The sequence below is a fragment of the Cellulomonas hominis genome, from assembly GCF_014201095.1.
Lineage (GTDB): Bacteria > Actinomycetota > Actinomycetes > Actinomycetales > Cellulomonadaceae > Cellulomonas > Cellulomonas hominis.
In genome coordinates this window covers 394,778-510,120 of record NZ_JACHDN010000001.1, presented here as the reverse complement: position 1 = coordinate 510,120, position 115,343 = coordinate 394,778, and the positions used below count along the sequence as shown (strand labels likewise).

At 74.5% G+C, this 115,343-nt stretch carries 91 protein-coding genes and 3 rRNA genes (2 of these 94 running past the window's edge); 71 read left to right on the top strand and 23 right to left on the bottom strand.

What is annotated here, in order from left to right; genetic code table 11:
• The 8 genes from HNR08_RS02385 to yicI (HNR08_RS02350) all read left to right on the top strand — a co-directional run.
• Positions 1–150, top strand: partial view of a carbohydrate ABC transporter permease gene (locus HNR08_RS02385; protein WP_146839065.1) — the 3' end only. It extends 768 nt beyond the left edge of the window; only the last 150 of its 918 coding nucleotides appear in the window; the start codon falls outside the window, past its left edge; the stop codon is at positions 148–150.
• A gap of 13 nt (positions 151–163) precedes the next feature.
• The gene (gene yicI / locus HNR08_RS02380; RefSeq protein WP_146839067.1) at positions 164–2,437 is read left to right on the top strand and encodes an alpha-xylosidase; all 2,274 of its coding nucleotides are present in this window, start codon (positions 164–166) and stop codon (positions 2,435–2,437) included.
• An 807-nt stretch (positions 2,438–3,244) separates the two neighbouring features.
• The gene (locus HNR08_RS02375; RefSeq protein ID WP_168432259.1) at positions 3,245–4,552 is read left to right on the top strand and encodes an ABC transporter substrate-binding protein; all 1,308 of its coding nucleotides are present in this window, start codon (positions 3,245–3,247) and stop codon (positions 4,550–4,552) included.
• Positions 4,549–5,487, top strand: coding sequence for a carbohydrate ABC transporter permease (locus HNR08_RS02370; protein ID WP_146839071.1), 939 nt, complete (start codon positions 4,549–4,551; stop codon positions 5,485–5,487). Before HNR08_RS02375 ends, HNR08_RS02370 begins: the two co-directional genes overlap by 4 nt.
• A complete protein-coding gene (locus HNR08_RS02365) occupies positions 5,484–6,410 on the top strand; it encodes a carbohydrate ABC transporter permease (RefSeq protein WP_146839073.1) in 927 nt (308 codons plus the stop codon). Before HNR08_RS02370 ends, HNR08_RS02365 begins: the two co-directional genes overlap by 4 nt.
• A gap of 5 nt (positions 6,411–6,415) precedes the next feature.
• On the top strand, positions 6,416–8,845 hold the full coding sequence (locus HNR08_RS02360) for a glycosyl hydrolase family 95 catalytic domain-containing protein (RefSeq protein WP_146839075.1): 2,430 nt from the start codon (positions 6,416–6,418) through the stop codon (positions 8,843–8,845).
• Positions 8,846–8,998: 153 nt separating this feature from the next.
• A complete protein-coding gene (locus HNR08_RS02355; RefSeq protein WP_146839077.1) occupies positions 8,999–11,029 on the top strand; it encodes a beta-galactosidase in 2,031 nt (676 codons plus the stop codon).
• Positions 11,026–13,296 (top strand): alpha-xylosidase, encoded by a 2,271-nt coding sequence (gene yicI, locus HNR08_RS02350; protein ID WP_146839079.1) that lies wholly within the window; start codon positions 11,026–11,028, stop codon positions 13,294–13,296. Before HNR08_RS02355 ends, yicI (HNR08_RS02350) begins: the two co-directional genes overlap by 4 nt.
• 178 nt (positions 13,297–13,474) lie before the next feature.
• Here yicI (HNR08_RS02350) and HNR08_RS02345 read toward each other — a convergent pair whose 3' ends face one another.
• Positions 13,475–14,494 (bottom strand): LacI family DNA-binding transcriptional regulator, encoded by a 1,020-nt coding sequence (locus HNR08_RS02345; RefSeq protein ID WP_146839081.1) that lies wholly within the window; start codon positions 14,492–14,494, stop codon positions 13,475–13,477.
• A 138-nt stretch (positions 14,495–14,632) separates the two neighbouring features.
• Here HNR08_RS02345 and HNR08_RS02340 point away from each other — a divergent pair, with 138 nt between their 5' ends.
• From HNR08_RS02340 to HNR08_RS02325, 4 genes are all read left to right on the top strand, one after another.
• Positions 14,633–16,081 (top strand): glycoside hydrolase family 1 protein, encoded by a 1,449-nt coding sequence (locus HNR08_RS02340; protein WP_146839083.1) that lies wholly within the window; start codon positions 14,633–14,635, stop codon positions 16,079–16,081.
• Between the two features lie 67 nt (positions 16,082–16,148).
• Positions 16,149–16,460, top strand: a complete 312-nt coding sequence (locus HNR08_RS02335) for a hypothetical protein (RefSeq protein WP_146839085.1) — start codon at positions 16,149–16,151, stop codon at positions 16,458–16,460.
• Between the two features lie 56 nt (positions 16,461–16,516).
• Positions 16,517–17,308, top strand: a complete 792-nt coding sequence (locus HNR08_RS02330; protein WP_146839087.1) for an alpha/beta hydrolase — start codon at positions 16,517–16,519, stop codon at positions 17,306–17,308.
• Positions 17,305–18,087 (top strand): alpha/beta fold hydrolase, encoded by a 783-nt coding sequence (locus HNR08_RS02325; protein ID WP_146839089.1) that lies wholly within the window; start codon positions 17,305–17,307, stop codon positions 18,085–18,087. Before HNR08_RS02330 ends, HNR08_RS02325 begins: the two co-directional genes overlap by 4 nt.
• Before the next feature lie 145 nt (positions 18,088–18,232).
• On the opposite strand, the gene HNR08_RS02320 is transcribed toward HNR08_RS02325, so the two are convergent.
• Together HNR08_RS02320 and HNR08_RS02315 are read right to left on the bottom strand one after the other, a co-directional pair.
• Positions 18,233–18,652 (bottom strand): hypothetical protein, encoded by a 420-nt coding sequence (locus tag HNR08_RS02320; protein ID WP_146839091.1) that lies wholly within the window; start codon positions 18,650–18,652, stop codon positions 18,233–18,235.
• Positions 18,649–20,835 carry a coiled-coil domain-containing protein gene (locus HNR08_RS02315; RefSeq protein WP_146839093.1) on the bottom strand — a complete coding sequence of 729 codons (2,187 nt, stop codon included), beginning with the start codon at positions 20,833–20,835 and terminating at the stop codon, positions 18,649–18,651. Before HNR08_RS02315 ends, HNR08_RS02320 begins: the two co-directional genes overlap by 4 nt.
• Before the next feature lie 232 nt (positions 20,836–21,067).
• On the opposite strand from HNR08_RS02315, the gene HNR08_RS02310 reads away from it, so the two are divergent.
• From HNR08_RS02310 to HNR08_RS02280, 7 genes are all read left to right on the top strand, one after another.
• Positions 21,068–22,753, top strand: coding sequence for a hypothetical protein (locus tag HNR08_RS02310; protein ID WP_146839095.1), 1,686 nt, complete (start codon positions 21,068–21,070; stop codon positions 22,751–22,753).
• Positions 22,750–23,778 (top strand): DUF8094 domain-containing protein, encoded by a 1,029-nt coding sequence (locus HNR08_RS02305; RefSeq protein ID WP_183834757.1) that lies wholly within the window; start codon positions 22,750–22,752, stop codon positions 23,776–23,778. Before HNR08_RS02310 ends, HNR08_RS02305 begins: the two co-directional genes overlap by 4 nt.
• A gap of 51 nt (positions 23,779–23,829) precedes the next feature.
• Complete coding sequence (locus tag HNR08_RS02300; RefSeq protein ID WP_146839097.1) at positions 23,830–24,771, top strand: tetratricopeptide repeat protein; 942 nt, start codon at positions 23,830–23,832, stop codon at positions 24,769–24,771.
• Between the two features lie 653 nt (positions 24,772–25,424).
• Positions 25,425–26,945, top strand: a 16S ribosomal RNA gene (locus HNR08_RS02295).
• A gap of 363 nt (positions 26,946–27,308) precedes the next feature.
• Positions 27,309–30,418, top strand: a 23S ribosomal RNA gene (locus HNR08_RS02290).
• A gap of 97 nt (positions 30,419–30,515) precedes the next feature.
• Positions 30,516–30,632, top strand: a 5S ribosomal RNA gene (gene rrf / locus HNR08_RS02285).
• Together the 16S, 23S and 5S rRNA genes form the textbook arrangement of a ribosomal RNA operon.
• A gap of 245 nt (positions 30,633–30,877) precedes the next feature.
• Positions 30,878–32,002, top strand: coding sequence for an IS30 family transposase (locus tag HNR08_RS02280; protein ID WP_183834709.1), 1,125 nt, complete (start codon positions 30,878–30,880; stop codon positions 32,000–32,002).
• Positions 32,003–32,176: 174 nt separating this feature from the next.
• On the opposite strand, the gene glgB is transcribed toward HNR08_RS02280, so the two are convergent.
• The 5 genes from glgB to HNR08_RS02255 form a co-directional block, all read right to left on the bottom strand.
• Positions 32,177–34,360, bottom strand: coding sequence for a 1,4-alpha-glucan branching protein GlgB (glgB, locus tag HNR08_RS02275; protein ID WP_146839616.1), 2,184 nt, complete (start codon positions 34,358–34,360; stop codon positions 32,177–32,179).
• Positions 34,361–34,409: 49 nt separating this feature from the next.
• On the bottom strand, positions 34,410–35,006 hold the full coding sequence (locus HNR08_RS02270) for an SGNH/GDSL hydrolase family protein (protein ID WP_246803132.1): 597 nt from the start codon (positions 35,004–35,006) through the stop codon (positions 34,410–34,412).
• 13 nt (positions 35,007–35,019) lie between these two features.
• Complete coding sequence (locus HNR08_RS02265; protein ID WP_246803133.1) at positions 35,020–36,345, bottom strand: maltokinase N-terminal cap-like domain-containing protein; 1,326 nt, start codon at positions 36,343–36,345, stop codon at positions 35,020–35,022.
• Between the two features lie 11 nt (positions 36,346–36,356).
• Positions 36,357–38,096, bottom strand: a complete 1,740-nt coding sequence (treS, locus tag HNR08_RS02260) for a maltose alpha-D-glucosyltransferase (protein ID WP_371862394.1) — start codon at positions 38,094–38,096, stop codon at positions 36,357–36,359.
• A 92-nt stretch (positions 38,097–38,188) separates the two neighbouring features.
• A complete protein-coding gene (locus HNR08_RS02255; RefSeq protein ID WP_371862393.1) occupies positions 38,189–40,279 on the bottom strand; it encodes an alpha-1,4-glucan--maltose-1-phosphate maltosyltransferase in 2,091 nt (696 codons plus the stop codon).
• 125 nt (positions 40,280–40,404) lie between these two features.
• Here HNR08_RS02255 and glgP point away from each other — a divergent pair, with 125 nt between their 5' ends.
• On the top strand, positions 40,405–42,987 hold the full coding sequence (gene glgP / locus HNR08_RS02250; RefSeq protein WP_146839623.1) for an alpha-glucan family phosphorylase: 2,583 nt from the start codon (positions 40,405–40,407) through the stop codon (positions 42,985–42,987).
• A gap of 70 nt (positions 42,988–43,057) precedes the next feature.
• Here the strand turns inward: glgP and glgX are convergent, their stop codons facing one another.
• Entirely contained in the window at positions 43,058–45,280 is a 2,223-nt protein-coding gene (glgX, locus tag HNR08_RS02245; protein WP_146839625.1) for a glycogen debranching protein GlgX, read from the bottom strand.
• A gap of 99 nt (positions 45,281–45,379) precedes the next feature.
• Between glgX and HNR08_RS02240 the strand changes: the two genes are divergently transcribed.
• Both HNR08_RS02240 and HNR08_RS02235 read left to right on the top strand, forming a co-directional pair.
• Positions 45,380–46,204: an electron transfer flavoprotein subunit beta/FixA family protein gene (locus HNR08_RS02240; RefSeq protein WP_146839627.1), complete on the top strand. Its 825-nt coding sequence runs from the start codon at positions 45,380–45,382 to the stop codon at positions 46,202–46,204.
• A complete protein-coding gene (locus tag HNR08_RS02235) occupies positions 46,201–47,196 on the top strand; it encodes an electron transfer flavoprotein subunit alpha/FixB family protein (protein WP_146839629.1) in 996 nt (331 codons plus the stop codon). Before HNR08_RS02240 ends, HNR08_RS02235 begins: the two co-directional genes overlap by 4 nt.
• A 27-nt stretch (positions 47,197–47,223) precedes the next feature.
• On the opposite strand, the gene HNR08_RS02230 is transcribed toward HNR08_RS02235, so the two are convergent.
• Positions 47,224–48,216 carry a phosphotransferase family protein gene (locus HNR08_RS02230; RefSeq protein ID WP_246803135.1) on the bottom strand — a complete coding sequence of 331 codons (993 nt, stop codon included), beginning with the start codon at positions 48,214–48,216 and terminating at the stop codon, positions 47,224–47,226.
• Between the two features lie 38 nt (positions 48,217–48,254).
• Here HNR08_RS02230 and HNR08_RS02225 point away from each other — a divergent pair, with 38 nt between their 5' ends.
• From HNR08_RS02225 to HNR08_RS02160, 14 genes are all read left to right on the top strand, one after another.
• Positions 48,255–49,451, top strand: a complete 1,197-nt coding sequence (locus HNR08_RS02225; RefSeq protein WP_146839631.1) for a cysteine desulfurase family protein — start codon at positions 48,255–48,257, stop codon at positions 49,449–49,451.
• Complete coding sequence (mnmA, locus tag HNR08_RS02220) at positions 49,451–50,560, top strand: tRNA 2-thiouridine(34) synthase MnmA (protein WP_146839633.1); 1,110 nt, start codon at positions 49,451–49,453, stop codon at positions 50,558–50,560. Before HNR08_RS02225 ends, mnmA begins: the two co-directional genes overlap by 1 nt.
• The gene (locus tag HNR08_RS02215; protein ID WP_146839635.1) at positions 50,557–51,597 is read left to right on the top strand and encodes a uroporphyrinogen decarboxylase/cobalamine-independent methonine synthase family protein; all 1,041 of its coding nucleotides are present in this window, start codon (positions 50,557–50,559) and stop codon (positions 51,595–51,597) included. Before mnmA ends, HNR08_RS02215 begins: the two co-directional genes overlap by 4 nt.
• Entirely contained in the window at positions 51,594–52,034 is a 441-nt protein-coding gene (locus HNR08_RS02210) for a hypothetical protein (protein WP_146839637.1), read from the top strand. The genes HNR08_RS02215 and HNR08_RS02210 overlap by 4 nt, the downstream gene beginning before the upstream one ends.
• Positions 52,035–52,280: 246 nt before the next feature.
• Positions 52,281–52,535 carry a helix-turn-helix domain-containing protein gene (locus HNR08_RS02205; protein WP_246803136.1) on the top strand — a complete coding sequence of 85 codons (255 nt, stop codon included), beginning with the start codon at positions 52,281–52,283 and terminating at the stop codon, positions 52,533–52,535.
• Between the two features lie 82 nt (positions 52,536–52,617).
• Entirely contained in the window at positions 52,618–52,839 is a 222-nt protein-coding gene (locus HNR08_RS02200) for a helix-turn-helix domain-containing protein (protein WP_146839639.1), read from the top strand.
• A gap of 113 nt (positions 52,840–52,952) precedes the next feature.
• Positions 52,953–53,324 carry a DUF6907 domain-containing protein gene (locus tag HNR08_RS02195; protein WP_146839641.1) on the top strand — a complete coding sequence of 124 codons (372 nt, stop codon included), beginning with the start codon at positions 52,953–52,955 and terminating at the stop codon, positions 53,322–53,324.
• Positions 53,321–55,804 (top strand): NAD-dependent DNA ligase LigA, encoded by a 2,484-nt coding sequence (ligA, locus tag HNR08_RS02190; RefSeq protein WP_146839643.1) that lies wholly within the window; start codon positions 53,321–53,323, stop codon positions 55,802–55,804. Before HNR08_RS02195 ends, ligA begins: the two co-directional genes overlap by 4 nt.
• Positions 55,801–57,042: a GNAT family N-acetyltransferase gene (locus tag HNR08_RS22555; RefSeq protein WP_146839645.1), complete on the top strand. Its 1,242-nt coding sequence runs from the start codon at positions 55,801–55,803 to the stop codon at positions 57,040–57,042. Before ligA ends, HNR08_RS22555 begins: the two co-directional genes overlap by 4 nt.
• Positions 57,043–57,090: 48 nt before the next feature.
• Positions 57,091–57,504 carry a pilus assembly protein CpaE gene (locus HNR08_RS02180; RefSeq protein ID WP_146839647.1) on the top strand — a complete coding sequence of 138 codons (414 nt, stop codon included), beginning with the start codon at positions 57,091–57,093 and terminating at the stop codon, positions 57,502–57,504.
• Positions 57,505–57,571: 67 nt separating this feature from the next.
• Positions 57,572–57,868, top strand: coding sequence for an Asp-tRNA(Asn)/Glu-tRNA(Gln) amidotransferase subunit GatC (gatC, locus tag HNR08_RS02175; RefSeq protein WP_146840736.1), 297 nt, complete (start codon positions 57,572–57,574; stop codon positions 57,866–57,868).
• A 1-nt stretch (position 57,869) separates the two neighbouring features.
• On the top strand, positions 57,870–59,384 hold the full coding sequence (gene gatA, locus HNR08_RS02170) for an Asp-tRNA(Asn)/Glu-tRNA(Gln) amidotransferase subunit GatA (RefSeq protein ID WP_146840737.1): 1,515 nt from the start codon (positions 57,870–57,872) through the stop codon (positions 59,382–59,384).
• On the top strand, positions 59,381–60,892 hold the full coding sequence (gene gatB, locus HNR08_RS02165) for an Asp-tRNA(Asn)/Glu-tRNA(Gln) amidotransferase subunit GatB (protein WP_146840738.1): 1,512 nt from the start codon (positions 59,381–59,383) through the stop codon (positions 60,890–60,892). The genes gatA and gatB overlap by 4 nt, the downstream gene beginning before the upstream one ends.
• A gap of 146 nt (positions 60,893–61,038) precedes the next feature.
• Entirely contained in the window at positions 61,039–61,584 is a 546-nt protein-coding gene (locus tag HNR08_RS02160) for a GNAT family N-acetyltransferase (protein WP_146840739.1), read from the top strand.
• 111 nt (positions 61,585–61,695) lie between these two features.
• Here HNR08_RS02160 and HNR08_RS02155 read toward each other — a convergent pair whose 3' ends face one another.
• The 4 genes from HNR08_RS02155 to HNR08_RS02140 form a co-directional block, all read right to left on the bottom strand.
• The gene (locus tag HNR08_RS02155; RefSeq protein ID WP_146840740.1) at positions 61,696–62,265 is read right to left on the bottom strand and encodes a DoxX family protein; all 570 of its coding nucleotides are present in this window, start codon (positions 62,263–62,265) and stop codon (positions 61,696–61,698) included.
• A 314-nt stretch (positions 62,266–62,579) separates the two neighbouring features.
• Positions 62,580–63,143, bottom strand: coding sequence for a DoxX family protein (locus HNR08_RS02150; RefSeq protein ID WP_146840741.1), 564 nt, complete (start codon positions 63,141–63,143; stop codon positions 62,580–62,582).
• A 172-nt stretch (positions 63,144–63,315) separates the two neighbouring features.
• On the bottom strand, positions 63,316–64,677 hold the full coding sequence (locus tag HNR08_RS02145; RefSeq protein WP_146840742.1) for a cryptochrome/photolyase family protein: 1,362 nt from the start codon (positions 64,675–64,677) through the stop codon (positions 63,316–63,318).
• Positions 64,678–64,956: 279 nt separating this feature from the next.
• Positions 64,957–65,727: a MerR family transcriptional regulator gene (locus HNR08_RS02140; protein ID WP_146840743.1), complete on the bottom strand. Its 771-nt coding sequence runs from the start codon at positions 65,725–65,727 to the stop codon at positions 64,957–64,959.
• Positions 65,728–65,844: 117 nt separating this feature from the next.
• On the opposite strand from HNR08_RS02140, the gene HNR08_RS02135 reads away from it, so the two are divergent.
• From HNR08_RS02135 to HNR08_RS02105, 7 genes are all read left to right on the top strand, one after another.
• Positions 65,845–66,519, top strand: a complete 675-nt coding sequence (locus tag HNR08_RS02135) for a VOC family protein (protein WP_146840744.1) — start codon at positions 65,845–65,847, stop codon at positions 66,517–66,519.
• Between the two features lie 43 nt (positions 66,520–66,562).
• On the top strand, positions 66,563–67,246 hold the full coding sequence (locus HNR08_RS02130) for a VOC family protein (protein WP_183834755.1): 684 nt from the start codon (positions 66,563–66,565) through the stop codon (positions 67,244–67,246).
• 187 nt (positions 67,247–67,433) lie between these two features.
• On the top strand, positions 67,434–69,251 hold the full coding sequence (gene ilvD, locus HNR08_RS02125) for a dihydroxy-acid dehydratase (RefSeq protein ID WP_221286456.1): 1,818 nt from the start codon (positions 67,434–67,436) through the stop codon (positions 69,249–69,251).
• A 39-nt stretch (positions 69,252–69,290) separates the two neighbouring features.
• Positions 69,291–70,997, top strand: coding sequence for a dihydroxy-acid dehydratase (ilvD, locus tag HNR08_RS02120; protein WP_146839227.1), 1,707 nt, complete (start codon positions 69,291–69,293; stop codon positions 70,995–70,997).
• Between the two features lie 83 nt (positions 70,998–71,080).
• Positions 71,081–72,067: an ABC transporter ATP-binding protein gene (locus tag HNR08_RS02115; protein ID WP_146839229.1), complete on the top strand. Its 987-nt coding sequence runs from the start codon at positions 71,081–71,083 to the stop codon at positions 72,065–72,067.
• Positions 72,064–73,059 carry an ABC transporter permease subunit gene (locus HNR08_RS02110; RefSeq protein ID WP_146839231.1) on the top strand — a complete coding sequence of 332 codons (996 nt, stop codon included), beginning with the start codon at positions 72,064–72,066 and terminating at the stop codon, positions 73,057–73,059. Before HNR08_RS02115 ends, HNR08_RS02110 begins: the two co-directional genes overlap by 4 nt.
• Before the next feature lie 42 nt (positions 73,060–73,101).
• Positions 73,102–74,826: a glycoside hydrolase family 13 protein gene (locus tag HNR08_RS02105; protein WP_146839233.1), complete on the top strand. Its 1,725-nt coding sequence runs from the start codon at positions 73,102–73,104 to the stop codon at positions 74,824–74,826.
• Position 74,827: 1 nt separating this feature from the next.
• On the opposite strand, the gene HNR08_RS02100 is transcribed toward HNR08_RS02105, so the two are convergent.
• Positions 74,828–75,445, bottom strand: coding sequence for an AMIN-like domain-containing (lipo)protein (locus HNR08_RS02100; RefSeq protein WP_146839235.1), 618 nt, complete (start codon positions 75,443–75,445; stop codon positions 74,828–74,830).
• A gap of 336 nt (positions 75,446–75,781) precedes the next feature.
• On the opposite strand from HNR08_RS02100, the gene HNR08_RS02095 reads away from it, so the two are divergent.
• The 12 genes from HNR08_RS02095 (at position 75,782) to HNR08_RS02040 (ending at position 88,517) form a co-directional block, all read left to right on the top strand.
• Positions 75,782–77,662, top strand: coding sequence for an acetolactate synthase large subunit (locus tag HNR08_RS02095; protein ID WP_146839237.1), 1,881 nt, complete (start codon positions 75,782–75,784; stop codon positions 77,660–77,662).
• 107 nt (positions 77,663–77,769) lie between these two features.
• Positions 77,770–78,294 carry an acetolactate synthase small subunit gene (ilvN, locus tag HNR08_RS02090; protein WP_146839239.1) on the top strand — a complete coding sequence of 175 codons (525 nt, stop codon included), beginning with the start codon at positions 77,770–77,772 and terminating at the stop codon, positions 78,292–78,294.
• Between the two features lie 44 nt (positions 78,295–78,338).
• Positions 78,339–79,364, top strand: coding sequence for a ketol-acid reductoisomerase (ilvC, locus tag HNR08_RS02085; RefSeq protein ID WP_146839241.1), 1,026 nt, complete (start codon positions 78,339–78,341; stop codon positions 79,362–79,364).
• 148 nt (positions 79,365–79,512) lie between these two features.
• Positions 79,513–80,064: an ASCH domain-containing protein gene (locus HNR08_RS02080; protein ID WP_146839243.1), complete on the top strand. Its 552-nt coding sequence runs from the start codon at positions 79,513–79,515 to the stop codon at positions 80,062–80,064.
• 44 nt (positions 80,065–80,108) lie between these two features.
• Positions 80,109–81,152: a 3-isopropylmalate dehydrogenase gene (locus HNR08_RS02075; protein ID WP_146839245.1), complete on the top strand. Its 1,044-nt coding sequence runs from the start codon at positions 80,109–80,111 to the stop codon at positions 81,150–81,152.
• Positions 81,153–81,237: 85 nt separating this feature from the next.
• A complete protein-coding gene (locus HNR08_RS02070) occupies positions 81,238–82,338 on the top strand; it encodes a branched-chain amino acid aminotransferase (protein ID WP_146839247.1) in 1,101 nt (366 codons plus the stop codon).
• A 239-nt stretch (positions 82,339–82,577) separates the two neighbouring features.
• Positions 82,578–84,242: a citramalate synthase gene (gene cimA, locus HNR08_RS02065; RefSeq protein ID WP_146839275.1), complete on the top strand. Its 1,665-nt coding sequence runs from the start codon at positions 82,578–82,580 to the stop codon at positions 84,240–84,242.
• A gap of 25 nt (positions 84,243–84,267) precedes the next feature.
• Positions 84,268–85,413, top strand: a complete 1,146-nt coding sequence (locus HNR08_RS02060) for a glycerate kinase family protein (RefSeq protein ID WP_146839249.1) — start codon at positions 84,268–84,270, stop codon at positions 85,411–85,413.
• Positions 85,414–85,448: 35 nt separating this feature from the next.
• Positions 85,449–86,288: a sensor domain-containing protein gene (locus tag HNR08_RS02055; RefSeq protein WP_146839251.1), complete on the top strand. Its 840-nt coding sequence runs from the start codon at positions 85,449–85,451 to the stop codon at positions 86,286–86,288.
• 67 nt (positions 86,289–86,355) lie between these two features.
• Positions 86,356–87,432: a lipoate-protein ligase LplAB gene (locus tag HNR08_RS02050; protein WP_146839253.1), complete on the top strand. Its 1,077-nt coding sequence runs from the start codon at positions 86,356–86,358 to the stop codon at positions 87,430–87,432.
• 73 nt (positions 87,433–87,505) lie between these two features.
• Positions 87,506–87,904 (top strand): YccF domain-containing protein, encoded by a 399-nt coding sequence (locus HNR08_RS02045; protein WP_146839255.1) that lies wholly within the window; start codon positions 87,506–87,508, stop codon positions 87,902–87,904.
• A 31-nt stretch (positions 87,905–87,935) separates the two neighbouring features.
• Positions 87,936–88,517: a dihydrofolate reductase family protein gene (locus tag HNR08_RS02040; protein WP_146839257.1), complete on the top strand. Its 582-nt coding sequence runs from the start codon at positions 87,936–87,938 to the stop codon at positions 88,515–88,517.
• Between the two features lie 22 nt (positions 88,518–88,539).
• On the opposite strand, the gene HNR08_RS02035 is transcribed toward HNR08_RS02040, so the two are convergent.
• The 4 genes from HNR08_RS02035 to HNR08_RS02020 are packed head-to-tail and all read right to left on the bottom strand — an operon-like array spanning position 88,540 to position 91,028.
• On the bottom strand, positions 88,540–88,875 hold the full coding sequence (locus HNR08_RS02035; protein ID WP_146839259.1) for a DUF202 domain-containing protein: 336 nt from the start codon (positions 88,873–88,875) through the stop codon (positions 88,540–88,542).
• Positions 88,872–89,231 carry a YidH family protein gene (locus tag HNR08_RS02030; protein ID WP_146839261.1) on the bottom strand — a complete coding sequence of 120 codons (360 nt, stop codon included), beginning with the start codon at positions 89,229–89,231 and terminating at the stop codon, positions 88,872–88,874. The genes HNR08_RS02035 and HNR08_RS02030 overlap by 4 nt, the downstream gene beginning before the upstream one ends.
• Positions 89,228–89,983, bottom strand: coding sequence for a YggS family pyridoxal phosphate-dependent enzyme (locus tag HNR08_RS02025; protein WP_146839263.1), 756 nt, complete (start codon positions 89,981–89,983; stop codon positions 89,228–89,230). Before HNR08_RS02025 ends, HNR08_RS02030 begins: the two co-directional genes overlap by 4 nt.
• A gap of 10 nt (positions 89,984–89,993) precedes the next feature.
• The gene (locus HNR08_RS02020; RefSeq protein ID WP_146839265.1) at positions 89,994–91,028 is read right to left on the bottom strand and encodes a helix-turn-helix transcriptional regulator; all 1,035 of its coding nucleotides are present in this window, start codon (positions 91,026–91,028) and stop codon (positions 89,994–89,996) included.
• 87 nt (positions 91,029–91,115) lie between these two features.
• Between HNR08_RS02020 and HNR08_RS02015 the strand changes: the two genes are divergently transcribed.
• Positions 91,116–92,111: an ATP-binding cassette domain-containing protein gene (locus HNR08_RS02015; protein WP_146839267.1), complete on the top strand. Its 996-nt coding sequence runs from the start codon at positions 91,116–91,118 to the stop codon at positions 92,109–92,111.
• Positions 92,108–92,911 (top strand): ABC transporter permease, encoded by an 804-nt coding sequence (locus tag HNR08_RS02010; protein WP_146839269.1) that lies wholly within the window; start codon positions 92,108–92,110, stop codon positions 92,909–92,911. Before HNR08_RS02015 ends, HNR08_RS02010 begins: the two co-directional genes overlap by 4 nt.
• 130 nt (positions 92,912–93,041) lie before the next feature.
• Here HNR08_RS02010 and ybaK read toward each other — a convergent pair whose 3' ends face one another.
• The 4 genes from ybaK to HNR08_RS01990 all read right to left on the bottom strand — a co-directional run bounded on the left by ybaK (position 93,042) and on the right by HNR08_RS01990 (position 99,138).
• On the bottom strand, positions 93,042–93,536 hold the full coding sequence (ybaK, locus tag HNR08_RS02005; RefSeq protein ID WP_146839271.1) for a Cys-tRNA(Pro) deacylase: 495 nt from the start codon (positions 93,534–93,536) through the stop codon (positions 93,042–93,044).
• Positions 93,537–93,847: 311 nt separating this feature from the next.
• Positions 93,848–95,656, bottom strand: a complete 1,809-nt coding sequence (locus HNR08_RS02000) for an HNH endonuclease signature motif containing protein (protein ID WP_183834753.1) — start codon at positions 95,654–95,656, stop codon at positions 93,848–93,850.
• Between the two features lie 103 nt (positions 95,657–95,759).
• A complete protein-coding gene (locus HNR08_RS01995; RefSeq protein ID WP_146836036.1) occupies positions 95,760–96,431 on the bottom strand; it encodes a VIT1/CCC1 transporter family protein in 672 nt (223 codons plus the stop codon).
• Between the two features lie 115 nt (positions 96,432–96,546).
• Positions 96,547–99,138, bottom strand: coding sequence for a DEAD/DEAH box helicase (locus tag HNR08_RS01990; protein WP_146836039.1), 2,592 nt, complete (start codon positions 99,136–99,138; stop codon positions 96,547–96,549).
• A 44-nt stretch (positions 99,139–99,182) separates the two neighbouring features.
• Between HNR08_RS01990 and rnhA the strand changes: the two genes are divergently transcribed.
• The 14 genes from rnhA to HNR08_RS22550 all read left to right on the top strand — a co-directional run.
• Complete coding sequence (rnhA, locus tag HNR08_RS01985; protein WP_146836042.1) at positions 99,183–99,644, top strand: ribonuclease HI; 462 nt, start codon at positions 99,183–99,185, stop codon at positions 99,642–99,644.
• A gap of 90 nt (positions 99,645–99,734) precedes the next feature.
• Positions 99,735–100,004 carry an HPr family phosphocarrier protein gene (locus HNR08_RS01980; RefSeq protein WP_146836045.1) on the top strand — a complete coding sequence of 90 codons (270 nt, stop codon included), beginning with the start codon at positions 99,735–99,737 and terminating at the stop codon, positions 100,002–100,004.
• 355 nt (positions 100,005–100,359) lie between these two features.
• Positions 100,360–101,595, top strand: a complete 1,236-nt coding sequence (locus HNR08_RS01975) for a CoA transferase (RefSeq protein ID WP_210736897.1) — start codon at positions 100,360–100,362, stop codon at positions 101,593–101,595.
• 44 nt (positions 101,596–101,639) lie between these two features.
• Entirely contained in the window at positions 101,640–102,857 is a 1,218-nt protein-coding gene (locus tag HNR08_RS01970) for a CoA transferase (protein ID WP_146836048.1), read from the top strand.
• 38 nt (positions 102,858–102,895) lie between these two features.
• Complete coding sequence (locus tag HNR08_RS01965; RefSeq protein WP_146836050.1) at positions 102,896–104,200, top strand: MFS transporter; 1,305 nt, start codon at positions 102,896–102,898, stop codon at positions 104,198–104,200.
• Between the two features lie 95 nt (positions 104,201–104,295).
• The gene (locus HNR08_RS01960; RefSeq protein ID WP_146836052.1) at positions 104,296–106,386 is read left to right on the top strand and encodes an oxidoreductase; all 2,091 of its coding nucleotides are present in this window, start codon (positions 104,296–104,298) and stop codon (positions 106,384–106,386) included.
• On the top strand, positions 106,383–107,138 hold the full coding sequence (locus HNR08_RS01955) for an enoyl-CoA hydratase/isomerase family protein (protein ID WP_183834751.1): 756 nt from the start codon (positions 106,383–106,385) through the stop codon (positions 107,136–107,138). Before HNR08_RS01960 ends, HNR08_RS01955 begins: the two co-directional genes overlap by 4 nt.
• Positions 107,135–109,813, top strand: a complete 2,679-nt coding sequence (locus HNR08_RS01950; RefSeq protein WP_146836056.1) for an AMP-binding protein — start codon at positions 107,135–107,137, stop codon at positions 109,811–109,813. Before HNR08_RS01955 ends, HNR08_RS01950 begins: the two co-directional genes overlap by 4 nt.
• Positions 109,814–109,825: 12 nt before the next feature.
• A complete protein-coding gene (locus HNR08_RS01945; protein ID WP_146836058.1) occupies positions 109,826–110,980 on the top strand; it encodes an acyl-CoA dehydrogenase in 1,155 nt (384 codons plus the stop codon).
• A complete protein-coding gene (locus HNR08_RS01940; protein WP_221286296.1) occupies positions 110,977–111,837 on the top strand; it encodes a TIGR03084 family metal-binding protein in 861 nt (286 codons plus the stop codon). The genes HNR08_RS01945 and HNR08_RS01940 overlap by 4 nt, the downstream gene beginning before the upstream one ends.
• Positions 111,838–111,860: 23 nt before the next feature.
• Complete coding sequence (locus tag HNR08_RS01935) at positions 111,861–113,189, top strand: MFS transporter (protein WP_146836060.1); 1,329 nt, start codon at positions 111,861–111,863, stop codon at positions 113,187–113,189.
• On the top strand, positions 113,186–113,950 hold the full coding sequence (locus tag HNR08_RS01930) for an electron transfer flavoprotein subunit beta/FixA family protein (RefSeq protein WP_146836062.1): 765 nt from the start codon (positions 113,186–113,188) through the stop codon (positions 113,948–113,950). The genes HNR08_RS01935 and HNR08_RS01930 overlap by 4 nt, the downstream gene beginning before the upstream one ends.
• A gap of 26 nt (positions 113,951–113,976) precedes the next feature.
• On the top strand, positions 113,977–114,876 hold the full coding sequence (locus tag HNR08_RS01925; protein ID WP_146836064.1) for an electron transfer flavoprotein subunit alpha/FixB family protein: 900 nt from the start codon (positions 113,977–113,979) through the stop codon (positions 114,874–114,876).
• On the top strand, positions 114,873–115,343 hold the 5' end (the start) of the coding sequence (locus HNR08_RS22550) for an FAD-dependent oxidoreductase (protein WP_146836066.1). It continues 840 nt past the right edge of the window; only the first 471 of its 1,311 coding nucleotides appear in the window; the start codon lies at positions 114,873–114,875; the stop codon falls past the right edge of the window. The genes HNR08_RS01925 and HNR08_RS22550 overlap by 4 nt, the downstream gene beginning before the upstream one ends.

The window sequence follows — 115,343 nt, the reverse complement described above, 5'->3', positions numbered from 1 at the left end:
GTGGCCCTCGCGTCCCTGCAGGGCGACCGCATGATGGACGCCCCCACGACGAACGCGGGCGCCCTCGTCTCGATGATCCCGGCGATCATCTTCTTCCTGATCTTCCAGCGGACCCTGACCCGCGGGATCACCGCGGGCGCGGTCAAGTGAGGACGCGCATCCCATGAAGTTCACCGACGGCTACTGGCAGAACCTGCCGGGCGTCGACATCCTGCGGCCGCGCGCCGTCGACGAGGTCGTGTTCGGCGAGCGCGGCCTGACCGCCTACGCCGGCACCCGCCGGCTCGTCACCCGCGGCGACACCCTCAACCACCCGCTCGTGACGATCACGCTCGACTCGCCCGCCGAGGGCGTGCTCGGGGTGACGATCGAGGGCCACCGGGGCGGCGTCGACCCCGGGCCGGCGTTCGCGGTGGCCGACGCCCGGCCGGACGTGGTCGTGGCGGGGCCGACCGCCGAGGACCCGCGGGCCAGCCTGACCACCGGCAACCTCACCGCCCGGGTCTCGACCGCGGGGGAGTGGGCGCTCGAGGTCGAGGTCGACGGCCGGGTCGTCACCGGCGCGACGTCCCGGGGCGTGGGCCTCGTGACCGACGCCGAGGGCCGGCACTTCGTGCGCGAGCAGCTCGACCTCGGCGTCGGCGACCACGTGTACGGGCTGGGCGAGCGGTTCACCGCGTTCGTCAAGAACGGCCAGTCCGTCGACGTGTGGAACGCGGACGGCGGCACGTCCTCGGAGCAGGCGTACAAGAACGTGCCGTTCTACCTGACCGACGCGGGCTACGGCGTGTTCGTCGACCACCCCGGGCACGTCTCGTTCGAGATCGGCTCCGAGGTCGTGTCGCGGACGCAGTTCAGCGTCGCCGGCCAGCGCCTGCGGTACTACGTCATCGCGGGGCCCGACCCGAAGGACGTGCTGCGCCGGTACACCGCGCTGACCGGGCGTCCCGCGCGGGTGCCGGACTGGTCGTACGGGCTGTGGCTGTCGACCTCGTTCACCACCGAGTACGACGAGTCGACGGTCATGTCGTTCATCGACGGGATGGCCGAGCGCGGGCTGCCGCTGTCGGTGTTCCACTTCGACTGCTTCTGGATGCGCCGGTTCCACTGGTCCGACTTCGTGTGGGACCCGGGCACGTTCCCGGACCCGGAGGGGCTGCTGACCCGGCTGCACGACCGCGACCTGCAGGTGTGCGTCTGGATCAACCCGTACATCGCCCAGCGCTCGCACCTGTTCGACGAGGGCCGGGCGCACGGGTACCTGGTCACGCGCGCCGACGGGTCGGTCTGGCAGTGGGACAAGTGGCAGGCCGGCATGGCGCTGGTCGACTTCACCAACCCGGACGCCGTCGCCTGGTACCAGGGCAAGCTCCGCGCGCTGCTCGCCATGGGGGTCGACTGCTTCAAGACCGACTTCGGCGAGCGGATCCCGACCGACGTCGTCTGGCACGACGGCTCCGACCCCGAGCGGATGCACAACTACTACACGCACCTGTACAACCGGGCGGTGTTCGACGTCCTGACCGAGGTGCGCGGGGAGGGCGAGGCGGTGCTGTTCGCGCGGTCCGCGACCGCCGGGGGCCAGCAGTTCCCGGTGCACTGGGGCGGGGACTGCGAGTCGACGTTCGTGTCGATGGCCGAGTCGCTGCGCGGCGGGCTGTCGCTCGCGTCCTCGGGCTTCGGGTTCTGGTCGCACGACATCGGCGGCTTCGAGGGCACCCCCGACGCAGCGGTGTTCAAGCGCTGGCTGGCGTTCGGGCTGCTGTCCTCGCACTCCCGGCTGCACGGCTCGGACTCCTACCGGGTGCCGTGGGCGTTCGACGAGGAGTCGGTCAAGGTCACGCAGCGGTTCACCGAGCTCAAGCTGTCGCTCATGCCGTACCTGTCGGCGGTCGGCCGCCAGGCGCACGCCGAGGGGCTGCCGGCCATGCGGCCGATGGTGCTGGAGTTCCCCGACGAGCCCGGCGCCGCGACGGTGGACACGCAGTACCTGCTGGGGCCGTCCGTCCTGGTCGCGCCGGTGTTCTCGGCGGCCGGGGACGTGGACGTGTACGTGCCCGAGGGCGCGTGGACGTCGCTGCTCGACGGCTCCGTGGTCGAGGGCCCGCGGTGGCACCGGCAGCGGCACGGGTTCGACTCGCTGCCCGTGCTCGTGCGGCCCGGGACGGTGCTGCCGGTCGGCGCGCGGACCGACCGGCCGGACTACGACCACGCCGAGGGGGTCACCCTGCGGCTGTTCGGGCTGGCCGACGGGCACGCGTCCGAGACCCGGATCGCGCGGCCGTCCGGCGGGGAGGCGGTGTTCCGGGTGACGTACGCGGGGGGTGTCGCCCGGGTCGAGGCCTCGGGCGACGTGCCGGCCGCGTGGTCGGCCGCGGTGGCCCTGGGCCGCCCGACCGCGGCCCGCGGCCCCGTCCTGGAGCTGCCGCTGCCCTGAGGGGCGCCTGACGACGAGACGGCAGTACCCCGGGGTCCCGCGGCGTGGGAACCCGGGTGCTGCCGTCTCGTCGTGCTGCCCGGGGACGGCCGGGCGGCGAGAGTGCAGAAGATGCGGGCGTCGGGCTGCTGAACCCCGCATCTTCTGCCACCTCGGTGTCGCGGGCGGGGCGGGCGGTGCGGGCGGGCGGGCGGAGGAGGACGGCGAGACTGCAGGATCCGCGCGTCTCGAGGGTCGTTGCGCAGGCGGATCCTGCAGTCTCGCCGGGGTGCGGGGTGCGGGGTGCGGGACGCGGGTGCGGGACGCGGGTGCGGGGCGCGGGGCGCGGGTGCGGGACGCGGGTGCGGGGTGCGGGGGGCGGGTGCAGGGCCGCAGGGGGTCGGGGTGCGAGGGCCGCAGGCGTCGAAGCGCGTGCGCGCACGCGTGGGCGCGCTCCCACCGCGTTTCCGCAGGTCACCGCGCCCGACTTGTCACGCGCGTCACCCAGCGCATAGTGTCGCGTCCGCGAGATCATCGAAGCGCTTGCGCGACACGGGACGACGGAGACCACTGATGGCGAAGTTCGAGGACGACAAGGCCGCCACCGCGTGCCGCCGTCCCCTCGTGATCGCCCGGTATCCGCGCTCGTCCTGCCCCCTGTCCGCGCGCACGGGCCGCTGAGGCGCCGCGCGCATGGGGGTCGACTCGACATCGAAGCGCTTCCGCGCGGAGGGGGAGTGCGCTCGCAGGACCGTACGTGGACGGCGCCGGGTCCGTCCGCGGTCCGAGCCACCGGTGGGTGGCGCCACGAGGAGAGGAACGCCAACGATGGCTTTTCGGTGGAACAAGCGGGCCCTGGGCGCCGCGGCCGCGGTCGGTGCGCTGAGCCTGGCCCTGACGGCCTGCTCCGGCGGTGACGACACCGCGGGTGGCGGCGGCGAGGGCAGCGGCGAGACCGTGAACCTCGAGTTCTGGGGCTGGGTCCCCGGGCTGGAGGAGACGGTCGCCACGTGGAACGAGGCGCACCCCGACATCCAGGTCGAGTTCTTCCGGATGACCGGCGACGACGGCGACAAGATCCCCGCCGCGATCGACGCCGGCACCGCCCCCGACGTCGTGCAGATGTCGTCGCACTCCCTGCCGGGCCACATCATCAACGACCGGCTCACGGACATCACCGAGTACGCCGGCGAGCTCGAGGACGACTTCACCCCGTCGTCGTGGGGCTCCGTCGTGTTCGACGGCAAGGTCTACGCCGTGCCGCAGGACTCCGGCCCGTCCGGTCTGCTGTACCGCACGGACCTGTTCGAGCAGTACGGCATCGACGTGCCGACCACCTGGGACGAGTACCTCGAGGCCGCTCGCGCGCTCAAGGCCGCGGACCCGAACGTCTACATCGCCCAGTTCTCCCCGAACGAGGCCGGCTTCTGGATCCAGTCCGTCTGGCAGAACAGCGGCTCCTGGTTCGGCATCGAGAACGGCGCCTGGTCGGTGACGGTGAACGACGACGCGTCCCAGGACGTCGCCGCGATCTGGCAGACGCTGCTGGACGAGGACCTGGTCAAGGTCGTCGAGATGTGGACCCCGGAGTACTGGGCCGAGGTGAACGCCGGCACGATCGCGACGATCAACTACGGCGCCTGGTTCCCGGCCCTGCTCAAGGAGAGCGCCGCGGACCTGACCGGCAAGTGGGGCATCGCCCCGACGCCGACGTTCTCGGGCTCCGAGGCGGCGGGTGAGTCCGGCGGCTCCGTGAACGTCGTGCCGCGCGGCACCGAGCACGTCGCCGAGGCCGTCGAGTTCATCAGCTGGCTGAACGCGACCGAGGAGGGCACGTCCGCCCTGATCTCCGGCGGCGTCTTCCCGTCCGCGACGGTCGGCCAGGAGAACGCGGACCTGCTGGTCGAGGACCCGTACTTCGGCGGCCAGGTCGTCAACCAGGTGTTCGCCGACGCGGCGGCGACCGTGCCGGGCTCCTGGGTCGACGGCCCGACCTACGACCTGACGCAGAACTACCTCAAGGACGCGTTCGCCCAGGTCGGCAACGGCCAGATCACCTTCGCGGAGGCCCTGGACCAGGTCCAGGCCAAGACGGTGAAGGACCTGACCGACATGGGCCTCGAGGTCAACGAGTGACCACCCTCTCCGCAGGGACCGCAGCCCCCCGCCGCCGCACCCGCGGCCGCGGGGGGCTGCGGGCCGCCCCGTACCTCTTCCTGGCCCCGTTCGTCGTCCTGTTCCTCGTGTTCCTGGTGCTGCCGATCTTCATCGCGCTCTACAAGAGCTTCTTCGCGGTGCAGCGCAGCGGCCTCGGGTTCGGGGGCGGCGAGGAGGGCTTCGTCGGCTTCGACAACTACGTCCAGGCGTTCGGCGACTCCGCGTTCGTGGAGAGCTTCGGCCGTGTGCTGCTGTACGGCGTGGTCCAGGTGCCGATCATGCTCGCGATCGCGATCGGCCTCGCGCTGCTGTTCGACTCGGCGGTCGTGCGCGGCAAGCGGTTCTTCCAGCTGTCGGTGTTCCTGCCGTACGCCGTCCCGTCCGTCGTGGCGGCGCTGGTCTGGGGCTTCCTCTACCAGCCGCGCGTGAGCCCGATCGTCGAGGGACTGCGCAGCCTCGGCATGGACCCGCAGTTCCTCGCGCCGGGCACCGTGCTGTGGTCGCTGGCGAACGTCGGCGTCTGGTCCGTGACCGGCGTCAACATGATCATCATCTTCTCGTCGCTGCAGACCGTGCCGCGCGAGATGTACGAGGCCGCGCGCATGGACGGCGCCAGCGAGCTCCGGCTCGCCCTGCAGATCAAGCTGCCGCAGATCATGCCGGCGGTGCTGCTGACCACGCTGTTCTCGATCATCGGCACGCTGCAGCTGTTCAACGAGCCGATGACGCTGCGGTCGATCACGTCGAACATCTCCGGCTCCTACACGCCGAACATGTCGATCTTCTCGGCCACGACGCTCGGCGGGAACATCAACCTCGGGTCCGCGATGGCGGTCATCCTCGGCATCGCCACGATGGTCCTGTCGGTCACGGTCTCCGCGCTGTCCAACCGCAGGAAGGGCGGTGCCCGATGACCGCGCCCACGCTCGCCCCGACGACGCCGCCGGCCCCGGCCGCCACCCGGTCGGTGCTCCCGAAGGCGACCGCCGAGGGGGAGCGGCCCAGCCGCCGCGCCCGGGCCCTCGGCTGGGTCGTCATGATCATCACGGCCGTGTACTTCCTGGTGCCGGTCTACTGGCTGATCGTCGCGTCCACCAAGAGCACCGGCCAGCTGTTCTCGACGCCGGGCTTCTGGTTCGCGGACTTCCACCTGATCGACAACCTGCGGGACCTCACCGCGCGGGACAACGGCATCTTCTGGCGCTGGCTCGGCAACTCGGTGATCTACTCCGGGGTCGGCTCGATCCTCATGACGGCGATCTCGGTCATCTCCGGGTACGCGCTCGCGATGTACCGCTTCAAGGGCCGCAACATCGTCCTGGCCGCGGTGCTCGGCTCGATGCTCATCCCGCAGACCGTGCTCGCGCAGCCGATCTACGTGCTGCTGGTCGAGATGGGCCTGAACAACACGATGCTCGGCGTCCTGCTGCCGAGCCTGGTGTACCCGTTCGGCGTCATGCTCGGGTTCGTCTACGCGCAGTCCAGCGTCCCGATGGAGCTCCTCGAGGCGGCGCGGCTCGACGGCGCGAACGAGTGGCGGACCTTCCGGTCCATCTCGCTCAAGCTGCTCAGCCCCGGCGCGGTGACGATCCTGCTGTTCGCGTTCATCGGCTCGTGGAACTCGTTCATGCTGCCGCTGCTCGTGCTGACCGACACGCGCCTGCAGCCGGTCACGGTCGGCCTGTCCGGCTGGAGCCAGGCCGCCATCACGATCCCGGGCCTGCAGTCGCTCGTCATCATCGGCGCGCTGATCTCGATCATCCCGATCATCGTGATCTTCGTGTCGCTGCAGCGGTACTGGCGGTCGGGCCTGGCCGCCGGCGGCGTGCGGTTCTGAGCGGGATGGCGCGCGGCACCGCGGCGGCGGGGTCGGCCGGGCCGACCGGGCCGGGGCGCGAGCTCCGGTACGACCGGCCCGCCGCCGACTGGCTCGACGGCCTGCCGCTCGGGAACGGCCGGACGGGCGCGATGGTGCTCGCCGGTCCGCGCCGGGTGCACCTGCAGCTCACCGACGGCGCCGGCTGGTCCGGCGGCGTCGGCAGCGCGGCCCGGCGCGGGCTGGTGGACCCCGCGGTGGCCGAGACCGCCCGGGCCCGGGCGCGGTCGCTGGTCGCCGCCGGCCGGCACGTCGACGCCGAGCGGGCCGTCGCGGCGCTGCAGGGCGACTACGTCCAGGCGTTCCTGCCGTTCGCTGACCTGACGCTCGACGTCGCGACCCACCACGACCCCGGCGCGGGCGGCTTCCGCCGCCGGCTCGTGCTGCGCGACGCGACCCACCACGTCGCGGCCGACGACGGCGCCCTCGCGCACGAGACGTTCGTCAGCGCGCCCGACGGGGTGCTGGTGCACGTGCTGCGCAGCGACGGGCCCGTCGACCTACGGGTGGCGCTCGGCACCCCGCTGCGGTCCGCCGGCCCGGCCGTGCGCCCCGGCGGCGCCGAGCTGCTCCTGGACCTGCCGGCCGACGTCGCCCCCGGGCACGAGCCCGACGAGCCCGGGCTGACCTGGGACGTGCCGGGCGTCGAGCCGCTCGCCGGCGCGGTCGTCGCGGGGTGGCGGCACGACGGGGTCGCGGCGGCGGACGGCGACGGGGCCGTGGTGCTGCGCGGGGTGCAGGACCTGCTGCTCGTCCTCGCGACCGCGACCACCTTCGACGGTCCCGGCCGCCCGCCGCGGGGGACCGCGACCGACGCCGCCCGGGCCGCCGCCGAGCGCGTCGGTGCCGCACTGGACCGGGGGGTGGGGGCGCTGCGCGAGCGGCACCTGGCCGACCGGCACGGGCTGGCGGACCGGTTCGTGCTGGACCTGGGGCAGGCCGTCGCGCCCGACCCCGGCAGCCCGGGCGACCCCCGCGACCCCCGCGACCTCCCGACCGACGAGCGCGTCCGCCGCGCCGCCGCGCACCCCGGCGGCCCGCTCGCCGCCGACCCCGACCTGCTCGCGCTCCTGGTCGACCACGGCCGCTACCTGCTGTCCTCCGCGTCCCGCCCCGGCGGCCTCCCGGTGACGCTGCAGGGCCTGTGGAACGACGACCTGCGCCCGCCGTGGTCGTCGGCGTACACGCTGAACATCAACACGCAGATGGCGTACTGGCCGGCCCTGCCCGTCGCGCTGCCGGAGGCGGCCGAGCCGCTGCTGGACCTCGTGACGGCGCTCGCGGACCGGGGGCGGGACGCCGCCCGGCGGCTGTACGGCGCGCGCGGCTGGGTCGCGCACCACAACACCGACGCGTGGGCGAACCCCTACCCGACGGCCGGCGACGCCTCGTGGGCGCTGTGGCCGGTGGGCGGGGCGTGGCTGGTGCGGCAGCTCGACGAGCACCGCCGGTACGGGCTGGCGGACGAGGCGTGGCTGCGGCGGCTGTGGCCGGTCGCGGTGGGCGCCGCGGAGGCGCTGCTCGACCTGCTGGAGCCCGGCCCGGACGGCTCGCTCGTGACCTGGCCGTCGACGTCGCCGGAGAACCGCTTCGTCACGCCCGACGGCCCCGCCGCGCTGACCGCCGGGACCGGCATGGACCGCGCGCTGGTCGGGGAGGTCCTCGACACGGTGACCGCCCTCGCGCGGGACCTCGGCGCGGACCACCCGGTGCTCGCCGAGATCGCCGCGGCGCGCCCGCGGGTGGCCCCGCCGCGGGTCGACGCGGACGGCACCGTGCGGGAGTGGCACCCGGGGGCCGTCGAGGAGGACCCGCAGCACCGGCACGTCTCGCACCTGCTGTTCGCCTACCCGGGTGACGGGGTCCCCGACGACGCCCTGCGCGCGGCGGTGTCCGCGACCCTGGACCGGCGCGGCGACGACTCGACCGGCTGGTCCCTGGCGTGGAAGGCCGCGCTGCGCGCCCGGCTCGGGCAGGGGGCGAAGGTCCAGGACCTGCTGGCGCTCGCGCTGCGCCCGGCCTGGGACGCCGCGCGCGGGCCGCACGCCGGCGGGCTGTACCGGAACCTGTTCGCCGCGCACCCGCCGTACCAGGTGGACGGCAACCTCGGCCTGGTCGCCGCGGTGACCGAGGCGCTGGTGCAGAGCCACGCGGGGCGCCTCGAGCTGCTGCCCGCGCTGCCGCCGGCGCTCGCGTCCGGTCGGGTCTCCGGCCTGCTGGCCCGCCCCGGCCTGCGCGTGGACCTGGCCTGGCGCGACGGCCGCCCGGTGGACCTGGCGCTCACCGCCCTCACCCCGGCGGCCGCCGGCGTGCACGAGGTCGCGTTCGGCGCGGAGGTGCAGCCGGTCGACGTCCCGCCCTCCGGCGCGGCCCGCCTGACGTGGCGGCCGGCGTGATCCGCGCAAGCGCTTCGACGGCCCTGTGCGGGCCCGGCGGCCCTCCCGACCCGCGCGCGTGGACATCGCCGACCGGCCTTGACTACAGTGACGACATCCCCATTGTTGAAGCGCTTCGACGGACGACGAAGCCCGAGGCCTAGGCGACGACGCATGGTGCACCAGGACCCCCCGACCGACCCGCGACCCACCGGCTTCGCGGCGCTGACCGCGCGCCACGGACTGCTGTACGGCGGCGACTACAACCCCGAGCAGTGGCCCGAGGAGGTCTGGCCCGAGGACGTCGCGCTCATGCGCGAGGCCGGCGTCAACCTCGTCACCGTCGGGGTGTTCTCCTGGGGCCGGCTCGAGCCGCAGCCGGGCGCGTTCGACCTCGGCTGGCTGGACCGGCTGCTCGACCTGCTCGCCGAGGCCGGCATCGCGGTCGACCTCGCGACGCCGTCCGCGTCCGCCCCGCCGTGGCTGGCCCACGACTTCCCGGAGACGTCCGCGGTCGACGCCGCCGGCGTCCGGATGAGCCCCGGCTCCCGCAACCACTTCTGCCCGACCTCGCCGGTGTTCCGCGAGCACGTGCTGCGGATCGTGCGCGTCCTGGTCGAGCGGTACGCCGACCACCCGGCCGTCGCGATGTGGCACGTCGGCAACGAGTTCGGCCAGGTCTGCCACTGCGACCTGTGCGCCGAGGCGTTCCGCGGCTGGCTGCGCGCCCGGTACGGCACGATCGAGGAGCTCAACCGGGCCTGGGGCACCGCGTTCTGGAGCCAGCACTACGGTCGCTGGTCGGAGGTCGTCCCGCCGCGCGCCGCCCCGTACCTGCACAACCCGACGCAGGAGCTCGACTTCAAGCGGTACACCTCGGACCAGCTCCGTGACCTGTACCGGGTCCAGGCGGACGTGATCCGACCCGCCGCGCCGGGCGTGCCGGTGACGACCAACTTCATGGGCTTCTTCCACGGGGTCGACTACGCGTCCTGGGCCGGGGACGTCGACGTGGTCGCCGACGACTGGTACTCCGACCCGGCCGACCCCCGCGCCGCCGCGCGCGCCGCCCTCACGCACGACCTGATCCGCTCGCTCGGCCACGGCCGGCCCTGGGTGCTCATGGAGCAGGCCACCAGCGCGGTGAACTGGCGGCAGCACAACCTGCCGAAGTCGTCCGGGACGATGCTGCTGGACTCGCTGCGGGCCGTCGCGCACGGCGCGGACGCGGTCTGCTACTTCCAGTGGCGGCAGTCCGTCGCGGGCGCCGAGCGGTTCCACTCGGCGATGCTGCCGCACGCCGGCCCGGACACCGCGCTGCACCGGGCGGTCCGCGAGCAGGGTGCCGTGCTGTCCCGGCTGCGCCGCGTCGTCGGCACCGGCGTGGCCGCGCGCGCCGCCCTGGTCTTCGACTGGTCGTCCTGGTGGGCGGGGGAGGCCCCCGGCCGGCCCAGCGCCCGGCTCGGCGCGGTGGACCAGGCGCTCGCGTACTACGAGCCGCTCTGGGAGTCCGGCATCCCCGTGGACGTCGTGCACCCCGGCGCGGACCTGGACGGGTACGACCTCGTCGTCGTCCCCGCCCTCTACCTGGTGTCCGACGACGACGCCGCGAACCTGGCCCGCGTGCCCGGGCGCGGCGGCGTGCTGCTGGTCGGCCCGTTCAGCGGCGTGGCGGACCCCGACGGGCACGTCCGCACCGGGCGGTTCCCCGCGCCCTGGGCCGGGGTGCTCGGCGCGTCCGGGGAGCAGTACCGCCCGCTCCCCGACGGGGGCGTGGCCGTGGCGTCGGACCGGTTCGGCGACTTCCGCGCGGCCGACTGGTCCGAGGACCTGCGCGCCGACGACGCCGAGGTGCTCGCCACCTACGGGGGCGCCGGCATCGAGGGGCGGCCCGCGGTCACGCGGCGCGTGCTGCCCGGCGGCGGCCAGGCCTGGTACGTGTCCACCGTCCCGCCCGCCGGCGCGCTCGCGCGGGTGGTCCGGGACTGCGCCGACGTCGCGGGCCTGCACGGCCCCGTCGCGTGCCCCGAGGGCGTCGAGGCCGCGCGCCGCGGTGACGTCCTGTTCCTGCTCAACCGCGGCAGCGAGCCCCGCACGGTGCACCTGCCGCACCCCGCCGTCGACCTGATCGGCGGCGCCACCACGGACGGCGACCTGGTGCTCGCGCCGGAGTCCGCCGTCGCCCTGATCGAGGAGACCCGATGAAGTTCACCGACGGCTACTGGATGACCCGGCCGGGCGTCAGCCTGCTGCGTCCGCTCGACGTCGCCGAGGTGGTCGCGGGCGAGTCCTCGCTCGCCGTCTACGCCGCCACCGCGCCGCTGACCAAGCGCGGCGACACGCTGAACCGCCCGCTGGTGACGGTCACGCTCGACAGTCCCGCCGAGGGCGTCGTCGGCGTCACCGTCGAGCACCACCGCGGCGGCGTCGACCGCGGCCCGCACTACGCGCTCGCCGCGCCGTCGTCCGAGGGCGTGCGGGTGGCCGTGCCCGCCGACGGCCCGGCGACGCTGACGTCCGGCCCGCTCACCGCGACCGTCGCGACCTCGGGCCCCTGGACGCTGGACCTGGCCGTCGACGGCCGCACCGTCACGTCGTCCGACTCCCGCGGCCTCGCGCTGGTCACCGACGGCGAGGGCCGCTCGTACGTCCGCGAGCAGCTCTCCCTGGGCGTGGCCGAGCAGATCTACGGCCTCGGCGAGCGGTTCACGCCCTTCCTGCGCAACGGCCAGTCGGTCGACGTCTGGAACGCCGACGGCGGCACCGCGTCCGAGCAGGCGTACAAGAACGTGCCGTTCCACCTGTCCTCGGCCGGCTACGGCGTGTTCGTCGACCACCCCGGGCACGTGTCGTACGAGATCGGCTCCGAGGCGGTGTCCCGCACGCAGTTCAGCGTCGAGGGCCAGCGCCTGCGGTACTACGTCATCGCGGGGCCCGACCCCAAGGACGTGCTGCGCCGGTACACCGCGCTGACCGGGCGCCCCGCGCGGGTGCCGGACTGGTCGTACGGCCTGTGGCTGTCGACGTCGTTCACCACGCAGTACGACGAGGACACCGTCATGTCGTTCATCGACGGCATGGCCGACCGGGGGCTGCCGCTGTCCGTCTTCCACTTCGACTGCTTCTGGATGCGGCAGTTCCACTGGTGCGACTTCGTCTGGGACCCGGCGACCTTCCCCGACCCCAAGGGCATGCTCGACCGGCTGCACGACCGCGGGCTCCAGGTCTGCGTCTGGATCAACCCGTACATCGCCCAGCGCTCGCACCTGTTCGACGAGGGGCGCGAGCTCGGCTACCTCGTGACGCGGCCCGACGGGTCGGTGTGGCAGTGGGACATGTGGCAGGCCGGCATGGCGCTGGTCGACTTCACCAACCCGGACGCCGTCGCCTGGTACCAGGGCAAGCTGCGCGTGCTGCTCGACATGGGGGTGGACGCGTTCAAGACCGACTTCGGCGAGCGGATCCCGACCGACGTCGTCTGGCACGACGGCTCCGACCCCGAGCGGATGCACAACTACTACGCGCAGCTCTTCAACAGGACGGTCTTCGACCTGCTGACCGAGGTGCGCGGCGAGGGCGAGGCCGTGGTCTTCGCGCGCTCCGCGACCGCGGGCGGCCAGCAGTTCCCCGTGCACTGGGGCGGCGACTGCGAGTCGACGTTCCCGGCCATGGCGGAGTCGCTGCGCGGCGGGCTCTCGCTGTCCCTGTCCGGCTTCGGCTACTGGTCGCACGACATCGGGGGCTTCGAGGGCACCCCCGATCCGGCGATCTTCAAGCGCTGGCTGGCGTTCGGCCTGCTGTCGTCGCACTCGCGGCTGCACGGGTCGAGCTCGTACCGCGTGCCGTGGGCCTTCGACGAGGAGGCCGTCGACGTCACCCGCCGGTTCACCGAGCTCAAGCTGTCCCTCATGCCCTACCTGTCGGCGGTCGGCCGCGAGGCGCACGAGACCGGCGTGCCCGTGATGCGCCCGATGCTGCTCGAGTTCCCCGCCGACCGGACCGCCGCGACCGTCGACACCCAGTACACGCTCGGGCCGTCGCTGCTGGTGGCGCCGGTGTTCTCGGCGGAGGGCGACGTGGACGTCTACGTCCCCGAGGGCGCGTGGACGTCGTTGCTCGACGGCTCCGTGGTCGAGGGCCCGCGGTGGCACCGGCAGCGGCACGGCTTCGACTCGCTGCCGCTGCTGGTCCGGCCCGGGACGGTGCTGCCGGTCGGCGCGCGGACCGACCGCCCGGACTACGACCACGCCGAGGGCGTGACCCTGCGGCTGTTCGGCCTCGCGGACGGGCACGACTCGGTGACCCGGATCGCCCGCCCGACGGGGGAGGACGCGGTGTTCCGCGTCACCCGCCGCGGCGACGCGGTGCGCGTCGAGGCGTCCGGCGCGGTCCCGGCGACGTGGTCGGTCGCGCACGCCCTGTCGGAGCCGGTCCCGTCCGCGGGCCCGGTGGTGGAGCTCCCGGCCGCCTGACGCCGGCGGCGCACGAGACGGCAGCACCCGGGGGGCACGCGCCCGCGGAACCCCCGCCTGCTGCCGTCTCGTCGTCCGCGCGACGTGGGCGCGGCGGCGGGACGGCAGGATCCGCGGGTTCGCCGGGCGTCGGAGCAGTCGGGTCCTGTCGTCCCGGCAGCCGCGCCGGTCCCGCGCGTCAGCCCGCGAGGGCGCGCCGGGCCGGGGCCGCGACCGAGGCGCGGTCCGTGAGGCGCGGGGAGATCAGGCGGGTGCCGGCCAGGGTCTCGCCGCCCAGGTGCGCCATGACCATCTCCACCGCCACCCGGCCGATGTCGTGCCCGGGCACGTCGATCGAGGTCAGCGGCTGGGACAGCGACTCGGCGGCGTCCGCGGCCCCGACGGCCAGCACCGACACGTCCTGCGGCACCCGCAGCCCGCGCTCGGCGAGCGCGGCGACCACCCCGGGCAGGGCGGACTCGTTGTGCACGACGACCCCGCTGACGTCCGGGTCGAGCGCGAGCAGCTCGACCGCCGCGGCGACCCCGCCCGCGAACGACGGCTCGCTCGGCACGACCGTGACGCCGACGCCGCGCAGCTCGGCCTCGTCCTGCACGCCCGCGCGCATCCGCACGGCGTAGTTCGCCCGGCGCTCGTAGCGGGCGCGGGAGGCGCCGATCAGGGCCACGTGCCGGTGCCCGGCCTCCGCGAGGGTCCGGACGGCGAGCCGGCCCGCGGCGGTGAAGTCGAGGTCCACGCAGCTCAGCCCCGACGAGTCGTCGGGGACGCCGATCAGCACGGACGGCTGCCGGAGCGTCCGGAGCAGCGGGAGGCGGGTGTCCTGGGCCTCGACGTCCATGACGATGATGCCGTCGGCCATCGAGGAGGACGCGACCCGGTCGACGCCGCTGGTGTCGTCCTGGGTGAGCAGCAGGACGTCGTGGTCGTGCTGCCGGGCGGCGGCCACGGCCCCGCCGACGAACTGCATGATGATGCCGACGTTGACGCCCGCGCGGAACGGCACCATCAGGGCGATCACGTTGCTGCGGGCGGAGGCCAGCGCCCGGGCCCCGGCGTGCGGCCGGTACCCGAGGTCGCGGATGCTGCGCTCGACCCGCTCCCGCGTCCCTGGGGAGATCGGCCGCTTGCCGGACAGCACGTAGGAGACCGTCGAGGCGGACACGCCTGCGGCGCGTGCCACGTCGTCGATCGTCGCCATGCCGCCCACCCTACTGCCGTACCGAAGCGCTTCGACACTCCGTCCTCCCCGGGTCGCGGGAGCGTTCCCACGCCGTGTATCGTATCGATTCGACACCGCCGTCCCGCGGGACGCCCGCCAACCCCCCGAGGAACCGTCATGCCCACCACCCGTCCGTCCGGACGCCAGTTCGCCGCCGACTTCCTGTGGGGCTCGGCGACCGCCTCGTACCAGATCGAGGGCGCCGCCACCGAGGGCGGCCGCGGCCCGTCCATCTGGGACACGTTCTCCGCCCGCCCGGGCGCCGTGCTCAACGGCGACACCGGCGCCGTCGCGGCCGACCACTACCACCGGGTCGCCGAGGACGTCGCGCTCATGCAGCGACTCGGCCTCCAGGCGTACCGGCTCTCGATCGCGTGGCCGCGCGTGCAGCCCGACGGCTCCGGCGCGTGGAACGACGAGGGCATCGCCTTCTACGTCGACCTGGTCGACCGCCTCGTCGAGGCCGGCATCGCGCCCGTCGTGACGCTGTACCACTGGGACCTGCCGCAGCCGCTCGAGGACGCCGGCGGCTGGGGGAACCGCGAGACGGCGTACCGGTTCGCGGACTACGCCCGGAAGATGGCCGAGGTGCTCGGCGACAAGGTCACCGTGTGGACGACGCTGAACGAGCCGTGGTGCTCCGCGTACCTGGGCTACGCCTCCGGCGTGCACGCCCCGGGCCGCACCGAGCCCGCCACCGCCCTCGCGGCGGTGCACCACCTCAACCTGGCGCACGGCCTGGCCGCGCGCGCCGTCCGCGAGGTGCTCGGCGACGCCGCGCAGGTGTCGATCACGCTCAACCTGCACGTGACCCGCGCCGCCTCCGACGCGCCCGAGGACGTCGCCGCCAAGCGCGAGGTCGACACCGTCGCCAACGAGGTGTTCCTGCAGCCGCTGCTCGAGGGCCGGTACCCGGAGCAGGTGTTCGCCCAGACCGCCCACCTCACGGACTGGTCCTTCGTGCAGGACGGCGACCTCGAGCTCATCCGCGTCCCGATCGACCTGCTCGGCGTGAACTACTACTCCACCGGCAAGGTGCGGCGCGGCACGCCCCCGGTCGGCGACGGCACCCCGGGCCCCGACGGGCACCGGTCCTCCGTCGTGAGCCCGTGGGTCGGCTGCGACGACGTCGAGTGGCTGCCGCTGCCCGGCCCGCACACCGCGATGGGCTGGAACATCGAGCCCGAGGGCCTGACCGAGCTGCTGCTCGACCTGCACCGCCGCTACCCCGGGCTGCCGATGGCCGTCACCGAGAACGGCGCCGCGTTCTACGACGAGGTGTCCGCCGACGGCCGGGTGCACGACCTGCCCCGCGTCGAGTACCTGCACGACCACATCGACGCCGTGGGTGCCGCGATGGACGCCGGCGCCGACGTGCGCGGGTACTTCGTGTGGTCGCTGATGGACAACTTCGAGTGGGCGTACGGCTACGACCGCCGGTTCGGCATCATCCGGGTCGACTACCCGACGGGGGAGCGCACGCTGAAGGACTCGGCGCTCTGGTACCGCGACCTCGTCGCGACCCGGACCATCGCGCCGGCGGAGACGGCCGCGACGCTGTCCTGACGTCCGCGCCCGGAGGGCGGCCGCCCGCGTGGTGGCCGCCCTCCGGCGCGTCCGGGATCATGGGGGCGTGCCCTCCACCCGCCGCTCCGGCAAGCGCCCGTACACCGCCGAGCACGTCCCGCTCGACGCCGAGCGGGTCCGGGGCGGGCGCACCTCCGAGGAGGCCGCCGACGGCACGTGGACCGTCCAGCGCGTCGGCGGCTCGGAGCGCACGTTCCGCTGCCCGGGCTGCGACCAGGAGATCGCGCCGGGCACGCCGCACGTCGTCGCCTGGGCGGCCGACGGGATGTTCGGGGCGGACGCGGCGCTCGCGGACCGGCGGCACTGGCACACGGCGTGCTGGTCGGCCCGGGGGCGACGGCGGCCGACGCGGCGCTGACGGCCCCGCGCCCGGGCCCGCGCCCGGCCCCGCCCCCCGGACTACGCTCGACGGCGATGACCACCGACGCCGCCCCCGCCCCGATCCGCTCGCTGACCGTCCTGCCCGCGCACCGCGAGGACGTCGAGCTGCACACCGCCGACGGCCTGACCCTGGTCGGCGAGCTCGCCCTGCCGGTGCACCCGGACGGGACGCCGAAGCCCCCCGCCGCGACGCTGGTCACGCTGCACCCGCTGCCGACGCACGGCGGCTACATGGACTCGCACGTGCTCCGCAAGGCGGCCTGGCGGCTGCCGGCGCTCGCGGACCTCGCCGTGCTCCGGTTCAACACGCGCGGCACGTCCAGCCCGCGCGGCACGTCGCAGGGCGCGTTCGACGAGGGCCGGTCCGAGAAGTTCGACGTGCACGCCGCCATCGAGCTCGCCGAGTTCCGCGACCTGCCGCACCCCTGGCTGGTCGGCTGGTCGTTCGGCACCGAGCTCACCCTCATGCACGGGCTCGACCCGGCCGTCGAGGGCGCGGTCCTGCTGTCGCCGCCGCTGCACCGCGCCACCGACGCCGACCTCGACGCGTGGGACGCCGACGGCAAGCCGCTCGTCGTGCTCGTCCCGGAGCACGACGACTACCTGCGCCCCGCCGAGGCCCGCGAGCGGTTCGCCCGCGTGCACCAGGCCGAGGTGATCGGCGTCGACGGGGCGAAGCACCTGTGGGTGGGGGAGGCGTACGTCCGCCGCGTGCTCGACGAGATCGTCCGCCACGTGCGCCCCGGCTTCCCCGTCCCGCTCCCGGCCACCTGGGACGGCCCGAGCGAGCAGGCCGCCGCCGGCACCCCCGAGGAGGACGCATGACGCACGCCCGCCCGCACGCCACCGCCGTCCTGCACGCCCTGCGCCCCGGCACCGGGCTGCCGCTCGTGCTGCTGCACGCCTTCCCGCTGGACTCCCGGATGTGGGGGGAGGTCGCCGCGCTGCTGCCCGGCCCGGTGCTCGCCCCCGACCTGCCGGGCCTCGGCGCCGCCCAGGGCGTGCCGCTGCCCGAGCCGTCGATCGAGGCGTCCGCGGACGCCGTGGCCGAGGCGCTCGCCCGGGCGGGGCACCGCCGCGCCGTCGTCGCCGGGCTGTCGATGGGGGGCTACGTCGCCCTGGCGCTCGCGGAGCGGCACCCGGACCTCGTCGCCGGGCTGGGCCTGCTCGACACGAAGTCGACCGCCGACACCGACGAGGCGCAGGCGAACCGGCTGCGGGTCGCCGACGTCGTCGAGGCGGCCGGCACGGTGGACGAGGTGCTGCCGATGGCGGCCGCTCTCCTCGGCGCCGACGCGCGCGACCGGGGCGTCGACGCGCGCGTCGGGGCGTGGATCGCCGCGCAGCCGCCCGCCGGCGTCGCGTGGTCGCAGCGCGCGATGGCGGCCCGCCCCGACCGGACGGCGGTGCTCGAGGCGTACGACGGCCCCGGGCTGGTGCTGGTCGGGGAGGAGGACCAGCCGACCCCGGTCGCGGAGGCCCGCCGCATGGCGGACGCGCTGCGCGTCGAGCCCGTGGTCGTCCCCGGGGCCGGCCACCTCACGGCGGTGGAGACCCCCCGCCCGGTCGCCGAGGCGCTCGCCACCCTGCTCGCCCGCGCCTGAGCGGCGCGCGCCGCGGCCGCGCCCCGTACCGTCGTGCCGCCGCGCCGACGGGGCATGACCCGATCAGCGGGGGTGCTCCGGGGCCTGCCCGGATGCGCGCGAGGTGCCGCCTCGGGCGCGCGGGCTCGCCCGCAGCGGGCCCGGGTCAGGCGTCGCCGAGCGCGCGCGCCAGGGCGATCGGGAGGTCCAGCGACTCGCCGTCCTTGCCGCCGGCGCCCAGGACGAGCGGCGGGTCCTGGGGCTCCGGGCGGACGCCGCGCAGGCGGGCCGCCAGCGACGGCGGCACGGTCAGCACGTAGAAGCCGCCGTCCGTCCCGACCGCGACCGTCCGGTCCTTGCGGAGGTACCAGCCCGCCAGCGGGGTGCGGTACCGGCCGCGCCCGCCGTACCCCTGGGCGTGCAGCGGCACCGGCGCCACGCCGCGCTCGGCCGCGTCCGCGACGAACCGCGCGATGAGCTCCCGGGCGCGGGCGGACTCGGCCTGCCGCCGGGCGCGCAGCGCGGCCTCGTGGGCGTCGGCCGCCTCGCGGCGGCGGGAGCGCCAGTCGTCGTCGGGCGTCGTCACCGGTCGCCGGCCACGACCTCGTCCCCGTCGGCCGGGGCGTCCTGCGCGGGCGCCTCGGCGGCGGGCTGCTCCGCGGCGGGCGCGGCCCCGGGGGCGTCGGACGGCTGCGGCTGCTCGGTCGCGGGGGCCTCGGGGGCGGCCGGGGCGTCCGGCGCGCCGGCCGCAGCGTCCTCCGGGGCGCCGGGCTTCGCGTCGTCCGCGTCCTTCACGTCCATCGCGGGCGCCGCCGCCGCCGCGGAACCGGCGGCCGACACGGGCGCCGGGCGGCTCTTGCCGCCGCGGGCCGGCCGGGCCGCGGGACGGGCCTGCTTCGCGTCGAACTGCGCCTGCGCCGCGTCGGCGCGCTCCAGGGTCTGCTTGGTCGGCACCGGCTCGTGGCCGAGCAGGTTGCGCAGCTCGTCCAGGTAGGACGTGATCGACTCCCGCTGCCGGTTGAGGTCCTCGACCTGGCGCTGGGCGGTCGTGCGCTCGCGCTCCGCCTCGGACATCGACTCGGACAGGGTCTTCTCGGCGTGCTCGCGGGCCTCGGCGACGACGCGGTCCGCGTTCTGCCGGGCGTTCGACAGCAGCTCCTTGGCCTGGGTCTGGGAGTCGACGCGGATCTTCTCCGCCTGCTCCAGGGCCTTGGCGACCCGCTGCTCCGCGTCGGCGGCGTGCGCCTCGGCGTCCGCGACCAGCTTCTCGGTCTCGGCGCGGGCGGTGGCGTGCCGCTCGGCGTCGGCGCGCTCGGCGGCCTCCCGCTGGGCGGCGATCTGCAGCTCCGCGTCCGCGAGCGCCTGGCGCGCCTGGGCGAGCATCGCGTCGGACTCGGTGCGCGCCCGCGAGCGCTGCTCCTCGGCCGCGCGGGACGCCTCGGTGAGCTGGCGCTCCACCTCGAGCCGCGTGGACTCGCGCAGCTCGGCGGCCTCGCGCTCGGTGCGCTCGCGCAGCTCCGTCGCGTCCCGCTCGGTCCGCTCGCGCAGCTCCGTGGTCTCCCGCTCGGCGAGGGCGCGCAGGGTGGCGACCTCGTGCCCGGTGCGCTCGCGCAGCTCGGTGGTCTCGCGCTCCGCGGTCGCGCGCAGCTCCGCGACGTACTGCTCAGCCTCCGCGCGCTGCGCGGTCAGGGCCTGCTCGGCCTCCTGGCGGGCCGCGGCGACCTCGTCGGCGACGGCCGCGCGCAGCTCGCCGGTCTCCCGGTCGGCGCTGGCCCGGACGAAGCCGGAGTACTGCTCGGCCTCGGCCCGCAGCGCGGCGGTCTCGGCGGCGACGCGCTGCTGCAGCTCGGTCGCGGCCCGCTCGGCGGCGGACCGCACGGCGTCCGCGTGCGCCTGGGCCTCGGCGCGCAGCGACGTGATCTCCTCGCCGGCCACCTGGCGGGCCTCGGCGATCTCCGTGGCGGCGAGCGACCGCTGCATCGCGGACCACCGCTCGGCCTCGGTGCGCAGCTCCGCGAGCTCCGAGGTCACCCGCTGCCGCAGCGCGGTGGTCTCGGCGTCCGCGCGCTGGCGCAGGTCCTGGTCGTAGCGCTCGGCGTCCGCGCGCAGGGCGGTGGTCTCCGCCTCGGTCGTCGAGCGCAGCGCCTCGGCCGCCTGCTCGGTGCTGATCCGGAGCTCCGTCGTCTCGCGCTCGACGGTGGCCCGGAGCGTCCCGAGCTCGCGCTCGAGGGTCGCGCGGCGCTCGCTCTCCTCGGTCTGGATCGCCGTCTGGATCCGTGCGGCCTCCCGCTCGGCCGACCCGACGAGCTCCTCGGCGCGGCGCTGGGCCCCCGCCAGGGCGCTCTCCGCCTCGGTGTGCGCGGTCGAGCGCTCCTCGGTCGCCTCGCGGCGGGCGGTCGCCAGCATCTCCGCGACCTCGTTCTCCGCGCGGGCCCGGAGCTGGCCGGCGGCCAGGCGCGCGCGGGCCAGGGCGTCGGACGCCTGGGCGTTCGCCTGCTGCACCACGTCGGAGGACTGCTCCTCCGCGGAGCGCAGCAGCATCTCGATGCGGGAGCCGAGTCCCGAGTACGTCGGCCGCTCGGCCTCGCGCAGCTGGCGGTGCGCCTCGGACAGCTCGCCGGAGATCTGCAGCACCCGCTCGTCGAGCGACGACACCTGGCTGCGGGCGTCGGCCAGCGCGCGCTCGAGCTCGTCCATGCGGGTGTCGACGGGTCCGCGGTCGTAGCCACGGAAGTTGACCACCGGGAAGGGCGTACGGTCGTCTGCCACGAAGTTCCTCCTGCGGGAGCGCGCGAGCGCTTGTGGGGACCGCCTCCGCGGGGGAGGCTCGGGGCGTCGGTCGGCCCGCGGTCCGCCGTCCAGCGTATCCGGGCGAACCGGGCGCGGTGCACCCCGCGCGGTACTCCTTCGGGGCGGTTCCGGTACTCCTCGCGGCACGGGTCGTGCGCGGACTCCGAGGTCGCTCGCCTATCCTGGGCCGTCACGTTCGAGAGGAAGACGCGTGCTCCAGCGACTCATCGCCGCCGTCCTCGCCGTGCTCGGCGTCGCCGCCATCGCGCTCGGCGTCGCCTCGGCCACGGTGTGGCGGGCCGACGACCCCCTGGTCGCCACCGCCGCACCCGGGGGCGGGACCCGCACCCTGGTGACCGACCCCGGGGTGCTCGAGGTCGCCGGCGACCCCGTGACGATCACCGTCCGGGCCGAGGGGTCGCCGGTGGTGCTGGCCGTCGGTCGGGACACCGACGTCACCGCGTGGGTCGGTGCCGACCCGTACGAGCGCGTCACGGGGCTGTCCGACTGGCACACGCTGGCGACGACCGCGGGGGGGCCGGCGCCGGGAGCGACCCCGACCCCGACGCCGACCGCGGACGCCGCGGCGACGGCGGAGCCCAGCCCCTCGGCGAGCGCCGCCGAGGCGGAGACCGCCGCGCAGGCCGCCGACCCGACCGGGTCCGACATGTGGGTCGCGCAGGTCACCGGCGACGGGTCCGCGACGCTCGAGTGGCCCGCGCAGGACGGCCGCTGGTCGCTGCTCGCCGTCTCCCTCGGCGACAGCGCGCCCGTGCTCGACCTCTCCTGGCCGCAGACCGTGACCACGCCGTGGCTGTGGCCCGGCGTGGCGCTCGGCGTGCTGCTGCTCGCCGTCGCGGCGGTGCTCCTCGTCCGCATCCTGCGGCAGCGTCGCGAGGGCCCGGACGCCGGCTGGCACCCCGTGACCACGGGGCAGATCGCCGTCGTCGCCCCCGCCGACGCCGCCGCCGCGGACACGACCGCCATGCCGACCGGGGCCATCCCGGTCACCACGATCAGCGCGACGGGCGCCCCGCTCACCCGGCGGCAGATCCGCGAGGCCGAGGCGGCCGCCGCGGCAGCCGCAGCCGCGGCCCGTCGCCGCGGGCGTCGCCCGGCCACCGGTGCCGTGCCCGTGGTGACGGGGGCGGTCCCCGCCGTCACCGGGACGGTCCCGGCGGTCCCCGCGGAGACCGGGCCGGCCGCGGGGCGCGCGACCGGCGGGGAGAGCCCGGCCGGGACCGGCCCGGAGCGCGGGGCGCGCGAGCCGCGGTCCGCGGGCGCACCGACGCCGACGCCGACGCGTGGCACGGGGGCGCCGACCTCGGCGACCGGGTCCTCGGGGGGTGCGCCGACGACGGCCGGGCCGGCCGTACCCGGAGCGACGGCGCCCGGCGCGACCGCGCCCCGCACCGCGACGCCGGCCGCACCGGGCTCGGACGCACCGGTGCCGCCGGGCGCTCCGGCCGCCGCGCCGGCGACGCCGCCCACGACGCCCGCACCCGGGACGCCCACGCCGTCGACGCCCGCGCCCGCGGCGCCCCCCGCGACCGGCCGGCCGGAGCAGGACCGCCCTCGCGGCGGCCTCGCCTCCCGGCTGCCGTGGCGCCGGGGTCGCGCCGAGACCCCCGAGACCCCGCCCCGGGACGCGCCGCCGCCCGCCACCCCGGCGCCGGCGACCGCCTGGTCGCCGACCCCGGGCGTCCCCGCCACGCCGTCGGCGCCACCGCGCGCCGCCGCCCCCGGGACCGGGGCGGCGCCGCTCGCCGGCGAGTCCGAGGCGGATGCCGCCGCGCAGGCCGGCCGGGCCGACGCCTGGCGCCGCATGTGGGGGTTCCCGGAGGAGGGCGGCACGGCACCGGACGGCGACCAGAAGCGCACGGAGGAGGACCGATGACGGCACGCCCCGCCCCCCGCCCCGTCGGGGCCGCACGCCGCCGCCGGTCCGCCGGAGCCGCCGTGGTGCTCGCGGCCGCGCTCGGCCTCGCAGCCTGCGCGACCCCGGTCCCGGAGCCGGTGCCCGACGCCGTCCCCGCGGTGCCGCCGCCCGTGCTGACGGTGACGCAGTCGTCGTCGGTCCTCGACCAGGTCGGCGAGGTGCTCGCCGCGGGCGACGCCGCGCTCGACCCCGCCGGGCTGCCGGCGCGCGTGACCGGTCCGGCGCTCGCGATCAGGACCGCCGAGTACGTCCGCGCGACGGCGACCGGGGGTGCCCGTCCGCCTGTCGCGCTGCCGACGTCCGCGCAGACCCTGATCGTCCCGAGCACGACCGACTGGCCGCGCACGCAGATGGTCGTCACGGAGCAGCCGGACGACCTCCAGGCCCCGCTGCTGCTCGTCCTGGAGCAGGCCGGGCCGCGCGAGCCGTACCGGCTGTGGGGCTGGGCACGGCTCGGCCCGTCCGTCGAGATGCCGGCGACCGAGCGGCCCGAGGTCGGCAGCGAGCCGGTGGCGCCCGACGACGACAGCCTGCTGCTGAGCCCGGCCGAGGCCGTCGCCCAGTACGCGGACGTCCTCACCAACGGGGACGCGTCGGCGTACGCGGCGACCTTCCCCGCGGACTTCTTCCGCACGGCCCTCACCGAGGCCCGCGCCCAGACGGCGGCCAGCCTGCAGGAGATCGCGTCGGTCGCCGAGACGGTGTCACCCGTGGCCGACCAGGTGACGGCCCTGCGGACCGACGACGGCGGCGCGATCGTCGTCGGCGAGCTGAGCACCGTCACGACGGCGACCCTCAGCCAGGGCAGCATCACGCTCAGCGACCCGTTCGACGCGGCGCTCGCCGGCGTGGGCAGCGTGTCGCAGAGCCTGGTGCGGACCTGGACCGACGTGGTCGCGCTGTACGTGCCGCCCGCCGGCGGGGAGCAGCAGGTGCGGCTGCTGGCCGCCGAGCACGCCCGGACCGCGGTGACCGGCTCCTGACGCCGGGTCCCGTGACATCGTGAGCACACGCGAGATCAGGAGCACAGCAGCATGAGCCAGAACCCGGCCCACCAGCCGCGCCTCGACGTGCGGGGCGCGATCGACCTGTCGGGGCTCGGTCGCCCGGCGACCCCGGCGCCCGGGACCCCCGGCGGTCTCCCGGCACCGGGCGCCTACGTGGTCGACGTCGACACCGAGGGCTTCCCCGCGCTGGTGCAGTCCTCGACCCAGCACCCCGTGGTCGTGCTGCTGTGGGCGTCGTGGAGCGAGGCCAGCATCAACCTCGCGCGCGACCTCGGGACGCTGGCGGACCAGTACGCCGGCCGGCTGCTGCTCGCCCGCATCGACTCGGAGGCCAACCCGCAGGTGGCCGCGGCGTTCCAGGCGCAGTCCGTGCCCTCGGTGGTCGCGGTGCTCGCGGGGCAGCCGCTGCCGCTGTTCCAGGGAGTCCCGCAGCTGGACCAGGTGCGCGGCGTCCTCGACCAGGTGCTCGAGGCCGCGGCGGCGAACGGCATCACGGGGACGGTCCCGCCGCGCGACGGCGCACCCGAGCCGGAGCCCGAGCCGGAGGAGCCGCCGCTGCCCCCGCTGCACCAGGAGGCGTACGACGCGATCGAGCGCGACGACCTGCCGGCGGCGGCCGCCGCCTACGAGCAGGCGCTGCGGGAGAACCCGCGCGACGACATGGCGCGGGCCGGTCTGGCCCAGGTGGGCCTCCTCACCCGCACCCGCGACGTCGACCTCGCCGCCGTGCGCACCGCGGCGGCCGAGGACCCGCGCGACGTGGACGCGCAGCTCGCCGTCGCCGACGTCGACGTCCTCGGGGGGCAGGTCGAGGACGCCTTCGCCCGGCTCGTCGACACCGTGCGGGTGACCGCCGGCGCCGACCGGGAGCGGGTGCGCGTGCGGCTGGTCGAGCTGTTCGACGTGGTCGGCCAGGAGGACCCCCGGGTCGCGGCCGCCCGCCGCGCGCTGGCCAGCGCCCTGTACTGAGCGATCCGTCCCGAGCCGGGCGGCCCGCACCACCTACGGGAGGTGCGGGCCGCCGGCCGTTCCGGGAGGCCAGGGCGCCGGTGGGGTGCAGATCCCCGTGTTCATGCGGGTGACCGGGGTCACGCGGAGCGGAGTTGACGCTCCCGCCCCGGACTGCGTAATGTTCTACGACGTCGCCCCGACAGGGAGGAACAGACACCGAGGATGATCCCGGTGGCTGGTCCCGGGGGAGACCACCCCCTTGGCAAGGACTCGACGGGACATGTGTGCCCGCCGACGGACGTGCCGAGGATCGATCCTCGCAGGTCGGACGGTCCGGAACGGACTTGACCGGCCGAAGCGGATCGGATAAGTTTGAACGGTTGCCTCCGGCCAGGAGCCCGCAAGGGTGAGTGGGGGATGCGCGTCTGTTCTTTGAGAACTCAACAGTGTGCCTAGTAGTTGATGCCAAGATGGTTCATCGCTCGGGTTGGTCGCCTCGTTCGGGGTGACTGGTTCGTGTGGTGGGTCTTGGTTTCGATTGGGAGCCGAGTCCGACCCCGTCGGGTCGGTTCCTGCAGAAGCCGAATTGACTGATCCCCGCTCGCCAGCGGGTGGGGGTCGTTTCGTGTGTCGGTTGTCCACCGCTTTCGGGTGGTGGGGACCAGTAGACATTTACGGAGAGTTTGATTCTGGCTCAGGACGAACGCTGGCGGCGTGCTTAACACATGCAAGTCGAACGGTGAACCCCAGCTTGCTGGGGGGATCAGTGGCGAACGGGTGAGTAACACGTGAGTAACCTGCCCCTGACTCTGGGATAAGCCTTGGAAACGAGGTCTAATACCGGATACGTGCCGCTCGGGCATCCGATGCGGTTGGAAAGATTTATCGGTCAGGGATGGACTCGCGGCCTATCAGCTTGTTGGTGGGGTAACGGCCCACCAAGGCGACGACGGGTAGCCGGCCTGAGAGGGCGACCGGCCACACTGGGACTGAGACACGGCCCAGACTCCTACGGGAGGCAGCAGTGGGGAATATTGCACAATGGGCGCAAGCCTGATGCAGCGACGCCGCGTGAGGGATGAAGGCCTTCGGGTTGTAAACCTCTTTCAGCAGGGAAGAAGCGCAAGTGACGGTACCTGCAGAAGAAGCGCCGGCTAACTACGTGCCAGCAGCCGCGGTAATACGTAGGGCGCAAGCGTTGTCCGGAATTATTGGGCGTAAAGAGCTCGTAGGCGGTTTGTCGCGTCTGCTGTGAAAACTCGAGGCTCAACCTCGGGCTTGCAGTGGGTACGGGCAGACTAGAGTGCGGTAGGGGAGACTGGAATTCCTGGTGTAGCGGTGGAATGCGCAGATATCAGGAGGAACACCGATGGCGAAGGCAGGTCTCTGGGCCGCAACTGACGCTGAGGAGCGAAAGCATGGGGAGCGAACAGGATTAGATACCCTGGTAGTCCATGCCGTAAACGTTGGGCACTAGGTGTGGGGCTCATTCCACGAGTTCCGTGCCGCAGCAAACGCATTAAGTGCCCCGCCTGGGGAGTACGGCCGCAAGGCTAAAACTCAAAGAAATTGACGGGGGCCCGCACAAGCGGCGGAGCATGCGGATTAATTCGATGCAACGCGAAGAACCTTACCAAGGCTTGACATACACCGGAAACTTCCAGAGATGGTTGCCCCGCAAGGTCGGTGTACAGGTGGTGCATGGTTGTCGTCAGCTCGTGTCGTGAGATGTTGGGTTAAGTCCCGCAACGAGCGCAACCCTCGTCCTATGTTGCCAGCGGGTCATGCCGGGGACTCATAGGAGACTGCCGGGGTCAACTCGGAGGAAGGTGGGGATGACGTCAAATCATCATGCCCCTTATGTCTTGGGCTTCACGCATGCTACAATGGCCGGTACAAAGGGCTGCGATACCGCGAGGTGGAGCGAATCCCAAAAAGCCGGTCTCAGTTCGGATTGGGGTCTGCAACTCGACCCCATGAAGTCGGAGTCGCTAGTAATCGCAGATCAGCAACGCTGCGGTGAATACGTTCCCGGGCCTTGTACACACCGCCCGTCAAGTCACGAAAGTCGGTAACACCCGAAGCCGGTGGCCCAACTCTTTGAGGGGGAGCCGTCGAAGGTGGGACTGGCGATTGGGACTAAGTCGTAACAAGGTAGCCGTACCGGAAGGTGCGGCTGGATCACCTCCTTTCTAAGGAGCATCTGACACGCCCTGCTTCGGTGGGGTCGTGCAGAGGCCATGCCCCGGCCGAACGCGTCGGGGGTGGTGCTCAAGGGTGGAACATCAACTACGGCGGCCCGCTCGGGCCGGCATCGCGTCAGTACTCCTTCGGGATGGAACGCGCACCGCCGGGTCGGGTCGGTCGCCCAGGCACGCTGTTGGGTCCTGAGGGAACAGCCCGCGAGGGAGGTTGCTTCATGACGGGCCCGGTCGGTCGGTCGAACCGCCAGCTGCTCTTCGGGGCGGTGGGTAGGCGCCGGCGGGAGGTCGGGGATCGTTCGTTGTTTGAGAACTGCACAGTGGACGCGAGCATCTTTTAAAGTATGTCTTTGTGGTCAAGTTTTTAAGGGCACAGGGTGAATGCCTTGGCACTAGGAGCCGAAGAAGGACGTGGTAGCCTGCGATAAGCCTCGGGGAGTTGGCAAACGAACCGTGATCCGAGGATGTCCGAATGGGGAAACCCCGCACGAGTCATGTCGTGTGACCTGCACCTGAATATATAGGGTGTGTGGAGGGAACGCCGGGAAGTGAAACATCTCAGTACCGGCAGGAAGAGATATTCCGTGAGTAGTGGCGAGCGAAAGCGGATCAGGCCAAACCGTATGCGTGTCAAGCCGGCAGGCGTTGCGTGTACGGGGTTGTGGGACCTTTCAGCTGATTCTGCCGAGTCAGCAGGGAGTCAGAAAGTCTCGTTATAGTCGAAGGGCATTGAAAGGCCCGGCACAGAGGGTGGTACCCCCGTAGACGAAATGACGTGACCTCCCGAAGGGGATCCCAAGTAGCACGGGGCCCGAGAAATCCCGTGTGAATCTGGCAAGACCACTTGCTAAGCCTAAATACTACCTAGTGACCGATAGCGGACAAGTACCGTGAGGGAAAGGTGAAAAGTACCCCGGGAGGGGAGTGAAATAGTACCTGAAACCGTGTGCCTACAATCCGTCGGAGCCTCCCTAGCAGGGGTGACGGCGTGCCTTTTGAAGAATGAGCCTGCGAGTTAGTGGTACGTGGCGAGGTTAACCCGTGTGGGGAAGCCGTAGCGAAAGCGAGTCCGAATAGGGCGTCACAGTCGCGTGCTCTAGACCCGAAGCGAAGTGATCTAGCCATGGGCAGGTTGAAGCGCGGGTAAGACCGCGTGGAGGACCGAACCCACCTGGGTTGAAAACCGGGGGGATGACCTGTGGTTAGGGGTGAAAGGCCAATCAAACTTCGTGATAGCTGGTTCTCCCCGAAATGCATTTAGGTGCAGCCTCGCGTGTTTCTTGCCGGAGGTAGAGCTACTGGATAGCCGATGGGCCCTACCAGGTTACTGACGTTAGCCAAACTCCGAATGCCGGTAAGTGAGAGCGCGGGAGTGAGACTGCGGGGGATAAGCTCCGTAGTCGAGAGGGAAACAGCCCAGACCACCAGCTAAGGCCCCTAAGCGTATGCTAAGTGGGAAAGGATGTGGAGTTGCACAGACAACCAGGAGGTTGGCTTAGAAGCAGCCACCCTTGAAAGAGTGCGTAATAGCTCACTGGTCAAGTGATTCCGCGCCGACAATGTAGCGGGGCTCAAGTATACCGCCGAAGCTGTGGCATTCACACATTGCGCTAGGCCTTCGTGGTCCAGGCGTGTGGATGGGTAGGGGAGCGTCGTGTGGCGGGTGAAGCTGCGGGGTAACCCAGTGGTGGACGCCACACGAGTGAGAATGCAGGCATGAGTAGCGAATGACGGGTGAGAAACCCGTCCGCCGAATGACCAAGGGTTCCAGGGCCAGGCTAATCCGCCCTGGGTAAGTCGGGACCTAAGGCGAGGCCGACAGGCGTAGTCGATGGACAACGGGTTGATATTCCCGTACCGGCGAAGAACCGCCCATACCGAGCCCGGTGATGCTAAACGCCCGAGCCGTGACACCGACTCCTTCGGGAGTCACCGTCACGGGGAGCGCGTGACCCGATCCGGTAGTAGGTAAGCGTATTAACAGGAGTGACGCAGGAAGGTAGCCCAGCGTGGCGATGGTAGTCCACGTCCAAGGCCGTAGGGCGAGTGGTAGGCAAATCCGCCACTCACACAGCCTGAGAACCGATGGTGACAGCGTATGCTGGATGATTGGGTGATCCTATGCTGCCGAGAAAAGCTTCGACGCGAGGTTCTAGCCGCCCGTACCCTAAACCGACTCAGGTGGTCAGGTAGAGAATACCAAGGCGATCGAGAGAATCGTGGTTAAGGAACTCGGCAAAATGCCCCCGTAACTTCGGGAGAAGGGGGGCCTGAAGCGTGTACCGGCTTGCCCGGGAAGCGTGGAGGGCCGCAGAGACCAGGGAGAAGCGACTGTTTACTAAAAACACAGGTCCGTGCGAAGTCGCAAGACGATGTATACGGACTGACGCCTGCCCGGTGCTGGAAGGTTAAGAGGACGGGTCAGCCGCAAGGCGAAGCTCAGAATTTAAGCCCCAGTAAACGGCGGTGGTAACTATAACCATCCTAAGGTAGCGAAATTCCTTGTCGGGTAAGTTCCGACCTGCACGAATGGCGTAACGACTTCTCCGCTGTCTCAACCGCGAACTCGGCGAAATTGCACTACGAGTAAAGATGCTCGTTACGCGCAGCAGGACGGAAAGACCCCGGGACCTTTACTATAGCTTGGTATTGGTGTTCGGTGCGGCTTGTGTAGGATAGGTGGGAGACTGTGAAGCCGGCACGCCAGTGTCGGTGGAGTCAACGTTGAAATACCACTCTGGTCGCTCTGGACATCTAACCTCGGTCCGTAATCCGGATCAGGGACAGTGCCTGGTGGGTAGTTTAACTGGGGCGGTTGCCTCCTAAAATGTAACGGAGGCGCTCAAAGGTTCCCTCAGCCTGGTTGGCAATCAGGTGGCGAGTGCAAGTGCACAAGGGAGCTTGACTGTGAGACTGACAGGTCGAGCAGGGACGAAAGTCGGAACTAGTGATCCGGCGGTGGCTTGTGGAAGCGCCGTCGCTCAACGGATAAAAGGTACCCCGGGGATAACAGGCTGATCTTGCCCAAGAGTCCATATCGACGGCATGGTTTGGCACCTCGATGTCGGCTCGTCGCATCCTGGGGCTGGAGTAGGTCCCAAGGGTTGGGCTGTTCGCCCATTAAAGCGGTACGCGAGCTGGGTTTAGAACGTCGTGAGACAGTTCGGTCCCTATCCGCTGCGCGCGCAGGAAACTTGAGAAGGGCTGTCCCTAGTACGAGAGGACCGGGACGGACGAACCTCTGGTGTGCCAGTTGTTCCGCCAGGAGCACGGCTGGTTGGCTACGTTCGGAAGGGATAACCGCTGAAAGCATCTAAGCGGGAAGCCTGCTTCAAGATGAGGTTTCCACGGGGCTTGCCCCGAGAGGCTCCCGGCTAGACCACCGGGTAGATAGGCCGGATGTGGAAGAGAGGACTCAAGACTCTCGCAGCTGACCGGTACTAATAAGCCGACAACTTCACCACTCATACTTTTTGCTACGCGTCCACTGTGCGGTTCCCGAACCACGAGCACGTACCCTTCGAACCCGAGGGGTGTCCCGTGTTGACAGTTCGACAGAGTTACGGCGGTCATAGCGAAGGGGAAACGCCCGGTCCCATTCCGAACCCGGAAGCTAAGCCCTTCAGCGCCGATGGTACTGCACTCGCCAGGGTGTGGGAGAGTAGGACGCCGCCGGACATCATTCAGAAGAAGCCACCCCATCGCTGGGGTGGCTTCTTCTGTTTCCCGAGGACTTTCGCGAGATCGCACGGGGCCCCGGACGCCGTCAGGTTCGCCGTGCGCGTCCATGAGCGCTCGGCCGCCCCGCGCTCTCCGCACACCGTGGGCCCCCGCCGTGTGCCGAGAGTGCAGCAGATGCGGCATCCCGGCCCTTGGCGTCAGGTGGTTGTTGCAACGTGGTCCTCACCGGGAGGGTGCGTGGCATGGCTGGTTCGAGGTTGTCGCTGCAGGAGCGGGCGCAGATCGAGGTGTTGTTCGGTCAGGGGCTGACGTTCCCGGCGATCGGTCGGGCGATCGGGCGTGATCGCTCGACGGTCTGGCGTGAGGTCACGCGGAACAACTCCTACCGGGGTATGCACTTGGGTGGGGCCGGGTCGCGGCATCCTGGTGGTGCTCATTCGGGTCGGGCCGGTCGCGGCGGGGCCTACCGGTGGGTCTACGCCCACGGCAACGCCCACGCCCGGGCCGCCCGGCGCGCGCGGCGCCCCCGGGCCGGCAAGCTGATCGGGAACGCGAACGTCAAGGGTCGCGCGCCGTTCCCGGGTCGACTCTGGCCGGTGGTCGCCGCCAAGCTCGCGCAACGGTGGTCGCCTCGGCAGATCGCACACTGGTTGCGTCAGGAGTTCCCCGACCGACCGGAGCAGTGGGTGTCCCACGAGACGATCTACCAGGCGATCTACTACCAGGCCCGCGGCGGGATGCGCGCGGAGCTGGACCGGCAGGTCGCGCTGCGCTCGGGGCGCGCAGCGCGCCGACCTCAGTCACGGGTTGCGTCGGCCGGCCGGGGCGCGAAGACCTGGATCGGGGACCTGAACATCTCGACCAGACCCGCCGAGGCCGCTGATCGGGCGGTCCCGGGGCACTGGGAAGGTGACCTGGTGATCGGGGCGCGGGGGTCCTCGGCGATCATCACGCTGGTCGAGCGGTCCACCCGGTTCGTGATGCTGGGGGCGCTGCCGAACTCCCGGGTCTCCGAGGAGGTCACCCGGGTCCTGATCGACCTGATGGGCCGGGTCCCGGGCGAGCTGGCCAAGACCTTGACCTGGGACCAGGGATCCGAGATGGCCCAGCACGCGGCGTTCACCCTGGCCACAGGCTGCCGGGTGTTCTTCTGCGACCCGCACTCGCCCTGGCAGCGCGGAAGCAACGAGAACACCAACGGGCTGCTGCGCCAGTACTTCCCCCGGTCCTCGACCGACTTCCGCACCTACACCCAGGACGACCTCGACGCCGTCGCCCGCGAGCTCAACGGCCGACCCCGCGAAACCCTCGGCTGGCAGAATCCCGCACAACGACTCAACGACCTACTCGTTGCAACCGCCGCCTGAAACCGCCGCCGCTCGAGGCAGCATCTGCTGCACTCTCGGTGGGTGCTGGGGCGTACGGAGGCTGCCGGAGAGCGGCGCGCGGTGGTCCAACACCGGCACCCGCGGGCGGCGCGGCACGCGGCCCGGCGTCATCCCGTGTCACGGGTCCCGGACGCGCGCGACGCCCGGGGGAGGTCAGGCCGGGACGAGGTACAGCACGCCCAACGGCGGCACCCGCAGCGTCGCCGAGAACGCGCGCCCGTGGTACGGCTCCGGCCGCGCCTGCACGCGCCCGAGGTTCCCCACCCCGGACCCGCCGTAGACCTCGGCGTCCGTGTTGATCGCCTCGACCCATGTCCCGCCCTGGGGGAGGGCCAGCCGGTAGTTCTCGTGCGGCACACCCGCGAAGTTCACGACGACGGCCACGACGCCGCCGCGGTCGTCCCGGCGCAGGTACGCGAGGACGTTCCGGTCGGCGTCGTTGGCGTCGATCCACTCGAACCCCTGCGGGCTGTGGTCCAGCGTCCACATCGCCGAGTGCGAGCGGTAGAACGCGTTGAGGTCCCGGACGCACGCCTGGACGCCCCGGTGCGGGGCGTGGTCGAGCAGGTACCAGTCGAGGGAGCGGGACTCCGCCCACTCGGTGCCCTGCGCGAACTCCGTGCCCATGAAGAGCAGCTGCTTGCCGGGGTGCGACCACTGGTACCCGAGCAGGGCGCGGACGCCGGCGAGCTGCTGCCAGTCGTCCCCGGGCATCTTGCGCATGACGGAGCCCTTGCCGTGCACGACCTCGTCGTGGCTGATGGGCAGGACGAACTGCTCGGAGAACGCGTACACGAGGGAGAACGTCGCCTCGTGGTGGTGGTACCGCCGGTTGATGGGCAGCTCCGCGAGGTAGCGGAGCGTGTCGTTCATCCAGCCCATGTTCCACTTGAGTCCGAAGCCGAGGCCGCCGCCGTTCGTCGGCGTGGTGACGCCGGGCCAGGCGGTGGACTCCTCGGCGATCATGACGACCCCGGGGGTGCGCCGGTAGGCCGTGGCGTTGGCTTCCTGGAGGAACGCGATCGCCTCGAGGTTCTCGCGGCCGCCGTGCGCGTTCGGCCGCCACTGGCCGGGCTCGCGGGAGTAGTCGAGGTAGAGCATCGAGGCGACGGCGTCGACCCGCAGGCCGTCGGCGTGGAACTCCTCGAGCCAGTAGGTCGCGTTCGCGACGAGGAAGTTCCGGACCTCGTTGCGCCCGAAGTTGAAGACGTACGTGCCCCAGTCGGGCTGCTCGCCGCGCATGGGGTCCGGGTGCTCGTACAGCGGGGTGCCGTCGAAGCGGGCCAGCGCCCACTCGTCCTTGGGGAAGTGCGCCGGCACCCAGTCGAGGATGACGCCGATGCCGGCGCGGTGCAGGGTGTCGACGAGGTACCGGAAGTCGTCGGGGTGGCCGAACCGCGAGGTCGGGGCGTAGTACGAGGACACCTGGTAGCCCCAGGAGCCCCCGAAGGGGTGCTCGGACACCGGCAGCAGCTCGACGTGCGTGAAGCCCATCTCGAGGACGTACTCGGTGAGCTGGGCGGCCAGGTCGCGGTAGGACAGTCCCTGCCGCCAGGAGCCGAGGTGCACCTCGTAGATGCTCATCGGGCCGCTGTGCGGGTCGTGGGACCGCCGGCGCTCCAGCCAGGCGTCGTCGCCCCACCGGAAGCCGGACTCCACGACGACCGACGCGGTCGCGGGCGGGACCTCGGTGCCCTTCGCCAGCGGGTCCGCCTTCTGCCGCCAGGTGCCGTCGGCGCCGAGGACCTCGAACTTGTACCGTGCGCCGGCCGTGACGCCGGGGACGAAGATCTCCCAGACGCCCGAGTCGCCGAGCGACCGCATGGCGTGGGTCGTGCCCTGCCAGTGGTTGAAGTCGCCGACCACGCGGACGGCGCGGGCGTTGGGCGCCCAGACGGCGAACGCGGTGCCCTCGACCTCGCCCAGGGCACCGGGGTAGCGGTGCACGTTCGCGCCGAGGACGGTCCAGAGCTGCTCGTGCCGGCCCTCGCGGATGAGGTGCCGGTCGAGCTCCTGGACGGTCGGCAGGTAGCGGTACGGGTCGTCCACGCGGGAGGTGTGCTCGCCGTAGGTCACCTCGACGCGGTAGTCGACGACCTGCCGGTCGGGCAGGAGCGCCACCCAGATGCCGTCCTGCTCGTGCGCGGCGGCGGTGGTCCCGGTCGCCGTGACGACCGCGACCGCGTCGGCCAGCGGCCGCAGGGTGCGCACGACGAGCCCGTTCGGCGTCAGGTGCGCGCCGAGGACGCCGTGCGGGTCGTGGTGCGCGCCGGATGCGACGGCGCGCAGCGTGTCGTGGTCGACGGTGACGGGCGACGTCTCAGCCGGGCGTTCCATGTGCCTACCCAACCACCACCGGGGCGTTCCCGCAGTCAGACGCGACGGGTCAGGCGCCGGCGGTCCGCCACCACAGGTCGGCGAGCTCGCGGTGGCCGTCGGCGGTGGGGTGCACGCCGTCCGCGGCGAGCGCCGCGGCGCCCCGGGACGACGCCAGGGCCGTGAGGTGCGCGGCCGCGGGCACGAGCGTCGCCCCGTGGTCGGCGGCCACCCGGTGCACGGCGTCGACCCGCGCCCCGAGGTCCTCGGCCCACCAGCGACCCTGGTCGGCGGTCACCGGCAGGACGAACGGCTCGACCAGCACGAGCCGGCGGACCCCGGCGGCGAGGGCCCGGGACAGCAGGTCCCGGTAGGTGGCCTCGAACGCGTCGACGGGGGAGGGCTCGCCGGAGTCGAACCGCCGCCAGGTGTCGTTGACGCCGATGAGCACCGAGAGCAGGTCGGGCGCCTGGTCGAGGACGTCGCGGTCCCACCGTGCGGCGAGGTCCGCGATCCGGTGGCCGTTCACGCCGCGGTTGGTGACGCGGGCGCCGGCGAGCGGGCCCTCCGCCAGCAGCCGGACGTAGCCGCGGCCGAGGCCCTCGGGGTCGGTCCGCCGGTCGCAGTCGGTCACGGAGTCGCCGATGAACAGCACGTGGTCGGTCACGGCGAGCAGTCTGTCAGCCGATGAGGCGCTGGACCGCATCCAGGGGGATCGTCAGCCAGTCGGGGCGGTTGCGGGCCTCGTAGACGGCCTCGTACAGCGCCTTGTCGAGCTCGAGGACACGGAGCAGGTGCGCCCGGGCGCCGGGGTCCAGGTCGGGGGTCTGCCCCGAGTAGCCGGCCAGGAACGCGGTGCGGGCGACGTCGGTCCACGCGTGCGGGGCGTGCCCGACCGCGGCGGCGTAGTCGAAGGACCGCAGCATGCCGGCAGCGTCCCGCAGGGCGAGGTCGGGCCGGGTGCGCTGCGCGACGGGCAGCAGGGGCTCGCCCTCGAAGTCGAGCACGTACCAGGTGCCGTCGCCGCGCAGCACCTGGCCCAGGTGGAGGTCGCCGTGCACCCGCTGCCGGGCGGGGACCTCGGCCAGCAGGCGGGTGCGCTCGGCGAGGGCGGCCACCGGGTCGGCGAAGCCGTCGAGCTCCGGGACCGCCGAGCGGGCCCAGTCGAACCGCTCGGCGAGCGCGTCGGCGACGGCGGCACCGGTCGCGGGGACGACGGGGGTCGCCGGACCCGGCGGCAGCGCCCGGGCGAGCGCGCGGTGCATCTGGCCGATGACGACGCCGAGCTCCTCGGCGAGCGGGCCGAACGACTCGCCGCGGCCGGCCATCGCGCACGCGAGCTCGAAGCCGTCGGTCGCACCCGGGACGAACGCGCTGAGCACGCCGAGGTGGCCGTGCGCGGTGCGCTCGCCGTCGGGCCACTCGGCGCCCATCCAGGCGAGCGGGCGGGGCACGTGCGGCCACCCGGCGGCGGCCAGGGCGCGCGGGACGTCGACGTCGGGGTTGTCGCCGTCGGACAGCCCGCGGAACACCTTGAGCATCGCGGTGCTCCCGTGCGGGCCGGCCCCGGGCAGGATCACGGAGGTGTTGGACTGCTCGCCCGGCAGCACCCGCGGGGCGCCCAGGTCGCCGGCGGTCACGGGCGGCACGTCGGCGGGCCGGTCGGCGGCGGCCAGCCAGGCGCGCTCGAACTCCGGGCGGCCGGCGCCGTCGAGCACGGCGGTGCCGTCGGGCAGCCGGCCGACGAGCGCGGGGTCGTCGTCCCCGGCCGGTCCCGGTCGCAGCACGAGCGGGACCTGCAGCACGGCCCCCGTGCCCGCGCCGTCCGCGCGGAGCAGCAGGAGCCGCACCTCGACGTCGTCCCCGGCGGCACCCGGGTCCGCGAGCGTCAGCCCGCCGACCGCGGCGATCCGGGCCTGTGTGCCCTTCACGGGGAACCACCGCCGCCCGGGCAGCCACGGCCCGAGCAGCGCGGCCAGGGCGTCGTCGCGCGGCTCGTGGGTCACCCGGCGCTCCGTCACGGCTGCGTCACCACCAACCAGTAGAAGTCGCGCGACCCCAGGGTGAAGGTCGCGGTGCCCTCGGCGTCCACGTCGGGGAACGCCGCGCCGCCGAACACGTCCCGCAGGCCCGCGCCCGCGAGCCCCGCCGGCAGCCGGAGCCGGGTCGCCCGGGCGGTCGACGCCAGGTTCGCGACCACGAGGAGCGTCTCGGACCCGGTCCGGCGCAGGAAGGCGAGCACGGCCTCGTTGTCGCCCGGCACCACGGTGAAGTCGCCGACGCCGAGCGCGGGGTGCTGCCGCCGGACCGCCAGCATGCCGCGCACCCAGTGCAGCAGCGACGTGGTCTGCGCGAGCTGCGCCTCGACGTTGACGTTGTTGTAGTGGTGCACGAGCGACTGGATGACCGGCAGGTAGAGCTTGCCGGGGTCGGCCGTCGAGAAGCCGGAGTTGCGGTCCGGGGTCCACTGCATCGGGGTGCGCACCGCGTCGCGGTCGGCGAGCCAGATGTTGTCGCCCATGCCGATCTCGTCGCCGTAGTACAGGCACGGGCTGCCGGGCAGGGAGAGCAGCAGCGCGTGCGCGAGCTCGATCTCCTTGCGCGAGTCGTCCAGCAGCGGCGCCAGGCGGCGGCGGATGCCGATGTTCGCGCGCATCCGGGAGTCCGGCGCGTACCAGCCGTACATCGACGCGCGCTCCTCGGTGGACACCATCTCGAGCGTCAGCTCGTCGTGGTTGCGCAGGAACGTGCTCCACTGGCCGCCGGCGGGGACGGCCGGGGTGTCGGCGAGGATGTCGACGATCGACGTCGCCCGCTGGTCCCGCAGCGAGTAGTAGATCCGGGGCATCACCGGGAAGTGGAAGCACATGTGGCACTCGGGCTCGGCGTCGGTGCCGAAGTAGTGCACGACGTCCTCGGGCCACTGGTTCGCCTCGGCCAGCATGATCCGGCCCGGGAACTCGCGGTCGATCATCGCCCGCAGGTCGCGCAGGAACCGGTGGGTCTCCGGGAGGTTCTCGCAGTTGGTGCCGTCGCGCTCGTACAGGTACGGGACCGCGTCCAGCCGGAAGCCGTCGACGCCCAGCCGCAGCCAGAACCGCGCCACGTCGTGCATGGCCTCGACCACGCGCGGGTTGTCGAAGTTGAGGTCCGGCTGGTGGCTGAAGAACCGGTGCCAGAAGTACTGCCGCCGCACCGGGTCGAACGTCCAGTTGGACGTCTCGGTGTCGACGAAGATGATCCGCGCGTCCTGGTAGAGCGTCGGGTCGTCGGACCACACGTAGAAGTCCCCGTACGGGCCCTCCGGGTCGGACCGGGACGCCTGGAACCACGGGTGCTGGTCCGAGGAGTGGTTCATCACCAGGTCGACGACCACGCGCATCCCGCGCTCGTGAGCCGCGGCCACCAGGTCGGTGAAGTCCTCGATCGAGCCGTACTGCGGGGCGACCGCGGTGTAGTCGGACACGTCGTACCCGCCGTCCCGCAGCGGGGACGGGTAGAACGGCGGGAGCCACAGGCAGTCGATGCCGAGCCACTGCAGGTAGTCGAGCCGGGCGGTCAGCCCGCGCAGGTCGCCGCTGCCGGACCCGTCGGAGTCGGAGAACGACCGGATCATCACCTCGTAGAACACCGCGGTGCGGTACCAGTCGGGGTCGGGGCGCAGGCCGCCGGACTCCGGGGCGGGCACCGGCGGCTGGCGGCGCGGGGGCAGCGCGGTGACCGCGATCTGCCCGGTCGGCGGGGCGGCCGCGGGCACGGGCGTGGCGGGCACGTGCGCCACGCCGGCGGTGGGCGCCGCGACCGACGGGCCGGACGGCACGCCGGCGCCGCCCGCCTGCCCCGCCGGGCTCACACCCGCTCCACCCGGACCACGTGGGCGACCCGGCTGTACGGGTCGAGCCGCACCCAGGGCCGGCCGTCCCAGGCGTAGACCTCCTGGGAGAGCACGTCGTGCGCGACGAACCGGGCGTCCGCCGGGAGGCCGAGCGCCGGGAGATCGAGCTCGACGACGCCGTCGTGCGCGTTCCGCGGGTCGAGGTTCACGATGACGACCACGGTGTCCGCCTCGCCGGTCGGCGACAGCTCCGCGGGCAGGTGGCGGGAGAACGCGACCAGCGCGGGGTCCGACGTCGGGTGCACCGTGAGGTTGCGCAGCTGGCGCAGGGCCGGGTGCGCGCGGCGGATCTCGTTCAGCGACCGGAGCAGCCGGGCGATGCCGAGCGGCTCGGCGGCGGCCCAGTCGCGGGGCTTGAACTCGTACTTCTCGTTGTCGATCTGCTCCTCGACGCCCGGCCGAGGCACGTCCTCGACCAGCTCGTAGCCGGAGTAGATGCCCCACGTCGGGGACCCGAGCGCCGCGAGCACCGCCCGCACCGCGAAGCCGGCGGTCCCGCCGGTCTGCATGTACGGCGTGAGGATGTCGTGCGTCGTCGGCCAGAAGCTCGGCCGCATCCAGGAGCCCTGCTCGCCGGAGACCTCCGCGAGGTAGGTCGCGACCTCCTCCTTGGTGTTCCGCCACGTGAAGTACGTGTACGACTGGTGGAACCCGACCCGGGCGAGGTTGAGCATCATCGCCGGCCGGGTGAACGCCTCGGACAGGAAGACGACCTCGGGATGCGCCGCCCGGACGTCCGCGAGGATCCGCTGCCAGAACGACAGCGGCTTGGTGTGCGGGTTGTCCACGCGGAACGCGGTCACGCCGTGGTCGATCCAGACCTGCAGCACCCGGCGGATCTCCGCGTAGATGCCCTCGGGGTCGTTGTCGAAGTTCAGGGGGTAGATGTCCTGGTACTTCTTCGGCGGGTTCTCCGCGTAGGCGATCGTGCCGTCGATGCGGGTGGTGAACCACTCCGGGTGCTCGGCGACCCACGGGTGGTCCGGGGAGCACTGCAGCGCCAGGTCGAGGGCGACCTCCAGGCCGAGCGCGCGGGCCCGGGCGACGAACGCGTCGAAGTCGTCGAACGTGCCGAGGCTCGGCTCGATCGCGTCGTGCCCGCCGTCGGGGGAGCCGATCGCGTACGGGGAGCCGGGGTCGCCGGGCCGGGCGTCGAGCGTGTTGTTCCGGCCCTTGCGGTGCGTGGTGCCGATCGGGTGGATCGGCGTCAGGTAGACGACGTCGAAGCCCAGGTCCGCGATGCGCGGCAGGTCCTCGGCGGCGGTGCGCAGCGTGCCGGTGCGCCAGGTGGCCGTCCCGTCGTCGTACGTCGCGCCGATCGAGCGCGGGAAGATCTCGTACCAGGAGCCGGCGAGCGCGAGCGGGCGGTCCACGAGCAGCGGGTAGGTCGGCGACGGGCTGACCAGGTCGCGGACCGGGTGCGCGGCCAGGACGGACCGCACCTCCTCTGCCAGGCCCGCGGACAGCCGCGCCGGAGCCGGGCGGCCCGCGTCGCGCAGGGCGGTCACGGCGTCGCGCAGGACCTGCCGGCTCGCGGCGGGCAGCGGCGCCCCGGCGTCGTCGGCCTCCCGGTCGGCGGCCCGCTCCAGCAGGCGCGCGCCCTCCTCCAGGACCAGGTCGACGTCGACGCCCGCGCCGACCTTGAGCGGGGCGTCGTGCGCCCACGTGCCGTACGGGTCGGACCAGCCCTCGACGCGGAAGCCCCAGTCGCCCGGCTCGTCGGGGACCAGGCGGGCCTCGTACCGGTCCAGGCCCGGGGCGATGTCGACCATCGTCGCGCGGGCGCGGTCGGTGCCGTCCGGGCCGACCAGCACGGCCGTCGCGGCGCAGGCGTCGTGGCCCTCGCGGAACACCGTCGCGCGCACCGGGACGGCCTCGCCGACGGTCGCCTTCGCGGGCCAGCGGCCGGCCTCGGCGACGGGGGAGACGTCGACCACGGGGATCCGGCCGACGGGCGCGTGCACGGGGGAGGGGGTCGCGGGGGCGGCGGCGGGGCGCGCGGCCCGGGCACGGCGGGGCGCGGGCTGGCGGGGTGTCGACGTCACGGATCCGAACCTATCCACTGCGACACCCGCGCGGCATCCGGACGGCGGGCCGGAGATGAACATCCGCGGACGAGTGGGACGGAAGTGCTGTTCTGACCAGTGGTCGCCTGCGTACGCTCGGGCGGGTGAGAGCCATCCGCCGATTCACCGTCCGCACGTCGCTGCCCGCCGAGCTCGCCGACCTGGACGAGCTCGCGCACAACCTCCGCTGGTCCTGGCACGCGCCGACCCGCGACCTGTTCGCCCGGATCGACCCGGCCCTGTGGTCCGAGGTCGGGGAGGACCCCGTGGCGCTGCTCGGGGCGCTGCGCCCGGAGCGGCTGGCCGAGCTGGCCGCCGACCCCGACGTCGTCGCCGCCGTGCGCGCCGCGACCGCCGACCTGCACGAGTACCTCGAGGCCCCCCGCTGGTACCAGCAGCGTCAGGCGGCCGACCCGTCGCTGCCCGCGGCGATCGCGTACTTCTCCCCGGAGTTCGGCATCACCGCCGTCCTCCCGCAGTACTCCGGCGGCCTGGGCATCCTGGCCGGCGACCACCTGAAGAGCGCGTCCGACCTGGGCGTCCCGATCGTCGGCGTCGGCCTGCTGTACGGCGCCGGGTACTTCAAGCAGTCGCTCACCCGGGACGGCTGGCAGGTCGAGACCTACCCGCTGCTCGACCCCGACGGCATGCCCCTGACCCTCGTCCGCGAGCAGGACGGCACGCCCGCGGTGGTGTCCATCGGGCTGCCCGGCGACCGCACCCTGCACGCGCACGTCTGGACGGCGACCGTCGGCCGCGTCCCGCTGCTGCTGCTCGACTCCGACGTCCCCGAGAACGACGAGGCCGCCCGCAAGGTCACCGACCGCCTGTACGGCGGCGGCGGCGAGCACCGCCTGCAGCAGGAGCTCCTGCTCGGCGTCGGCGGCGTCCGCGCGCTGCGCGTGTGGTCCCGGCTGACCGGCGCGCCGGAGCCGGAGGTCTACCACACCAACGAGGGGCACGCCGGGTTCCTCGGCGTCGAGCGGATCCGCGAGCTGGTCACCGGTGCCGGACTCGGCTTCGACGAGGCGCTCGAAGCGGTCCGCGCGGCCACCGTGTTCACCACCCACACCCCGGTGCCCGCCGGCATCGACCGCTTCCAGGCGTCGCTCGTCCAGCAGTACTTCGGCGGGGCGAACGCGGCCGCGGGCGTGCCGGTCGAGCGCGTGCTCGCGCTCGGCGCGGAGGACTACCCCGGCGGCGACCCGCTCATGTTCAACATGGCGGTGATGGGCCTGCGGCTCGGCGGGCGCGCCAACGGCGTCTCGGTGCTGCACGGCGAGGTCTCGCGCGACATGTTCAGCGGGCTGTGGCCGGGCTTCGACGACGTCGAGGTGCCGATCTCGTCCGTGACCAACGGCGTGCACGCGCCGACCTGGGTGGACCGGCGGCTCAGCGACCTGGCCGCCGAGCGGCTGACCGGCGACGAGATCACCTCCGGGAGCGGCTGGCTGCGCACGGACGCGATCCGGGACGCCGAGCTGTGGGAGCTGCGCCGCACGCTGCGCGCGCAGCTCGTCGCGGACGCCCGCCGCCGGGTGCGCTGGTCCTGGGCCCGCCGCGGGGCGTCGCCGGCCGAGCTCGGCTGGGTGGACGACGTGCTGTCGCCCGACGTGCTGACCATCGGGTTCGCCCGCCGGGTGCCGACCTACAAGCGGCTCACCCTCATGCTGCGCGACCCCGAGCGGCTGCGCGCCCTCCTCACGCACCCCGAGCGGCCCGTGCAGCTCGTCATCGCGGGCAAGTCGCACCCGGCGGACGACCAGGGCAAGCGGTTGATCCAGCAGCTGGTCCGGTTCGCCGACGACGCCGGGGTGCGGCACCGCATCGTGTTCCTCCCGAACTACGACATCGCGATGGCCCAGACCCTCTACCCGGGCTGCGACGTCTGGCTGAACAACCCGCTGCGCCCGCTCGAGGCGTGCGGCACCTCGGGCATGAAGGCCGCCCTGAACGGCGGGCTCAACCTGTCGATCCTCGACGGCTGGTGGGACGAGTGGTTCGACGGCGAGAACGGCTGGGCGATCCCCACCGCCGACGGCGTCGAGGACCCGGACCGCCGTGACGACCTCGAGGCCGCCGCGCTGTACGACCTCATCGAGCACCAGGTCGCCCCGCGGTTCTACGACCGGGACGAGCGCGGCCTCCCGCTGCGCTGGCTCGAGATGGTCCGGCACACGCTGGCCACCCTCGGCCCGAAGGTCCAGGCCACCCGCATGGTCGCCGACTACGTCGCGCGGCTCTACGCCCCCGCGGCCACCGCGGGCCGGGCGCTCGCCGGCGACACCGGGTACACCGGCGCGCGCGAGCTCGCCGCGTGGAAGGGCCGCGTGCGGTCCGGCTGGCAGCACGTCCGGGTGGACCACGTGGAGTCCGGCGGCGTCGGCGAGGTGCCGCAGGTCGGCGACGCGCTGCGCGTCAAGGCGTACGTGACCCTGGGCGACCTGGCGCCGGACGACGTCGAGGTGCAGGTCGTGCACGGCCGCGTCACCGAGGCCGACGAGCTGCACGGGTTCTCCGTCGACCCGCTGGCCCTCGCCGAGACGTACGAGGCCGGGCGGTACGCGTTCGCCGGCGACGTGCTGCTCGACGCGTCCGGGCCGTTCGGGTACAGCGTCCGCGTCGTGCCGCGGCACGACGGCCTGGCCTCGGTCGCCGAGGTCGGCCTGGTGGCCAACGCGGGCTGAGCCCGAGCGCCGCACCGGCGAGCCCCCGAGGTCCCGCGACCCCGGGGGCTCGCCGGCGCGGGGGCAGGGGTCAGGACGTGTAGACGCGGAGGGTCAAGGGTTCGAGGACCGCGCGGGTGCCGGAGTCCTGGTGCAGCGCGCCGTTGATCGCCGCGGTGCGCGCCTCGTCGGGGCGCTCCCACGTGGAGTCCCACGCGAGCTCCCACGTCGTCGGCCGGTCGGCCGCGAGCACCACGTCCACGGGGTCGAGCGAGCCGTTGACCACGACGAGCACCGCGTCCTGCCCGGCGACCCGGAGCATCTGCAGCGTCCGGAGGTCGGCGTCGTGCCACCGCTCGTGCGTGAACGCCGCCCCGGCGGGGTCGAACCAGGTGAGGTCGGGCCGGCCGTCGGGGCCGGGCCGGCCGGTGTAGAACCGCGTCGAGCGCAGCGCGGGGTGCGCGCGGCGCAGGGCGGTGAGGTGCCGGGCGGTCGCGAGCAGGTCCTGCCGCCACGGCGCGAGGTCCCAGGACACCCACGAGATGTCCGAGTCCTGGCAGTACGCGTTGTTGTTACCGCGCTGGGTGCGCCCGATCTCGTCGCCCGCGGTGATCATCGGGGTGCCGGCGGACAGCAGCAGGGTGGCGAGCAGGTTCCGGATGGACCGGCGGCGCAGCGGCACGATGTCGGACGCGACGGAGTCGGACCCGACCCGGCCCTCGACGCCGTGGTTCCAGGACCGGTTGTCGTCGGAGCCGTCGCGGTTCTGCTCGCCGTTCGCCTCGTTGTGCTTGTGCTCGTACGCGACGAGGTCGGCGAGGGTGAAGCCGTCGTGCGCCGTCACGTAGTTGACCGACGCGCGGGGTCCGCGGGCGAGCGGCGGGTCGGAGTGGCCGAACAGGTCGACCGAGCCGGACAGGCGGGTCGCGAGGTCCCGGACGCGGTGCTCGGGCAGGCCGTGCGCGGCGCGGGCGGGGTCGGCCAGCCAGAACGACCGGACGGAGTTCCGGAACTTGTCGTTCCACTCGGCGAACGGCATCGGGAACTGCCCGGTGCGCCAGCCGCCGGGCCCGACGTCCCACGGCTCGGCGACGAGCTTGAGCCCGTGCAGCTCCGGGTCGGTGCCCGCGGCGACGAGGAACGGGTGGTCGGGGTCGAAGCCGGCGTGCCCGCGCCCGAGCGTGACCGCCAGGTCGAACCGGAAGCCGTCGACGCCGACCTCCCGCGCCCAGTACCGCAGGGAGTCCAGAGCGAGCCGCACCACCTCGGGCCGCCGGAAGTCCAGGCTGTTCCCGGTGCCGGTGACGTCCGCCAGCGCGGCGGGGTGCCCGCCGTCGTGCAGGTAGTAGACGGCGGAGTCGAGCCCCCGCCACGACAGGTGCTGGCCCGCGAGCCCGCCCTCGCAGGTGTGGTTGTAGACGACGTCGAGCAGCACCTCGATTCCCGCCTCGTGCAGGGCGTGCACGGCGGTGCGCAGCTCGTCGAGCACCGCGGCCGGGCCGGCGGCGCGCGCGGCCGCGGTGGCGTACGGGGCGTGCGGCGCGAAGAACCCGAGCGTGCTGTAGCCCCAGTAGTTCGTCAGGCCCTTGTCGACGAGGTGCGGCTCGGAGGAGAAGGCGTGCACCGGCAGGAGCTCCAGGGCCGTGACCCCGAGCGAGCGCAGGTGCTCGACGACGACCGGGTGCCCGAGCGCGGCGTACGTCCCGCGCAGGTGCGGGGGCAGGTCGGGGTGCCGCAGGGTCAGGCCGCGCACGTGCGCCTCGTAGACGACGGTGTCGCCCCACGGGACGTACGGGCGGTTCGCGGCGGGGTCCACCGCGTCGCCCGCGCCGCGCCGGCCGGGGCGGCGGTCGAGCACGACGCCGTGCGGCACGTGGGCCACGGAGTCCCGGGCGTCGGCGGGGCCGTACGGGTCGCCGCGCAGCGCGTCGTCCACGACGTGCCCGTAGGTCGCCGGTCCGTGGTCGACCTCGCCGACCAGACCGTACGCGTACGGGTCGACCAGCAGCTTCGCCGGGTTGAACCGGAGGCCCGCCTCGGGGTCCCACGGGCCGTGGGCGCGCAGGCCGTAGCGCTGCCCCGGCCGGACGCCGGGCACCCGCGCCGCGAACACGCCGAGGTCCGGGCCGTCCAGCCGCACCCGGCGCTCCGCCCAGCCGCCGGGGGCCGCCGGGTCGGGGTCGAGCAGGCAGAGGTCGACCGCCTCGGCGTGCGGTGCGAGCACCGCCACCTCGACGCCGTCGTCCGTCACGTGCACCCCGAGGCGCGGCGGGGCGCCGGGGGGCGTGCGGTCGGGGGCGGTCACGTGCCCCATTGTGGCCCGAGCCGGGCCCCGACCTGCACCGCGGCCCGGGGTGAGGTCTGCCTCACCTCCCGGTGCCGCGGGCGGCCGAGGGCGGGTAACGTCTCCGGGGTGAAGATCGTGGTGTGCGTCAAGCACGTGCCCGACATCCAGTCCGAGCGCGCCCTCGGCCCCGACGGGCGGCTGGTGCGCGACGGCGGGGACGGCACCATCAACGAGCTGGACGAGAACGCCGTCGAGGCGGCGGTCGTCCTGGCCGAGCAGACCCGCGACGCGGGCGGCGACGCGGAGGTCGTCGTCGTGACCGTCGGGCCGGACGACGCGGAGGACGCGGTCCGGCGCGGGCTGCAGCTCGGCGCGGACGCCGCGGTGCACGTCCTGGACGACGACGTGGCGGGCTCCGACGTGTTCGGCACGGCGACCGTGCTGGCCGCCGTGCTGCGCCGGATCGGCGACGTCGCCCTGGTGGTCACCGGGATGGCCGGCCTCGACGGGCTGACGTCGCTGCTGCCGGCGGCGCTCGCGGACCTGCTCGACCTGCCGCAGCTCACGCTCGCCGCGTCCGTGGCGCTCGCGGACGGCACCGTCACGGTGCGCCGCGACCTGGACCACGCGACCGAGGTGCTGAGCGCGCCGCTGCCGGCGCTGGTCTCGGTGACCGACCGCGCCAACGAGCCCCGCTACCCGAACTTCCAGGGCATCATGGCCGCCCGCAAGAAGCCGGTCGAGACGCTGACCCTCGCGGACCTCGGCGTCGACCCGGCGACCGTGGGCGCCGCCGGCGCGCGCACCGAGGTGGTGGAGGCGGCGCCCCGCCCGCCGCGCACCGACCGGGTGCTGGTGAGCGACGACGGCGAGGCCGGGCGCCGGCTGGCCGCCTGGCTGGTCGAGCGCGAGCTCGTCCGGACGACCCCCGCGACGGGAGAGGTGCTGTGAACGCGACCGTCCTGGTCCTGCTGGACCACGCCGAGACGGGGGCGCTGCGCGGCAACGTCCTGGAGCTGGCGACCGCCGCCCGCGACCTGGCCGGCGACGGCGGCGCGGTGCACGGCGTCTGGGTGGGCGACGAGCCGCTGGACCCGGCGCTGCCGGTGCTCGGGCGGCACGGCGTGTCCGTCGTGCACGCGGTGACCACGGGCGACGCGGACCCGCGGCTGACCCCGGTGCTCGCGGAGGCGCTGACCGCGGTGGTGGGCGACACCGGCGCCGCGGTGGTCCTCGCGCTGTCGACGTTCGAGAACAAGGAGGCCGCGGCCCGGCTCGCGCTCGCGACGGGCGCGGGTGTCGTCACCGACGCGGCCGCGGTCGAGCGGGACGCCGACGGGCGCGTCGTGGCGACCAAGACCGTGCTCGCGGGGACGTGGACCACGCGGTGCGCCGTGCGGACCGACCTCGCGGTCGTGCTGGTCAAGGCCGGCGCCGTGGTGTCGCGGCACGTCGACGCCGAGGCGCCGCTCGCCCCCGAGGTCCAGGCCTGCGAGGTCGCGGTCTCCGAGCGGGCCACCCGCGTGCGGGTCGTCGAGCGCACCCCTCAGGCGCCGTCGGACCGGCCCGACCTGGGTTCCGCGGACGTCGTGGTCGTCGGCGGGCGCGGCACCGAGGGCGACTTCGGGCCGCTCGAGGCGCTCGCGGACGAGATCGGCGGCGCGGTCGGGGCGACCCGCGTGGCGACCGACGAGGGCTGGATCGGCCACGAGGCGCAGATCGGGCAGACCGGGGTGACCGTGTCGCCGCGGCTGTACGTCGGCGCCGGCGTGTCCGGGGCGGTGCACCACCGCGGCGGCATGCAGGCGTCCGGGACGATCGTCGCGGTGAACTCCGACCCGGAGGCGCCGATCTTCGAGATCGCCGACTACGGCGTGGTGGGTGACCTGTTCGCGGTGCTGCCGCAGCTCACGGAGGAGCTCCGCCGGCTGCGGAACGGCTGACGCGGGGCCGCCGCGGCCCGCGGCCCCTCACACCAGCGTGCGGAGCCACTCCACGGCGTGCCGCGCCTGCGCGGCCTGGAACCGGCGCAGGTTGGGGATCCCGACCGGTGCCGGCTGCAGCGCGGAGTGCGCGAAGTAGCCGGACAGCCCCGCGACGGCGGCGCGCAGCCGCTCCGGGTCCACGCCGCGCGAGGCCGGCCGGGACCAGAACAGGTCCTGCGGCGCCCCGCCGCCCTGCATCGCGACGCTCGGCAGCATGAACGCCAGGTCCAGCCACGGCGCGCCGACGCTGGCGTGCGGCCAGTCGATCAGGGCGACCCGGCCGCCGTCGTGGTCGTGGTCGATGAGCACGTTGTCGGCGCGGAGGTCCCCGTGCACGAGCGCGGTGCCCGCGCACGCCGCCAGCGCGTCGCGCTCCCAGGCCACCAGCAGGTCCAGGTGCGCGAGCAGCCAGGGGCCGACCTCTCCGGCCGCGGCGACCAGCCGGTCCAGCTCGTCGGCGGGCAGCGCGGCGATCCGGGTCCAGCCGGTGAAGTCGCCGGTGAGGAGCTCGGCGGTCGGACGCAGCTCGTGGCCGGGCAGCGGCTCGGCCTCGGCGAGCGTGTCGAGGGCGCGCAGCACGACCGCCAGCTCGTCGGGCCGCCAGGGCAGCAGCGGCGGCCGGCCGGCGGCGACCTCGAAGCCGAGCAGCACCCAGTCCCCGTCGTCGTCGGACCACAGCAGCGCGGGCGCCGGCACCTGCGGGGGCAGCGCGGCGGCCGCGCGCACCTCGGCCCGCGCGAGCTGCGGGGACTCGGGGTTCTGCTCGGGGGAGACGGCCTTGACGAACACGCCGCGGCCGTCGGCGAGCTCGAGCACCGCCGCGAACCCCGGGCTGAACCCGGTGGTCGCGCTCGTCTCGGCCGTGACCTGCGCCCCGGCGAGCTCCTGGATGCGGCTGCGGACCGCCCGGGGGAGGTCGCGCCAGTCCAGGCGTTGGCCGCTGAAGGCCAGGGGAGGCATCGTCGCGTCGTGACTCACGCGCACATCCTGCCAAAGCGATTCGTAGACTCGTGCGGGTGAGCGCGTATCTGGACCACGCGGCCACGACGCCCGTGCTCCCGGAGGCGGCCGCCGTCCTGGCCGAGCACCTCTCCCGCACCGGCAACCCGTCGTCCCTGCACGCCTCCGGCCGCGCGGCGCGCCGGGTGGTCGAGGAGTCGCGCGAGCGCGTCGCCGCCGCGCTGGGCGCCCGCCCGAGCGAGGTCCTGCTGACCGGCGGCGGCACCGAGGCGGACAACCTCGCGATCAAGGGCCTGTTCTGGGCGCGGACCGCGCAGGACCCCGCCCGCCGCCGGGTGCTGGTGTCGGCGGTCGAGCACCACGCGGTCCTCGACCCGGCGTTCTGGCTCGCCGAGCACGCGGGCGCCGAGATCGTGCTGCTGCCCGTCGACGACGAGGGCCGGGTCCGGCTCGACGTGCTCCGCGACGAGCTCGCGGCCCACGCCGGCACGACGGCCCTGGTCTCCGTCATGTGGGCGAACAACGAGGTCGGCACGCTGCAGCCGCTCGCCGAGGTGGTGTCGCTGGCGCGCGCCCGCGGGGTTCCGGTGCACGCCGACGCGGTGCAGGCGGTCGGCCAGGTGCCGGTGGACTTCGCCGCGTCGGGTCTCGACGCTCTGACGGTCACGGGCCACAAGGTCGGCGGCCCGGTCGGTGTCGGTGCCCTGCTCGCGCGCCGCGACCTCCCGCTGGTCCCCGTGCTGCACGGCGGCGGGCAGGAGCGCGGCGTCCGCTCCGGGTCGCTGGACGTGCCGGCGATCGCCGCGTTCGCCGTGGCCGTCGAGCGGGCGGTCGAGGCGCGGGAGGAGACCGCTCGGCGGCTCGGCGGACTCCGGGACGCGCTGGTCGCCGGCGTCCGCGCGGCGGTGCCCGGCGCGGTGCTCCGCGGCCCGGCGGACCCCGCCGACCGGCTGCCCGCGAACGCGCACTTCACCTTCCCGGGCTGCGAGGGCGACTCGCTGCTGTACCTGCTCGACTCGGCCGGGGTGGAGTGCTCGACCGGCTCCGCCTGCCAGGCCGGCGTCCCGCAGCCCAGCCACGTGCTGCTCGCCATGGGACTCGACGAGTCGGACGCGCGCGGTGCGCTGCGGTTCAGCCTGGGATGGCCCTCGACGGACGAGGACGTGGCGGCGCTGCTCGCCGCCCTGCCCGGGGTCGTCGAGCGGGCGCGCGCCGCCGGGCTGGCCGGGCGCCCGCGGGCAGGCGCGCTCTGATGCGGGTCCTCGCGGCGCTCTCCGGCGGGGTGGACTCCGCCGTCGCGGCGGCCCGGGCGGTCGACGCCGGCCACGACGTCGTCGGCGTGCACATGGCGCTGTCCCGCAGCCGCGCCCAGCTGCGCACCGGCTCGCGCGGGTGCTGCTCGATCGAGGACGCGGGCGACGCCCGGCGGGCCGCGGACGTGCTGGGCATCCCGTACTACGTCTGGGACCTGTCCGAGCGGTTCGAGGACACCGTCGTCGCCGACTTCCTCGCCGAGTACGAGGCCGGGCGGACGCCGAACCCGTGCGTGCGGTGCAACGAGCACATCAAGTTCGACGCGCTCCTCGACAAGGCGCTCGCGCTCGGCTTCGACGCGGTCTGCACGGGGCACTACGCCCGGGCCTCCGCGGGGGCTGACGGGGCGCCGGTGCTGCGGCGGGCCGCCGAGCGGGCGAAGGACCAGTCCTACGTGCTCGCCGTGATGGGCCCCGGACGGCTGGCCCGGGCGATGTTCCCGCTCGGCGACGTGGAGTCCAAGGACGACGTGCGGGCCGAGGCCGCCGCGCGGGGTCTCGGCGTGTCGGCGAAGCCGGACTCCTACGACATCTGCTTCGTCGCGGACGGCGACACCCGCGGGTTCCTGCGCGACCGGCTCGGCTCCCGGCCGGGCGAGGTCGTGGACGCCGACGGGACCGTGCTCGGGCGCCACGACGGCGCGTACGGGTTCACGGTCGGGCAGCGCAAGGGGCTGCAGCTCGGCCGCCCGGCGGCGGACGGCCGGCCGCGGTACGTGCTCGCGATCGAGCCGGTGTCGAACCGCGTGGTCGTCGGCGGGGCGCAGGACCTCGCCGTCGGGGCGATCGACGCCTCGGCCGCGGTGTGGTTCGGCCCGGCGCCCCGGGAGTGGACGGCGTGCACGGTGCAGGTCCGGGCGCACGGCGCGGCCGTCCCGGCCCGCGCGCGGGCGACCGGTGACGGAGGGATGGAGATCCGGGTGGACGGCGGGTTGCAGGGCGTCGCGGCGGGGCAGTCGGCGGTGCTGTACGGCGGGCCGGAGGGCGACCGCGTCCTCGGGCAGGCCACGGTGGACCGCACGCACAGGCCCGCCGGGGCGCGCGCGTGACGGCCGTCGGCGGCACCGGGCCGTGGCCCGGATCGGACCCGCTCGAGGCCCAGGCGGCCGTCCTCGGCGACCTCACCGACCTGCCCGACGGCCTGACCGGGCTGCCGTGGACCGTCCGGCTCGCCGACCGCGGCCCGTACGGGACCCTCGCCGGGCACGCGCTGGGCCTGCTGGTCGACCTGCCCGCCGAGCTCGGCCCGCACGGCTGGCGGCTCGCGGACCGGCCCGGGGGCGACGCGGCCCGGCTCGCGGCCGCCCGCCGCGCGGACCTGGACGCGCTGGCCGTCGCCGCGCACGGCTGGGAGGGGCCGCTGGTGGTACCCGTGGCCGGGCCGTTCACGCTCGCCGCCTCGGTGTACCTCGCCCGCGGGGACCGGGCGGTCGCCGACCCGGGGGCCGTCGCCGAGCTCGCCGAGTCCCTCGCGGCCGGGATCGGCGAGCACCTCGCCGCCGTGCGCCGGTCCGTGCCCGGGGCGCGGCCGTCCGTCCTGCTGCACGAGCCGCTGCTCGCGCAGGTCGTGGCCGGGGTGCTGCCGTCGTTCTCCGGGTACGCCCGGCTGCGCTCCGTGCCGGCGCCCGTCGCCTCCGAGCGGCTCGGCGGGGTCGTCGGCGCGCTGAGGGCCGCGGGTGCCGAACAGGTCGTGCTGCACGTCGGCAGCGGGACCCCCGCGGTCGGGGCCGCGCGCGGCGCCGGCGCCGACGGGCTCGGGATCGAGACGGCCGCGCTGGACGAGCGGGCCTGGGAGTCCGTCGCCGAGGCCGTCGAGGGTGGGACGCGGCTGTGGGCCGGCGTGCCGCAGCCCGCGACGTCGCAGTGCGCGGGGCCCGACGTGCGCGGGGTCGCGGACGCGGTGCTGCGCGGCTGGGAGCGGGTCGGTCTCGCGCGCGCGGGGCTGCGCGACGTGGTGCTGCTCGCGCCGGCGGGGCCGGCGGTGCCGGGCGCGCGGGGGTCGTCCGTGGACCCGCAGGCCGCCCGCGGCACGCTGGCGACCGTCGTGCGGGCCGCGTCGCTCGTCGCGGAGCGGGGCGAGTCGTGAGGCGCCGCGGGCTCGGCACCCGGCGGGCCGCGCTGCTCGCCGGCGGGGCCGCCCTCGCCCTCGCGGGGCTGGTCGTGCTGCTCGTGCAGTGGGTGCTGCTCGTCACCGGGACGCTCCGGACCGGGCTCGCCGACGAGGGCACGTGCGTGGCCGCGGCGACCGCGGGCGAGGTCGGGGCGGAGATCACGACGTCGGCGCTGCCGCCGCGGGCCGTGTGCGCGTGGACGGTCGACGGGCGGGTCGAGGAGACGGTGCTGGCCGAGAGGCCCGCGGGGCTGGCCGCCGGGGCGGCGGTCGCGGCCGGGGTCGGGGCGGTGGTCGTGCTGGGGGTCGGGGCGGTCGCGCTCGCGGAGCGGCGGCGCGCGGAGCGGGCGGCGGCGGTGGAGCGGGCGGCGGCGCAGCGGGCGGACGACACCGAGGGGCGCGCGGGGCCCTGACGGCGCCGGATCGCTCGCCGGGTGGAGGGTGTGCGCACGACACGCCGGGCGTGTCGGGCGTGTCGGGCGCAGACCCTCCAGTCGAGGTGAAGGCGCTGGCGCTCGGCCGCAAGGTGACGGTGCGCGGGGGCCGGGGCGGCGCGACGGGGGCCAGGCCGCGCCCGACGAAGGCGGGGGCTTCGACGGGCGGAACACGGTCCCCGGGGATCGCGCGGGTGCTACTCATGCAGGTGTGGACGCCGGTCCGTGCCGGCCGCCAGCGTCGGGCGGGTGGACGGCGAGCTGCAGGCAGTGGTGGGGCGGAACATCCGGCGGATCCGGGACGGACGGGGTCTCAGCCAGGAGGAGCTCGCCGACGAGCTCGGGGTGCACCGCACCTTCATGGGCGGGGTGGAACGGGGCGAGCGGAACCTCACCCTCCGGTCGGTCGAGCGGCTCGCGGGCGGCCTCGGCGTCGAGCCTCGGCTGCTTCTGATCGACCCGGCACCCGCCCGCGACTGAGCGCCGCCGCCCTCGCCCGCCCCAGGGTGTGCTACTCATAGGTCTGTAGACACAGAAGTAGCGAGGCCCGGACCGTGGGCGGGTGGAAGGTGATCTGCAGCGGACTGTCGGAGAGCGCGTCCGGACGATCCGGACCGAGCGGGGGCTGAGCCAGGAGGCCCTGGCGCACGCGCTCGGCGTGCACCGGACCTACCTCGGGGGCGTCGAGCGCGGTGAGCGCAACCTCACGCTGCGCTCCGTGGAGCGCCTCGCCGACCGCCTGGCTGTGGACGCGCACGTGCTCCTGGGGACCGAGCCCCGGTGAGTCGCGTCCCCTGTGGATAACCCTGCCTCCCGTGTCAGTGCCCCCGCCCAAGGTGGTTCCCACCCGAGGGGCACCGTCCCGGACCCCTCGCGACGCGGAGCGGAGGAGGAGCCATGGGATCGACGGAGGGCCGGCCGAGGTGGCAGGCGGAGGAGTGCCCACCCTGGTGCGTGGTGCTGCACGGGCCCCATGACGACGAGGGGGACCGCCGGCACGTGAGCGCGTCGCTCGCGGTGCCCGCCCGGCAGCTGCGCACGGGCGGCGACGCGGGCCCGCCCCTGTTCGGGGAGCCCGACCCGGACGACGGGCACGGCGAGCGCACGGCGACGACCGACCTCGCCGTCTGCCTGCACCGCCGCGTCGGCGCGCCCACGACCTGGGTGTACGTGGGCGACGGGGCCGAGCAGGCGCTCGAGCTGACCGTCGACTCCTGGCGCCGCCTCGTGCCCGCCCTGGACCGGGTGCTCGACCTGGCGCGGGCATGACCGGCGCCCGGGTGCGTGTCGGCGGCGGAGGGCATGATGTGCCGGTGGACGCGACACGAGCCGAGACGACGACGCCCGACGACGCCGGGCTGGACGAGGCGGCGGCGCGCCGGCTCTGGGCCGAGCTCGCCGACCGGGTGGGCGAGCTGCAGTTCGCCTACTACGTCCGCGACGAGCCGCTGGCGAGCGACGCGGAGTACGACGTCACGCTCCGCCGCCTGGAGGCCCTCGAGGACGCGTACCCGGAGTACGGGCTGCGCACGCCGGACTCGCCGACGCAGCGGGTGGGCGGGACCTTCTCCACGGAGTTCCGGGCCGTCGACCACGTCGAGCGGATGCTCTCGCTGGACAACGCCTTCTCCGCGGAGGACGTCGCGGCGTGGGCGGAGCGGGTCCACCGCGACCTGGAGCTGCCCGCCGACGCCGGGGTCGAGTACCTGACGGAGCTCAAGATCGACGGCCTCGCGATCGCGCTGCTCTACGAGCGGTCGGGGGACGGCCCCGCCCGGCTGGTGCGCGCCGCGACGCGCGGGGACGGACGCACGGGCGAGGACGTGACGCTCAACGTCCGCACGATCGCGAGCATCCCCGACGTGCTCGGGGGGGACCCGGCCACGCACCCCGAGCAGATCGAGGTGCGCGGCGAGGTGTTCCTGCCGGTCGAGGCGTTCGAGCGGCTGAACACGGCCCAGGTCGAGGCCGGGAAGGCGCCGTTCGCGAACCCCCGGAACGCCGCGGCGGGCTCCCTGCGGCAGAAGGACCCCCGGGTCACCGCCGGTCGGCCGCTGCAGATGTACGCGCACGGCATCGGCGCGCTGCGCCGGGGCGAGGGCGGCGGGGCCGCCCTGGAGCGCCAGTCCCAGGTGTACGACCTGCTCGCCGGGTGGGGGGTGCCCGTGTCGCCGCACAGCCGCGTCGTGACCGGGCTCGCCGACGTGCGCGCCCGGATCGCGGAGGTCGGCGAGCACCGGCACGGCTACGAGCACGAGATCGACGGCGTGGTGATCAAGGTCGACGACCTGGCGCTGCAGCGCCGGCTGGGCGCCACCAGCCGGGCGCCGCGGTGGGCGATCGCGTACAAGTACCCGCCGGAGGAGGTGAACACCCGGCTGCTCGCCATCGAGGTGAACGTCGGACGCACCGGCCGGGTCACCCCGTACGCGGTCATGGAGCCGGTCCGGGTCTCGGGGTCGACGGTCGCGATGGCCACGCTGCACAACAAGGACGTCGTGGCCGCCAAGGGCGTGCGCCCCGGCGACATGGTGGTGCTGCGCAAGGCGGGCGACGTCATCCCGGAGATCGTCGGGCCGGTGACGGCGCTCGCGGACGACGGGTACCCCCGGACCGACTGGACGATGCCGACCGAGTGCCCGGAGTGCGGCTCGACCCTGCGCCCCATGCGGGAGGGCGACGTCGACCTGCGCTGCCCGAACGCCCGCACGTGCCCGGCGCAGGTCCGGGGCCGCGTCGAGCACATCGGCTCCCGCGGGGCGCTCGACATCGAGGCGCTGGGCGAGGTCACGGCCGCCGCGCTGACGCAGCCGGAGATCCCCGAGGTCCCACCGGTGGTCAACGAGGCCGACCTGTTCGAGCTGGTCGGCTGGGCGGCGGACGCCCCCGAGGAGGAGAGGGCGCGGGTGCGGGCGCGCAGCTTCGCCCGGCTGCAGCAGGTGCAGGTCGTGGTCCGGGACCCCGAGACGGGCGAGCCGCGCGTCGACGAGGACGGCACCGTGCGCCGCCGGACGCCGTTCCGCCGCCGGGTGACCCACAGCGTGAAGGCGCGCCGCGACGCCGAGGCCGCCGGGCAGCCGCTGCCCGAGTACGAGGACGTCCCCTCGGAGCAGGCCAGGAAGCTGCTCGACGAGCTCGACGCCGCCAAGACCAAGCCGTTCTGGCGCGTGCTCGTGGCGCTGAGCATCCGCAACGTCGGCCCCACGGCCGCGCGCGCGATCGCCCAGCGGTTCGGGTCCATGGACGCGCTGCGCGCTGCGCTCGCGGACGCCGAGGGCGCGCGGGCCGTGCTGGCGGGCGTGGACGGCGTCGGTCCGACCATCGCCGACTCGGTGCTCGACTGGTTCGCCGAGGACTGGCACGCCGACATCGTCGACCGGTGGCGGGCGGCGGGCGTGGTCATGGCGGACGAGGCCGACGAGTCGGTGCCCCGCACGCTCGAGGGCCTGACGGTCGTCGTCACCGGGAGCCTCGCGGGGTTCAGCCGGGACGGGGCCAAGGAGGCGGTGCTGTCGCGCGGCGGCAAGGCCTCCGGGTCGGTGTCCAAGAAGACCGACTACGTGGTCGTCGGCGAGAACGCCGGCTCGAAGGAGACCAAGGCGCGGGAGCTGGGCCTGCGGATCCTGGACGAGGCCGGCTTCGTCGCGCTCCTCGCCCAGGGGCCCGCCGGCGTGGGCGACGGCGGCGAGGCCGACGAGGACCAGGGCGTCGGCGGGGAGGGCGACGGCGGGGCGGCGGACGCCTCGTGAGCGCCCCCGTGCACGTCCGCGCCGCGCGCCCGGAGGACCTGGAGCAGGCCGGCGCGCTCACCGCGGAGGCCTACCACGCGGACGGGCTGCTCGACGACGCCGACGAGTACGCCGCCGAGCTCCGGGACGCCGCGCGGCGCGCCCGCGAGGCCGTGCTGCTGGTCGCGACCGTGCCGGTCGGTCCGGACGGCGGCGAGGTCGTCCTCGGCACCGTCACGCTCGCGCCCGCCGGCACGTCGTACGCGGAGGTCGCCGAGCCCGGGGAGCTCGAGCTGCGGATGCTCGCGGTCGCCCCCGAGGCACGCCGGCGCGGCGTCGCCGAGCGCCTGCTGACCGCGGCGCTGCGCGAGGCGGTCGCCCGCGGCGCCCGCGCGGTCGTGCTGTCGACGCTCGCGCCGATGGTGACCGCGCGCCGGCTCTACGAGCGGCTCGGCTTCGTCGCGGTGCCCGGCCGGGACTGGGGCCACGAGGGGGTCGCGCTGCACGTGCTGACCTGGACCCCGCCCCCGGCACCCGGCGTGCTCGTCGAGGCGGCGACCTGGGTCCCGGCGGTGACCGAGGTGGTGGACGGCTGGCGCCTCGGGTTCGCCGACGGGTTCACCCGGCGCGCCAACAGCGTGCTGCCGCTCGGCGCACCCGCGGACCTCGCGGCGACCCTGGACCGGGTCGAGGCCCGGTACGCGGCCGCCGGCCTGCCCACGGTGTTCCGGCTGTGCTCCGCCGCGCCGGCCGGCCTCGGGGACGCGCTCGCCGCGCGGGGGTACGCCGCCGTGGCCGACACCGACGTGCTCGTGCGGGACCTGGCGGCGTTGCCCCCGGTGCCGGCGCACCCGGGCGTGCGCGTGGTCGACGCGGACCGGCCGGACGACGCCTGGTTGTCCGGCTGGCTCGACGTGAAGTCCGGCGGGACGGCCGTGGACCGGGACGCGGCACGGCGGGTGGTCACGGGGTCGCCGGCGCGCTACCTCACGGCCCTCGGCCCCGCCGGGTCGGTGCTCGGCGTGCTGCGCGCCGGCCTCGCGGAGGACTGGACCGGGCTGGCGTGCCTGGTGGTCGCCCCGGAGGCACGCCGCCGGGGGATCGGGCGGCTGCTCACCCGCACGGCGCTGGCGTCGGCGGCGGCGGCGGGCGCCCGGCGGGCGTTCCTGCAGGTGGAGGTCGCGAACGACGGTGCCGCCCACCTGTACGCCGGCGAGGGGTTCCGGCCTGCCGAGCGGTACGGCTACCGGCAGCGCTGACGCCCGCGTCGCCGGGCGCGCGCGAGCGGCCCGGACCATACTTGTCCGGTGATCTCGATCGACCGGGCGGAGCTGCTCCAGGCCGCGGGGCTGCGGTGGTCGCCGCGCTCAGGCGACCAGTTCGCGCTGCGCCAGCCGGCCCTCGTGGGCGAGGTCTTCACCATCAGCGAGATGACGATCGAGCCGCACGCCTACCCGACCGGGACGGTCCTGGGCTTCAACGGGACCACCGAGTGGGCGCTCGACTCCGTCACGCAGGACGACGCCGTGTGGCTGCCGCGCGAGGACCAGCTGCGCGAGCTCCTGGGCGGGACGTTCCGCAGCCTGGCGCGCGCGTTCGACGGGTCGTACCTGGTCGTCGCGGAGCTGCCCGGGCAGCCGGAGCGGTCGTTCGCGGCGGACGACCCGGCCGACGCGTACGCGGACGCGGTGCTCGCCCTGGTGTCGGCCGCGCGGGTCTGACGCGGCCGGCGATCTCGGCCTGGGGACGACGGCAGGGGAGGCCCTCGCCGCGACTAGACTCGCGGGCATGTCCTCCCTCTCTCGTGACGAGGTCGCGCGCGTCGCGGGCCTGGCGCGGATCGACCTGACCCCCGAGGAGCTCGACCGCCTCGCCGGCGAGCTCGACGTGATCGTCGAGTCGGTCGCCCGGGTCAGCGAGGTCGCCACGCCCGACGTGCCGGCCACCAGCCACCCGCTGCCGATGACCAACGTGTTCCGCCCCGACGTGCCGGAGGCGCCGCTCGCGCAGGCCGACGTCCTCGCCGGGGCCCCGGCGGCGGAGGACGGCAAGTTCCTCGTCCCGCAGATCCTCGGGGAGGAGTGAGATGACCGACCTGACCCGGCTCTCCGCGGCCGACCTGGCCGAGCGCCTGACCGCGCGCGAGGTGTCCAGCGTCGAGGCCACGCAGGCCCACCTGGACCGCATGGCGGCCGTCGAGCCCGCCGTGCACGCGTACCTGCACGTCTCCGCCGACGAGGCCCTCGCCACCGCGCGCGAGGTCGACGACCGCCGCGCCGCCGGCGCCGAGCTGCACCCGCTCGCGGGCGTGCCGATCGCCGTCAAGGACGTCGTCGTCACGAAGGGCCTGCCGACGACCGCCGGCTCGAAGATCCTCGAGGGCTGGGTGCCCCCGTACGACGCCACGCTGGTCGAGCGGATCAAGGCCGCCGGGCTGCCGATCCTCGGCAAGACCAACATGGACGAGTTCGCGATGGGGTCGAGCACCGAGCACTCGGCGTACGGCAACACGCACAACCCGTGGGACCTCGACCGGATCCCCGGCGGTTCCGGTGGCGGCTCGGCCGCGGCGGTCGCGGCCTACGAGGCCCCGCTGGCCATCGGCACCGACACCGGCGGCTCGATCCGGCAGCCCGCCGCGGTCACCGGCACCGTCGGCGTGAAGCCGACGTACGGCTCGGTGTCCCGGTACGGCCTCATCGCGCTGGCCTCGTCGCTCGACCAGGCGGGCCCCGTCACCCGGACCGTCCTGGACTCGGCGCTGCTGCACGAGCTCATCGGCGGGCACGACCCGCGCGACTCGACGTCGATCCCCGAGCCGCTGCCCGGCCTGGTGGCCGCCGCCCGGCAGGGTGCGACCGGCGACCTGGCCGGTGTGCGCGTCGGCGTCGTCCGCGAGCTGCAGGGCGAGGGCTACCAGCCCGGCGTGCTCGCGCGGTTCGAGGAGTCGCTCGAGCTGCTGCGCGGCGCGGGCGCCGAGATCGTCGAGGTCTCCTGCCCGCACTTCGAGTACGCCCTCGGTGCGTACTACCTGATCCTGCCGAGCGAGGCGTCCAGCAACCTGGCGAAGTTCGACGGCATGCGGTTCGGCCTGCGGGTCGAGCCGAGCGAGGGGCCGGTGACCGCCGAGCGCGTCATGGCCGCCACCCGCGGCGCGGGCTTCGGCGACGAGGTCAAGCGCCGGATCATCCTCGGCACGTACGCCCTGTCGGCGGGCTACTACGACGCCTACTACGGCAGCGCGCAGAAGGTCCGCACGCTGATCCAGCGCGACTTCGCGAGCGCGTTCGCGCAGGCCGACGTGCTCGTCTCCCCGACGGCGCCGACCACGGCGTTCAAGCTGGGCGAGAAGCTGGACGACCCGCTGGCGATGTACCTCAACGACGTCGCGACCATCCCCGCGAACCTCGCGGGCGTGCCGGGCCTGTCGCTGCCGAACGGCCTGTCGGACGACGGCCTGCCCGTCGGCTTCCAGGTGCTGGCCCCCGCCAAGGCGGACGACCGGCTGTACCGCGTGGGCGCGGCGCTCGAGGCGCTGCTGGAGACGAACTGGGGCGGCCCGCTGCTGGCCAAGGCTCCCGAGCTGGAGGTGGGCGAGTGAGCACCCAGACCGTCGACCTGGTCGACTACGACGAGGCCGTGTCCCGCTTCGACCCGGTGATCGGCATCGAGGTGCACGTCGAGCTCGGCACCCGCACCAAGATGTTCGACGCGGCGCCGCAGACGTTCGGCGACGACCCGAACACCGCGGTCACCCCGGTGTCCCTGGGCCTGCCGGGGGCGCTGCCCGCGGTGAACGGCACCGCGGTGGAGTACGCGATCCGGATCGGCCTCGCCCTGAACTGCGAGATCGCGGAGTCCTGCCGGTTCGCCCGGAAGAACTACTTCTACCCGGACGTCCCGAAGAACTTCCAGACCTCGCAGTACGACGAGCCCATCGCGCACGACGGGTACCTCGACGTCGAGCTCGAGGACGGCACCGTGTTCCGCGTCGAGATCGAGCGCGCGCACATGGAGGAGGACGCCGGCAAGAACACGCACGTCGGCGGCGCCACCGGCCGCATCCACGGCGCGGAGTACTCGCTGGTCGACTACAACCGCGCGGGCATCCCGCTGGTGGAGATCGTCACCCGGCCGATCACGGGCGCCGGCGAGCGCGCCCCCGAGGTCGCCCGGGCGTACGTGCAGACCCTGCGGGACATCTTCCGGGCGCTCGGCGTCTCGGAGGCCCGCATGGAGCGCGGCAACGTGCGCGCCGACGTCAACGTGTCGCTGCGCCCGACGCCGACCTCGCCGCTCGGCACCCGCACCGAGACCAAGAACGTCAACTCGTTCCGGTCCGTCGAGCGCGCCGTCCGCTACGAGATCAGCCGGCAGGCCGCGGTGCTCGACGCCGCGGGCACGGTGGTCCAGGAGACCCGGCACTTCCACGAGGACACCGGTGTCACCACCTCGGGCCGCGTGAAGTCCGACGCCGAGGACTACCGGTACTTCCCGGAGCCCGACCTGGTCCCGATCGCGCCGGACCGCGCGTGGGTCGAGGAGATCCGCGCGACCCTGCCCGAGCTCCCGGCCGCGCGGCGCCGCCGCCTGCAGGGCGAGTGGGGCTACGCCGACGCCGAGATGCGCGACGTCGTGAACGCCGGGGCGGTCGAGCTGATCGAGGCCACCGTCGCGGCCGGTGCCAGCCCGGCCGCCGCGCGCAAGTGGTGGATGGGCGAGCTCGCCCGCACCGCCAAGACGCAGGAGGTCGACCTCGGCGAGCTGCCGATCACGCCCGCGCAGATCGGTCAGCTGCAGCAGCTGGTCGACTCGGGGCGGATCAACGACAAGCTCGCCCGGCAGGTGCTCGAGGGCGTGCTCGCGGGGGAGGGCGACCCGGAGGCGGTCGTCGTCGCGCGCGGGCTCGAGGTCGTCTCGGACGACGGCCCGCTGCTCGAGGCCATCGACGCGGCGCTCGCCGCGCAGCCGGACATCGCGGAGAAGATCCGCTCCGGGAACCTCGGTCCCGTGGGCGCGATCATCGGCGCGGTCATGAAGGCCACCCGCGGGCAGGCCGACGCCGGCCGGGTGCGCGAGCTCGTGCTGGAGCGCGTCGCCCAGGCCTGACGCGACGACGACGGCGGCGCGGACCCGGGCGGCCCGCGCCGCCGTCGCACGCCCGCGCCCGCCGGCCGTCACGCGCCCGCCCGCGCGGCGAAACATGCTGGTGACCCGCAGTCCCTAGGCTCGCGGGAGGACGACGGGAGGTCCCCATGGAGAAGCCCACGCTCGAGGGCGAGATGATCCACCTGCGCCCCATCCGGGCGGAGGACGCCCCGGCGATGTGGGACATGGTCAGCGACCCCGAGGGCATGCGGACCACGGGCACCACGACGCAGTTCACGCGCGCGCAGATCGACGCGTGGTGCGCGACCGTCTCGGACCTGCCGGGCCGGATCGACCTCGCCATCACGGCGAACGGCTCGGACGAGTACCTGGGCGAGATCGTGCTGAACGACATCGACGAGGTCGTCGGGTCGGCGAACCTCCGGCTCGTCATGCGGCCCGCCTACCGGGGGCGGGGGTACGGGACGGAGGCGATCGAGCTCGTCCTCGGCCTCGCGTTCGACGGCATCGGCCTGCACCGGGTCGGCCTGGACGTGCTGAGCATCAACGCCCGCGCGTACTCCCTCTACGAGAACATCGGGTTCCGGGTCGAGGGGCGGTTGCGGGACGCCTACCGCGACGGCGACGGCTGGTGCGACGCGATCCTCATGGCGCTGCTGGAGGACGAGTACCGGGCGCTCAGCGCCGCCTGACCCGCGGCTCCGGCCCCGCGGCCCGGCGGCCCCGCGGCCCCGCCGCCCGGGCACAGCACGAGGCGCCGGCCCCCCCGGAGGGTGGGGACCGGCGCCTCGGGTCTCGGTGGCTCAGACCAGCCAGCGGTTCTTGTCGACGACCGGCAGGCTCTTCCACCAGCGGCCGAGGCCCCAGGTGTCGCCCGCCGCGGTCAGCGCGAAGACGACCAGCGCCAGCGCGTACACGATGTGGTAGTCGACGACCGGGTTGCTCGAGCCGGCCTGCATCGGCCACTCGGCGACCCACATCATCAGCATGATGACGGTGCCGGCGACCGAGGCGACCCGGGTGCCGATGCCGAGCACGACCGCCAGGCCGACGCCCAGCATGCCGAGCATGAACAGCACGTCGGTGGCCGGGCTCGCGATGCCCTGGAAGAAGCCCTGGAACGGGCCGATGACGGCGGGGCTGTTGAGGAAGCCCTGGCTCGGGGCACCGCCGTTGATCCAGGCGTTCTCCGACGGGGTCGAGTAGCCGAGCCCGAAGGTCTTGTCGAGGAAGGCCCAGAGGAAGACGAAGCCGGTCGCGAGGCGCAGGCCGGCGAGCGCCCGGCGCGCGCGGACCGACGTGACGACGTCGTCCTGGGTGCGCTGCTCGGTGGTCGCCGCGGTGCGGGTCCGGGTGGGGGTGATCGTGGCCATCGTCTCTACGTCCGTTCGTGTTCGCCCTTGTGATGACTTTCCCAATCTCCCTCGCCGCGCGGGCCGACGCCGGGGTCCAAAGTCCCAGATGCGTCAGATGCCCGGCCTGACCTGCCCGGATTGCCCCGATTCGAGCCGCGCGAATAGGACGGAGGTCCCCCGTTGCGCGGGGCCGCGAGCCGGGCGCTGGCCGGTTCGCGAGGGCCGGGGGGACGGGTGCGGGACCCAGGGCCCACGCGGCGAGGCGCCCGCCCCCGGGGACCGGGGACGGGCGCCTCGTGCGTGCGCCCCGGGCGGGCGCGCGCGGCGTGCGGTCAGCGCAGCCAGCGCTGCTGCCGGACCAGGGGCAGCTCGCGCCACCACCTGCCGAGGCCCCACGTGTCGCCGGCCAGGCAGACGGCGCTCACCACGAGGACCAGCGCGTAGACGATGTGGTAGTCCACCAGCGGGTTCGTGGAGCCCTCGACGAGCGGCCACTCGGCCATCCACATCATGACCATGATGATCGAGCCGGACCACGCCGCGACCCGCAGGCCGATGCCGAGCATGACGGCGAGGCCGACGCCGAGCATGCCGAGCATGAACAGGACGTCGGTGGCGGGGCTGGCGATGCCCTGGAAGAAGCCCTTGAACGGCCCGACGACGGCGTCGCCGTTGAGGAAGCCCTGGCTCGGGGTGCCCCCGTTGATCCAGGCCCGCTCGGAGGGCGTGGCGTAGCCGAGGCCGAACGTCTTGTCGAGGAACGCCCAGAGGAAGATGAAGCCGGTGGCCAGGCGGGTCACGGCGAGCGCCCGGCGCGCGTTCACCGACGTGACGAGGTCCTCCTGCACGGGCAGGGGAGCAGGAACGGTGGAGCGGGGTGTCGCGGTCGCGGTCATGAGAGGTCTCCCGATCGTGTTCACGTCTTTGTGACGACGTTCTCAATCTCGCGCGCCCGACCGGGGGTCTGCACAGGTCGAAGGTCCCGACCGGCTCTCGCGACGGTCCGGACTGCGCCGTTCGGGTGGCTGTCGGTGCCCCACCCGGGACCCACGTCCCAGATCGATGCCGTCAGCGACCCGCGGCGTACGCGGCGAGCGTCGCCTCCCGCTCGGCGGCGTGGTCGACGATCCGCCCGGGGTAGTCGGGCGCGGCCGACCGCGGCAGCTTCCACGGCTCGTGCACGGCCCGGCCCGGCACGCCGCGCAGCTCGGGCACCCACCGGCGCACGTACGTGCCGTCGGGGTCGGACGTCAGGCCCTGGGTGACGGGGTTGAACACCCGGAAGTACGGCGCGGCGTCCCGCCCGGTGCCCGCGACCCACTGCCAGTTCATCTGGTTCTGCGGCAGGTCGCCGTCGACCAGCCAGGCGAGGAAGTGGTCGGCGCCGCGCTGCCAGCGCACGTGCAGGTCCTTGACGAGGAACGACGCGACGACCATGCGCACCCGGTTGTGCATCCAGCCCTCGCCGCGCAGCTGCCGCATCCCCGCGTCGACCAGCGGGAACCCGGTGCGGCCCGCGGCCCAGGCGTCGAGCGCCGCGTCCTCGTCGCGGCCGGTCGCCCACGAGTCCTCGGGCAGCACGGGCGTCAGTGACTCGTGCGCGCCGCGGGGCGAGTGGAGCAGCACGTCGGCGTGGAACTCCCGCCACGCGATCTGCCGGCGGAACGCCTCCGCCCCCGGGCCGCGGCGGCGCGCGAGGTCGGCGAGGACGGTGCGCGGGTGGATCTCGCCCCACTTGAGCGGGACGGACAGCCGCGACGTGCTGTCCAGGTCGGGGCGGTCGCGCTCGTCGTCGTAGCGGCCGATCGCGTCCTCGAGGGCCTCCGCCCACCGGTCGAGGGCGGCCTCCTCGCCGGCCTCGGGCAGGGTCAGCCCCTCGGGCACCGGGGCGTCGGGCAGGGGGTCGGAGCGGCGGGCGTCCGTGAACGTGACGCGGCGGGCCGTCGCCTCGGCGTCGGGGGCGGGCGCCCGCCATCCGTGGTCCCGCCACGCGCGGTGGAACGGCGTGAACACCTTGTACCCGTCGCCCGAGCCGTTGCGCACGCGACCCGGGGCGACGGCGTAGGGCGAGCCGGTGCGCACCAGCGGCACGCCGGCGTCGGCCAGCGCGGCCTCGACCGCGTCGTCCCGGCGCCGGCCGAACGGCTCGAAGGAGGCGGCGGCGTGCACGGCCGTGGCGCCGGTCTCCCGGGCGACGGCGGGAAGCACCGTCCGCGGGTCGCCGCGCCGGACCAGCAGCCGGCCGCCGGTCTGCGCGTCGAGCGCGGCGAGGCTGCGCACCAGGTACGCCCGCCGCGGGGCTCCGGCGCGGTCCCACAGCCGCGGGTCGAGCACGTAGAGCGCGACCACGTCGCCGGCGTCCGCGGCCGCGTGCAGGGCCGGGTTGTCCCCGAGCCGCAGGTCGCGGCGGAACCAGTGGATCGCGGTCACCCCGCGACGGTAGCCAGGCCGGCCGGGGCCCGCGAGCGGGCGGCGCGGTCCGGTGCCCGCGCCGGGTCCAGACAGACGTCGAGGCACCACCGGCCCGGGCGATGAGCCGATGGTGCCTCGACTGGGGGTACCTGGGACGGGTCGTCGTCACCAGGTGACCAGCTGGACCGCGGGCTGATGGCCCGGTGACCGTCCCGGGGGAGAGACGGCCGGTGGTCCGACACGGGACCAGCGTGCCGCGCGCGGGCCTCCTGCGGATGGGCCGATGGTCCCGACCTGTCAGCCGGCGGCGACGTCGTCGGCGTGCGCGTGGATCGCGTCGCGCAGGTAGGCCGCGAGCCCCGGTGCGACCGCGTCGTAGGTCGCGGTGAACCGGGCGTCGTCGACGTACATCGAGCCGAGCCCGCGGTACGCCGCCGGGTCCGGGGTCCAGAACAGCGCGACCCAGGCGTGGTGCCGCGCGACGAGGTCCCGGGTGGCCGGGTCGTCCGCGGGCGTGCCCGCCGCCAGCAGCGCCGCGAGGCCCTCGCTCACGGCCCGGCCCTCGCGCTGGTGCGCGGCCCGCTCGTCGTCGGACAGCTGCTCCCAGCTGCGGTTGCTGCGGTCCACGGCCCCGTCACCCCAGCGCTCGCGGGCCTCCGCCTCGTACCGGCGGTGGTCGAAGCCCTCGTACATCTGCTCGGTCGGCATGGTGGTGCCCCCTTCCAGGGACTCGATGGTGGAGGCGACCGTGCGGGCGAGCCGGTCGAACCGGTCCCGCTCCGCCAGGAGCCACGCGTGGTGCTCGCGGAGCCGGTCGGCGCGCGGGGTGCCCGACCGGTCGTCGAGCATCTCGGCGATGGTGCCGAGCCCGACGCCCAGCTCGCGCAGGACCAGCACCTGCTGCAGCCGCAGCAGCTCGTCCCGCCCGTACGCCCGCTGCCCGTTCGGCGCGGTGCCGACGGGGCGCAGCAGGCCGACCGCGTCGTAGTGCCGCAGCGTGCGCGACGTGACGCCGGACAGGCGCGCCACCTCGGCGGTGGTCCACCGCTCCTCGGTCTGCTGGGTCATCGCGGGTCTCCCGGGTGCCTCCGACGGCGGTCCCTCCGCCGTCACCACAGGACCGTAGGAGTTGACGTCGCGTCAACCGCAAGCCCGGGTGTCGAGGGTCGGTGGCAGGCTCTCGGCATGGACATCGCACCCACCCCCGTCATCGGTCCCGGCGCCGCGACCGAGCGCGTGGACGCCCGACACTGGCGCGTGCTGCTCCTGTGGCTGCAGGCCGCCTTCCGGACCCCGGACCTCGCCACCGGCGCGGCGCTGGTGGCCCGGGTGGCGGAGGCGGCGGACCGGGTCGGCGCCCGGCCCGACGTGACGCTGCGCCCGGACCGGGTGCAGGTGCGCACGACGACGTGGGCGGCGCACGGGCTGACCGAGGCGGACCTCGCCCTGGCGGAGGCCGTGAGCCGCGCGGCCGACGAGCTCGGCGACCCCGCGCTGCTCACCGCGCAGGAGATCGCGGTCGACGCGCTCGACATCCCGGCGGTGGCGCCGTTCTGGCGCGCCGTGCTCGGCTACGGGGCCGAACCCGGCACCGACCCGGACGACCACGTGCTGGCCGACGCGGACGGCCTCGGGCCGGGGTACTGGTTCCAGCAGATGGACGAGCCCCGCCCGCAGCGCAACCGCATCCACGTCGACGTGACGGTGCCGCACGACCAGGCGGAGGCCCGGGTGGCCGCGGCGCTCGCGGCGGGCGGCACCCTGGTGTCCGACCGGCGCGCGCCGGCGTTCTGGGTCCTGGCCGACCCGGAGGGGAACGAGGCCTGCGTCTGCACCTGGCAGGCCCGCGGGAAGGGCTGAGGTCCCGGCCCGTGTGTCGGTGGTCGCTGGCACACTGCCGCGCATGGACGCCGCAGCGCAGCAGGTCATCAGCCCGGACGAGGTCGCGGACCGCGTCGACGCCCGCCACTGGCGGGTGCTCCTCTACCGGCTCGAGGCGGCGTTCCGCACGCCCGACCTCGTCGCCGCCACGGAGCTCGCCGCCCGCGTCGCAGCCGCCGCCGCCCCGCTCGGGGCGGTCCCGGACGTCGGGCTCCGGCCGCACCGGGTGCACGTGCGCACGACGACGCCCGGCCGGTTCGGGGTCACGGAGACCGACCTCGCGCTCGCCGGGGCCGTGAGCCGCGCTGCGGACGAGCTCGGGTTGGCGGGCGACCCGGCGTCGCTCACCACGCAGGAGGTCGCGATCGACGCGCTGGACGCCGCCGCGGTGCTGCCGTTCTGGCAGGCGCTGCTCGGCTACGTGCGGCCCGAGGGGCTCGACCCGGCGTTCCACGTGCTCGCCGACCCGCACGGCACCGGGCCGGGCTACTGGTTCCAGGACATGGACGCCCCGAGGCCGCAGCGCAACCGCATCCACGTCGACGTGACCGTGCCGCACGACCAGGCGGACGCGCGCATCGCGGCGGCGCTCGCGGCCGGGGGCCGGGTGGTCCGCGACGCCGAGGCGCCCGCCTTCCTGGTGCTGGCCGACCCCGAGGGCAACGAGGCGTGCGTCTGCGCCGCGCCGCCCCCCGCCGCGGGCTGACCGGCACCCGCGCGGGCCGCCGGCCGTCTCGCGTGCTGGGCGATCACTGTCCGGACGGCCGGCGCACCCTGACGTGCGCCGACGTACCGTGTCCGGGCGCCGCCACCGCGGCGGCGCCCAGCATGTCCGAAGGAGTCCCCGCGTGAGTCGTCCCCTGCGCTCCCGTACCTCGACCCACGGCCGCAACATGGCCGGTGCCCGCGCCCTGTGGCGCGCCACCGGCATGGGCTCGGAGGACTTCGGCAAGCCGATCATCGCGATCGCGAACTCGTACACCCAGTTCGTCCCGGGCCACGTGCACCTCAAGGACATGGGCGACCTCGTCGCGTCGGCGATCCGGGAGGCCGGAGGCGTCGCGAAGGAGTTCAACACGATCGCGGTCGACGACGGCATCGCGATGGGCCACGGCGGGATGCTCTACTCGCTGCCCAGCCGCGACCTCATCGCCGACTCGGTCGAGTACATGGTGAACGCCCACTGCGCCGACGCCCTGGTCTGCATCTCGAACTGCGACAAGATCACCCCGGGCATGCTCAACGCGGCGCTGCGCCTGAACATCCCGGTGATCTTCGTGTCCGGCGGCCCGATGGAGGCCGGCAAGGCGGTCGTGGCGGACGGCGTCGCGAAGACGCACCTCAACCTCATCAACGCGATCAACTACTCCGCGGACGACAACGTCTCCGACGAGGCGCTGGGCCGCGTCGAGGAGAACGCCTGCCCGACGTGCGGCTCCTGCTCGGGCATGTTCACCGCGAACTCGATGAACTGCCTCACCGAGGCGCTCGGCCTGTCGCTGCCGGGCAACGGCTCGACCCTCGCGACGCACAGCGCCCGCCGGGACCTGTTCCTCGAGGCCGGCCGCACGATCGTCGACCTGGCCCGCCGGTACTACGACGACGAGGACGACACCGCGGCCCCGCGCGGCATCGCCACCCGCGCGGCCTTCGCGAACGCCATGACGCTCGACGTCGCGATGGGCGGCTCCACCAACACGGTGCTGCACATCCTCGCCGCGGCGCAGGAGGCCGAGGTCGACTTCACGCTGGCCGACATCGACGCGATCAGCCGCCGGGTGCCCTGCCTGTCCAAGGTCGCGCCGAACCACCCGGACTTCCACATGGAGGACGTGCACCGCGCCGGCGGCATCCCCGCGCTGCTGGGCGAGCTGGACCGCGCGGGCCTGCTGGACCACGACGTCACGTCGGTGCACACCCCGACGCTGCGCGCGTGGCTGGACGACTGGGACATCCGCGGCGGGAGGGCCACCGAGCGGGCCGAGGCCCTGTTCCACGCGGCCCCGGGCGGGGTGCGCACCACGCAGGCGTTCTCCACCTCGAACGTGTGGGAGTCGCTGGACACCGACGCCGCGATCGGCTGCATCCGCGACCTGGCGCACGCCTACACCGTCGAGGGCGGGCTGGCGGTGCTGCGCGGCAACCTGGCCGAGGACGGCGCGATCATCAAGACCGCCGGCATCGACCCGGACGTGTTCCACTTCGTCGGCCGGGCTCTGGTCTGCGAGTCGCAGGACGAGGCGGTCGAGAAGATCCTCACGAAGCAGGTCGAGCCGGGCCACGTCGTCGTCGTGCGCTACGAGGGCCCCGCGGGCGGCCCGGGCATGCAGGAGATGCTCCACCCGACCTCGTTCATCAAGGGCCGCGGCCTGGGCAAGGTCTGCGCGCTCATCACGGACGGCCGGTTCTCCGGCGGGTCGAGCGGCATCTCGGTGGGGCACGTCAGCCCCGAGGCGGCGGCCGGCGGCACGATCGGCCTGGTCGAGGACGGCGACGAGATCGAGATCGACGTCGAGTCGCGCGTGATCCGGGTCAACGTGCCGGACGCGGTGCTCGCGGAGCGCCGGGCCAAGATGGAGGCCCGGGAGAACCCGTGGCAGCCGGTGGCCCGCGACCGCTACGTCTCGCCTGCCCTGCAGGCGTACGCGGCGATGGCCACGAGCGCCGACCGCGGCGCGGTCCGGGACGTGAGCCGTCTCCGCCGGGGCTGACACTCGGCACGCCGGGACGCGGCGACCTACAGTCGGGGCATGACGGACACCTCTGCGCAGGTCGACATCAAGCCCCGGTCCCGGCAGGTCACGGACGGGATCGAGGCCACCGCCTCGCGCGGCATGCTCCGCGCCGTGGGCATGGGCGACGACGACTGGGTCAAGCCGCAGATCGGCGTCGCGAGCTCCTGGAACGAGATCACGCCCTGCAACCTGTCGCTGCAGCGGCTGGCGCAGGCCGTGAAGTCCGGCGTGCACGCGGCGGGCGGCTACCCGCTGGAGTTCGGCACGATCTCGGTCTCCGACGGCATCTCGATGGGCCACGAGGGGATGCACTTCTCCCTGGTGAGCCGCGACATCATCGCGGACAGCGTCGAGACGGTGATGCAGGCCGAGCGCCTGGACGGCTCCGTGCTCCTGGCCGGCTGCGACAAGTCCCTGCCGGGGATGCTCATGGCGGCGGCGCGCCTCGACCTCGCGAGCGTGTTCCTCTACGCCGGGTCGATCATGCCGGGCTGGGTGAAGCTCGAGGACGGCACCGAGAAGGACGTCACGCTGATCGACGCGTTCGAGGCGGTCGGCGCGTGCGCCCGCGGCCTGATGAGCGAGGGCGACCTGGACCGCATCGAGCGGGCCATCTGCCCGGGCGAGGGCGCCTGCGGCGGCATGTACACCGCGAACACGATGGCGTCGGTGGCCGAGGCGATCGGCATGTCGGTCCCCGGGTCGGCCGCCCCGCCGAGCGCGGACCGCCGCCGCGACGCGTTCGCGCACAAGTCCGGCGAGGCCGTGGTGGAGCTGCTGCGCCGCGGCATCACCGCCCGGCAGATCATGACCAAGGAGGCGTTCGAGAACGCCATCGCGGTGGTCATGGCGTTCGGCGGCTCCACGAACGCGGTCCTGCACCTGCTGGCCATCGCGCACGAGGCCGAGGTGGACCTGACCCTCGACGACTTCAAGCGCGTCGCCGCGCGGGTGCCGCACCTCGGCGACCTCAAGCCGTTCGGCCGGTACGTCATGGCGGACGTCGACCGGATCGGCGGCGTGCCGGTGGTCATGAAGGCGCTCCTCGACGCGGGCCTGCTGCACGGCGACTGCCTCACGGTGACCGGGCGGACCGTCGCCGAGAACCTCGCCGACGTCGCCCCGCCGGACCCCGACGGCAAGATCCTGCGGGCGCTCGACAACCCGATCCACCGCACGGGCGGCATCACGATCCTCGACGGGTCGCTCGCGCCGGAGGGCGCGGTCGTGAAGTCGGCGGGCTTCGACACGGACGTGTTCGAGGGCACCGCGCGGGTGTTCGAGCGGGAGCGGGCCGCGCTGGACGCGCTGGAGGACGGCACGATCCGCGCCGGGGACGTCGTGGTCATCCGCTACGAGGGCCCCAAGGGCGGCCCCGGGATGCGGGAGATGCTGGCGATCACCGGCGCGATCAAGGGCGCGGGCCTCGGCAAGGACGTGCTGCTGCTCACCGACGGCCGGTTCTCGGGCGGGACCACCGGCCTGTGCGTCGGGCACGTCGCCCCGGAGGCCGTGGACGGCGGCCCGATCGCGTTCGTGCGGGACGGCGACCGGATCCGGCTCGACGTGGCGCACGCGACCCTCGAGCTGCTGGTGGACGACGCGGAGCTCGCGGCGCGGCGCGCCGGGTGGCAGCCGCTGCCGCCGCGGTACACCCGGGGCGTGCTGGCGAAGTACGCGAAGCTCGTGCAGTCGGCGTCGACGGGGGCCGTCCTGATCTGAGCCCCGGCCGCCCGGCCGCCCCGCCGCGCCCCCACCTGCCGGAACGCCCCCGGGCGGCCCGGGCCCACCGCTAGGGTCGCGCCATGACGGACCTGCCCCCGCCCGGGACGACCGCGGTCAGCACCCGCGGCCTGCGCAAGACCTACCGGCACCGGGGGCGGCGGGTCGTCGCCGTCGGCGGGCTGGACCTGGACGTGCCGCTCGGCGGGGTGCACGGGTTCCTCGGGCCGAACGGCGCGGGCAAGACCACGACCATCCGGATGCTGCTGGGCCTGGTCCGGCCGGACTCCGGCACGGTCCGGGTGCTCGACGCGCCCGTCCCGCAGGCGCTGCCGCGGGTGGTCGGGCGCGTCGGCGCGATCGTGGAGCAGCCGCGGTTCTTCCCGACCTTCTCCGGCCGGCGCAACCTCGAGCTGCTGGCCGCGGGCATCGGGGTCGACCCGGCGGCGGTGGACCGCGTGCTCGCGTCCGCCGGCATCGCGGACCGCGCCGGCAGCCCGGTCCGCACGTACTCGCTCGGCATGAAGCAGCGGCTCGCCATCGCCGCGACGCTGCTGAAGGACCCGGACCTCGTCATCTTCGACGAGCCGACGAACGGGCTGGACCCTGCCGGGATCCGCGAGGTCCGGCAGACCATGCGCGCGCTGGCCGACGCCGGGAAGACCGTCCTGGTCTCGAGCCACATCCTCGCCGAGGTGCAGCAGGTCGCGGACACGGTCTCGATCGTCACGCAGGGGCGGCTGGTCGCGTCCGGGCGGGTGGCGGACCTCGTCGCGTCGGCCGGCGGCGGGCAGGTGCGCGTCGGCGTCGAGCAGCCCGCCCGCGCGGCCCAGGTGCTCGCCGCGCGCGGCTGGGGCGTCGCGCCGGACGGCGAGGACGGACTGCGGGTGACCGGTGCCGAGCCCGCCGCGATCACGGAGGCGCTCGCGGGTGCCGGGCTGTACCTGCACGAGCTCGTCGGGGCCCGCGCCGACCTGGAGCAGGTGTTCCTGGCGCTGACCGGCACGGACGGCGAGGCGGCGGCGCTCCAGGGCCGGCCCGCCCCGCACGGGCGGAGGGTGCGCGCATGACCGCGCTGGTGGTGGTCGAGGGCCGGCGGTTCCGGTACCGGACGGCGGTGCGGTGGCTGGCGGTCGCCGGCGTCGTCGCGGCACTCGTGACGGTGCTGGGGGCCTACCTGGCGACGCGGCCCCCGTCGGCGGCGCAAGTCGAGCAGCAGCGCGTGTGGTTCGAGCAGGCGGTCGCCGACTGGGAGGAGAACGGCGAGCAGTGGGTCGCCGACTGCCGCGAGCAGGAGGCGGCCGCTCAGGAGAGCGACCCGGCGGCCGACTACGGCTGCGACCAGATGACCGCCCCGCGGTGGGAGGACTTCACCGCCCCGCGGAGCACGTTCGCGGGGGACGCCGGGTCCTGGGCGACGCTCCTGTCGGTCTTCCTGCTGCTGCTCGGCTTCGCCGCCGGGGTGACGGCGGTGACCGCGGAGCACGCGGCGGGCTCGCTCGCGCTCTGGCTGACGTACGTCCCGCGCCGGGGACGGGTGTACGCCAGCAAGGTGCTCGTCGCCGGCCTCGGCGTCGTGCCGCCCGCGGTGCTCGCGCTCGCGCTGGGGGTCGGCGGGTCGTGGGCCGTCGCTGCGGTGAACGACGCGCAGGGCGACCTCACCGGCCGCGTCTGGACGGAGCTCGGGTGGCAGGGCCTGCGCACCGTCGCGCTCGTGGCCGTGGCCGGGGCGCTCGGGGCCGCGCTCGGGTTCCTGCTGCGCGGGGCCGCCGCCGCGCTCGGGCTCGCCGTGGGCTGGTTCCTGCTGGTCGACCTCCTGCTGAGCAACGTCCTGCCGGCGCTCCAGCCCTGGACGCTGCGGATGTCGGCGGCGGCCTGGCTCGGGGACGGCGCCGACTACGGACTCCCGGTGCCGTGCGACTCCGTCGAGACCGCGGCGGCGGGGACGTGCTGGGGTGTCGAGACGCTCTCGGCCGGCCGGGGCGCGCTGCAGCTCGCCGTGGTGGCGGCGGTCCTGCTCGTCGCGGGCCTCCTCGTGTTCCGGCGGCGGGACCTGGACTGAAGGGCGCTGCCGGCGCAGTCGCGGCGTGAGAGGGTCGGGGGCATGGCCTGGACCGTCGAGGACGCACCGTGGTGGACGCGAGCCGTCGTCTACCAGATCTACCCCCGCTCGTTCCAGGACTCGGACGGCGACGGCGTCGGCGACCTGCGCGGCGTCCTGTCCCGGCTCGACCATCTCGAGGCGCTCGGCGTCGACGTCGTGTGGCTGTCGCCGATCTACCGCTCGCCGCAGGACGACAACGGGTACGACATCTCCGACTACCAGGACGTCGACCCCGCGTTCGGCACGCTCGCGGACCTGGACGAGCTGATCGCGGCGCTGCATGCGCGCGGGATGAAGCTGGTCATGGACCTCGTGGTGAACCACACGTCGGACGAGCACCCGTGGTTCGTGGAGAGCCGGTCCTCGGTCACCAGCCCGAAGCGCGACTGGTACTGGTGGCGCGGCCCGCGGGACGGGATGGCGGCGGGGCAGCCGGGCGCCGAGCCGACGAACTGGCACTCGTTCTTCTCGGGCTCGACCTGGGAGCTGGACGAGGCGTCGGGGGAGTACTACCTGCACCTGTTCAGCCGGAAGCAGCCGGACCTCAACTGGGAGAACCCCGAGGTCCGCGCGGCCGTGCACGCGATGATGCGCTGGTGGCTGGACCGCGGGGTCGACGGCTTCCGGATGGACGTCATCAACGTCATCTCGAAGGACACCGCGCTGCCGGACGGGCCCGTGGTCGCGGGGGTCTGGGGCGACGGCAGCCCGCACTACACGGACGGCCCCCGGGTGCACGAGTTCCTGCACGAGATGCACCGGGAGGTGTTCGAGGGCCGGGCGCACGCGCTGCTCACCGTCGGGGAGACCCCGGGCGTGACGCTGGAGGAGGCGCTCCGGTACACCGACCCGGCGCGGCGCGAGGTCGACATGGTCTTCCAGTTCGAGCACGTCGGCCTGGACCACGGACCCGGCGGGAAGTTCGACCCGAAGCCGCTGCGGCTGACCGACCTCAAGGCGACCTTCGGGCGCTGGCAGGCCGGGCTCGCGGACGTCGGGTGGAACAGCCTGTACTGGGACAACCACGACCAGCCGCGGGTGGTGTCCCGGTTCGGCGACGACGGCCGGTACCGGACGGAGTCGGCGAAGGCGCTGGCCACGCTGCTGCACCTGCACCGCGGGACGCCGTACGTCTACCAGGGCGAGGAGCTCGGGATGACGAACGCGCACTTCACGCGGTTCGACCAGTACCAGGACATCGAGTCCATCCGGCACGTCGCGCAGGCCCGCACGCTCGCGTCCGCGACCGACGAGCAGCTGCTCGCCGGGCTCGCGGCGATGAGCCGCGACAACGCGCGCACGCCGGTGCAGTGGGACGACACCCCGAACGCCGGCTTCACGACGGGCCGGCCGTGGCTCGCCGTGAACCCGAACCACGTCGAGGTGAACGCCGCCGCGGAGCGGGCGGACCCGCAGTCGGTGTTCCACCACTACCGGCGGCTCATCGCGCTGCGGCACGAGGACCCGGTGGTCGCGCTCGGCGACTTCACGATGCTGCTGCCCGACGACGAGCAGGTCTACGCCTTCACGCGGTCGCTGGACGGCGACGCGCTGCTGGTCGTGGTGAACGTGTCGGGGCAGGAGCGGGCGGTCGACCTCGCCGGCGCGTGGCCGGTGGCGGCGGACGGCGGCTGGGGCGACCTCGTGCTCGGGACCCACGCGGACCCCGGCGAGCCGGCGGTGCTGCGGCCCTGGGAGGCCCGGGTCGTGCGGCGCCCCGCCTGACTCAGGCCATCGACCGCTGCACGTCCACGACGAGCCGCAGGGGGTCCTGGAGCAGGAACACGCGGTACGGGGCCTCCGGGTCGGTCAGGCCGAGGAAGACCTGGGTCTGCCCCTCGAACGTCCCGGTGAACTCCGCGCCCGTGACCACGGTGCCGCCGGGGGTCCGCGTGCCCGCGGGCAGCTCCTCGACGCCGGTGTCGTACGGGTAGCCGAGCCCGGTGACGTACACCGCCAGGACGCCCTCGCCGCCGAGGTCGAGCGTGTCGCCGGTCGGGTCCTCGACCGCGGCCGCCTGGCGCTCGACGTGCCACCCGGGCGTGCCGACGCCGCCGAGGTCGACCACGACCCGGTCGTAGCCGGTGTGCGTGCCGGTGCGCAGGCCGGTGACGGTGAGGCGGGCGTCGGCGGACGGCTCGGCGTCGGCGCCGGCGTCCGGGTCGCCCGGGAGCGCGGTGGCCGAGGGGCTGGGCGCCGGCGTCGCCGCGGGCGCGGGCGACGTGGCGGCGTCGGGGCTCGGGCTCCCGGGGGCGGCCGGCTCCGGCCCGCCGCACGCGGCCAGCAGGACGAGCGCGGCTGCGGCTGTGCCGGCGAGCAGGGGGCGGCGGGCGGGCGCGGTCATGCGGTCGAGGCTAGGTCGGCGGCGCGGCCCCGGCGCCGTCCGGCGCGCCCGGGGGCGGCCCCTCTCACCACGTGGACTCGTGCACCACGATGTGAGACGCCTGAGAGCCGGCGTGACACCGGACCGGGGGCGGCGTAGGGTCACGGGCATGCAGACGAACCTCCTCGTAGTACTTCCCGGGCGCGCCGGCTGAAGCCACGCACGGAAGGCTTCGTCAGCGCGCGCACCCCTCGACCGCCCCCACCCCGGGGCCGAGGGGTTTTTTCGTGCCGACGGCGAGCCACCGGCGGCACCACCAGCTCCACGCTCCACCCGCACCGACGCCAGGAGACACCGATGGTCCAGGGCCCCCACCCGGCACCTCCCCGCAGGCCCGCCCCGCCCGCCGCCGCACCCGCGGGCGCCACCCCCGAGCCCCGGCTCGCGGGCGACGTCCCCGCCACGGCCCGGCCGCGCCCCGTCATCACCGAGCAGGTCACCGGCGCGAAGTCGATCGTCCGCTCCCTCGAGGAGGCCGGCGCGGAGGTCGTGTTCGGCATCCCCGGCGGCGCGATCCTGCCGACGTACGACCCGCTGATGGACTCCACGCGGCTCCGGCACATCCTCGTGCGGCACGAGCAGGGCGGCGGCCACGCCGCGGCCGGGTACGCGCACGCCACCGGCAAGGTCGGCGTCTGCATGGCGACCTCCGGCCCCGGCGCGACCAACCTGGTGACCCCGATCGCCGACGCGAACATGGACTCGATCCCGATGGTGGCCATCACCGGCCAGGTCGGGGCGTCCCTCATCGGCACGGACGCGTTCCAGGAGGCCGACATCGTCGGCATCACGCTGCCGATCACGAAGCACAACTACCTGGTGACCGACCCGGCCGACATCCCGCGGACGATCGCCGAGGCGTTCCACATCGCGTCCACCGGCCGCCCGGGGCCCGTGCTGGTGGACATCGCGAAGTCGGCGATGCAGACGGACACCACGTTCACCTGGCCGCAGCAGATGGACCTGCCGGGCTACCACCCGGTGACCAAGCCGCACGGCAAGCAGATCCGCGAGGCCGCCCGCCTGCTCGCGACCGCCCGCCGCCCGGTGCTCATGGTCGGCGGCGGCGTCATCCGCTCCGGCGCGTCCGCCGAGCTGCGCCGGCTGGTCGACGAGTCCGGCGCCGCGGTGGTCACCACGCTGATGGCCCGCGGCGCGCTGCCGGACACGCACCCGCAGCACCTCGGCATGCCCGGCATGCACGGCACCGTGGCCGCGGTCGCCGCGCTGCAGAAGGCCGACCTGGTCGTGGCGCTCGGGGCGCGGTTCGACGACCGGGTGACCGGCAAGCTGTCGTCCTTCGCCCCGAACGCGACGATCGTGCACGCCGACATCGACCCGGCGGAGATCGGCAAGAACCGCGCCGCGGACGTGCCCATCGTCGGCGACCTGCGCGAGGTCATCGCCGACCTGCTGCCCGAGCTGGCCCGCGAGCAGGCGCACCACGGCAAGCCGGACCTCGAGGCGTGGTGGCAGCAGATCGACGCGTGGCGCGAGACGTTCCCGCTCGGCTACGACGAGCCCACCGACGGCCACCTGGCGCCGCAGCACGTCATCTCGCGGATCGGCGAGATCTCCGGGCCGGAGTCGATCTTCGTGGCGGGCGTCGGCCAGCACCAGATGTGGGCCGCGCAGTTCATCAAGTACCAGCGGCCGAACTCCTGGCTGAACTCCGGCGGCCTCGGGACCATGGGCTTCTCGGTGCCGGCGGCCATGGGCGCGAAGGTCGGCGCCCCGGACCGCACCGTGTGGGCGATCGACGGCGACGGCTGCTTCCAGATGACCAACCAGGAGCTCGCCACCTGCACGATCAACGAGATCCCGATCAAGGTCGCGGTGATCAACAACTCCTCGCTCGGCATGGTCCGGCAGTGGCAGACGCTGTTCTACGAGTCCCGCTACTCGAACACCGACCTGCACACGGGCCACGGCACCGTGCACGTCCCGGACTTCGTCAAGCTCGCCGACGCCTACGGCGCGGTCGGCCTGCGCTGCGAGACGGCCGCCGACGTGGACGCCACGATCACGCGCGCGATGGAGATCGACGACCAGCCGGTCGTCGTGGACTTCACCGTGTCCCGCGACGCGATGGTGTGGCCGATGGTCGCCGCCGGTGTGAGCAACGACGACATCCAGTACGCCCGGGGCATCAGCCCGGCGTGGGACCGCGAGGAGTGAGCCGGAGTGAAGTGGAGGATGAGGGCCGCAGCGGAGCAAGGCACTCGGCCGGAACGGAACGCAGGCACACTCCGACCCAAGAGCACCGAGGACTGAGGAGCACCCCCATGAGCCGTCACACCCTCTCCGTCCTCGTGGAGAACAAGCCCGGCGTGCTGACCCGCGTCGCGGGCCTGTTCGCCCGGCGGTCGTTCAACATCCACTCCCTGGCCGTGGGCCCGACCGAGCACGAGGAGATCTCGCGCATCACGGTCGTGGTCGACGTCGACGAGCTGCCCCTGGAGCAGGTCACCAAGCAGCTGAACAAGCTGATCAACGTCATCAAGATCGTCGAGCTCGAGGACGCCGCCTCCGTGCAGCGCGAGCTGCTCCTGGTGAAGGTGCGCGCCGAGGGCGCCACCCGCACCCAGGTGCTCGAGGTCGTCGACCTGTTCCGCGCGCACGTCGTCGACGTCGTGCCGGACACGGTCACCATCGAGGCCACCGGCTCCCCGGCGAAGCTCACGGCGCTGCTCGCGGCGCTCGAGCCGTTCGGGGTCCGCGAGATCGTCCAGTCCGGCATCGTGGCCATCGGCCGCGGGTCGCGCTCCATCACCGACCGGGCGCTCGAGCGCGTCAGCCGGTCGGCCTGACCCACCCGTCTTGCACCACCCGCACAACATCGAGGAGATCCATCGTGGCTGAGCTGTTCTACGACGACGACGCCGACCTGTCGGTCATCCAGAGCAAGAAGGTCGCCGTCATCGGCTACGGCAGCCAGGGGCACGCGCACGCGCTCAACCTGCGCGACTCGGGCGTCGACGTCACCGTCGGCCTGCGCGAGGGCTCCGCCTCCCGGGCCAAGGCCGAGAACGAGGGCCTCAAGGTCGCGACCGTGGCCGAGGCCGTCCAGGGTGCCGACGTCGTCGTCATCCTCGCGCCGGACCAGGTCCAGCGGCACATCTACCGCGACGAGATCGCCCCGAACCTCACCGAGGGCGCGGCGCTGGTCTTCGGGCACGGCTTCAACATCCGCTTCGGCTACATCAAGCCCGAGGCCGGCCACGACATCCTCATGGTCGCCCCCAAGGGCCCGGGCCACCTGGTCCGCCGCGAGTACGTCGACGGCCGCGGCGTGCCGGTGATCGTCGCCGTCGAGCAGGACGCGTCGGGCTCCGCCTGGGACCTCGCGCTGTCCTACGCCAAGGGCATCGGCGGCCTGCGCGCCGCCGGCATCAAGACCACCTTCACCGAGGAGACCGAGACCGACCTGTTCGGCGAGCAGGCCGTCCTGTGCGGTGGCGTGTCGCAGCTGATCCAGTACGGCTTCGAGACCCTGACCGAGGCCGGCTACCAGCCCGAGGTCGCGTACTTCGAGGTGCTGCACGAGCTGAAGCTGATCGTCGACCTCATCTGGGAGGGCGGCATCACCAAGCAGCGCTGGTCCGTGTCCGACACCGCCGAGTACGGCGACTACGTCTCCGGCCCGCGCGTCATCACGCCGGACGTGAAGGAGAACATGAAGGCGGTGCTCGCGGACATCCAGAACGGGGTGTTCGCCGAGCGGTTCATCGCCGACCAGGACGCCGGCGCGCCGGAGTTCGCCGCGCTGCGGGCCAAGGGCCAGAACCACCCGATCGAGCCGGTCGGCCGCGAGCTGCGCAAGCTGTTCGCCTGGAAGGCGGCGGACTCGGACTACACGGAGGGCTCGGCCGCCCGCTGACCCCGGGTCCCCGCTGATCCCCGCACCCGCCGCGCCCCGCGGCTCCGCTGCGCCGAGAGAGGGCCCCCGCGCCGAGACAGGACCGTCCACGGTCCTCTCTCGGCCGGGCGGACCTCTCTCGGCGTCGTCGGTTGAGAGGATGGGCCGCATGACGGACGACGACGCGACGCACGGCGAGCACACCGGGAACAGCGAGCACGCCGACGAGATCCTCGCGTTCTGGGAGGTCGCGCGGGTGCGGGCGGGTGTGGTGCGGCTCGTGTCCGTGACCGGGCCGGACGTGCGCGGGTCGCTCGTGCCGCCGGCGTGGTCGTTCGGCGACGACCCGACTCTCGCGGACCAGCTGCTCGGTCTCGTGCTGGACGGCGTGAAGACCGGCACGTCCACCGCGCTGGCGGAGCTCGGCCACGCCGACGAGCCGCTGCCCGTGAAGGGCGACCTCTCGATCGTGCTGGACGGGTCCGGCCGCCCGGGCGCGCTGATCCGCACCACCCGGGTCGAGACGGTGCCGTTCGACCGGGTCGACGCGGAGTTCGCCGCCGCCGAGGGGGAGGACGACCGGTCGCTCGCGTCCTGGCGCACCGAGCACGAGCGGTACTGGCGCCGGGTCCTGGAGCCGCTGGGCGAGGAGTTCGCCGCGGACATGCCGGTGGTGACCGAGCGGTTCGAGCTGCTCTACCCCCGGCCGTCCGATCGGTGAGACGGATGGTCCGCTGAGTGGGACGGGTCGGTAGGGTCGAGGGCATGGCGCAGCAGATCAACCTGGCGGTCGTCGCGGGTGACGGCATCGGCACCGAGGTCGTGGAGCAGGGCCTGCTCGCGCTCGAGGCGGCCCTCGCGGGGTCCGGCAGCACGGTCACCACGACCGACTTCGACCTGGGCGCCCGCCGCTGGCACGCGACCGGCGAGACCCTGACCGACGAGGACCTGGCCGCGATCCGCACGCACGACGCGATCCTGCTGGGCGCGATCGGCGACCCGAGCGTCCCGTCCGGCGTGCTGGAGCGCGGGCTGCTGCTCAAGCTGCGGTTCGCGCTCGACCACTACGTGAACCTGCGCCCCGCCAAGCTGTTCCCCGGCGTGGCCTCGCCGCTCGCGAAGCCCGGGGACGTGGACTTCGTCGTCGTCCGCGAGGGCACCGAGGGTCCGTACGTCGGCAACGGCGGCGCGATCCGCGTGGGCACCCCGCACGAGATCGCCAACGAGGTCAGCGTCAACACCGCGTTCGGCGTCGAGCGGGTGGTGCGCGACGCGTTCGCCCGGGCCGCCGCGCGCCCGCGCAAGAAGCTCACCCTCGTGCACAAGCACAACGTCCTCGTGCACGCCGGCCACCTGTGGCGGCGGACCGTCGAGGCCGTGCACCCCGAGTTCCCCGACGTGACCGTCGACTACCTGCACGTGGACGCGGCGACGATCTTCCTCGTCACCGACCCGGCGCGGTTCGACGTCATCGTCACGGACAACCTGTTCGGCGACATCCTCACCGACCTGGCCGGCGCGATCGTCGGCGGCATCGGGCTCGCGGCCTCCGCGAACATCAACCCCGACCGCACCGCGCCGAGCATGTTCGAGCCGGTGCACGGCTCCGCCCCGGACATCGCCGGGCAGGGCAAGGCCGACCCCACCGCGACGGTGCTGTCCGTCGCGCTGCTGCTGGACCACCTGGGCGAGCGCGAGGCCGCCGCCCGCGTCGAGGCCGCCGTCGCGGCGGACGTCGCGGAGCGCGGCGGGCGAGTACGGTCGACGGCCGAGGTGGGCAAGGACCTCGCCGCGCGCATCGCCGGCTGAGCGCCGCCCGCGCGGGTCGCCGCGCCTGTCCGCCCCGGCCGTCGCCCAGGTACCGTCAGACCGACTCCTGGTGAAAGGCCGACCGATGAGCATCTCCGACACCGACCTCGCGTTCGAGGTCCACCGCACCGACACCCCGACGCCCGACGCCGAGCGGGAGTCGCTGCTCGCCACGCCGAAGTTCGGCACCGTCTTCACCGACCACATGGCCCGGGTCTCCTGGACCCAGGGCGTGGGCTGGCACGACCGCCGCGTCGAGAAGTACGGCCCGCTGCAGCTCGACCCCGCCACCGCCGTGCTGCACTACGCCCAGGAGATCTTCGAGGGCCTCAAGGCGTACCGGCACGCCGACGGCTCCGTGTGGACCTTCCGGCCGACGGCGAACGCCGAGCGCCTGCAGCGGTCCGCCCGCCGCCTCGCGCTGCCCGAGCTGCCGACCGAGGACTTCCTCGCGTCGATCACCGCGCTCGTGCGCACCGACCTCGACTGGGTGCCGTCGGGGGAGGAGACGAGCCTCTACCTGCGGCCGTTCATGTACGCGTCCGAGGCGTTCCTCGGCGTGCGGCCGTCGCTGCAGGCGGAGTACCTCGTGATCGCCTCGCCCGTCGGCTCGTACTTCGCCGGCGGCGTGAAGCCCGTGTCCATCTGGGTGTCCCAGGACTACGCCCGCGCGGGCGCCGGCGGCACCGGGGCGGCCAAGTGCGGCGGGAACTACGCCGCGAGCCTGCTGCCGCAGCAGGAGGCGTACGCCCGGGGCTGCGAGCAGGTCTGCTTCCTCGACGCCGCCACCGGCACCCTGCTCGAGGAGCTCGGCGGGATGAACGTGTTCGTGGTCGGGGCCGACGGCTCGGTGTCCACCCCGCGGCTGTCCGGGTCGATCCTCGAGGGCGTCACGCGGTCCTCGATCCTCACGCAGCTCGCCGAGCAGGGCCGGGAGATCCGCGAGCGCGACATCCCGCTCGCCGAGCTGCTGGCCGGGCTCCGGGACGGGTCGGTGGCCGAGGTGTTCGCCTGCGGCACGGCCGCGGTCGTCACCCCGATCGGCCGCCTGGCCGGGGCGGACTTCGACGAGACGGTGGGCTCCGGCGACGCCGGCCCGGTCACCACGGGCATCCGCCAGGCCCTGACGGACATCCAGTACGGCCGCGCCGCCGACCCGCACGGGTGGATGCACCGCCTGGTCTGACGGCGTCCTGCGCCGTCACCCGCGTCCCGGAAGGTGGACGCGGGTGACGGCGGAGGGGTCGTGTGCCACGATGGCGGGCATGACCGACCGGCACACGATCGTCATTCCGTAGCGCGTCCGCCCCACCCCAGCGGACGCGCCGACCTCCCGACCCCGGGGGGTCTTTTTGTTGCTGCACGACCCTCCTCGCCGAGAGAAGCCCGACCGTGACCACAGCACCCCGCGACGTCCCCGCCTCCCTGCCGCGTGCCGGCGCCGCGCACCCGGCCGCGGACGGTCCCGCCGGCCCCGCCGCGTTCGACGTCTACGACACGACGCTGCGCGACGGCGCCCAGCAGGAGGGGATGAACCTCTCCGTCGCCGACAAGCTGGCGATCGCCCCGCTCCTGGACGAGCTCGGCGTCGGGTACATCGAGGGCGGCTGGCCGGGCGCGATCCCCAAGGACACCGAGTTCTTCGCCCGCGCGGCCAAGGAGCTCGACCTGCGGCACGCGGTCCTCGCCGCGTTCGGCGCCACCCGCAAGCCCGGGGTGCGCGCGTGGGACGACCCGCAGCTGCGGGCGCTGCTCGACTCCGAGGCGCCCGTCGTCACGCTGGTGGCCAAGAGCGACTCCCGGCACGTCGAGCGCGCGCTGCGCACCACCGGCGCCGAGAACCTCGCGATGGTGGCGGACTCCGTGCGGCTGCTGACCCAGGAGGGCCGCCGGGTCGTCGTCGACGCCGAGCACTTCTTCGACGGCTTCCGGCACGACCCGGCGTACGCGCGGGACGTCGTGCTCGCGGCGGTCGAGGCGGGCGCGGAGACCGTCGTCCTGTGCGACACCAACGGCGGCATGCTGCCCACGCACGTCACCGCGGTGATCGCCGACCTGCGCGCGGCGCTCGGCACGGCCGACCCGCTCACCCGGCTCGGCATCCACGCCCACAACGACTCGGGCTGCGCGGTCGCGAACACCCTGGCCGCCGTGGAGGCGGGCGCGGTGCACGTGCAGGGCACCGTGAACGGCTACGGCGAGCGCACCGGGAACGCCGAGCTGCTGTCCGTGGTCGCGAACCTCGAGCTGAAGACCGGGCGCAGCGTGCTCGTCCCGCCGCCGGACGTCCCGGGCGGCCTGCGGGAGCTGAGCCGGATCGCGCACCAGATCAGCGAGATCACGAACATCGCCCCGTTCGCCCGGCAGCCGTACGTCGGCGTGAGCGCCTTCGCGCACAAGGCCGGCCTGCACGCCTCCGCCATCCGGGTCGACCCCGACCTCTACCAGCACATCGACCCGCACGAGGTCGGCAACGACATGCGGATGCTGGTCTCCGAGATGGCCGGGCGCGCCTCCATCGAGCTCAAGGGCCGCGAGCTCGGCTTCGACCTCGCGGGGCAGGACGAGGTGCTCACCCGGGTCACGAACCGGGTCAAGGACGCGGAGGCCCAGGGCTACACCTACGACGCCGCCGACGCGTCCTTCGAGCTGCTGCTCGCCGAGGAGGTCGAGGGCGGCCGCCCGGCCTACTTCCGGGTGGAGAGCTGGCGCACGATCGTCGAGCGCGCGGGCTCCCGCGGCACCACCGCGACCGCCGAGGCGACCGTGAAGCTGCACGCCGGCGGCGAGCGCATCGTCGCGACCGGCGAGGGCAACGGCCCCGTCAACGCCCTGGACCACGCGCTGCGGCTCGCGCTGCAGCGGGTGTACCCGGAGCTGGCGGAGTTCGAGCTCATCGACTTCAAGGTGCGCATCCTCGACGCCATGCACGGCACGGACGCGGTGACCCGGGTGCTCATCGAGACGTCCGACGGGCAGACCGCGTGGAGCACCGTGGGCGTGGGGCCGAACCTCATCGAGGCGTCGTGGGAGGCGCTGACGGACTCGGCGATCTGGGGCCTGCGGAACCGCGGGGTCGCGCCGCGCTGAGCGGACCGGGTGGCATCCTGCCCTCGTGAGGGTCGTCGTCGCGCTCGACTCGTTCAAGGGCTGCCTGAGCAGCGCCGAGGCGGGCGCCGCCGCGCGCGCCGGGGTGCTCGCCGCGGTGCCGGACGCCGAGGTGCGGGTCGTCCCGGTCGCCGACGGCGGCGAGGGCACCGGGGACGCGCTGCTGCACGCCGTTCCCGGGCGGCGGGTCCTCGCGCCGACGGTCGATGCGCTGGGCCGGCCGGTGACGGCGGCGTACGCGCTCCTCGACGACGGCACCGCGGTGGTCGAGGCGGCGTCCTGCCTGGGGCTGGCGCAGGCCGGTCCGGTGGACGCGACGCTGCCGCCGCGCGCCGGGTCGGCCGGGCTGGGGCTGCTGGTGCGGCACGCCGTCGACGCCGGCGCCCGGCGGGTGGCGGTCGCGCTCGGCGGGACGTCCTGCACCGACGGCGGGGCGGGGCTGCTGATCGCGCTGGGCGCGCGGGTGCGGGATGCCGACGGGGCGCCGGCCGGGGCCGCCGGGGCCAACCCGCTGTGGTCGTTCGGCGCGCTCGACCCGTCCTCGCTGCCGGACCTCGGCGGCGTCGGGCTGCTGGTGCTCACCGACGTCGACAACCCGCTGCACGGGCCGGACGGCGCGGCGCACGTGTTCGCCCCGCAGAAGGGGGCCACCCCCGAGCAGGTCCGGTGGCTCGACGACCGGCTCGCCGCGTGGGGCGCCGCGCTGGCCGCCGCGGGCCGGCCCGTCGCGGACCTGCCGGGGGCCGGGGCCGCGGGCGGGCTCGGGGCCGCGCTGCTCGCGCTCGGCGCGCGCCGGGAGGCCGGGTTCGCCTTCGTGGCCCGGGCGGCCGGGCTGGCGGAGGCGGTCGCGGGGGCGGACCTGGTGCTCACGGGGGAGGGCCGGGTCGACGGGCAGACCGCGCACGGCAAGACGCCGGCAGGGGTCGCGGCGCTCGCCCGGGCGGCCGGGGCGGTGGTCGTGGCGCTCGCGGGGTCGGTCGTCCGGGACGGCGTCGACGCCGGGCCGTTCGACGCCGTGCTCGCGGTGCACTCCGGGCCGCGCCCGCTCGCCGAGGCGCTGGACCCGGCGGTCGCCGCCGCGGAGGTCGCCGCCACCGCGGGCGAGGTCGCGCGCCTGGTCGGAGCACTCGCGGGCCGGCGCCCCCGGCCGTAGCGTGGCGCGGGACGCCGCCCCGCGAGGAGGTCCCGATGACCGACCGGACGCCCGCACCGCCCGCGACCGGGCACGAGCCGGCGCCCGCGCCCGTGGCCGACCGGTCGCCGTTCTGGCCGTGGCTGCTGCTGCTCGTCGCCGGGCTCACGGTCGGCGTGCTGCTCGCCTGGCGGCCGTGGGCCGGGTCGCCGACGTCCGCCGAGGCGGAGCCCGACGCGACGGCGACCTCGTCCGCGCCGGCGACGCCGAGCCCCTCGCCGAGCGCGTCCGGGTCGCCGACGGCGGCCGTGTTCGACGCGTCCACCGCCCCCGACCTGTTCTTCACCGACGCCGAGCTGGGACAGGCCGTGCCGGACGCGGCGGGGTCGAGCCTCGCCGAGGCCGACGACGCGGTGTGGGGACTGCCCGAGGGCGCCCGGGTGACGCCCGCCGCCTGCACGACCGCGGTCACGGTCGTCGAGGACGAGCCCGACACGTTCCTGCGCCGGTTCGCCGCGGACGACGCGGTCACCGTCGTGCAGGGCGTCGTGCTGCTGGCCGACGCGGCGGCGGCCGAGGACGCGTTCGAGGCGCTGGTCGCCACCCTGGGCACCTGCGACGCCTACCAGCAGGACAACCCCGGCGTGGACGGCGGGTCCTGGGCGGCCGAGCCGCCGACGACCGAGCGCGGCGACGTCAGCACGACGGTCCACCGGCTGACGCTCACCGCCGAGGGCGCCACCAGCCCCGAGGTCGAGGTCACCGCGCTCGCGGGCAACGCGCTCGTCACGACCACCGTGTCCGGCGTCGACCCCGCCGCGGAGCCCGCCGACCCCGCGGTGCTCGCGGAGGTCGCCCGCAGCGCCGCCGAGCGCGCGCTGGCCGGCCTCGGCTGACCCGGCGTCACCCGCCTGCACGCGGAAGCCGCCCTGGCGCGGCCGCCGCGGTCCTAGGATCGGGGTCGTGCGTGGTGAGTACAAGGTCCCCGGCGGCAAGCTCGTGGCGGCGGACGTGGAGGTGGCCGACGGCTCCCTCGCGGACGTCCGGATCAGCGGGGACTTCTTCCTCGAACCGGACGCCGCGCTCGCGGTCCTCGACGCGTCGCTGCGCGGCCGGCCCGCGGACGCCCGGGTGCCGGACCTGACCGCGGCGATCGAGGAGGGGCTGCGCCGCGCGGAGGCCGACGGGACGCTGGACGTGCCCGTGCAGATGGTCGGCTTCACCGTGGAGTCCGTCGCCATCGCGGTGCGCCGCGCGCTCGGGCACGCGACCGGCTGGCAGGACCACACGTTCGAGCTCATCCACCCGGGCCCGCTGCCGCCGGCGGTGCTGGGGGCGCTGGACCAGGTGCTCACCGAGGAGCTCGCCGCAGGCCGCCGCGGGCCGACGCTGCGGTTCTGGGAGTGGGACGAGCGGGCCGTGTTCATCGGCTCGTTCCAATCGCTGCGCAACGAGGTCGACCCCGAGGGCGCCGCGAAGCACGACGTCACCGTCGTCCGGCGGATCTCCGGCGGCGGGGCCATGTTCATGGAGGCCGGCAACTGCATCACGTTCTCGCTCGTGGTGCCGGCGTCGCTCGTGGACGGGCTGTCGTTCGAGCAGTCGTACCGGTTCCTCGACGACTGGGTGATCGGCGCGCTCGCCGACGTCGGCGTCACCGCGTCGTTCTCCGGGCTCAACGACATCGCGTCCCCGGCCGGGAAGATCGCCGGGTCCGCGCAGAAGCGCCTGGCCGGCGGGGCGGTCCTGCACCACATGACGATGGCCTACGACATCGACGCCGACAAGATGCTCGAGGTGCTGCGCATCGGCCGCGAGAAACTGTCGGACAAGGGCACGACCAGCGCGAACAAGCGGGTCGACCCGGTGCGGTCCCAGACCGGCCTGCCGCGCGAGGCCGTCATCGACGCGTTCGTCGCGCACTTCCGGTCCCGCTACCGGACCGTCGACGGCGCGCTGCGCCCGGAGGAGCTCGCGCGGGCGCAGCAGCTCGTCGAGGAGAAGTTCGGGAACCCGGAGTGGACCGCGCGCGTGCCCTGACGCCGGCGATCCCGGGGTCGGCTCCGGGTGATCCCCGATGCCGGGCGGGGGCCGCGTGCGTCAGGCTGGGCCCGTGAAGACCCTGCTCAACGTCATCTGGCTCCTGTTCGGGGGGATCTGGCTCGCGCTCGGCTACGTGCTGGCCGGGATCATCTGCTGCATCCTCATCGTCACGATCCCCTTCGGCATCGCGTCGTTCCGGATGGCGTCCTACGCGCTGTGGCCGTTCGGCCGGACCCTGGTGGACCACCCGCGTGCGGGCGCCTGGTCGGCCATCGGGAACGTGATCTGGATCCTCGTCGCCGGCTGGTGGCTCGCCCTCGGGCACGTGACGACCGCGATCGCGCAGGCCGTGACGATCGTCGGCATCCCGCTGGCGATCGCGAACCTCAAGATGATCCCGGTGTCGCTGGTGCCGCTCGGCAAGGAGATCGTCCCGACGGACCGGGCGTTCGTGGCGTACGGTCGCTGAGGCAGCCCGCCCCCGGGACGAGGAGAGCGCCGTGAGCACGGTGGTCCTGTACGCGTCGGTGTCCGTGGACGGCTTCATCGCGGATCCCGACGACCAGCCCGGCCCGCTGTTCGACTGGCTGACCGCCGGCGACGTCCCGCTGGACGACGGCGGCGCGCTGACGGTGTCGCGGGCGTCGTACGACTGGACGCGGCCGTACTGGGACTCGATCGGGGCGACGGTCGTGGGTCGCCGCGTGTTCGACCTGACGGACGGCTGGGACGGGGTGCCGCCGAGCGGGGTCGACCACGTCGTCGTCGTGACGCACCGGCCGCCGCCCGGGGGGTGGGACCCGGCGGCGCCGTTCCACTTCGTCGACGGCGTCGCGGCCGCCGTGGGCCTGGCCCGCGAGCTCGCGGGGGACCGGGTGGTCGAGGTCGCCGCGGGCGACGTCGGCGGCCAGGCGCTGGCCGCGGGCCTGGTCGACGAGGTGCGCATGGACGTCGCGCCCGTCGTGCTCGGGTCCGGCAAGCGGTACTTCGGCTCGCTCGACGCGCAGCACCTCCTGGAGGACCCCGACGCGGTGGTCCCGGGCACCCGGGTCCTGCACCTGCGCTACCGGGTGCGCCGCTGACGGGACCCCAGCCGCGCGGCGGTCAGCCGAGGACGAGCACCGCCGCGGCGACCCCGAGCACCAGCACCCCGAGCGCCAGGCCGGCGAGCAGCCCGCCGCCCGGGCCCTCCGCCGGCGGCGTGCGGTCCTCGTCCGCGATCGCAGCCGCCCATGCGCGGGCCCGCCGCCCGCCGAGCACCCCCAGCGCGAGGCCGCCCAGCACGCCGGCGGCCGCCGCGACCCACACGCCGGACCCGACGCGCGGCTCGAGCAGCCGCCCCGCGGCGAGCGACCCGACCGCGACCGCCAGCGCCGTCCGCTGCCAGGCCAGCGCGGTCCGCTCCGGCTGCACGCCCGGGGGCGGCGGCGGCGCGTTCACGACAGGACGATCCCCAGGAGCACCAGCACGCCGGCGACGACCAGCCCCGCGGCGAGCGGACCGCCCAGCACGGGCGCGGGCAGCGGCCGGCGCTCCCGGATGGCCCGCTCGGACCGCGCCCAGCCGGCCCACGCCTGCACCGGCGCCGCGATGCCGAGCACGACGAGCAGCACGGCGGCGGCCAGCCGGGGCGCGGGGTGCAGGGGCAGGTCCAGCGCCTCGAGCGCCACACCGCCCGCGAGCAGCGCCAGCGACGTCCGCAGCCAGGCGAGGAACGTGCGCTCGTTCGCGAGCGAGAACCGGGCGTCGGGCTCCTCGCCGCGGTCGTAGACGGACCGCGGGAACCGCCGGCTCACGCCCCCGCCGGGGGCCGGGCGCCGAACACGGCCGTGCCGACGCGGACGATCGTCGCGCCCTCGGCCACGGCGGCCTCCAGGTCGCGGCTCATGCCCATGGACAGCTCGGCGGCGGCGCCGGTCCCGGCCTCGGCGGAGTCGACGACCTTGTCCCGCAGGTCCCGCAGCAGGGCGTACCCGCCGCGGACCGCGCGCTCGTCGGTGGTGTTCGCGCCCACGGTCATGAAGCCCCGCAGCCGCAGCCGGTCGTGGCCGGCGACGGCACGGACCACGTCCAGCGCCTCCTGCGGGGCGGCGCCGTGCTTGGTGGGCTCGCCGGACACGTTGACCTGCACCAGCACGTCGAGGGTGCGGTCGGCGTCCGCGCACCGGCGGGCGAGGCGGTCGGCCAGCGTGGGGGAGTCGACGCTCTGCACGCAGGTCGCCCAGCGGAGCGCGGCGTTCACCTTGTTGGACTGCAGCGGGCCGATGACGTGCAGCTCGGCGCCCAGGTCCGCGAGCTCGGGGGCCTTGGCGACGAGCTCCTGCACCCGGTTCTCGCCGACGAGCGCCCGGCGCGCCACTCCCGCGGTGGTCGCGGTCGCGGCCATGTCGGCGAGCAGCACGGCGCGGACTGTCGCGGCGTCCTGCGTCTTGGTCGCCAGCAGCAGGCGCACCGACCCGGGGGAGCGCCCCGCGGCGGACTCCGCGGCGGCGATGCGGGCACGCACGCGCGCGAGCCGCTCGGCCAGTCCGGTCGCCCCCGTGGTCATGTGCCCGACCCTAGCCGCTGGCGCGCCCGTCCCCCGTCGCCGCGGCGTACCGGCCGGCGAGCGCCCGGGCGGCGTCCCGCAGCTCCGCCGGCCCGACGATCGTCAGCGGCACGTCGAACAGCCCGAACCACGCCGCGAGCCCGCCCCAGGACCACGACCCGGCGACCACCCGGCACCGCTGCGCGTCCAGCGGCTCGACGACGTCCGTCGTCCCCGCCCAGCGCGAGACCACCGAGGCGGGCGCCTCCAGCACCGCCTCGCCGTGGCACGGGAAGGTCATCCCGCTGAACTGCTGCTGCAGGTAGGCGGCGACGTCGGGCGCCGGGAGCGCTCGCCGCTCGAACCGCGGGCCGGTCGGGGTGCGCGGGTGCAGCCGGTCCACGCGGAACGTGCGCCAGTCCGCGCGGTCCAGGTCCCAGGCGACGAGGTACCAGCGCCGGCCGCGGGTGACGAGGTGGTGCGGCTCGACCCGGCGCGGGGGGCCGTCGGCGGGCGCGGCGGGGCCGGTGCGATCGGTGGGGCCGGTACCGCCGGCGTCGGGGGAGCGGTAGTCGAACCGCAGGACCTCCCGGGCACGGACGGCGGCGCCGACGGCCATCAGCCGCTCGGTGTCGACCCGCTCCTCCTCGGGCGCCTCCGTGCGCCGCACGGCGGTGAGCTCCAGGCCCTCGACGCGGGCGCGCAGCCGGGCGGGCAGCACCTGGCGCAGCGTCGCGAGGGCCCGCGCCGCCGCGTCGTCCAGGCCGTCGACGCCCGTGCTCGCGGTCTGCAGCGCCACGGTGAGCGCCACCACCTGCTCGTCGTCGAGCATCAGCGGCGGCATGGCGGTCCCGGCGGCGAGCCGGTACCCGCCGTCGGGGCCCTTGGTCGCGTGCACCGGGTAGCCGAGCGCGCGCAGCCGGTCGACGTCGCGCCGCACCGTGCGGGGGCTGACGCCGAGCCGGCCGGCGAGCACCTCACCCGGCCAGTCGCGGCGGGTCTGCAGCAGGGACAGGAGGGCGAGCAGCCGCGACGACGGCGTCGTGGGCTCCGCGATCTCGGACATGGACCCAGTCTGCTCCGGGTAGCGGACAGGATCCGACCGCTACCCGGGGCAGCGTGGGGTCATCACCGAACGGGGGAGGAGCCTGCTGTGATCCACACCAGCGGACTGACCAAGGACTTCGCGACCGGGAAGGGTCAGGTCGTGCACGCCGTGCGCGGCATCGACCTGGACATCGCGCCCGGCGAGCTCGTGGCCGTGCTCGGGCCGAACGGGGCCGGGAAGACGACGACCATCCGGATGCTCACCACGCTGATCGCGCCGACGTCCGGCACGGCGCGCGTGGCGGGCGCCGACATCACCCGGGAGCCGGCGGCCGTGCGGCGCCGCATCGGCTACGTCGGGCAGGGCAACGGCGCCGGCCACGCGCAGCGCGCGCTGGACGAGCTCGTCGTGCAGGGCAGCATCTACGGGCTGGACCGCCGCGACGCCCGGCGCCGGGCCGGTGAGCTCATGGCGCAGCTCGACCTCGAGGCGCTCGCGGCGCGCAAGGTGCAGGGCCTGTCCGGCGGCCAGCGCCGGCGGCTCGACGTCGCGCTCGGGCTGGTGCACGCGCCGCGGCTGCTGTTCCTCGACGAGCCGTCCACCGGCCTCGACCCGCACAACCGCGCGAACCTCTGGGAGCACATCCTGCGGCTGCGCGAGCGGCACGAGATGACGGTGGTGCTCACCACGCACTACCTGGACGAGGCCGACTCCATGGCCGAACGCGTCGTGGTCGTCGACGACGGGCGGGTCATCGCCGACGACACCGCCGCCGCCCTGAAGCACACGCTCGCGGGTGACCGCCTCGTGCTCGCGGCGGCCGACCCCGGGGACGTGCCGGCGCTCGCGGCCCTCGCGGGGCGGGCGCCCGGCGCGCGGGACCTGACCGTCGACGGCGCCAGGGTCTCCGTGCGGGTGGCCGACGCACCGACCGCCCTGCCCGACGTGCTGGCCGCCGCGGCCTCCCGCGGGGTGCGCGTCGCCCGCGCCGAGGGGCACCAGCCCACGCTCGACGACGTGTTCCTCACCCTCACCGGCCGCAGCCTCCGCGAGGAGGGCGCGACGGCCCGCACGACCGACCCGCAGGAGGTGGCGGCATGACCGCGACGACCGAGACCCTGCCCTCCCGGGAGGCCACGCGCTCCTGGTGGGGCGACGCCTGGCTCGTGATGACCCGCGAGCTGCTGCCGACCGTCCGGGACCCGTTCTCCGTGGTGTTCGGGCTGATCCAGCCGGTGGTGTTCCTCGCGCTGTTCGGGCCGCTGCTCGCCGGGTCCGTCGGGGACACCGTGCCCGGCGGCGACGTCTGGGCGTGGTTCGTGCCCGGCATCCTCGTGATGACCACGCTGTTCGGCACGTCCACGACCGGGGCGAACCTGCTCTTCGAGATGCAGACCGGCGCGCACGAGCGGCTGCTCGTCACCCCGCTGGCCCGGTCCGCGCAGCTCGTCGGCCGCTCCTGGAAGGAGATGGTGCCGATCGTCGCGCAGTCCCTGGTGGTGGTCGTCGTGATGCTGCCGTTCGGGTTCACCTTCAACCCGCTGGGCGCCGTGCTGGGGCTGCTCGTCCTCGCGGTGTTCGGCGTGGGGATCGGCTCGCTGTCCTACGCCCTGGCGATCGCCGTCCGGAAGCAGGACTGGATGTTCTGGGCCGTGCAGCAGACCCTGCTGTTCCCGCTGCTGATCCTGTCCGGGATGCTGCTGCCGCTCGAGACCGGGCCGCGGTGGATGCAGGTCGCGGCCGACCTGAACCCCTTGCGGTACGTCGTCGACGCCGAGCGGGCGCTGTTCGCCGGTGACCTCGCGTCCGGGACGGCGCTCTGGGGCGCGGTCGCGGCCGTGCTGACCGCGGCGGTCGGGCTGCTCGTGGGGGTGCGGACGCTGGCGCGCAGCGCGCGGTAGGCGGCTCGGTCGGTCGGGTGGTCGGGTGGCCGTGTGGCGGGCGGTCGGCTGGCGGCCGGTCGGCCGTGGGCGGGTGGCACACAGCGGCAGGGTGGTCGGCCGTGCGCGGCGTGCGGCGGTCGCACCGGGGTCAGTCCCGGGCGATCGCCGCCACCGTCGCGCCGGTCATCCGCACCAGGTCGTCCGGTGCGAGCTCCACGTCCAGCCCGCGCCGGCCACCCGAGACGAAGACGGTGTCGAACAGCCACACGGTCTCGTCCACGACGGTCGGGTGCGCCGTCTTCTGCCCGAGCGGGGAGATGCCGCCGACGACGTACCCCGTCGCGCGCTCGGCGGCCGCCGGATCGGCCATCACCGCCTTCTTCCCGCCCGCCGCCTGGGCGAGCGCCTTGAGGTCCAGCTTGCCGGTCACGGGGACCACGGCGACCGTCAGCGTGCCGTCGACGCTCGCCATCAGGGTCTTGTACACCTGCTCGGGCTCGACGCCCAGCACCTCGGCGGCCTCGAGGCCGTACCCGACGGTGTTCTGCGGGTCGTGCTCGTACGCGTGGGCGGTGTGCGGGACCCCGGCCGCGGCCAGCGCGACCAGGGCGGGCGTCCCGGAGGGCGACTGCTTGCGGCTCACGCGCACCACCCTAGGGCCGCGATCGTGGCCGATCCTCCAGGGCGCGCCTCGGCCGCCCCGGTGCGGCTGGCGGGGGATGCCGGATGCATGGCGGGCTGGGCCGGCGGCGGGTGCGCCGGGACGGCTGCCCGTGGCCCTCGGCACCGGTGGCACGGGGAACGGTGCGCCGAACCGGGGACCGGCGGGGCGTCAGACGAAGAACCAGCCGGGGGGCCAGAAGGGAAGAGCCGGCGGGGCTTCAGAACGGAAGAACGCGCGGGGTGTCGGAGCGGGGAATGGGCGGGGTGTCGGAGCGGGAAACGGGCGGGGTGTCAGAACGGGGGTTCGGCGTCGTGGGGGACGGTGGTCGTGTCCAGGGAGCGTCCGGTGCTGGGGCGTACGAGGTAGCGGTGGCCGGTGGGGGTGATCCACTCGAACAGGCCGGGTTCGATCTGCCGGAGCCGGAACCCGCCGACGGTCTTGAGGCGGTGGTGGGCGCGGCACAGCGGCCCGAGGTTGCCCGCGTCGGTGCCACCCAGGGGTGTGTCCGGTGGGGCGCCGGGTTGCGGGTGGTAGGCGATGGTGTGGTCGAGGTCGGTGCGGGTGGCGGGCACGGTGCAGCCGGGTGCCGCGCAGGTCTTGTCCCGGACGCGCACGTGCTCGTCGAGTGCTGCCGGTGGTCGGTACCGGCGCCGACCGACGTCCAGGGTCTGCTCGGTGAGCGGGTCGGTCACGATCCGCTGCCAGTCACCTCCGGCGGCCAGGGCGCGGGCGGTGACCGCGTCGATGGCCCCGTACCCCTCGAGATCCCCGGGTTGATTGTCCAGGCCGAGCAGGGTGGAGGCGGCGATCGTGACCCGGACCTGCGCGCCGGGGCGGCCGCCGCACGTGCCGCACCCGGTGGCGGTGCGGCCACGGTGGGCCCGGGTGGCGAGGTCGCCAGCGTCCGAGGCGGGGGCGGCGGGCGCCCCGGTGCCCGTGGTGTCGGGATACGGCCGGTAGAGAGCGCCGGGGTCGGCAGATGCGCCCTCATCCGCGGGCGCAGTGGCCTCGGCAGGCGCGAGCGTCGCCGTGGGGAGCGGGACGGACATCGGGAAGGGGATGGGGGTGATCGTGGCGGTCGGTTCGGGTGCCATCGGGCGCGGGCGCGTCGGTCCGCCGGTGGTGGTCCACGCCCGGTCGACCGGCACCGGCCGCCGCGCCGGTGGGTGGAGGCGGACCTCGAACGCCGGACCCTCCACCGCCGGCACGTCCCCGACAACGAGGTCGCGCAGCCCGTCGGCGCGCAACTGATCCAGGGTGCGCGGGTCGCCCAGGGCGCGGGCGGCGCGGGCGGTGTGGTCCAACACCCCGTCCAACCGGGCCGCGTCCGCGGCGGCCAGCACGCACCACATCGCGGCCATCCCGTCCGGACGCCGCCGCGGGTGCGTCACCCGCCGACCCTCGCGGGCCGTGGCGTGCCGCAGCGCGGCACCCTCGGCGTCCACCAGGGCGATCGCGTGCTCCACCCGCTGCTCGAACTGCGCGTGCGAGCACTGGTCCGCGTCCGGCAGCACCGCATCCTCCACCGCCAGGCTCGCCTCATACGGCAGGTCCCGCGCCCGACGCACCAGAGTGTCCGCTTTACGGGCATCCACATGACCGGTCGCCAACGCCGCACCGGTCGCCTGCAGCAACCCGTCCAGCAGCACCGCATCACGCACCACCCGGCTGGCGGTCAGCACCGGCAACCGCAACCGCATCCCCACCTCACCGGCCACCACCCGCTCCCGCCCCACCGGCGCGGCCCCACGCCCCGGGGTGCGGTCGGGGTCCATAGTCGGGCGCACCACCAGCTCGGCCACCGCGGCGAGCTTGCCGGCGTGCGCGGAGGACTCCATCCGGTCCCACGCGGCCACCACCTCCAGCACGACACCGGCGGGCAGCACCGACAGATCCAGGCCCCGCAACCACGCATCCAGCTCGGGCCCCGGCGGGCACCCTGCGATCGCCTCGATCTGCCGCTGCTGCGCCGTCCGTGCTCCGCCCGCTTCCGGGTCGAGCCCGTACTCCGTCAGGCACCGACCATCGTCCCCGTACCGGGGCAGCACCACACCCGCGGCGGGATCACCGTCGGGGTGTTCATGCAGGTCAGATGCCATGAACCGACACTACCGACCCCCACCGACACCCGACCCGGGTCATCCACAACCCGCACGCCGAACCGCCCCTGTGGACGATCGGCGCCGGGTGCGCCGCCGCGGATCAGACCGCGAGGCCGACCAGCGAGCCGATGCCGTACGTGACGACCATCGCCAGCGAGCCGCCGACCACGTTCCGGAGCACCGCGCGGGCGGGGCGGGCGCCGCCGAGGCGCGCGCTCACCGACCCGGTCACGACGAGCGCGAGCACGACGGCCGCGAACGTCGCGACGATCCGCCCGCCGCCCCAGGGCGCGAGCACGACGAGCAGCGGCACGACGCCGCCGACGACGAACGCCAGCAGCGACGCGAGCGCGGCGTGCCAGGGGTTCGTGAGCTCGGCGTCCGCGTCCAGCGCGCCGTGGGCGCGCAGCACCTTCTCGGCGTCGCGCTGGCTGCTGACGGAGACGTACTCGCCGGCGGCCATCGACAGGGCCCCGGCGACGAGGGCGGCCACGCCGGCGACCGCCAGGGTGGTGACCTCGGTCGCGGCGCCGGCGACGCCGACGACCGTCGCGGCGACGGACACGATGCCGTCGTTCGCGCCGAGCACCCCCGCGCGCAGCCAGTTCAGCCGGCCGGCGGTCGGCAGGTCGACGGTCCGGTCCGGCAGGTGCGGCACGTCCGGCGCGGCCGGCGCCCCCGCGCCCGGCCGCGCGGCGTCGGTGCGACCCTCCGCGCGGCGCGGCTCGACGGTCCGGTCACGGTCCAGGAGGTGGGTCGACAGCGCGCTCATGCAGCCCACCGTAGGCCGGAGATGACGACCTGTCATCACAGGAAAGGCTGCCCTGACCTGCGGAAACGCAGGTTTGCCTGTCCTTATCTGGAACGCTTCCAGCCGTACGTGCAGGTCAGAGCGCCCCCACCTCGAGCACTCGCAGCACGACCTCCCCGGCCGCGTCCGAGGCGGGCAGGTCCACCAGAGCGTCGATGCGCCAGTCGTGGTCGCCGGCCGGGTCGTCGAGCAGCTGCCGGACGAACCACAGGTCGCCGCGGGCCCCCGCCTCGCCGTGCGCGGCGGGCCGCTCGTCCACCTGGAACAGCGCGGGGCCGCGGGCGGCCGGGCCGGTGAGGATCTCGTCGTGGTCGTCGTAGAACGGGTCGAGCGCGTCGCCCCAGCGGTCGGCGGTCCACGGGGCGTCGGCGGCGTCCAGGTCGCCGAGCGCGGCCAGCGCCGGGTACGCCTCGCGCGCGGCCAGGTCGACCCGGCGGAACAGCGCGCCGCGGACCAGCGCCCGGAACACGCGCCGGTTGGTGGTGACGGGCGGGGGAGCGTCGTCCTCGGGGCGGGACTCGGTGACGGTGGCGTCGTCCAGGTCCTCGGGGTGGGCCAGCCGCTCCCACTCGTCCAGCAGGCTCGAGTCGGTGCGGCGGACCAGGTCGCCGAGCCACTCGATGATCTCGTGCAGCTCCTCGGTGCGGGCGTCGTCCGGCACGGTCTGCCGCAGCGCCCGGAACGCGTCGGCGAGGTAGCGCAGCAGCACGCCTTCGGTGCGGTCCAGCTGGTAGAGCGACACGTACTCCGCGAACGTCGCCGCGCGCTCGTGCATGTCCCGCACGACCGACTTCGGGGACAGCTCGTGGTCCGCGACCCACGGGTTGGTCTGCTTGAAGATCTGGAACGTGCCGCCGAGCAGCTCGGCCAGCGGCCGGGGGTAGGTCACGTCCTCGAGCAGCGCCATGCGCTCCTCGTACTCGATGCCGTCCGCCTTCATGGCCGCGACCGCCTCGCCGCGCGCGCGGTTCTCCTGGGCCGCGAGCACCTGGCGCGGGTCGTCGAGGGTGGCCTCGATGACCGACACGACGTCGTGCGCGTACCCGGGGTCCTCGCGGTCCAGCAGGTCGAGGGCCGCGTACGCGAACGGGGACAGCGGCTGGTTGAGCGCGAACGTCGGCGGGACGTCCAGCGTGAGCCGCACCGTCCGGCGCAGCCGCTCGGGCCCGGGCCCGGGCTCGACGACGCGCTCGACCACGCCGGCGGTGCGCAGCGAGCGGTAGATCGCGATCGCCTGCCGGACCAGCCGTCCGCGCGACGACTCGGGCTCGTGGTTGTCGAGCAGCAGGTGGCGCATCGTCTCGACGGGGTCGCCGGTGGGGCGGGCCAGGACGTTGAGCACCATCGCGTGCGTCACGGAGAACGACGAGGTCAGCGGCTCCGGCTCGGCGTCGCGCAGCCGCTCGAAGGTCTTGTCCGTCCAGTTCACCATCCCGGGCGGGGCCTGCTTGCGGACGATCTTCTTGAGCTTCTTCGGGTCGTCGCCGGCCTTCTGCAGGGCCTTGCGGTTCTCGATGACGTGCTCCGGCGCGAGCACCAGGACCTCGCCGGTCGTGTCGAACCCGGCACGGCCGGCGCGTCCGGCGATCTGGTGGAACTCGCGCGCCGACAGGTGGCGCATCCGGGTGCCGTCGTACTTCACCAGGGACGTGAGCAGCACGGTGCGGATCGGCACGTTGATCCCGACGCCGAGCGTGTCGGTGCCGCACACGACCCGCAGCAGGCCCTTCTGGGTCAGCCGCTCGACGACCCGGCGGTACTTGGGCAGCATGCCCGCGTGGTGCACGCCGACGCCGTGCCGCAGCAGCCGGGACAGCGTCCTGCCGAAGCCCGGCCCGAACCGGAAGTCGCCGAGCTCGTCGGCGATCCGGTCGCGCTGCTCGCGTGAGGCGAGGGTCATCGACAGCAGCGCCTGCGCGCGCTCGACGGCCTCCTTCTGCGTGAAGTGCACGACGTACACGGGGGAGCGACCGGTCTGCACGAGCATCTCCAGCAGCTCGTGCAGCGGCTCGACCTCGTAGGAGAACGACAGCGGCACCGGGCGCTCGGCGTCCGCGACGACGGCGACGGGCACGTCCGTGCGGCGCTCCAGGTCCTCCCGGAAGAACGTGACGTCGCCGAGCGTCGCCGACATGAGCAGGAACTGCGCCCGCGGCAGCTCGAGCAGCGGCACCTGCCACGCCCAGCCGCGCTGCGGGTCGGCGTAGAAGTGGAACTCGTCCATGACGACCTGGCCGATGTCCGCGTCCGGGCCCTGGCGGAGCGCGAGGTTCGCGAGGATCTCGGCGGTGCAGCAGATGATCGGGGCGTCGGGGTTCACCGCGGAGTCGCCGGTCATCATGCCGACGTGTGCCGAGCCGAAGGCCTCGACGAGGGCGAAGAACTTCTCGCTGACCAGCGCCTTCAGCGGGGCGGTGTAGTACGTGCGGCGGCCCTGGGCGAGCGCGACGAAGTGCGCGGCGGTCGCCACCAGGGACTTCCCGGACCCCGTGGGCGTCGAGAGGATGACGTGCGAGCCGGTGACCAGCTCGAGCAGCGCCTCGTCCTGGTGCGGGTACAGGGCCAGCCCCTGGTCGCCCGCCCAGCCGGTGAAGGCCGCGTAGAGCGCGTCGGGGTCGTGCGGGTCGGCGGGGACCCGGTCGGCCAGGGTCGATCGGGAGGCTGCCACCCGCCGATCCTCTCACCCGGCGGGCGCCCCTACAGTGGGCGACCATGAGCGCCGCCGAGAGCACCCCGCCCGCCGTCGAGATGTGGACCGACGGGGCCTGCAAGGGCAACCCGGGCGTCGGCGGCTGGGGCGCGCTGCTCCGGTCGAACGGGCACGAGCGCGAGCTGTTCGGCGGCGAGGCCGTCACGACGAACAACCGCATGGAGCTGATGGCCGTCATCGAGGGCCTGCGCGCGCTGAACCAGCCGTGCCGGGTCGACCTGCACGTGGACTCGCAGTACGTGATGCAGGGCGTGACGAAGTGGATCGCCGGCTGGAAGCGCAACGGCTGGCGCACCGCCGACAAGAAGCCGGTGAAGAACCAGGACCTGTGGCAGGCGCTGGACGCCGAGGTCGCCCGGCACGCGGTGAGCTGGCACTGGGTCAAGGGCCACGCCGGCGACCCGGGCAACGAGCGCGCGGACGCCCTGGCGAACAAGGGCGTCGCGGAGGTCCGCGCGGGCTGACCCCGCGGCGTGACCCCTGTGGTCCAGACCAGTTAGGGTGACCGTCGTGCCCATCGAGGGGCACGCCCGCCCGCACCGGAGGTCGCCCCCATGGAACGTCCCGTCGTCGTCGCCATCGCCGAGGGCCTGCACGCCCGCCCTGCTGCCCTGTTCGTCGCCGAGGCCGGCAAGCAGCCGGTGCCGGTCACGGTCCGCAAGGGGGAGAACGAGCCGGTCCAGGCCGCGAGCATCCTCGGGATCATGACGCTGGGCGCGGCCGCGGGCGACACCGTCGTGCTCGCGACCGAGGCCGACGGCCCGGAGGCCGAGGCCGCGCTGGACGCGCTGGAGGCGTTCCTGCTCCAGACCGAGATCGCCTGAGCGGCACCCCGCCGCGACCCCCGGGGCCCCGCGCACCGCACGGTGCGCGGGGCCCCGTCGCGTCCGGGGACCGGTCGGCGCCCGCCCCATCCGGGACCCAGGTCCCGGTCCGACCCCTGCGCGCCCCGGGGAAGCGGTTCCCCGCCCGCGCGGCCCGGAAACCCGGGACCGAGGTCCCGGACCACGTCGGGACAGAGGTCCCACTATCCCGGTTTAGTAGATCCCCTACTGTCATTCCCGTGAGCCTCGCTCGACGCTGAGACGGCCGGGCGCGTGCTCATTTCCTGCACAGCCGCCGACGCGTTCCCCGGGGAATGCGCCCCGCCGGCGTGCGCCGAGACGGGAGGGGTGGGCGGTGCCGACGAACAAGCCGGCCTTCGGCATGCTCGAGGGCTTCCGGGTGGTCATGACGGGCCTGTCCGTCGCCGCCCCGTTCGCCGCCGAGCTGTACGCCGAGCACGGCGCCGACGTGATCTGGGTGGAGAACCCGCGCGCCGTCGACACCTCCCGCGTCGCCCGCCGCTCCGGCGCCTGGCAGCAGGACCGGCGCAACATGCGCTCGCTCGCCCTGGACTACGTGCACGGCGAGGGCCGCGAGGTGTTCCTGCGGCTGATCGAGACCACCGACGTCCTGATCGAGGCGTCGGTCGGCGGCCGCTTCGCGCGGATCGGCCTGTCCGACGCGGTGCTCTGGGAGCGCAACCCGCGGCTGGTGGTCGCGCACATCTCCGGGTTCGGGCAGACGGGCGAGGAGGCCTGGGTGCGCCGCGCCTCCTACGACCCGATCGCCCAGGCCTTCGGCTGCGCGATGCGGATGAACGGCATGCCGGGGCAGCCCTCGACCCCGGCCATGCCCTTCCCGGCGGATTACACGGCGGCATTCTTCGCGTTCGGTATGGCGAATGCGGCCCTGCTGTCCCGCGAGCGCACCGGAAAGGGTGAGAGCCTGGACATCGCGCAGTTCGAGGCGATGCTGCGCATTCAGGCGAACTATCCCACCGACTACCTGCGGTACGGCCTGGACTACGTCAAGGAGGGCGACCGCTCGCGCATCTGCGCCGTCTACGGGACGTACCGCTGCGGCGACGGTGAGGAGGTCTACGTCCTCGCGCTGGGCGCGGGCGTGCTCGCGCGGCTGCTGCCGGTGCTCGGCCTGGAGCCCGGGTCCGCGCTGTTCCCCCAGGGCGCCGGCTACGTCCCGGTCGGGACGCCCGCGGCCGGCGCGCTCGAGCGCGCGTTCACGGGGTTCATCGAGGCCCGCACCGCCGCGCAGGTCGAGGACGAGCTGGCCGCCGCCGGCGTCCCGGTCTCCCGGCTGCTCGACTACGCGGCCGCCCGCGAGCACCCGCACTACCGGGCCCGCGGCGTGTTCACCGAGTGGACCGCCGCCGACGGCGTGACCACCGTGCCCGGCGTCAAGGTCGTCCCCGAGGTCGCGAACCGGCCCGGGCGGATCTGGCGCGGCGCGCCGACGGTCGGCCAGGACAACGACGACCTGCTCGCCGAGCTCGGCGTCCCGGACGCCACCCGCGACGCGCTGTACGCCGCGGGCGGTCTGTCCCGCCTGCCGTACGCCGAGACCACCGCCTGACCCCGAGCCCCCGCACCCAGCCCCCTCACCCCCAGGAGCCCCCCATGAAGGACGCTGACGGACAGCCGTTCGGCAACCTGCAGGACCTCAAGGTCGTCAACGCCTCCTCGGTGGTCGCCGGCCCGTTCATGTGCGGGCTGTTCGCCGAGCAGGGCGCCGACGTCATCCAGGTGGAGAACACCCGGGTCCCCGACATGTACCGCCTCTGGCCGCAGTCCTGGTCGACCGAGCGCCGCAACCAGCGTTCGATGAGCCTGGACATCCCCTCCGAGCAGGGCCGGCAGGTGCTGTTCCGCCTGATCGCGGACGCGGACATGCTGGTCGAGTCGTCCAAGGGCGGCACCTGGGCGTCCTGGGGGCTCACGGACGAGGTGCTGTGGGAGGTCAACCCGCGGCTCGTCGTCGTGCACATCTCCGGGTTCGGCCTCACCGGGGACCCGGCCTACCTGCGCCGGGCCTCGTTCGACTCCATCGGGCAGGCGTTCAGCGGCTACCTGGCGATCAACGGGTTCCCGGACCCGCTGCCGCCGTACGTCACCAAGCCGTACACCGGCGACTTCGTCACGGGCCTGTTCGGCGCGTGGTCGGCGCTCGCGGCGGTGCTGCGCTCCCGGCAGACGGGCCAGGGGGAGAGCATCGACCTCGCGCAGTTCGAGTCGCTGGTCCGCCTGCAGGCGTCGTACCTGACCGACGGTCTGAACAAGGGCCTGCAGGCGCCCCGCATGGGCAACCTCGACAGCTACGGCGCGTGCAACGGCACCGAGCGCTGCGCGGACGGCTGGGTGTTCGTCGCGGTCGGCGGCGCCACGGCGATCCGGAACATGGTCACGCTGTTCGGCCTGGACGGCGATCCCGACTTCGACGGCGTCATCCAGTCGATCAGCCGCGACAAGCCGGAGCGGGCGCGCAAGTTCGTCGAGAAGCTCGAGGCGTTCTGCGCGGAGCGGACCGTGGCCGAGGTGGACGCCGAGCTCGGTGCCCTGGGCGTCGCGGTGAGCCCGGTCATGACCTACCAGATGATGCGCGAGCACCCGCACTACCAGCAGCGCGGCGTCTTCGAGACCTGGGAGGACCTGGCGACCGGCGAGGACGTCACCGGCGCCGCCCCCGTGCCGCGGTTCCGCAACAACCCCTCGAAGACGGTGCGCGGCGGCGCGCCCCGCGACTTCGACACCGACACCGTGCTCGCCGAGCACGGCTTCACCGCGGACGAGATCACCGCGCTGCGCGCCGACGGCGTCGTCGGCGGCCCGGCCGCCTGACCCCGCCCCGGCACCCCACCCTCCCCGAGGAGCCCCCTGTGAACACGACGGCCGTCTCACCGGCCCGGCGGAGCGCCGCCCCGACGCGCTCGACCTACGCCTGGGTCATCCTGATCGCCTGCATCGGCTTCTACGCCGTGCCGGTCGGCATCGTCGGCAACACCTCCGGCATCTTCGTGACCCCGGTCATGGACGAGTTCGGCTGGAGCCGCACCGAGGCCACGCTGTACATGACCATCCAGCCGTGGGTCGCGGCCCTGTGCACGCCGTTCGCCGGCAAGCTCATGGCGCGGTTCAACCCGCGGTGGATCCTCACGATCACCGCGGCCGCGTACGGCCTGAGCACCATCTGGACCGCGTACGCGACGCACCCGTGGCAGTGGCACCTGTACGGCGTCATCTACGGCGTCTCGTGCTCGTTCTTCATGTTCCTCGCGGTCCCGACGCTGGTGAACGCGTGGTTCCGCAAGCAGACCGGCCTGGCGATCGGCATCGCCGGCGCGGCGCTGAGCATCCTCGCCGCGGTGGCGAGCCCCGTCGGCCAGTCGATGATCGAGTCGCAGGGCTGGCAGCACACCCGCCTGGTGTTCGGCATCGTCATCACCGTCGTCTCGGTGCTGTTCAGCGCGCTGCTCGTCCGCAAGGACCCGGCGTCGATGAACGTGCTGCCGTTCGGCGCGGACGAGGGCGAGGCCGCCGGGGCCACCGGGGCCGCCGCGACGCCCGGCACCAAGCCGGCCGAGGAGGGCGCGACGCTCGCCCAGGCCCGGCGCATCCCCGCGTTCTACCTGCTGATCCTCACGGCAGGGTTCCTCGTGTTCTGCGCGTCGTTCTTCCAGCAGATCCCGTCGTTCGCGGCCACCGGGAAGCTCGGTGCCGAGGCCGGCGCGGTCGCGGTGTCGATCGTCATGGTCGGCGGCACGGTCGGGAAGTTCCTGCTCGGCTGGCTGAGCGACGCCCTGGGCAGCAAGGTCACGGGCGTCGCCGCGGGCGTGTGCGGCGCGGCGGGCCTCGCGATGGCCCTGTTCGCCGGGTCGTCGGTCGCCCTGTTCTACGTCGGCATGGGCGTGTTCGGCATCGGCTACTCGGCCCTGACGGTCATCTCGCCGATGGTCGCCCGCGAGGGCTTCGGCACCGCGAACTACGCGGAGATCTACTCGTGGGTCTCCACCGGCATCTTCGTCTTCTCCGGCCTCGCGGCCCTGACGTACGCGCGGATCTACGACATGAGCGGGTCCTTCACCCCGGCCTTCGTGCTCGTGATCGGCCTGTACCTCGCGGTGGCCGTGTTCGTCCCGGTCATCGTCCGGACCGCCCGCCGCGGCTGGGCCGGCCGGGGCTGACCCCACCCGTCCCGACCCGGCCGCCCACCCCCGTCGGCCGGGTCGGGCGCCCCGCCTCCCGCCCCACCCCTCTCGCCACCCCAGGAGCCTTCCCCATGGGTACCCAGTTCCCGCTGCTGTCCTCCCCGATCCGGGTGGGCGGCCTCACCCTCCGGAACAAGCTCATGACGACCTCGATGTCGCCGGGCGCGGGGTACGTGGACGCCGGGTCCCGGCCGACGCAGCGGTTCCTCAACTACCTCGCGGTGCGCTCCGCGGGGCAGACCGGCCTGATCCTGCAGACGGTCTGCCCGTACGAGCGCACCGCCGAGCACCCGGGGAACCACCGGCTGCCCGGCGCGTGGGACGACTCCTGCGTGCCGCACCTGCGGCAGATGGCGGACGCGGTGCACCAGCACGGCGGCCTGCTGGCCGCGCAGCCGTACTTCGTGCACGACTGGAAGTCCCGGACCGACGAGGACGAGCACGCCTGGGGGCCGTCCGACATCTCGATCCTGCCGATGATGGGCCCGTTCCGGGCGATGACCCTCGAGCACATCGCGATCTTCAAGCAGCAGTTCGTGAGCTGCGCGCGGGTGGTCAAGGCCGCGGGCTGGGACGCCGTCGAGGTGATGGCGGGGGTCGGCGGCATCCTCAGCCGGTTCCTGTCCCCGGCGACGAACGACCGGACCGACCAGTACGGCGGCTCCCTGGAGAACCGGGTGCGCCTCACGGTCGAGGTGATCCGGGAGATCCGCGCGGAGGTCGGCCCGGACTTCCCGATCCTGGTCCGCTGGTCGCCGGTCGAGTACGTGTCCAGCCCCGCGGGCGAGGGGCACACCATCGAGGACGCGCTGCGGGTCGTGCCGTACCTGGAGGAGGCCGGCCTGGACCTGCACGACCTCGCGGTCGGCTGGCACGAGAGCAGCGTCCCGCTCACCACGAAGAGGGTGCCGGACGGCCACTGGTCCTGGATCTCCGAGCGGATCAAGACGGTCGCCACCAAGCCGGTCGTCACGGCCTACCGCGAGACCGACCCGGTGGTCATGGAGAAGATCCTGCGCGAGGGCAAGGCGGACCTGATCGGCGGCCTGCGCTACTCGATCGCGGACCCCGACTTCGCCCGCAAGGTGATGGAGGACCGGCCGGAGGACATCGCGATGTGCCTGTGCTGCAACCGGTGCATCGACGACGTCGTGGGCCGCGGCCTGCCGCTGGAGAAGTGCGGCCTGAACGCGCGCCTGGGCCCGGAGCTGGACACGCTGACCATCGGGAAGGCGCCGCGCCGCAAGTCGGTCATGGTCGCCGGCTCCGGCCCGGCCGGCCTGTCCGCCGCGTTCGCCGCCCACGAGCGCGGCCACGACGTGACGATCTACGAGGCCGGCCCCCGCACGGGCGGCTGCACGAAGATGAGCGCGATCTTCAGCCCGCTGCACGAGCGCCTGCTCACGTACTACCGGACGAGGCTGCGCAAGACCCCGGAGATCCGGGTGGTGCTCAACACCCCGGTGACGGCGGACCTGGTGCGCCGGGAGCGGCCCGACGCCGTGGTGGTCGCGATCGGCGGCGAGCCCCGGGGCATCGACGTCCCGGGCGTAGACGGCGCGAACGTCGTCACCTCGCACGACTTCCTGCAGATGCTCAACGGCACCCCGCCCCGCAAGCCGGGGCTGGTCAACACGGTGCTGTGGGCCGCCGCGGCGCGGTTCCTCAAGCTGTACTACACGCCGGGCTTCGCGCGCTGGGCGACGTCGGTCAGCCCGTGGCCGCTGCGCCGCTCCGTGGCGATCATCGGCGGCGGCCTGCCGGGCTGCGAGCTCGGCGAGCTCGCCATGCACTCGGGGCGCCGGACGTCGATCCTCGAGGAGGGCAGGAAGATCGGCTACGACGTGGGCGGCTCCGACCGGTTCCACGTCACCTCGGACTTCAAGAAGGCCCCGAACGTCACCACGTACCCGTCGACCCGGGTCACGGAGATCACCCCCGACGGCGTGCGCGGCGTGCAGACCGCGCCCGACGGCTCGCAGGCGCCGGTGCGCGTGACCGCGAAGACCGTCGCCGTGACGCTCGGCTTCGTGCCGAACCCGGGCCTGGCGCGCGAGATCGAGGCGCTCGGCGTCGAGGTGCACGCGGTCGGCGACTGCGCCGAGCCGGGCCGGATCGCCGACGCCACCAAGGCCGGCTACCGGGCGGGGGTGGCCCTGTGACCGCGGTCTACGCCGAGGACCTCGGCGACGGCGTCCGCGCGCTGGTGCTCAACCAGCCGCGCAAGCGGAACGCCATCAGCGCCCCGATGATGGACCTGCTGGCGGACCTGCTCCGCGCGGCGGACGCCGACCCGGACGTCCGGGTCGTGGTGCTGCGCGGCGAGGGCGAGCACTTCTCGTCCGGCGGCGACCTCACCCAGTCCGGCCCGGGCGAGCAGACCGTCGAGGCCGCCCGGGCCCAGCTCCAGCGCTACGAGGCCGCGATCCGCACGATCCGGCAGATCGGCACGCCGGTCGTCGCGATGGCGGACGGCTTCGTGGTCGGAGGCGCGTTCAGCCTGCTGCTGGCGTGCGACCTGGTGTGCGTGTCGGACCGGGTGCGGGTCGTCCCGGCGTTCTGCCGGATCGGCATCGTGCCCGAGATGGGGCTGATGAAGTTCCTGCCCGACCTGGTGGGGGAGAAGACCGCCAAGGAGATCCTGCTCGCCGACCGCGAGCTCTCGGGCGCCGACCTGCGCGACCTGCGCCTGGCGAACCGGGTGCTGCCGGCCGGCGAGCTGCTGGCCGGGACCCTCGAGCTCGCCCGCCGCGTGGCGGGCATGCCGCCGCAGTCGGTGCAGATCACCAAGGGCATCATGAACGCCGCCGCGGACACCGGCCTGGAGGCGGTGCTGCAGGCGGAGACCACCGCGTCGCCGCTGTGCACCCGCACCGAGGGCTTCCGCGAGACGATGAAGCGGTTCACGAAGTGACCCCCGCGCAGCGCACGGCGACGGACGTGCCGCGGGGGCCGGCCCTCGCCGCGCGCTGCGCGAACATGGCCGAGCCGTTCCTCGCGGCGGCCGCGGCGCACCCCGACCGGCCCGCGCTGGTGCTCGGCGACGTCGTCGTCGACTACGCGTCCGCCCGGGACACCGTGCACCGGCTGGCCCGGGCCCTGCTCGGGCAGGGCGTGCGGCCTGGTGACCGGGTGGCGTACCTGCTGCCGAGCTGCCCCGAGATCGTCGAGCTGTTCTACGCGGTCCAGCTGATCGGCGCCGTCGCCGTGCCGCTGAACGTCCGGCTCACCGCCCGCGAGGTCACCTGCCTCGCGCGGTCCTGCGACGCCACCGCGCTGGTGTTCGCCGCCATGTACACGCCGCAGGTGGACGCCGAAGGGCTCACCGGGGTGCGGCTGCTGTGCGTGGACGGCCCGTGCACCCCGGCCGGTGCGGTGCCCTGGCCCGCGACGGGGCTCGGCGTCGCGGACCCCGCGGCGGCGGTCGGCGCCCGCCCGGCCTGGGCGCGCTCGCTCACGGACCTGCAGCGCGCGGCGTCCGCCGAGCCGGTCGAGCCCGTCCGCGACCCGGACGCCGTGTCCCGCATCCAGTTCACCGGCGGGAGCACCGGCACGCCCAAGGGCGTCGAGCGCACCCACCGCGCCGACCTGGTGAACGCCGAGGGCACGTACCTGTCGAACGGCCTGGACCGCGACGAGCGGAAGGTCGTGCTGATCCAGTGCCCCCTGGACCACCACGCCGGGCACGCCTGGATGTCGATGGGCGTGGCCGTCGGCGCGACGCTCGTGCTGTGCGCGGGCTTCGACGCCGGGACGATCCTGCGGCAGGTCGACCGGCACGGCGTGAGCTACCTGATCCTGCTGCCGCCGTCCACGCTGGGCCGGCTGCTGCGGCACCCCGGGATCGACGACCACGACCTGTCGTCCGTGCGGCTGGTGCAGTCCGCGGCCGGCGCGCTCGCGCCCGACGTGCTCGCCGCGGTCTACCGGCACTTCCCGCGCGCGGTGCTGTCCTACGGCTGGGGCCAGACCGAGAGCGGGCTCGGCGCCTGCGCGGTGCTCGGCCCCGAGGAGGCCGGCCCGGACGCCGCCCACGCCGGGTCGGTGGGGCGGCCGATGCCGTTCACCGAGATCCGCCTGGTCGACGACGACGGCCGGGACGTCCCGGAGGGCGCGGTCGGCGAGGCGGTCGTCCGCACCGCCGCGGTCATGGCCGGCTACCACCGGCAGCCCGCCGCGACCCTCGCGGTGTTCACCGCGGACGGCTGGCTGCGCACCGGCGACCTCATGCGCCGCGACGCCGACGGCTGGCTGTACCTCATGTCCCGGCGGCGGGACCTCATCAAGTCCGGCGGCGAGAACGTGTTCGCGGCCGAGGTGGACGCGGCGGTGCGCACGCACCCCGGCGTCGCGGACTGCGTCGTGTTCGGCGTGCCCGACCCGGTGCTGGGGGAGGCGGTCGCGGTCGCGGTCGAGCCGCGCGGCCCCGGCCCGGCCCCGACGCTCGCCGAGCTCCAGGACACCTGCTGCGCGCGGCTCGCCCGGTACAAGAAGCCGCGGCACCTCTACGTGCTCGACGGCCTCGGCCGGAACGACGCGGGGAAGATCGACACCCGCGACGTGGTCCGCACCTGCGGCGTGCTGGACGCGGTGCGCGCCTCGCGGGCCGAGCGGCCCGACCTCGCCGGGGCGTACTCGCAGGTCTGCGAGGACCCGGACGTGTTCCGGATCCCGCTGCCGCACACCGCGGGGCTGGAGTCCGCGACGCTCTGCTACCTGATCCGCGGGCGGACCCGGTCGCTGCTGGTGGACACCGGCTCCGACACCGCCGCGGGCCTCGGGCTGCTGGCCCGGGTCCTCGACCACCTGGGCGTGCGCCGCGCCGACCTGGACGTGCTCGTCACGCACGAGCACCCCGACCACACCGGGCTGGCGCACCGGATCCGGGCGCGCGGCGGCCGGGTGCTCGCGGGGGAGGGCGCCGTGGCGCACCTGCGGCGCTGCGCGGAGCCCGGGGCGCGCGCCGAGGCCCGGGACCGCTGGGCGGCCGCGGGATTCGGCGCGGACGCCGACGCGCTCGCGGCGCTCGACGTCCGGTCGGCCGGGACGGACCTGCTCGACCAGGACCCGGTGCCGCTCGCCGACGGGGCCGTGCTGCCGGTCGACGGCCACGGGTGGCGCGTGCTCGCGACCCCCGGGCACACGCCCGGCAGCATCTGCCTGTACCAGCCGGAGAGCCGGCTGCTGCTCACCGGCGACCACCTGCTCGGCCACGTGACGCCGCCCCTGTGCCCCGGGGCGTCGGCCGCGGACCACCTGGCGGGGCTGCACCGGGTGGCGGACCTGCCCGTCGACGCGTGGCTGCCCGGGCACGGCCCCGCCGACGTCCCCGCGGCCGCGCGGGCCCGCGAGCTGCTCGCCCACCACGAGGAGCGGCTCGCCCGGCTCGCGGAGCTCGTGGCGCGGGACGACGGGGCGACCGCCGCGGACCTCGTGCCGCTGCTCGGCTGGCGGAACGTGCCCGACTGGCACGCCGCCCCCCTCGGGCTGCGCTGGCTCACCGCCGGCCAGACCGTCGCCTACCTGGACCTGCTCGTCGGCCGGGGCGTGCTGCGCCGCGGCGCCGACGGCGCTCACCACCGCAACTGAAGGGCACGACGCATGGACTTCCGCATCACCGACGAGCAGCAGCTGCTGCTGGACAGCCTCCGCGAGGTCATGGACCGGGCGTGCCCCGAGTCGTACATGAAGGAGTGCAACGAGCAGCACCGCTACCCGACGGAGCTGGTCGAGGCGCTCGCCGAGTCCGGGTTCACCATGCTCGGCGTGCCGGAGGAGTACGGCGGCACGCCCGTCGACACCCAGACGCTCATGCTCGTCGCCGAGGAGATCACCAAGAACGGCGGGCCCCACTTCGTCTTCGGCCAGGCGCTGTCCATCGCGGACATGCTCGAGTTCGGCAACGACGAGCAGAAGCAGCAGTGCATGGCGGAGGTCTCCGCCGGCCGCGTCGGCTTCGTCCTCGGGTTCACCGAGCCGCAGGCCGGGTCGGACTCCTCCGCCATCGCCACGACGTTCACGCGCCGCGACGGCAAGGTCTACCTCAACGGCCACAAGACGTTCATGAGCAACGCGCAGCGCAGCCGCTACATGCTCTGCCTGGCCCGGAACGCGGACGCGACCGGCGACGAGTCGAAGACGAACGCCCTGTCGATGTGGTGGCTGCCGATGGACGCCGCGGGCGTCACCGTGGAGCCGCTGCAGAAGATCGGCTGGCACATGATGGACACCTGCGAGGTCTACCTGGAGGACGTCGAGCTCGAGGAGAAGGACCTCGTCGGCGTCGAGGGCAACGGCTTCATGCAGGCGATGATCAACTTCGAGGTCGAGCGCCTGCTCATGGCGGCCCAGCTGCTCGGCATGGCGGAGTGCGCGTTCGGCGACGCCGCCCGGTACGCCAACCAGCGCGTGCAGTTCGGCAGGCCCATCGGTGCCTTCCAGCTGATCCAGCAGAAGATCACGTCGATGGCGCTGAAGATCGAGAACATGCGCAACCTCGTCGCGAGGACGGCGTGGAAGATCGACAACGGCGAGCCGGTGCAGATCGACTCCGCCCTGGCCAAGCTGTACTGCGCCCAGGCCGCCAACGAGGTCATCGACGACGCGATGCAGATCTTCGGCGGCATCGGCTACACCACGGACTGCCGGGTGTCCCGGCTCTGGGTCGACGCCCGCGTGCAGCGCATCGGCGGCGGCACCGACGAGGTCATGATCCACATCGCCGGCCGCCAGCTCCTGAAGCAGTACGCCCAGTGAGCGCCGACGCGGCGGGCGCGGCGGACCTCGCGCCCGAGATGGACCCCCGGCCGATGTCGGGCATCGTCGACGACCTGGTCGCCGAGCAGGCGGCCGTGGACGTGCTGCTCGACCCGCTGACCGAGGAGCAGTGGGAGTCGCCGGCCGCCACGTGCGCGTGGACCTTCAAGGAGGAGCTGCTGCACCTCGCGGCCTTCGACTGGGCGGCCACCCGCCTGCTGGGGGCCGCGGCGGCGGGCGACACGTCCGCGGACGTCACGGTGCTCGCGGACGCGAACTTCGGGCACGACGAGGCGCACCGGGTCACCCGGTTCCGGCACCTGCCCGGCGCGGAGGTGCTGGACCGGTGGCGCGAGCTGCGCTCCCGCCTGGTCACGGCCCTGCTCGACGCCGACCCGAAGGCCCGCGTGCCGTGGGCGCCGGGCCTGCCGATGTCCGCGCGGTCGCTCGCCTCCGCCCGGCACATGGAGCTCTGGGCGCACTCGGTCGACCTCACCGACGCGCTGGGCCTGCCGCCGATCGCCTCCGACCGGATCGCCAGCACCCTGTTCCTGTCCTGGCAGGCCCGGCCGAACGCGTACCGGATCAACGGCCTCGAGCTGCCCGCGACTCCGGTGCTCCTGGACCTGACCCTGCCGTCCGGTGCGCCCTGGACGAAGGGCGAGCCGGACGCGGCGGACGTGGTCCGCGGGCCCGCGCTCGACTGGGCCCTGGTCGCCACCCGGCGCCGCCGCTGGCAGGACACCGCCCTCGAGGTCACCGGCGACGAGGCGCGGCGCTACGCCGGCGTCGTGCAGGCGTTCGCCGGCGCCGCCGCGTCCGCGCCCGCCGTCCCGTCCACCCCGTCCGCTCGCTGACCCCTCTCCCGAAGGTGTGAGACATGTCCGCTCCCGCTCGCCCGCCCGTGCACCGCGCCTGGTGGGTCCTGGTCGCCTGCTGCCTGCTGTACGGCGGCGCGGTCGGCGTCATCGGCAACTCCGCCGGCATCTACCTGAGCCCCGTGAGCGAGGACATGGGCTGGTCCCTGGCCTCGCTCAACGGGTACCTCACGGTGGTGTCGCTGGTGATGACCGCGACGCTGCCCGTCGCGGGCTGGCTGCTGCCGCGGCGGTCGCTGCCGTGGCTGCTCGGGGGCGCCATGACGCTGGCGTGCGGCACCTACGCGGCGAGCGCGCTGTTCACGTCGCTCACGCACTGGTACGTCGCCGGCGTGCTGCTCGGCCTCGCCTACGGCGTGCTGCTGTACATCCCGATCCCGCTGGTGCTGACCAACTGGTTCCGCACCCGCAACGGGCTGGCGCTCGGCATCGCGGCGGCGTTCGCGAGCGCCGTCGCGGCCGTCGCCAACCCGGTCGGCGGCGCGCTGATCGACGCGATCGGCTGGCGCGAGACCCGGGCGATCATGGGCGGGGTCGGCTGGCTGCTGGCCGTGCCGGCGACGCTGCTGCTGATCCGGCTGCGGCCGGAGCAGCTCGGCCTGCGCCCGTACGGGGCGGACGACGTGGTCACGGACCCGGGGCCGGCTGCCCCGGCGCCCGGGTCCGTGCCCTCGTCGCCCCCGTCGCTCCCGTCGCTCCCGTCGCCCGCCGTCCGCCGGTCCGTCGCGGCCGCGGTGCGCTCCGTCCCGTTCGCGTGCGCGGTGCTGCTCGGCGGGCTGCTGGCGTTCGGCGCGTGCATCCTGCAGCAGGCCCCCAGCCACGCGGCTGCGGTCGGCCTGAGCTCCGCGACCGGTGCCACCGGCGTCTCGGCGATCATGATCGGCGGCATCGCCGGCAAGCTCGCCCTCGGCTGGCTGCACGACCGGCGCGGCGTGCTGCTCACCACGCTGGTGTGCGCGGTGCTCGGCGTGGCCGGGCCGCTGATCGTGGTCGCCGGCGGCGGGGCGGTCGCGCCGTTCCTGCTCGGCTGCCTCGTGTTCGGCGGCGGCTACGCGGGCCTCGTCGTCGTCCCGCCGCTCATGGTCCGGCACCTGTTCGGCGCCGCGGACTACGCCCGCCTCTACTCGTTCGTGACCGTCGCGCTCGGCCTGTTCTCGGCCGCCGCGCCCGTCGCCTACGCCCGGATCCACGACGTGACCGGCAGCTTCACCGGCGCCTGGCTGGCGAGCGCGCTGGCCTTCGTGCTCATGGCCGCCCTGGCCGTCGTCGCCGTGCGCACCCGCCCGGCCCCCGTGACCCCCGCCCCCGTCCTCGAAGGAGCTCGTCCGTGAAGATCGCCGTCGCCCACAAGTGGGCCCCGAACCCCGAGGAGGCCGTGGTCGCGGCGGACGGGTCCGTCGACCTGTCCCGCGCGAAGTCGTCGGTCAGCGAGTACGACCCGGTGGCGATCGAGCTCGGCCGCGCGCTGGCGGACGCGACGGGCGCCGAGCTCGTCGGCGTCACCGCGGGCGGGCCGGACGCCGGCTCGCCGATGGCCCGCAAGGCCGCGCTGTCCCGCGGGCTCGACCGGCTCGTCGTCGTCGCGGACCCGGCCCTGGCCGGCGCGCGCGCCACGGCGACCGCGCGGGCGCTCGCGGCGGCGGTCCGCGCGGAGGGCGACGTCGACGTGGTGCTCACGGGCGACTCGTCCGTGGACGAGGGCGCGCACCTCGTGCCCGCCGTCCTCGCGGGGTACCTCGGGTGGCCGCTGCTGACCGAGGTGACCGCCGTGGCGGCCGACGGCGGGACGCTGCGCGTGGAGCAGACCGCCGGCTCCGGCTCGCGGGTGCTCGAGGTCACCGGCCCGGCCGTCCTCGCCGCGAGCACGGACGCCGTGCTCCCGCGGGTGCCCGGCATGAAGGACATCCTCGGCGCCGGCAAGAAGCCCGTCGACGAGCTCCCCGCGCCCGAGGCACTGCCGGACGGCCTGGCGGTCGTGGGCCGGTCCCGGCCCGCGCTCGCCGACCGCCGCCGCGTCCGCATCGACGCCACCGACCCGCAGGCCGCCGCGGCCGAGCTCGTCGCCGCCCTGCGCGTCGACGGCGTGCTCTGAGAACCGACCCACCGGAGAGACCCCTCATGACCACCTGCCTCGTCACCACCGACCCCGCCGTGGGGCGCCTGCTCGAGATCGCCCGCGCCCTCGGCGGCCCGGTCGTCGCCGTCGTCGCCGGGCCGCGCGCGGTCGCCGACGCCGTCGCCGCCGGCGGGCCGGACCGCGTCGTCTGGCTCGGCGAGCCCGGCGACGCCCCCGCGGCCGCGTTCGCCGGCGCCGCGGCCGAGGCCGTCGCCGCCGCGGGCGCCACCGTCGTGCTCGCCGCCGCCCGCCCGGCCGACCGCGTGCTCGCCGGTGCGGCCGCCGCGCGCCTCGACGCCCCCGCCCTGGCCGGCGTCGTCGCCGTCGCCCCCGACCCCGCGGGGGTGCGCCTCACCCGCGCGGTGCTCGGCGGCGTCGCGGAGGAGGAGCTGCTGGCGTCGGGCCCCGTCGTCGTCGTGACCGACGGCGGCGACGCGCCCGTCCCCGGTGCCCCCGCGCCGGTCGAGGAGGCGCCGGCCGCACCCACGGCCGTCCGCGTGGTCGAGTCCCGGCCCGCCGCCGCCACCGACCCGGACCTGCGCGCCGCCCGCCGGGTCGTCACCGTCGGCCGCGGCCTCAAGGCCCGCGAGGACCTCGCGCTGGTCGACGCGCTCGCCGACGCGCTGGGCGCCGCCACCGCGTGCACCCGGCCGCTCGCCGAGGGCGTCGGGTTCTTCCCCAAGGACCGCTACGTCGGCGTCTCGGGGCGGACCGTCAGCCCGGACCTGTACCTCGCGCTCGGCGTCTCCGGCCAGGTGCAGCACATGGTCGGGGCGCGCGGGTCGCGGACGGTCGTCGCGGTGAACTCCGACCCGGAGGCGCCGATCTTCCGCGAGGCCGACTACGCCGTCGTCGGCGACCTGTACCAGGTGGTCCCGGCCCTCACGGAGGCGCTGCGGTGACCGAGCCGGACTTCGACGTCGTCGTCGTCGGGGCCGGCCCGGCCGGGAGCGTCGCCGCGACGCTGCTCGCCCGGCAGGGCCGCTCCGTGGCGGTGATCGAGCGCGGCGAGGCGCCCGGGTCCAAGAACCTGTCCGGCGGCGTGCTGTACTCGCGCGTGCTGGAGCAGGTGGTCCCGGACTACCTCGACCACGCCCCCTACGAGCGGCGCGTCACCCGCAACGAGGTCGTGTTCCTCACGCCGGACTCGGCGGTCGGGCTGGACGTCGCGTCCGACCGCCTCGCCGACCCGGTGAACGCCGTCACGGTGCTGCGGGCGCGGTTCGACCCGTGGCTCGCGGCCCAGGCCGAGGAGGCCGGCGCGTACCTCATGCCCGGCGTCCGCGTGGACCGGGTGCTCACCGAGGACGACGGGCCCGGCGCGGGCCGGCGCGTGGTCGGGGTGCAGGCGGGGGAGGACGAGCTGCGC

Excerpts from the sequence above, each read along its gene's own strand:
- HNR08_RS01970 (WP_146836048.1), top strand. The coding sequence starts at position 101,640 with ATGAAGGACGCTGACGGACAGCCGTTCGGCAACCTGCAGGACCTCAAG.
- HNR08_RS01980 (WP_146836045.1), top strand. The coding sequence starts at position 99,735 with ATGGAACGTCCCGTCGTCGTCGCCATCGCCGAGGGCCTGCACGCCCGC.
- HNR08_RS02355 (WP_146839077.1), top strand. The coding sequence starts at position 8,999 with ATGGTGCACCAGGACCCCCCGACCGACCCGCGACCCACCGGCTTCGCG.
- gatC (WP_146840736.1), top strand. The coding sequence starts at position 57,572 with ATGTCCTCCCTCTCTCGTGACGAGGTCGCGCGCGTCGCGGGCCTGGCG.
- HNR08_RS02150 (WP_146840741.1), bottom strand. The coding sequence starts at position 63,143 with ATGACCGCGACCGCGACACCCCGCTCCACCGTTCCTGCTCCCCTGCCC.
- ilvD (WP_221286456.1), top strand. The coding sequence starts at position 67,434 with ATGGCCGGTGCCCGCGCCCTGTGGCGCGCCACCGGCATGGGCTCGGAG.
- yicI (WP_146839067.1), top strand. The coding sequence starts at position 164 with ATGAAGTTCACCGACGGCTACTGGCAGAACCTGCCGGGCGTCGACATC.
- HNR08_RS02000 (WP_183834753.1), bottom strand. The coding sequence starts at position 95,656 with ATGGCATCTGACCTGCATGAACACCCCGACGGTGATCCCGCCGCGGGT.
- yicI (WP_146839079.1), top strand. The coding sequence starts at position 11,026 with ATGAAGTTCACCGACGGCTACTGGATGACCCGGCCGGGCGTCAGCCTG.
- HNR08_RS02115 (WP_146839229.1), top strand. The coding sequence starts at position 71,081 with ATGACGGACCTGCCCCCGCCCGGGACGACCGCGGTCAGCACCCGCGGC.
- HNR08_RS02345 (WP_146839081.1), bottom strand. The coding sequence starts at position 14,494 with ATGGCGACGATCGACGACGTGGCACGCGCCGCAGGCGTGTCCGCCTCG.
- ilvN (WP_146839239.1), top strand. The coding sequence starts at position 77,770 with ATGAGCCGTCACACCCTCTCCGTCCTCGTGGAGAACAAGCCCGGCGTG.
- mnmA (WP_146839633.1), top strand. The coding sequence starts at position 49,451 with ATGCGGGTCCTCGCGGCGCTCTCCGGCGGGGTGGACTCCGCCGTCGCG.
- glgB (WP_146839616.1), bottom strand. The coding sequence starts at position 34,360 with ATGGAACGCCCGGCTGAGACGTCGCCCGTCACCGTCGACCACGACACG.
- HNR08_RS02070 (WP_146839247.1), top strand. The coding sequence starts at position 81,238 with ATGAGCATCTCCGACACCGACCTCGCGTTCGAGGTCCACCGCACCGAC.
- HNR08_RS02055 (WP_146839251.1), top strand. The coding sequence starts at position 85,449 with ATGACCGACCGGACGCCCGCACCGCCCGCGACCGGGCACGAGCCGGCG.
- ilvD (WP_146839227.1), top strand. The coding sequence starts at position 69,291 with ATGACGGACACCTCTGCGCAGGTCGACATCAAGCCCCGGTCCCGGCAG.
- HNR08_RS01925 (WP_146836064.1), top strand. The coding sequence starts at position 113,977 with ATGACCACCTGCCTCGTCACCACCGACCCCGCCGTGGGGCGCCTGCTC.
- HNR08_RS01995 (WP_146836036.1), bottom strand. The coding sequence starts at position 96,431 with ATGAGCGCGCTGTCGACCCACCTCCTGGACCGTGACCGGACCGTCGAG.
- rnhA (WP_146836042.1), top strand. The coding sequence starts at position 99,183 with ATGAGCGCCGCCGAGAGCACCCCGCCCGCCGTCGAGATGTGGACCGAC.
- HNR08_RS02280 (WP_183834709.1), top strand. The coding sequence starts at position 30,878 with ATGGCTGGTTCGAGGTTGTCGCTGCAGGAGCGGGCGCAGATCGAGGTG.
- gatA (WP_146840737.1), top strand. The coding sequence starts at position 57,870 with ATGACCGACCTGACCCGGCTCTCCGCGGCCGACCTGGCCGAGCGCCTG.
- HNR08_RS02080 (WP_146839243.1), top strand. The coding sequence starts at position 79,513 with ATGACGGACGACGACGCGACGCACGGCGAGCACACCGGGAACAGCGAG.
- HNR08_RS02155 (WP_146840740.1), bottom strand. The coding sequence starts at position 62,265 with ATGGCCACGATCACCCCCACCCGGACCCGCACCGCGGCGACCACCGAG.
- HNR08_RS02100 (WP_146839235.1), bottom strand. The coding sequence starts at position 75,445 with ATGACCGCGCCCGCCCGCCGCCCCCTGCTCGCCGGCACAGCCGCAGCC.
- HNR08_RS01960 (WP_146836052.1), top strand. The coding sequence starts at position 104,296 with ATGGGTACCCAGTTCCCGCTGCTGTCCTCCCCGATCCGGGTGGGCGGC.
- HNR08_RS02105 (WP_146839233.1), top strand. The coding sequence starts at position 73,102 with ATGGCCTGGACCGTCGAGGACGCACCGTGGTGGACGCGAGCCGTCGTC.
- HNR08_RS02365 (WP_146839073.1), top strand. The coding sequence starts at position 5,484 with ATGACCGCGCCCACGCTCGCCCCGACGACGCCGCCGGCCCCGGCCGCC.
- HNR08_RS02020 (WP_146839265.1), bottom strand. The coding sequence starts at position 91,028 with ATGTCCGAGATCGCGGAGCCCACGACGCCGTCGTCGCGGCTGCTCGCC.
- HNR08_RS02340 (WP_146839083.1), top strand. The coding sequence starts at position 14,633 with ATGCCCACCACCCGTCCGTCCGGACGCCAGTTCGCCGCCGACTTCCTG.
- HNR08_RS02010 (WP_146839269.1), top strand. The coding sequence starts at position 92,108 with ATGACCGCGACGACCGAGACCCTGCCCTCCCGGGAGGCCACGCGCTCC.
- HNR08_RS02025 (WP_146839263.1), bottom strand. The coding sequence starts at position 89,983 with ATGACCACGGGGGCGACCGGACTGGCCGAGCGGCTCGCGCGCGTGCGT.
- HNR08_RS02195 (WP_146839641.1), top strand. The coding sequence starts at position 52,953 with ATGGGATCGACGGAGGGCCGGCCGAGGTGGCAGGCGGAGGAGTGCCCA.
- HNR08_RS01935 (WP_146836060.1), top strand. The coding sequence starts at position 111,861 with ATGTCCGCTCCCGCTCGCCCGCCCGTGCACCGCGCCTGGTGGGTCCTG.
- HNR08_RS02330 (WP_146839087.1), top strand. The coding sequence starts at position 16,517 with ATGACCACCGACGCCGCCCCCGCCCCGATCCGCTCGCTGACCGTCCTG.
- ligA (WP_146839643.1), top strand. The coding sequence starts at position 53,321 with ATGACCGGCGCCCGGGTGCGTGTCGGCGGCGGAGGGCATGATGTGCCG.
- HNR08_RS02110 (WP_146839231.1), top strand. The coding sequence starts at position 72,064 with ATGACCGCGCTGGTGGTGGTCGAGGGCCGGCGGTTCCGGTACCGGACG.
- HNR08_RS02305 (WP_183834757.1), top strand. The coding sequence starts at position 22,750 with ATGACGGCACGCCCCGCCCCCCGCCCCGTCGGGGCCGCACGCCGCCGC.
- HNR08_RS02095 (WP_146839237.1), top strand. The coding sequence starts at position 75,782 with ATGGTCCAGGGCCCCCACCCGGCACCTCCCCGCAGGCCCGCCCCGCCC.
- HNR08_RS02325 (WP_146839089.1), top strand. The coding sequence starts at position 17,305 with ATGACGCACGCCCGCCCGCACGCCACCGCCGTCCTGCACGCCCTGCGC.
- HNR08_RS02130 (WP_183834755.1), top strand. The coding sequence starts at position 66,563 with ATGGACGCCGCAGCGCAGCAGGTCATCAGCCCGGACGAGGTCGCGGAC.
- glgX (WP_146839625.1), bottom strand. The coding sequence starts at position 45,280 with ATGGGGCACGTGACCGCCCCCGACCGCACGCCCCCCGGCGCCCCGCCG.
- HNR08_RS01945 (WP_146836058.1), top strand. The coding sequence starts at position 109,826 with ATGGACTTCCGCATCACCGACGAGCAGCAGCTGCTGCTGGACAGCCTC.
- HNR08_RS02140 (WP_146840743.1), bottom strand. The coding sequence starts at position 65,727 with ATGACCCAGCAGACCGAGGAGCGGTGGACCACCGCCGAGGTGGCGCGC.
- HNR08_RS02375 (WP_168432259.1), top strand. The coding sequence starts at position 3,245 with ATGGCTTTTCGGTGGAACAAGCGGGCCCTGGGCGCCGCGGCCGCGGTC.
- HNR08_RS02135 (WP_146840744.1), top strand. The coding sequence starts at position 65,845 with ATGGACATCGCACCCACCCCCGTCATCGGTCCCGGCGCCGCGACCGAG.
- HNR08_RS02160 (WP_146840739.1), top strand. The coding sequence starts at position 61,039 with ATGGAGAAGCCCACGCTCGAGGGCGAGATGATCCACCTGCGCCCCATC.
- HNR08_RS02075 (WP_146839245.1), top strand. The coding sequence starts at position 80,109 with ATGGCGCAGCAGATCAACCTGGCGGTCGTCGCGGGTGACGGCATCGGC.
- HNR08_RS02300 (WP_146839097.1), top strand. The coding sequence starts at position 23,830 with ATGAGCCAGAACCCGGCCCACCAGCCGCGCCTCGACGTGCGGGGCGCG.
- HNR08_RS02360 (WP_146839075.1), top strand. The coding sequence starts at position 6,416 with ATGGCGCGCGGCACCGCGGCGGCGGGGTCGGCCGGGCCGACCGGGCCG.